86 protein-coding genes, 2 tRNA genes and 3 pseudogenes (1 of these 91 only partly in view) are annotated in these 106,673 nt (G+C 54.6%); 26 read left to right on the forward strand and 65 right to left on the reverse strand.

Features of this window, described 5'->3' with window-relative positions; genetic code table 11:
- The 6 genes and pseudogenes from HMPREF0201_RS23525 to tonB form a co-directional block, all read right to left on the reverse strand.
- A pseudogene (locus HMPREF0201_RS23525) lies at window positions 1-2,105 on the reverse strand (hemagglutinin repeat-containing protein); its annotated part reaches 1,966 nt to the left of the window's first position; the annotation flags it as partial.
- Window positions 2,106-3,984: 1,879 nt separating this feature from the next.
- Window positions 3,985-6,222, reverse strand: a complete 2,238-nt coding sequence (locus tag HMPREF0201_RS10960) for a beta strand repeat-containing protein (RefSeq protein ID WP_016536713.1) — start codon at window positions 6,220-6,222, stop codon at window positions 3,985-3,987.
- Window positions 6,223-6,228: 6 nt separating this feature from the next.
- Window positions 6,229-9,729, reverse strand: coding sequence for a beta strand repeat-containing protein (locus tag HMPREF0201_RS10965; RefSeq protein WP_392397299.1), 3,501 nt, complete (start codon window positions 9,727-9,729; stop codon window positions 6,229-6,231).
- Window positions 9,715-11,265: pseudogene (locus tag HMPREF0201_RS23530) on the reverse strand (filamentous hemagglutinin N-terminal domain-containing protein); the annotation flags it as partial. The pseudogene HMPREF0201_RS23530 and the gene HMPREF0201_RS10965, both read right to left, overlap by 15 nt.
- A 9-nt stretch (window positions 11,266-11,274) precedes the next feature.
- A complete protein-coding gene (locus HMPREF0201_RS10970; protein ID WP_016536715.1) occupies window positions 11,275-12,936 on the reverse strand; it encodes a ShlB/FhaC/HecB family hemolysin secretion/activation protein in 1,662 nt (553 codons plus the stop codon).
- A 312-nt stretch (window positions 12,937-13,248) separates the two neighbouring features.
- Window positions 13,249-13,989 (reverse strand): TonB system transport protein TonB, encoded by a 741-nt coding sequence (tonB, locus tag HMPREF0201_RS10975; RefSeq protein ID WP_039898287.1) that lies wholly within the window; start codon window positions 13,987-13,989, stop codon window positions 13,249-13,251.
- 215 nt (window positions 13,990-14,204) lie between these two features.
- Here tonB and HMPREF0201_RS10980 point away from each other — a divergent pair, with 215 nt between their 5' ends.
- Window positions 14,205-14,501: a YciI family protein gene (locus tag HMPREF0201_RS10980; protein ID WP_039898288.1), complete on the forward strand. Its 297-nt coding sequence runs from the start codon at window positions 14,205-14,207 to the stop codon at window positions 14,499-14,501.
- Between the two features lie 45 nt (window positions 14,502-14,546).
- Here HMPREF0201_RS10980 and HMPREF0201_RS10985 read toward each other — a convergent pair whose 3' ends face one another.
- From HMPREF0201_RS10985 to HMPREF0201_RS22510, 3 genes are all read right to left on the reverse strand, one after another.
- Window positions 14,547-15,311 (reverse strand): EAL domain-containing protein, encoded by a 765-nt coding sequence (locus tag HMPREF0201_RS10985; RefSeq protein ID WP_016536718.1) that lies wholly within the window; start codon window positions 15,309-15,311, stop codon window positions 14,547-14,549.
- 26 nt (window positions 15,312-15,337) lie between these two features.
- A complete protein-coding gene (locus HMPREF0201_RS10990) occupies window positions 15,338-16,915 on the reverse strand; it encodes a sensor domain-containing diguanylate cyclase (protein WP_244878508.1) in 1,578 nt (525 codons plus the stop codon).
- Window positions 16,916-17,058: 143 nt separating this feature from the next.
- Window positions 17,059-17,238, reverse strand: a complete 180-nt coding sequence (locus tag HMPREF0201_RS22510) for a YciY family protein (protein ID WP_071704092.1) — start codon at window positions 17,236-17,238, stop codon at window positions 17,059-17,061.
- A 146-nt stretch (window positions 17,239-17,384) separates the two neighbouring features.
- On the opposite strand from HMPREF0201_RS22510, the gene cls reads away from it, so the two are divergent.
- Window positions 17,385-18,845, forward strand: coding sequence for a cardiolipin synthase (cls, locus tag HMPREF0201_RS11000; RefSeq protein WP_016536721.1), 1,461 nt, complete (start codon window positions 17,385-17,387; stop codon window positions 18,843-18,845).
- 37 nt (window positions 18,846-18,882) lie between these two features.
- Window positions 18,883-19,212, forward strand: coding sequence for an HI1450 family dsDNA-mimic protein (locus tag HMPREF0201_RS11005; protein WP_016536722.1), 330 nt, complete (start codon window positions 18,883-18,885; stop codon window positions 19,210-19,212).
- Window positions 19,213-19,236: 24 nt separating this feature from the next.
- Here HMPREF0201_RS11005 and HMPREF0201_RS11010 read toward each other — a convergent pair whose 3' ends face one another.
- The 7 genes from HMPREF0201_RS11010 to HMPREF0201_RS11040 form a co-directional block, all read right to left on the reverse strand.
- Window positions 19,237-20,085: an ion transporter gene (locus HMPREF0201_RS11010; RefSeq protein ID WP_016536723.1), complete on the reverse strand. Its 849-nt coding sequence runs from the start codon at window positions 20,083-20,085 to the stop codon at window positions 19,237-19,239.
- Window positions 20,086-20,136: 51 nt separating this feature from the next.
- Window positions 20,137-21,141, reverse strand: a complete 1,005-nt coding sequence (oppF, locus tag HMPREF0201_RS11015; RefSeq protein WP_016536724.1) for a murein tripeptide/oligopeptide ABC transporter ATP binding protein OppF — start codon at window positions 21,139-21,141, stop codon at window positions 20,137-20,139.
- Entirely contained in the window at window positions 21,138-22,151 is a 1,014-nt protein-coding gene (oppD, locus tag HMPREF0201_RS11020; RefSeq protein ID WP_039898291.1) for an ABC transporter ATP-binding protein, read from the reverse strand. The genes oppF and oppD overlap by 4 nt, the downstream gene beginning before the upstream one ends.
- 10 nt (window positions 22,152-22,161) lie before the next feature.
- Window positions 22,162-23,070, reverse strand: coding sequence for an oligopeptide ABC transporter permease OppC (gene oppC / locus HMPREF0201_RS11025; RefSeq protein WP_039899326.1), 909 nt, complete (start codon window positions 23,068-23,070; stop codon window positions 22,162-22,164).
- A 12-nt stretch (window positions 23,071-23,082) separates the two neighbouring features.
- Window positions 23,083-24,003 (reverse strand): oligopeptide ABC transporter permease OppB, encoded by a 921-nt coding sequence (gene oppB, locus HMPREF0201_RS11030; RefSeq protein WP_016536727.1) that lies wholly within the window; start codon window positions 24,001-24,003, stop codon window positions 23,083-23,085.
- 108 nt (window positions 24,004-24,111) lie between these two features.
- The gene (oppA, locus tag HMPREF0201_RS11035; protein ID WP_016536728.1) at window positions 24,112-25,743 is read right to left on the reverse strand and encodes an oligopeptide ABC transporter substrate-binding protein OppA; all 1,632 of its coding nucleotides are present in this window, start codon (window positions 25,741-25,743) and stop codon (window positions 24,112-24,114) included.
- Between the two features lie 799 nt (window positions 25,744-26,542).
- Window positions 26,543-27,190 (reverse strand): YchE family NAAT transporter, encoded by a 648-nt coding sequence (locus HMPREF0201_RS11040; RefSeq protein WP_016536732.1) that lies wholly within the window; start codon window positions 27,188-27,190, stop codon window positions 26,543-26,545.
- Window positions 27,191-27,665: 475 nt separating this feature from the next.
- Between HMPREF0201_RS11040 and adhE the strand changes: the two genes are divergently transcribed.
- A complete protein-coding gene (adhE, locus tag HMPREF0201_RS11045; RefSeq protein WP_016536734.1) occupies window positions 27,666-30,338 on the forward strand; it encodes a bifunctional acetaldehyde-CoA/alcohol dehydrogenase in 2,673 nt (890 codons plus the stop codon).
- Window positions 30,339-30,457: 119 nt separating this feature from the next.
- Here adhE and tdk read toward each other — a convergent pair whose 3' ends face one another.
- The gene (gene tdk / locus HMPREF0201_RS11050) at window positions 30,458-31,063 is read right to left on the reverse strand and encodes a thymidine kinase (RefSeq protein ID WP_016536735.1); all 606 of its coding nucleotides are present in this window, start codon (window positions 31,061-31,063) and stop codon (window positions 30,458-30,460) included.
- A gap of 555 nt (window positions 31,064-31,618) precedes the next feature.
- Here tdk and hns point away from each other — a divergent pair.
- The gene (gene hns, locus HMPREF0201_RS11055; RefSeq protein ID WP_016536737.1) at window positions 31,619-32,026 is read left to right on the forward strand and encodes a histone-like nucleoid-structuring protein H-NS; all 408 of its coding nucleotides are present in this window, start codon (window positions 31,619-31,621) and stop codon (window positions 32,024-32,026) included.
- A 704-nt stretch (window positions 32,027-32,730) separates the two neighbouring features.
- Here hns and HMPREF0201_RS11060 read toward each other — a convergent pair.
- The 4 genes from HMPREF0201_RS11060 to rssA form a co-directional block, all read right to left on the reverse strand.
- The gene (locus tag HMPREF0201_RS11060; RefSeq protein ID WP_016536740.1) at window positions 32,731-34,071 is read right to left on the reverse strand and encodes a UDP-glucose dehydrogenase family protein; all 1,341 of its coding nucleotides are present in this window, start codon (window positions 34,069-34,071) and stop codon (window positions 32,731-32,733) included.
- A gap of 24 nt (window positions 34,072-34,095) precedes the next feature.
- The gene (gene galU / locus HMPREF0201_RS11065; RefSeq protein WP_016536741.1) at window positions 34,096-35,004 is read right to left on the reverse strand and encodes a UTP--glucose-1-phosphate uridylyltransferase GalU; all 909 of its coding nucleotides are present in this window, start codon (window positions 35,002-35,004) and stop codon (window positions 34,096-34,098) included.
- Window positions 35,005-35,204: 200 nt separating this feature from the next.
- The gene (gene rssB / locus HMPREF0201_RS11070) at window positions 35,205-36,218 is read right to left on the reverse strand and encodes a two-component system response regulator RssB (RefSeq protein WP_016536743.1); all 1,014 of its coding nucleotides are present in this window, start codon (window positions 36,216-36,218) and stop codon (window positions 35,205-35,207) included.
- 81 nt (window positions 36,219-36,299) lie between these two features.
- Window positions 36,300-37,208: a patatin-like phospholipase RssA gene (gene rssA / locus HMPREF0201_RS11075; protein ID WP_016536744.1), complete on the reverse strand. Its 909-nt coding sequence runs from the start codon at window positions 37,206-37,208 to the stop codon at window positions 36,300-36,302.
- Between the two features lie 116 nt (window positions 37,209-37,324).
- Between rssA and HMPREF0201_RS11080 the strand changes: the two genes are divergently transcribed.
- The 7 genes from HMPREF0201_RS11080 to arsA all read left to right on the forward strand — a co-directional run bounded on the left by HMPREF0201_RS11080 (window position 37,325) and on the right by arsA (window position 42,061).
- Window positions 37,325-37,780, forward strand: coding sequence for a YchJ family protein (locus HMPREF0201_RS11080; protein ID WP_071704093.1), 456 nt, complete (start codon window positions 37,325-37,327; stop codon window positions 37,778-37,780).
- Window positions 37,781-37,842: 62 nt separating this feature from the next.
- Window positions 37,843-38,685 carry a formyltetrahydrofolate deformylase gene (gene purU, locus HMPREF0201_RS11085; protein WP_016536746.1) on the forward strand — a complete coding sequence of 281 codons (843 nt, stop codon included), beginning with the start codon at window positions 37,843-37,845 and terminating at the stop codon, window positions 38,683-38,685.
- Window positions 38,686-38,841: 156 nt separating this feature from the next.
- Window positions 38,842-38,926, forward strand: a tRNA-Tyr gene (locus HMPREF0201_RS11090).
- Between the two features lie 56 nt (window positions 38,927-38,982).
- Window positions 38,983-39,067 (forward strand) — tRNA-Tyr (locus HMPREF0201_RS11095).
- Between the two features lie 231 nt (window positions 39,068-39,298).
- Entirely contained in the window at window positions 39,299-39,844 is a 546-nt protein-coding gene (locus HMPREF0201_RS11100; protein WP_039898293.1) for a sigma-70 family RNA polymerase sigma factor, read from the forward strand.
- A 73-nt stretch (window positions 39,845-39,917) separates the two neighbouring features.
- Entirely contained in the window at window positions 39,918-40,280 is a 363-nt protein-coding gene (locus HMPREF0201_RS11105) for an arsenic metallochaperone ArsD family protein (RefSeq protein WP_016536748.1), read from the forward strand.
- 17 nt (window positions 40,281-40,297) lie between these two features.
- Entirely contained in the window at window positions 40,298-42,061 is a 1,764-nt protein-coding gene (gene arsA / locus HMPREF0201_RS11110; RefSeq protein ID WP_039898294.1) for an arsenical pump-driving ATPase, read from the forward strand.
- A 63-nt stretch (window positions 42,062-42,124) separates the two neighbouring features.
- Here arsA and arsC read toward each other — a convergent pair whose 3' ends face one another.
- The 8 genes from arsC to HMPREF0201_RS11150 all read right to left on the reverse strand — a co-directional run bounded on the left by arsC (window position 42,125) and on the right by HMPREF0201_RS11150 (window position 52,800).
- Window positions 42,125-42,553 carry a glutaredoxin-dependent arsenate reductase gene (arsC, locus tag HMPREF0201_RS11115; RefSeq protein WP_016536750.1) on the reverse strand — a complete coding sequence of 143 codons (429 nt, stop codon included), beginning with the start codon at window positions 42,551-42,553 and terminating at the stop codon, window positions 42,125-42,127.
- An 11-nt stretch (window positions 42,554-42,564) separates the two neighbouring features.
- Window positions 42,565-43,854 (reverse strand): arsenic transporter, encoded by a 1,290-nt coding sequence (locus HMPREF0201_RS11120; RefSeq protein WP_016536751.1) that lies wholly within the window; start codon window positions 43,852-43,854, stop codon window positions 42,565-42,567.
- A gap of 73 nt (window positions 43,855-43,927) precedes the next feature.
- Window positions 43,928-44,269, reverse strand: coding sequence for a metalloregulator ArsR/SmtB family transcription factor (locus HMPREF0201_RS11125; protein ID WP_039899327.1), 342 nt, complete (start codon window positions 44,267-44,269; stop codon window positions 43,928-43,930).
- Between the two features lie 135 nt (window positions 44,270-44,404).
- Complete coding sequence (gene narI / locus HMPREF0201_RS11130; RefSeq protein WP_016536753.1) at window positions 44,405-45,082, reverse strand: respiratory nitrate reductase subunit gamma; 678 nt, start codon at window positions 45,080-45,082, stop codon at window positions 44,405-44,407.
- A complete protein-coding gene (narJ, locus tag HMPREF0201_RS11135; RefSeq protein WP_016536754.1) occupies window positions 45,082-45,786 on the reverse strand; it encodes a nitrate reductase molybdenum cofactor assembly chaperone in 705 nt (234 codons plus the stop codon). The genes narI and narJ overlap by 1 nt, the downstream gene beginning before the upstream one ends.
- Entirely contained in the window at window positions 45,783-47,318 is a 1,536-nt protein-coding gene (gene narH / locus HMPREF0201_RS11140; protein ID WP_016536755.1) for a nitrate reductase subunit beta, read from the reverse strand. Before narH ends, narJ begins: the two co-directional genes overlap by 4 nt.
- Window positions 47,315-51,061 (reverse strand): nitrate reductase subunit alpha, encoded by a 3,747-nt coding sequence (locus HMPREF0201_RS11145; RefSeq protein ID WP_016536756.1) that lies wholly within the window; start codon window positions 51,059-51,061, stop codon window positions 47,315-47,317. Before HMPREF0201_RS11145 ends, narH begins: the two co-directional genes overlap by 4 nt.
- A gap of 347 nt (window positions 51,062-51,408) precedes the next feature.
- Window positions 51,409-52,800: a NarK family nitrate/nitrite MFS transporter gene (locus HMPREF0201_RS11150; RefSeq protein ID WP_039898295.1), complete on the reverse strand. Its 1,392-nt coding sequence runs from the start codon at window positions 52,798-52,800 to the stop codon at window positions 51,409-51,411.
- 307 nt (window positions 52,801-53,107) lie between these two features.
- On the opposite strand from HMPREF0201_RS11150, the gene narX reads away from it, so the two are divergent.
- Window positions 53,108-54,901 (forward strand): nitrate/nitrite two-component system sensor histidine kinase NarX, encoded by a 1,794-nt coding sequence (gene narX / locus HMPREF0201_RS11155; protein ID WP_016536759.1) that lies wholly within the window; start codon window positions 53,108-53,110, stop codon window positions 54,899-54,901.
- Window positions 54,898-55,548, forward strand: a complete 651-nt coding sequence (narL, locus tag HMPREF0201_RS11160) for a two-component system response regulator NarL (protein WP_016536760.1) — start codon at window positions 54,898-54,900, stop codon at window positions 55,546-55,548. Before narX ends, narL begins: the two co-directional genes overlap by 4 nt.
- Window positions 55,549-55,555: 7 nt before the next feature.
- Here narL and HMPREF0201_RS11165 read toward each other — a convergent pair whose 3' ends face one another.
- Window positions 55,556-56,956, reverse strand: coding sequence for a YchO/YchP family invasin (locus tag HMPREF0201_RS11165; protein WP_016536761.1), 1,401 nt, complete (start codon window positions 56,954-56,956; stop codon window positions 55,556-55,558).
- 105 nt (window positions 56,957-57,061) lie between these two features.
- On the opposite strand from HMPREF0201_RS11165, the gene HMPREF0201_RS11170 reads away from it, so the two are divergent.
- From HMPREF0201_RS11170 to HMPREF0201_RS11180, 3 genes are all read left to right on the forward strand, one after another.
- Window positions 57,062-57,415, forward strand: coding sequence for a DsrE/DsrF/TusD sulfur relay family protein (locus tag HMPREF0201_RS11170; RefSeq protein WP_016536762.1), 354 nt, complete (start codon window positions 57,062-57,064; stop codon window positions 57,413-57,415).
- A gap of 107 nt (window positions 57,416-57,522) precedes the next feature.
- Window positions 57,523-59,310 carry a methyl-accepting chemotaxis protein gene (locus tag HMPREF0201_RS11175; protein WP_016536763.1) on the forward strand — a complete coding sequence of 596 codons (1,788 nt, stop codon included), beginning with the start codon at window positions 57,523-57,525 and terminating at the stop codon, window positions 59,308-59,310.
- Between the two features lie 221 nt (window positions 59,311-59,531).
- Window positions 59,532-59,777, forward strand: a complete 246-nt coding sequence (locus tag HMPREF0201_RS11180; RefSeq protein WP_016536765.1) for a DUF1883 domain-containing protein — start codon at window positions 59,532-59,534, stop codon at window positions 59,775-59,777.
- Window positions 59,778-59,815: 38 nt separating this feature from the next.
- On the opposite strand, the gene HMPREF0201_RS11185 is transcribed toward HMPREF0201_RS11180, so the two are convergent.
- Window positions 59,816-60,517, reverse strand: a complete 702-nt coding sequence (locus HMPREF0201_RS11185) for a gamma-glutamylcyclotransferase (protein ID WP_039899329.1) — start codon at window positions 60,515-60,517, stop codon at window positions 59,816-59,818.
- A gap of 536 nt (window positions 60,518-61,053) precedes the next feature.
- On the opposite strand from HMPREF0201_RS11185, the gene chaA reads away from it, so the two are divergent.
- Window positions 61,054-62,157: a sodium-potassium/proton antiporter ChaA gene (gene chaA / locus HMPREF0201_RS11190; protein WP_016536767.1), complete on the forward strand. Its 1,104-nt coding sequence runs from the start codon at window positions 61,054-61,056 to the stop codon at window positions 62,155-62,157.
- A gap of 111 nt (window positions 62,158-62,268) precedes the next feature.
- Here chaA and kdsA read toward each other — a convergent pair whose 3' ends face one another.
- Genes kdsA through hemA form a run of 6 tightly spaced genes read right to left on the reverse strand, consistent with a single transcriptional unit; the run spans window position 62,269 to window position 67,572 of the window.
- The gene (kdsA, locus tag HMPREF0201_RS11195) at window positions 62,269-63,123 is read right to left on the reverse strand and encodes a 3-deoxy-8-phosphooctulonate synthase (RefSeq protein WP_016536768.1); all 855 of its coding nucleotides are present in this window, start codon (window positions 63,121-63,123) and stop codon (window positions 62,269-62,271) included.
- A gap of 24 nt (window positions 63,124-63,147) precedes the next feature.
- Window positions 63,148-63,957 carry an invasion regulator SirB1 gene (sirB1, locus tag HMPREF0201_RS11200; RefSeq protein ID WP_016536769.1) on the reverse strand — a complete coding sequence of 270 codons (810 nt, stop codon included), beginning with the start codon at window positions 63,955-63,957 and terminating at the stop codon, window positions 63,148-63,150.
- Window positions 63,958-63,959: 2 nt separating this feature from the next.
- Window positions 63,960-64,349 carry a SirB2 family protein gene (locus tag HMPREF0201_RS11205; protein ID WP_016536770.1) on the reverse strand — a complete coding sequence of 130 codons (390 nt, stop codon included), beginning with the start codon at window positions 64,347-64,349 and terminating at the stop codon, window positions 63,960-63,962.
- Between the two features lie 17 nt (window positions 64,350-64,366).
- The gene (gene prmC, locus HMPREF0201_RS11210; RefSeq protein ID WP_016536771.1) at window positions 64,367-65,197 is read right to left on the reverse strand and encodes a peptide chain release factor N(5)-glutamine methyltransferase; all 831 of its coding nucleotides are present in this window, start codon (window positions 65,195-65,197) and stop codon (window positions 64,367-64,369) included.
- Entirely contained in the window at window positions 65,197-66,279 is a 1,083-nt protein-coding gene (gene prfA / locus HMPREF0201_RS11215; RefSeq protein ID WP_016536772.1) for a peptide chain release factor 1, read from the reverse strand. The genes prmC and prfA overlap by 1 nt, the downstream gene beginning before the upstream one ends.
- A gap of 36 nt (window positions 66,280-66,315) precedes the next feature.
- Window positions 66,316-67,572, reverse strand: a complete 1,257-nt coding sequence (gene hemA / locus HMPREF0201_RS11220; protein WP_016536773.1) for a glutamyl-tRNA reductase — start codon at window positions 67,570-67,572, stop codon at window positions 66,316-66,318.
- Between the two features lie 202 nt (window positions 67,573-67,774).
- Here hemA and lolB point away from each other — a divergent pair, with 202 nt between their 5' ends.
- From lolB to dauA, 4 genes are all read left to right on the forward strand, one after another.
- Window positions 67,775-68,398 carry a lipoprotein insertase outer membrane protein LolB gene (gene lolB, locus HMPREF0201_RS11225; protein WP_016536774.1) on the forward strand — a complete coding sequence of 208 codons (624 nt, stop codon included), beginning with the start codon at window positions 67,775-67,777 and terminating at the stop codon, window positions 68,396-68,398.
- Complete coding sequence (gene ispE, locus HMPREF0201_RS11230; protein ID WP_016536775.1) at window positions 68,398-69,267, forward strand: 4-(cytidine 5'-diphospho)-2-C-methyl-D-erythritol kinase; 870 nt, start codon at window positions 68,398-68,400, stop codon at window positions 69,265-69,267. The genes lolB and ispE overlap by 1 nt, the downstream gene beginning before the upstream one ends.
- 124 nt (window positions 69,268-69,391) lie before the next feature.
- Window positions 69,392-70,339, forward strand: coding sequence for a ribose-phosphate diphosphokinase (prs, locus tag HMPREF0201_RS11235; protein WP_008454180.1), 948 nt, complete (start codon window positions 69,392-69,394; stop codon window positions 70,337-70,339).
- 115 nt (window positions 70,340-70,454) lie between these two features.
- Window positions 70,455-72,137, forward strand: coding sequence for a C4-dicarboxylic acid transporter DauA (dauA, locus tag HMPREF0201_RS11240; RefSeq protein WP_115586364.1), 1,683 nt, complete (start codon window positions 70,455-70,457; stop codon window positions 72,135-72,137).
- Between the two features lie 12 nt (window positions 72,138-72,149).
- Here the strand turns inward: dauA and HMPREF0201_RS11245 are convergent, their stop codons facing one another.
- Together HMPREF0201_RS11245 and HMPREF0201_RS11250 are read right to left on the reverse strand one after the other, a co-directional pair.
- Window positions 72,150-72,359, reverse strand: a complete 210-nt coding sequence (locus tag HMPREF0201_RS11245) for a 2-hydroxymuconate tautomerase family protein (RefSeq protein ID WP_016536778.1) — start codon at window positions 72,357-72,359, stop codon at window positions 72,150-72,152.
- Between the two features lie 29 nt (window positions 72,360-72,388).
- On the reverse strand, window positions 72,389-73,129 hold the full coding sequence (locus tag HMPREF0201_RS11250) for an SDR family NAD(P)-dependent oxidoreductase (RefSeq protein ID WP_016536779.1): 741 nt from the start codon (window positions 73,127-73,129) through the stop codon (window positions 72,389-72,391).
- Window positions 73,130-73,247: 118 nt separating this feature from the next.
- Between HMPREF0201_RS11250 and HMPREF0201_RS11255 the strand changes: the two genes are divergently transcribed.
- A complete protein-coding gene (locus HMPREF0201_RS11255) occupies window positions 73,248-74,159 on the forward strand; it encodes a LysR family transcriptional regulator (RefSeq protein WP_016536780.1) in 912 nt (303 codons plus the stop codon).
- On the opposite strand, the gene HMPREF0201_RS11260 is transcribed toward HMPREF0201_RS11255, so the two are convergent.
- Complete coding sequence (locus HMPREF0201_RS11260) at window positions 74,074-75,168, reverse strand: MerR family transcriptional regulator (protein ID WP_016536781.1); 1,095 nt, start codon at window positions 75,166-75,168, stop codon at window positions 74,074-74,076. The genes HMPREF0201_RS11255 and HMPREF0201_RS11260 overlap by 86 nt on opposite strands.
- A gap of 124 nt (window positions 75,169-75,292) precedes the next feature.
- Entirely contained in the window at window positions 75,293-75,571 is a 279-nt protein-coding gene (ychH, locus tag HMPREF0201_RS11265; RefSeq protein WP_016536782.1) for a stress-induced protein YchH, read from the reverse strand.
- Between the two features lie 273 nt (window positions 75,572-75,844).
- Here ychH and pth point away from each other — a divergent pair, with 273 nt between their 5' ends.
- Entirely contained in the window at window positions 75,845-76,429 is a 585-nt protein-coding gene (gene pth, locus HMPREF0201_RS11270; RefSeq protein ID WP_016536783.1) for an aminoacyl-tRNA hydrolase, read from the forward strand.
- Window positions 76,430-76,567: 138 nt separating this feature from the next.
- Window positions 76,568-77,662: a redox-regulated ATPase YchF gene (gene ychF, locus HMPREF0201_RS11275; RefSeq protein ID WP_016536784.1), complete on the forward strand. Its 1,095-nt coding sequence runs from the start codon at window positions 76,568-76,570 to the stop codon at window positions 77,660-77,662.
- Window positions 77,663-77,909: 247 nt separating this feature from the next.
- Here ychF and HMPREF0201_RS11280 read toward each other — a convergent pair whose 3' ends face one another.
- From HMPREF0201_RS11280 to HMPREF0201_RS11295, 4 genes are all read right to left on the reverse strand, one after another.
- Window positions 77,910-78,296 (reverse strand): DUF6979 family protein, encoded by a 387-nt coding sequence (locus HMPREF0201_RS11280; protein WP_016536785.1) that lies wholly within the window; start codon window positions 78,294-78,296, stop codon window positions 77,910-77,912.
- 67 nt (window positions 78,297-78,363) lie between these two features.
- Window positions 78,364-79,209, reverse strand: a complete 846-nt coding sequence (locus HMPREF0201_RS11285) for an HNH endonuclease (RefSeq protein ID WP_016536786.1) — start codon at window positions 79,207-79,209, stop codon at window positions 78,364-78,366.
- Window positions 79,206-79,886 carry an OmpA/MotB family protein gene (locus HMPREF0201_RS11290; protein ID WP_016536787.1) on the reverse strand — a complete coding sequence of 227 codons (681 nt, stop codon included), beginning with the start codon at window positions 79,884-79,886 and terminating at the stop codon, window positions 79,206-79,208. The genes HMPREF0201_RS11285 and HMPREF0201_RS11290 overlap by 4 nt, the downstream gene beginning before the upstream one ends.
- A 7-nt stretch (window positions 79,887-79,893) precedes the next feature.
- Window positions 79,894-81,201: a BAR domain-containing protein gene (locus HMPREF0201_RS11295; protein ID WP_016536788.1), complete on the reverse strand. Its 1,308-nt coding sequence runs from the start codon at window positions 81,199-81,201 to the stop codon at window positions 79,894-79,896.
- A 363-nt stretch (window positions 81,202-81,564) separates the two neighbouring features.
- Between HMPREF0201_RS11295 and HMPREF0201_RS11300 the strand changes: the two genes are divergently transcribed.
- Entirely contained in the window at window positions 81,565-82,455 is an 891-nt protein-coding gene (locus HMPREF0201_RS11300) for a LysR family transcriptional regulator (RefSeq protein ID WP_016536789.1), read from the forward strand.
- Here the strand turns inward: HMPREF0201_RS11300 and HMPREF0201_RS11305 are convergent.
- The 20 genes and pseudogenes from HMPREF0201_RS11305 to tli1a form a co-directional block, all read right to left on the reverse strand.
- Window positions 82,421-83,314, reverse strand: coding sequence for a DUF6282 family protein (locus HMPREF0201_RS11305; RefSeq protein ID WP_055696363.1), 894 nt, complete (start codon window positions 83,312-83,314; stop codon window positions 82,421-82,423). The genes HMPREF0201_RS11300 and HMPREF0201_RS11305 overlap by 35 nt on opposite strands.
- Complete coding sequence (locus HMPREF0201_RS11310) at window positions 83,311-83,985, reverse strand: RraA family protein (RefSeq protein ID WP_039898299.1); 675 nt, start codon at window positions 83,983-83,985, stop codon at window positions 83,311-83,313. The genes HMPREF0201_RS11305 and HMPREF0201_RS11310 overlap by 4 nt, the downstream gene beginning before the upstream one ends.
- A 4-nt stretch (window positions 83,986-83,989) precedes the next feature.
- Window positions 83,990-86,149 carry an isocitrate/isopropylmalate family dehydrogenase gene (locus HMPREF0201_RS11315; protein WP_016536792.1) on the reverse strand — a complete coding sequence of 720 codons (2,160 nt, stop codon included), beginning with the start codon at window positions 86,147-86,149 and terminating at the stop codon, window positions 83,990-83,992.
- Window positions 86,146-86,862 (reverse strand): alpha/beta fold hydrolase, encoded by a 717-nt coding sequence (locus HMPREF0201_RS11320; protein WP_016536793.1) that lies wholly within the window; start codon window positions 86,860-86,862, stop codon window positions 86,146-86,148. Before HMPREF0201_RS11320 ends, HMPREF0201_RS11315 begins: the two co-directional genes overlap by 4 nt.
- The gene (locus HMPREF0201_RS11325; RefSeq protein ID WP_016536794.1) at window positions 86,859-87,800 is read right to left on the reverse strand and encodes a beta/alpha barrel domain-containing protein; all 942 of its coding nucleotides are present in this window, start codon (window positions 87,798-87,800) and stop codon (window positions 86,859-86,861) included. Before HMPREF0201_RS11325 ends, HMPREF0201_RS11320 begins: the two co-directional genes overlap by 4 nt.
- Window positions 87,797-89,011: a multidrug effflux MFS transporter gene (locus HMPREF0201_RS11330; RefSeq protein ID WP_016536795.1), complete on the reverse strand. Its 1,215-nt coding sequence runs from the start codon at window positions 89,009-89,011 to the stop codon at window positions 87,797-87,799. The genes HMPREF0201_RS11325 and HMPREF0201_RS11330 overlap by 4 nt, the downstream gene beginning before the upstream one ends.
- Window positions 89,012-89,197: 186 nt before the next feature.
- Window positions 89,198-90,634: a purine-cytosine permease family protein gene (locus tag HMPREF0201_RS11335; protein ID WP_016536796.1), complete on the reverse strand. Its 1,437-nt coding sequence runs from the start codon at window positions 90,632-90,634 to the stop codon at window positions 89,198-89,200.
- Window positions 90,635-90,921: 287 nt separating this feature from the next.
- Complete coding sequence (locus HMPREF0201_RS11340) at window positions 90,922-91,305, reverse strand: DUF6515 family protein (protein WP_016536797.1); 384 nt, start codon at window positions 91,303-91,305, stop codon at window positions 90,922-90,924.
- Between the two features lie 207 nt (window positions 91,306-91,512).
- Window positions 91,513-92,148 (reverse strand): carbonic anhydrase, encoded by a 636-nt coding sequence (locus HMPREF0201_RS11345; protein WP_016536798.1) that lies wholly within the window; start codon window positions 92,146-92,148, stop codon window positions 91,513-91,515.
- A gap of 96 nt (window positions 92,149-92,244) precedes the next feature.
- Window positions 92,245-93,615 carry a VasL domain-containing protein gene (locus tag HMPREF0201_RS11350; protein WP_039898302.1) on the reverse strand — a complete coding sequence of 457 codons (1,371 nt, stop codon included), beginning with the start codon at window positions 93,613-93,615 and terminating at the stop codon, window positions 92,245-92,247.
- A gap of 38 nt (window positions 93,616-93,653) precedes the next feature.
- Window positions 93,654-94,109 (reverse strand): type VI secretion system baseplate subunit TssE, encoded by a 456-nt coding sequence (tssE, locus tag HMPREF0201_RS11355; protein WP_039898304.1) that lies wholly within the window; start codon window positions 94,107-94,109, stop codon window positions 93,654-93,656.
- Window positions 94,109-94,648, reverse strand: coding sequence for a type VI secretion system lipoprotein TssJ (tssJ, locus tag HMPREF0201_RS11360; RefSeq protein WP_039898305.1), 540 nt, complete (start codon window positions 94,646-94,648; stop codon window positions 94,109-94,111). Before tssJ ends, tssE begins: the two co-directional genes overlap by 1 nt.
- On the reverse strand, window positions 94,626-95,708 hold the full coding sequence (tssG, locus tag HMPREF0201_RS11365; protein ID WP_016536802.1) for a type VI secretion system baseplate subunit TssG: 1,083 nt from the start codon (window positions 95,706-95,708) through the stop codon (window positions 94,626-94,628). Before tssG ends, tssJ begins: the two co-directional genes overlap by 23 nt.
- Window positions 95,672-97,426, reverse strand: a complete 1,755-nt coding sequence (gene tssF / locus HMPREF0201_RS11370) for a type VI secretion system baseplate subunit TssF (protein ID WP_016536803.1) — start codon at window positions 97,424-97,426, stop codon at window positions 95,672-95,674. Before tssF ends, tssG begins: the two co-directional genes overlap by 37 nt.
- A gap of 27 nt (window positions 97,427-97,453) precedes the next feature.
- Window positions 97,454-99,055, reverse strand: a complete 1,602-nt coding sequence (gene tssA / locus HMPREF0201_RS11375; RefSeq protein WP_016536804.1) for a type VI secretion system protein TssA — start codon at window positions 99,053-99,055, stop codon at window positions 97,454-97,456.
- Window positions 99,055-102,486 carry an ImcF-related family protein gene (locus tag HMPREF0201_RS11380; protein ID WP_016536805.1) on the reverse strand — a complete coding sequence of 1,144 codons (3,432 nt, stop codon included), beginning with the start codon at window positions 102,484-102,486 and terminating at the stop codon, window positions 99,055-99,057. Before HMPREF0201_RS11380 ends, tssA begins: the two co-directional genes overlap by 1 nt.
- Window positions 102,479-103,561 (reverse strand): hypothetical protein, encoded by a 1,083-nt coding sequence (locus tag HMPREF0201_RS11385; protein WP_016536806.1) that lies wholly within the window; start codon window positions 103,559-103,561, stop codon window positions 102,479-102,481. Before HMPREF0201_RS11385 ends, HMPREF0201_RS11380 begins: the two co-directional genes overlap by 8 nt.
- Window positions 103,562-103,605: 44 nt before the next feature.
- Window positions 103,606-103,863, reverse strand: coding sequence for a PAAR domain-containing protein (locus HMPREF0201_RS11390; protein ID WP_016536807.1), 258 nt, complete (start codon window positions 103,861-103,863; stop codon window positions 103,606-103,608).
- A gap of 17 nt (window positions 103,864-103,880) precedes the next feature.
- On the reverse strand, window positions 103,881-106,334 hold the full coding sequence (locus HMPREF0201_RS11395) for a T6SS phospholipase effector Tle1-like catalytic domain-containing protein (RefSeq protein ID WP_016536808.1): 2,454 nt from the start codon (window positions 106,332-106,334) through the stop codon (window positions 103,881-103,883).
- Window positions 106,322-106,673: pseudogene (tli1a, locus tag HMPREF0201_RS11400) on the reverse strand (Tli1a family immunity protein); the annotation flags it as partial. The pseudogene tli1a and the gene HMPREF0201_RS11395, both read right to left, overlap by 13 nt.

The following is a 106,673-nucleotide window of genomic DNA, read 5'->3' on the forward strand; positions in this document are numbered from 1 at the left end:
ACCGACAGGTCTTTACCCGCCACCAGGTCAGCACCGCCAATATGCGCCACGCCGCCTGCGTTCACGCTGACGTTTCCGCCGGTTGAGCCAACGGTGCTGATGATCTGACTCTGGGTGGTGCCCTGCTCACGAAGATCGTGCGTGCTTTTGCTGCTGCCGATGGTGAAGCCGATGCCTCCGGTGCCCATCAGCCCGCTCTTTTTAGTTTCCTTAAAGTGCCACGAGGAATCGGTGTTGGTGGCGGCCACAATATCGACGTTATTACCCGCATGCAGCGCCACGCTACCGTCGCCAACCACCGAAGAACCTTTCACCAGCAGGTCATTACCCGCTTTGAGCGTGACGTTATCGCCACTCAGCAGCGTCCCGGCTTCACGCGTCGAGCTGCTTTCGTTAATGGTGTGAGTGGTTTTCTTACTGAGGAACCCTTTTTTGGTTTTGGTTTCTTCGTCGTAGTGGTAATCGCTTTCGGTGGCGGTCAGCAGGTTGATATCGCGACCTGCCCCCACGCCAATATCCCCGTGGGCGGTAACCTGCGCCGCTTCGGTATTCACATCGCGCCCGGCAAGTATCATCGTACTGCCGCCGCTGGCAATTTCGCTGCCCTGCTGGCGTACGGACTCATTAATTTCGACCTTTTTCTTCGCGCTGTATTTATCGCTGTGGGTAGACTCCGCCGCCAGCAGGTTGGCGTCCCGCCCCGCCTGCAACCCAACATTGCCCTCTGCGGCAAGCGCGGAGGCGGTGCTGTTCAGATCGCGCCCGGCAACCAGAACCAGGTCTTTCCCGGCGCTAATCGCAGTGCGCGTGTTGCCGGTATCGAGGATGTCCATGTTGCTGGTCTGGCTATGGCGGCTGTTCTGCGCCACGTCCAGAGTCAGGTCGTTCCCTGCCCAAAGCGCGGCGCTACCGCCTGCATTCAGGTTACTGCCCACAACCGCCAGGTCACGCCCGGCCTGCAGGTTCAGGTTCCCACCACTGGTAACCGAGCTGCCCTGATGGGCAATGGCTTCATTGACGTTGCGCCCTCGCAGATCGCGCTCGGTCAACTGGTTGCTGCCGATGGCAATATCATCCCAGGCCCTTAGCAGCATATCGCCACCGGCACTGAGATCCGCTCCGGTGTTGATGATACTTTTCCCGGCGTTCAGGCTCAGGCTGTCGCCAGCGCTGATGGCGGCGAGCGAACCGAGTTCAGTGTGTAAAATCCCCGGAGCAGGTGTCTTACCTTCGCCGACTTTGCCCCAGACGTCCCATTGGTTGGTCAGCGTTTGGTTAATAATGCTGCCGCCCACGCTCTCAAGGCTGACTTTCTGCCCGGCAATAGTGGAGCCAATGTTGTTGATATCACCCAGGGCGCTTAATTGCAGGCTTCCGGCAGAATTGATTGCCCCACCGTTAATATTATTAATCGCGTTCTGACTGCTGGCTGCGAGCAGATTTTTACCCTGCAATGTACTACCGTCATTGGTGATGCTGCCGCCGTTCAGGATGACCTGATTCCCGGCTATGACGCTCCCGTTATTAACCGCAACATCCTTCGGTGAGAGATAGAGCTTCGGCACCAGCACTTTCTGGCCGTCGATAACCACCGTTTCCCACCACATAATACTGGTGTCGAGAGCGGCAACCTGCTCCGCAGAAAGGCTAACGCCTAATTGCAGCCCGAGCTTGTCACGCGCCTGTGCCGCATGGTCAATAAGGTACTGCATCTGCTCCAGGTCGGAACCAATGCCGTTAACGTAGCGGTTCCCTGTCTGGCTGAGGATCTGGTTGCTGACGTAGCGGGTGTCGAAAGCGGCATCGCCGAGGAAGCGATAATCATATTCCGGCCTCAGGTTGAGGCGCGCCAGGAAATAATCTGAGCCGAGGAAATTATTGCTGTCAGTGTAAGTTGAACGGTTTTCCTGCGGAGCAGTTGGGGCAGAAGTTCCGGCCAGCTTATACAAATCGTTGAACAGGCTGTTATCCAGTTGCCCCAGGCCATCCAGCTTCGGGTTAGTGACAATCAGATACGGGCTTTTCGGATCTTTATTCGCCACGAAATAGCCGTTATTGCTGGCGGGCAGCGGGTAGTCGCTAAGCCTGACAGGCGATCCGCTGGCGGTTAGCGTCGAGGCGATAGCCGAGATATCCGTCAACGAAACCGGGCGATAATCATAACCCGCTGGCGGGGGCGTTTTTCCCCCGCTGGACGAAGCAATAACCTGCTCAGTTGCCGAAGTAATGCCGCCGATTTTATCGCGGGCAACAGAACCGGATGTTTCACCCTGAGGCCCGACGGCTTCTGGCGCCACAGCCCCGCTGCCGATGCTGGTGTGTTTACCGCCAGCATTGCCGAGGTCGGTAAACGTAGCATCCTTACCCCCCAGCTCAATCGGTTTGCCGTCAGGTCCATTTCGATTGATTAAGGCCGTCGTTTGCTCTTTGATCCCAGCCTGTTTATCGTCGGACTGCCCAAAATCACCTACTCCCTGCGGGCGAGTATCAACCGCATTCAGGCCATTATTTTTAGTACTGTTATCGGCGAGGTCTTCAACATGTCCAACTCCGTTCCCGGCACCGGCTAAATTGATAGTCGCCTGTGGAGCACTGAGCAATGTATTACCGCTATTATTAAGCCCGGCGGCCTGAGAGCCAGCCCCAACGCCAGGTCCGGTAGCTAAATTCAGCCCTGGAGCACTACGCCCCGGCGTATAGCCAGCGGTATATGCAGTGGTTGATGTATTGCTGATATTATTGCTGAAGTTGGCGACAACCGAGCCTCCGGCCTGGATAACCGATCGGAAAATTTGTCCATCGGTATTCTCGATACGCATTTCATTGGTAGGCAAATAGCGTAAAAACTCGCCTCTCCGCGGATCTTTGTTCTGCGAGGTATGCCGCGATTCCGTCGCATATTTTTGATCCCTGCCGTTAATATTGCCCACGCCATAGTAATAGGTTTGGTAACGAGTTTGCGTCCCCTCTTTCCATGATTGGTTGTTCAGCGTGCCGCCGCTCAACACCGCATTGCGGTTAGCTAAAATATTGCTGGCGTTGTTATCTAACTGCCCGGTATCCAGCGATATATCCCTGCCCGACGATATTCGCCCGGCTGCAGAGCCATTGCTATTTACCGTTATCTGAGTGCGTGATACGGCAAATTCGAGTGTGGCTTTATTTTGATAAGCTCCGGCGTAGGAGTAATAAGCGCCGGCACATGAGTTCGCACACCCCGTGGCAGCACGGTAATATCCATAATTGCCTTCGCCAATGTAACTCAGCGGCACGTCAGCCACCGTTGGCGTTAGCCATGGGTATTGAGCGGTTAAATCAACGGAATCATTCACTGAGACACTTAACCCGTCCCGCTCATTCAGTAAATGTCCGGTGCGGATTGAAATATCGCCAATCTGGGTTTCAATGCTGCCAGAAGTATTCACCACTTCAGCATTAGCATTGCCCGCCGCATCGCGCTGCATCCACAGGTTATTGCCTGCCAGAATATCGCCCCGGTAGTTGCGGATGCTGTTCGCCAGCAGGCTCATATTATTGCCCGCATACAGCAGGGCGCTGTTCAGCAACGTGCCGCCCGCGCTGGCAATCAGGTCGCCTGCCGTGCCGACAAATCCGGCGTTGTTGATGCCGTTTCGGCTGGTCAGGCGCAGCGTGCCGCCCGCCTGTACGCTGCCCGCCCCGTTAAGGTTTAGCTGCCCGGCATTCAGGTGGCTTTCGCCGTAGCCCGCTCTCAACTGCCCGTTGTTGTTAAGCGTCCCGGCGGTGGAGAGTTGCAGCCCCTGGCCCTGCATCAGCCCGTTGACGTTGATATCACCCTGGCTGGTAAGCGACAGCGTGTTGCCCGCCGCCAGCGTGGCAAGCTGGTTAAAACTGGCCTGGCTTGTCAGGGCGAGATTGCCCAGCGCCGTCACCTGCCCCTGCAGGCCGGTAGTCCCGGCGTTAATCGTCAGGTTGCCCTGGCTCAGCAGTTTTGCGGCCGCGCCGTTATTCACCTGCGAGGCAGTAATGCCCAGATTCTGCGCTGTAGAGCGTGCCGTTATTATCCAGCTGGCCGGGGTTGACCGTCAGGTTCGCCCCCTGCAACATGCCGTTATTCAGGATGTAGCTCCCGCCCAGTGTGCCCTGCTGCTGCGCCAGCACCGTGCCGCTGTTGGCAAGCGACCCGCCGGACAGCCACAAGTTAAGGCCCTGTACCCAGCCGCCGTTGGTAAAGCCCGGCGCGTTAAGCGTCAGCGTTCCGCCGCTGAGCAGTTGCCCCTGGTTGCTGCCGCGCTCGCGCAGGTCGAGCTGCGTGTTGCCGTTGCCCTGAAGCGTGCCGTCATTGTTCAATTGCTGCGCACCGAGCTGGAACGTACCCTGGCTCAGCATCACCCCACCGCGTCCGTTATCCGCATTGCCCCGCAGGCTGGCATTCAGGGCGGTGTTTGCTTCCATGCGCCCCTGGTTGTTCAGCCCCGCGGCGTTCAGCGTCAGGGCATTACCCTGAATATGCCCGAGGTTGGTCAGCACGCTGGCCCCGATATTAAGCAGGCCGTTGGTCAGCAGTTTTGCGCCACTTTGCAGGTCGAGGTTACCCCCGAGCGTAACGCCCAGGCCGTCAACCCCGCTGATGCTGCCGCTGCTGGTCAGAGTTGTGCCGCTGAGCGACAGGTTTTTAGCCGTCAGTTGTCCGCCGTTGGTGAGCGTAGGTGCGGTCAGGATAGCCGTCCCGTTAGCCACCATCGTTCCGGTATTGCTCAGCCCGGATGTGAGCGCCAGGTCCATATTGCCGGTGCTCTGTAGCGTGCCATTATTCTGTAGCTGCCGGGCGTTCAGCTTCAGATACTGCGCCTGCCATAGCCCGCCGTTGACGATATCCCGCCCGCCCACGACGAACGCTCCCTGGGTCTGCATCGCCGCGCCTGCGCGATTGGTCAGCCCCTGCTGAGGTTGCAACGTCAGGGACTTGAGGCCAATCACGGAGCCTGCGTTATCGATGTTTAGGTTGCTGGCGGTAAGGCTGTCTCCCTGAATGTTGCCCCCGTTAAGCAGACTGCCGCCTTCAAGAATGACATCGCCTTCCCCCAGCAGAGAGCCGGTATTGTTCAGCGCCCCGGCGTTGATGCGGGCGTTGCCCTGGCTAAGCACCCGTCCGCCGTTGATCAGCTGGTTGTCCACCTGAGCCGTTAGGCCGTTAAGGCCGAGGGCGCTGCCGCCGTTGTTCCAGTTGCCAGCCGCCAGCGTCAGCTGCTGGCCCTGCATCAGCCCCGCGTTACCGAGTTGCCCGGCTTTCAACCACAGCAGTCCTCCGCTCAGCAGTTTGCCGGGAGCAGTATTGCTCAGCGTCGTGGCGGTTATCGACAGCCCGTTATCGCCCTGCAACACACCGCCATTATTGAGAATACTCACCGCCAGCGTGGCGTTATTCGCCGCCAGCCTCCCGCCGTTATCCAGCTGAGTTGCCGTCAGCGTCAGCCCCTGCTGAGAAAGTATTACCCCCTGGTTTGTCAGCTGCGGCAGGGAGAGGGAGAGCGATCCACCGGTCAGGATTTTCCCGCTGGCCTGGTTAGTGAGCGCAAGATTTGAAGGTATAAGAGAGCCCAGAGTCAGAGCGTTATTGCCCTGCAGCAGGCCGCCGTTAGTCAGGACATTGGTGGTTACCGCCACGGTATCACCCGCCAGCGTCCCCTGGTTGGTGAGGCTGGCAGCGCGCAGGGTGAGATCTTTCTGCGCCAGCAGCCGCGCGTTATTGCGGTTGAGAATGCTATCCGCAAAATTCAGCGCAAGGCTGGCGGCCTGTAATGTTCCGTGGTTATCCAGCGTGCTGCCCGAGAGCGTCAGCGCGTCTTTTACCGATATCAGGCCAAGGTTGACCATCTGCGGGATGCTCAGGCTCAGCGACCTACCGCTGATAAGCTGGCCGCCTTCCAGGTTATGAAGTGCCGAAGTATTCAACCCCAGAACGTTTTCACCCTGGAGCACACCCTGGTTATCAATTTGATTAGCGGTAAGGTCGAGATTATCCGCCGCCAGTACGCCGCTATTATTCAGGGTGCCGCTCTGGCCGGTAAGCTGCCGGGTTGCCAGCAGCCTGCCGCTGGTCTGGTTATTGAGCAGCCGGGCGATGCTCAGAATGACATTATTCCCTGACAGCGTGCCCGAGTTGTTGAGGTTGTCGAGTTTCAGCATCAGGTCCTGCTGAGCCTGAATGACACCGTCGTTGGTCAGCTGCGGTAGCTGCAAATTAAGCTAACTGCCGGAAAGAATCTTCCCGCTGGCCCGGTTTTCCAGTTCGCCGGTATTCAGCGTTAGCGCACTGCTACCAAGCACCGTGCCGCCATTGCTCCAGCTTCCCGCCGTAAGATTAAGCGTTTTGCCCTGAAGCTTGCCTGAGTTGTCGCCTTTACCCACCGTAACCCGGAGTTCGCCATCGCTTAATAGCTGACCGCCGCTAAGGTTGTTCAGCACGTTAACGGCTGCCGGTTGCGCAATAGCGAAGCTTCTCGCGCCGCTGAAACCCTCTACCGCCAGGCTATTGTTTCCCTGAACAAGTCCACCGTTGGTCATGATATTGACCGCCAGACGGGCATTCTCCGACGCAAGCGTACCGCTATTGGTGAATGAACCACTTGCGATATTCAATTCATGTGTGGCAAGAAGCTTGCCGCTACTTTGGTTATCCAGCGTGCCGGTCCGAACATTAATTGCATCAGCCGCCAGGGATCCGTTATTGGCGAGGTTTTTTGCCGTAACCTGCATCCCGCCCTGGCTGAGTAATTGCCCGCTATTAGTCAACTGGTCGGCCAGGGTCGCCGTCAGGCTGGATTTGCCTAACAAAGAACCCCTGTTGCTTATACTCCCGCCGTTCAGGGTTAAAGACTGTCCCTGCATCAGCCCATCGTTTTGCCCCTGTGAAGCGGTAATAGTGACGTTGTCACCCGAAAGTTTACCGCTATTATTCAGTTCTGACGCCTGCAACGTCAGCCCATTGTCCGCCAGTAAAATCCCGCTCGTCTGGTTATTCGCCCTACCGGCCAGATTAAGCTGCAACCCAGCGCCTTCAATATTGCCGCCGTTGTCGAGCGTTGTGCCGTCGAGGTGAAGCACTTTGTCCGATGAGATAAGCCCGCTATTCGTAAGGAGCGGAACGGTCAGCGTCACATCATCGCCGCCTGTCAGCGAGCCGTTTTTCTGGTTAAGCAGTGAACCGGCGGAAAACACCAGCCTGCCGTCGGCCTGGATAAGCCCCGCGTTGTTTACCTGCCCGGCTCCGCCATCCAGGGTGATACTTTTAGCCGCCAGGATGCCGGTATTATCCAACTGGCTTGCTTTCAGGCTAACAGCGCTCAGCCCGATAAGCCTCCCGTCGTTGTTAAACGCACCGCCGAACAGAATAGTCAGCGCCTCCTTCCCGAGCATCTGACCGCTGTTTGTGCCGCCGGACTGCCCGCCGTCAAGCGTCAGCGTCTGCCCCTGCATTCGCCCGGCGTTATCCAGACGCGCCGCATTGATGGCGAGATTTCCCTCGCTCAGTAGCTGGCCATTGGCCTTGTTATTGAGGCTGCTTCCCCGATAGCTCAGGGCCTGATTCCCCTGGATCAGGCCGCCGTTGATTAATCCGTTAACGGCCAGACGAGCATTGCTGGCGATAAGTTTCCCGGCGTTCTCCGCGTTTGCGCTATCCAGTTCAAGGGAATTGTCCGCAAGCAATACTCCCCCGGTCTGGTTATCCAGCTTCTGTGCAAGCTTCAGCGTCAGGTCACCCGCTTCAATATTGCCGCTATTTTTCAGCGACAGGGCGTCTATTTCCCATCCCTGCCTGGCCGAAATCAACCCGGAGTTAACCAACTGTTCAACATGCAGACTGCCGCCTTCGCCGCTTATTTCCGCCCCGGTGGCGTTATTCAGCGTCTGGCCGCTAAGCGTCAGAGATTGCTTAGCGTGCAAGATGCCGCTGTTAGTAAGGTTGTCCGCATGTAAGATGCCGGTGCGGCCAACCAGCTGCCCGTCGTTGTCAAACATAGCGGCAGACAGCCGCAGTGAGTCGTCCGCCAGCAGCACGCCTTTTGACTGGTTTATCAGGCGGTCACGCAGCGTGAGTTGGAGATCACGAGCCTCTATTTTCCCGCTGTTTTCAAGAGTTGCGGCATCAATAGCCAGCCCCTGCTCCACGGAGATTAATCCGGCGTTGATAAGCTCCGGGATGTTCAGCGCCAGGCCGCTGCCGCTGATGATTTCTCCGCCCCGCAGGTTGTTAAGCGCGGTGGCGATAAGTCTAAAGGACTGGTCGCCCTGCATCAGTCCGGCGTTAGCAAGTCGCCGGGCATCCACGCTGAGATCCGTCGCCGCCAGCTGCCCCTGGTTGTTCAGCCAACCGCCGGACAAAATAAACCCGCCTTTGCTAAGCAACTGCCCGCTGTTGCTTACCCCATCCTCCGCATTCAAGCTCAATGAGGACAAACCCAATATCTGGCCGCTATTATCCGCCCGGCGGTGGCTCAGCAGCACCTCATTGCCCTGTACTTTGCCAGCGTTATCCAGCGCCGGAGCGTTCAGCTTCAGGCGGCCTTCAGCCAGCAGGACGCCCCCCGCCTGATTGGTGAGTTTGTCACCCAGCGCCAGCCGCAAGGCATGCGCCTCGATATGCCCGCGGTTATCCAGGCTCAGGCCATCAATCGCCGCGCCCTGTTTTGCCGTGATAAACCCGGCATTTACCAACTGCCGGACGCTGACGCTCAGTTCACCCTCGCTTTGCAGCAGCCCGCTGTTGTTCAGGCCATCGGCAGTAATATCCAGGTTGCCTGCGCTGATACCGCCCTGGTTTGCCAGCTGCCCAGCCGTTAGTCTGCCGCTTTGCTGGCCGCTGAGCCGCCCCACCTCTGCATTGCCAAACGTGCCGCTGACGTCAACCGCCAGCGTCTTAGCCTGTACGCTGCCCGCATTATCAAAGTCAGGGGCCGCCAGCGTGAGCGCGTCTTCCGCCAGCAATACGCCGCCTTTCTGGTTACTGAGCCGCTCGCCCGCCCTTAGCGTCATCGCCTTTGCTTCGATATTCCCGCCGTTGGCGAGCGTCAGGCCGTCTATTGCCAGCCCCTGTTTCACCGAAATCAGCCCGGCGTTAACCAGTTGCGGAATGCTCAGCGTCAGCCCGCTGCCGCTGATGATTTTGCCCCCGAGCCGGTTAGTTAACTCAGCCCCGCTCAGCGCCAGGCTTTGACCGCCCTGTACCAGCCCGCCGTTATCAAGCGTCTGGGTTGTAAGGTTAAGCGAGGCCGCCGCAAGCTGACCGGCGTTAGTCAGAGCCGGAGCGAAAACATCGAGAGTTTTCTCGGCCAGTACGCTGCCGGTTGCGAGGTTAGAGAAGCCCTTATTCAGCGTCAGAGAGAGGGTGCTGCCCGCCATCTGGCCGCCGTTGGTGAGCGTGTTGCCGGTTAACGTCAGGCCGTTACGGGCGGTGAGTTTACCCCCCGCCTGGTTATCCGCCGCGCCCGCAATGGCGAGGGTTAAGGCATCGCTGTCCAGCGAGCCATGGTTGGTAAATTGCCCCGCATTAACCTGTAACGCTTTCTGCGCCAGCAGCGCGCTGCCAGCTTGCTGAACAATAGTGTCAGCATTAAGCGTCATGGCGTTATCCGCCTGGATATTACCGCTGATGTCGATTTGATTTGCCCGCAGCGAGACGTTGCTCCCGCTGCTGCTGCCCCGGTGGGTCAGGCTTCCGGCGTTTATCGTCAGGTCGCCTTTCGCCACCTGAACGCCTTCAAACGTAGCCGCGCTCCGCGCCTCGAGCAGCATATTGCCCCGAGATTGAAGTTGTGCTCCGGCGAAAGAAGTCAGGTTGGTAGCGCTCAGGCTCAAGTCTCCGCCGCTGCTCAGCGTCCCGCCTACCCGTGCATCGCCCGTCGAGATAGCCAGCCCGTCACCCGCCAGTATCTGCCCGGTATTATCAAGCGAGCTCGACTCCAGCCGCATGTTCTGACGGCTTTGCAGCGTGCCGCTGTTAGTCAGATTTCCTGTCTTCGCGCTCAGTTCGCCCCCGGCGACGATTTTCCCGCTGTTGGCCAACTGAGACGCGGAGAGGCTCACAGTGCTGCCCGCCGTCATCTTCCCGGCGTGTTTTGCAGCGCCCGCTGTGGCAGAGCGGATAGCTCCGCCCGCGTTGATTTCACTGGCCGCATCCTGGTTTAGCGTTCCGACATTCAGGGCAACGTCATTCCCCGCCGTCAGAGCGGCAGCGGAAGCAGTAAGTTTGCCGCTGGCGTTAAGCGTGATATTGCCGTCGCTAACCAGTTTGCCGTTGGCCAGCGCGAGGTCGCCCCGGCTGTTAACCTGCGCCGGGCCACCCGCTTTGTGGTCCCCGGTCAGGGTTACGCTTTCGCCCTGCGCCGTCAGGCTGCCGCTCGCCAGGCTGTTATTCACCGCCAGCCTGCCGTTCGCCTCGAGGATAATGTCCCCCTGACGGGCGTTCAGGTTGCCGAGGTTCACGCCCACGCCTTTCTCGCTCGAGACCAAATGAATGCGGTTGGCGTACATCCCGCCCAGCGCCCCGGTATCCACCGCAACGGTTGGTGCTGCGCCTTCACCTGCGACTGGCGTCACCGCCCCACCAGCGGAAACCCGGTTTGCGCCAGTGGTAACTTTCAAATCCTTAGCGTGGATACCGGCATTCACTTCCGTGGCGCGGGCAATAATCGACAGGGCGTCGCTTTTGCTGGCGTCCAGCCCCTGGCCTTCAACCGTGATGGTGCCCTTGCTGACATCCAGCGCCAGCAGGTTGCCCGCCGCGTCAAACTGCGGTTTGCCGGTGGTCAGGGTCGCGTTCGGCGTGTTGATAAAGCCGCAGCCGTTACAGGTGATGCCGTACGGGTTGGCGACCATCACGTTGGCGGCTTTACCCGCCACTTCGGTGTAGCCCTGCAGCTGCGAGCGACTGCCGCCAATCACCTCATTGATGATGCCGCTGGCTTCCTGGCCCGCCTTCAGGTTCGGGTTGTTCTGAATAAGCCCGCCGAGCTGGGTCTGGGTAAGCTGCCCGGTGGCGTTGTTGAGGATCAGCCCCTCTTTGCCGACGTTGTAGTCCTGGAACTGGTTATGGGAAATGCCCGCCGGGTTCGGCGTGGCAATGTTAAGCACCGGCACGCCGTTTCCGGCCTGGTCCATCTGCGCACCCGGCGTCATCGGGTTTATCGTCGCCGCCACCGCAGGAAACACCGGCTGCCCCGCCACCAGGAACATCACAAGGTAACTGACCAGACGTTTTGTTACTCCAACGGGGTGCTTATCCATTTTAATTTCCTATATCGCTAAACCGAGGCGGTAATAAATGACGAGGTGGTCCGGCGCGAGCTCGCCGGGATACTGAAGTGGCGTGCCCACGCTGAACTGGCTTGAGTAGTAGCGCCCGGAAACGGTTAAGCCCCCGGAAGCGCCCCACAGCGTGCCTGATGCCTGCTGGTCGGCGCTATCGTTACGCAGCCAGCCGCCGTCAACCGCCACGACTGCGCTGACGTTACCCAGCCAGGGGAGGCTGAAGAGCGCATAGTTGATTTCATTACGCAGATAGCCGCCGTTGTCGCCAGAAAGATATTGCTCTTTAAAGCCGCGTACCGAGCTTTCGCCGCCGATAGTCAACCGCTCGCTGCCGTAGAGCTTGTCCGGCGACCACTGGCCGTAAATGCTGCTCAGCCACCATATTTTTTGCGCCAGAGGGCGCTGGAAACTGCCGTTAAGACTCCACTTTTTAAACTCAGCCTTCGGCACATCCCCCCTTTTGCCGTTATCATTTTCTGCGCCAAACCAGGGCATGCCGTGGCTGAAAGAAGGGTTAAAAGTTGCCACGCCGCCCAGCACTTTCTGGGTGTGATTGAGGCCAAATTGCAGGCTGCTAAGCTTGCGGCTGCTGCTGAGCAGCGGCGCATCGTTGAGGTAGTTGCGGCTGATGCGATGGGACAGGCCGATGGAGGCCGCGGTTTTTAAATCACCGTTGCGGTACAGCACCTGAGAGAAGCTGAGGCGGTGGCTTTCCGCCCGCCCGGAGGAACGCCACAGGTAGCCTTTGTTGTCGAGGGTGCTGAGATAGTCACTCCAGCTGTAGCTGTAATCAACCAGGCTGTAGCCCCAGGGGATATTGACTCCGGCCTGGAAACTTTGCGCGTCATGGCTGCTTGCGAAGTCACTGCTGCGCCCGCCGCTGATAAACCATTTATCCGCAAGCCCAAGTGGGTTATTGGCGGTGATGGAGCCGGTAAGCTGCCCGGTTCCGGTGCTCTTTTGTCCGCTATTATCAAACCCTACGGCAGCGGAAAGCGGAAATTCCGGCGTGGCCGTAAGATTAACAATAGATTCACCGGCTTTATCTCCCGGCAGAATTTCAATCTGTACCGGCACCGCGCGCAGGCGGTTGATCTGTTCCATTCCCTGTTCGATATCGCGCAGATTAAGGATTTTGCCAATGAGTCCCGGAAACGCCATTTTTAGCTGACGGGACGGCGCGCCTTCGATACGAATATCCTGTAAATGCCCTTCCAGCACCGCTACATGCAATACCCCGCCGGAAAGATCCTGTTCGGTAAGAAATGCGCGGCTGGTTATGTAGCCCCGGTTGATATACCAGTCGGAGATATCGCGCGTCAGATTATTAATTTTTGCCATTCCCAGACACTGATTAATATAAGGCGCGATAAGTTTTTTTTGGACTTTACTGGAAAGCAGCGTGGCATTATCAATATTAATTTGATTTATGGTAAAACAGGGGCCTTGATCAGACACTGTTGCAGGCCGCTCCAGCCGTGGCTGAAGGCTTCTCTGTAATTCTTCTCGCTGCTGCTGATTCTGTAATAGCAGGTCTTCCTGCTGTTGGCGCACGGTATCTCTGTCGGCAGGTGATAACGGAGCGGCATTATTTAATGAGGAATAAACCAGCACGCACAGTAATGCGGCCTTACGGTAATTGCGCATAAAGTAGCTAATATTTTATTTCGAATTATTGGCAGTATGCCACCTCCTGCCGAAATAAGAAAAGTCTTAAATAAACGACCCTATTATAATTGGTAGTTAATTTCAGTTAAGTTAAAAATATAATTTAAGATAAGTTCAAGGTGAATTTTCAACTCATTGTTTTTAAACCGCTAAATTATTTTTATGACTCTGCCGGGAAATATAATAATAAAGATATGATTTTTATTTTAATTATGTGACTTGAGTAGAGAAATATAAAAAAGCCGCAACACAAAATGCCGCGGCTTTTTAATAACGGCTGGACGCCGGGCGTTAATCCATGCTTGCGCCGCCGCTGATGCGGAACTTGATGTTCACGACAATCCCCTGCCCGGGCTTACCGCTTTCATAGCGCCACTTCTTCATCGCCAGTTTAACTTCGCGCTCGAACATGTTCGCCGGCTGGGCCGAAAGGATCTCGACGTTGCTGACGCGCCCGTCCGAATCTACATCGAACTTAACCCGCACGCTTCCGTCCATGCGTAAAGCGAAGGCACGAGCAGGATATTGCGGCCTGTCGCGGCTAATAACGCGCGGCCCAACGTTTGCCGAAGGTGCAGGTGCGGCTGGTGCCGGTTTAGCTGCCGGAGTCGGTGAAGGGCGCGGCGTCGCATTGTTGTCGAACGGCGAGGCTGGGCGCGGTTCTACCGGCTTAGCTTCCGGCTTCGGCTGCTCGACCTTCTTAACCGGTTTCGGCTTAGGTTTCGGCTTTGGTTTAGGCTCAGGCTTGTGAATAACCACCGGCGCTTCTTTTGGCGGCTCGGGGATCGGTTCAGGCTCCGGCTCGGGTTCCGCTACCGGCTGAGGCGGCGGCTGAACAACTTCAGGCTGCGGCGGCTCAAGGTCGGCGGGCGCAACCATGGTGACGCTGATAGGCTGCGAAGGCGCCGGGGACTCAATAACCTGATGTACCGAGGTGTAGAGCAACCCGGCCACAACGGCACCATGCAGCCCGACGGAGAGTACGGTCGGCCACGGAAAGCGGCGAGGTAAATCGAGGGTCATTGACGTCATAATGGTTTCAGTATCTTTAAGAGACCGCAATTTTAAATGCAAATAGCAATCATATTCAACAACGCATCGAGTAAAGGCGCGCTTTTTCATGCTGTGTGCGCTAATTTCCCGCAGTTATCTCAAGGATTTAACATCCTGTTTATCTTTCAATTGCAGTCTTCGTGCCGTTCACTTACCGTGTTTTTGCAACCCAACATTAAGAAGGAAGAGTGCTCGTGCTGTATGTAATTTATGCCCAGGATATTGCTGACTCACTGGAGAAACGCCTGGCAGTGCGCCCTGCCCACTTGGCCAGACTGCAACTGCTGCGTGATGAAGGGCGACTGCTTACCGCAGGCCCGATGCCTGCCGTAGACAGTAACGACCCGGGCGCCGCTGGCTTTACCGGCTCCACCGTTATAGCCGAGTTCGCCTCGCTTGAAGAAGCCCAGGCCTGGGCTGATGCCGACCCGTATGTTGCGGCCGGTGTCTATGAGCAGGTTTCGGTTAAGCCGTTCAAAAAAGTATTCTGACAGGAAGTAAAACGAGCCTGTGACATTCGCAGGCTCGCTGTTCGCTTATGCCTCAACCATCAGCAGATACTTGCGGCGAAAGCTGTCTCTGTCCAGCGGGCGCGAGAAGAGAAAGCCCTGCGCCATACGGACATTGTTATTAAACAGCATTTGCATCTGGGAAAAGGTTTCCACCCCTTCGGCAATCACATCTACCTCATGATCCTGAGCACAGCGCACGATGTTCAGCGTTTCATCGGTGCAGGAAGCTTTAAAACAGGAGCGGTCGAGCTTAATAAAGTCAACGCTTAATAGCGCCAGCCTGTCCTGGAGCTGATTCACCCCATGAATATTATCCCAGGCCATCAAAAAGCCGGCTTCACGCAGGCGCAGGGCATTTTCGCGCCCGGTATCATCCAGTGCGATATCGTTATCCGTAATTTCAAAAACAATGCGCCCAACGGGAACCGCAAGCCTGGCCGCCAGGGCACAAACTCGCCCGGCAAATCCCTCGTCGTTCAACTGCACCGGGGAAAGGTTCAGATGCAGCGGATAAGCCGCATTGTGCGGCGTGATGACCTCCGCCATATAGCTGAAGGCCATTTCAATCACATGCTCTCCCAGGGAAACGATGCCGCCGTTTTCTTCCAGACGGTTAATAAACAGGTTCGGGGCAATCAGATTACGGCGGTGAACGCCCCTGATTAGCATTTCGGTCCCGACGCATTTAAAGCTGGATGTGTCAAAAATCGGCTGCAATAGCGACTCAAAAGCCAGGCTAAAATTATTTTTCATCACCCGATTAACGATAAATTCAGTGCTTTTTTCCATATTAAAACTCCTCGTGCAGGTGCGCCTTAGCTGGTCGCGATGACAACTTTATTTTTACCGCTGGATTTGGCTTTATAGAGCAGCTTGTCCGCCTTCTCGATAAGGCGCGCGTAGTCTTCCCCCCGCCACGGGCAAAGGCCGCCGCTAAACGTTACCGTAAGCCCTGGCTCACGCCAGACTTTGGCCTCCAGCTGTTTACGCCAGCTCTCCATGATTTCCATCGCCTTGACCTGGTTGTCCGAAAAATAGATAAAGGCAATTTCTTCCCCACCGTAGCGATAGAGTTTGGCGCGGTCGTCGAGCCGGCCCATACCCATATCAGCCACCACTTTCAGCACCGTGTCGCCAACCAGATGGCCGAAGCCGTCATTTATTTTCTTGAAATTATCAATATCGACGATACCGATACTGAAAGGGGCTTCGCGGGTGATTAAGTAGTCGAGATCGTTATCGAAACTGCGGCGATTTAGCAGCCCGGTGAGCCCATCGGTGAGGGAAATATATTTGGCGTTTTTTATTTGCTGGCTGCTTTCGGCTATCTCGCTGATGAGTTTATTATCCGCGCCCTCATCCAGCGCCAGCCTGCCAAAACGCATCATCGAAACAATATCAACGATCATTGACTTGATTGACTGACGCATAAAGAACCACAGCATCAGATAAATCGTAAGGCAAAATATAAATACCGGGATGATAATTTGGGTTTCGAAAAGTGCAAAGCCTTCAATTTCATTTTCACTTACTCCATACACCACAAACCAGTCGGGGTTAGAGTAGGAATAATAGTAATAATACTTACGCGCATTTTTATCAAAAAACGAGCCCAGTCCATTGCTCATTTTCTGCATAATTGCGGGTGAAATAACGCCGGTGCCTATAGCGTCGCTATCCGCATCGAGTATCGCTTTTCCCTGCCTGTCCACGATGGAGAAATGGCCGACGCTCGGGCTTTTGAGCTGGCGCAGCGGATAGCTCATGTTAATAAGGTTCAAATCCATTGCAAACACGCCGTAGCGCATACCTGTATCGCTGTGGAGCAGCTTTGACATGGTTATGACCGCTGCGTTATCCCTCGCATTTGCATAGATTGCAGAGTAGTTAATAAAGGCATTTTTAGCGCTGATATTCTCGTACCACGCCCGCCCGGCCAGCTCAAAACTGCTGTCGATATAGGATTTGGGTATGCTGTTATAGCGGCCATCACGCTTCGCCACGATATAGCCGGAAACGGACGGCATCACCGCTATTGAAGTCGTCAACTTTTTCTCCATTTCCTGGTTTTGATTATTTACCAGGGCTTCAACATTTTTACTATCCAGTAAAATAGTGTTTTGCCATAGAGTATTTTCTAAAACCTTCAATTGCTGTTCAAGATAGAATGTCGCAACATTATGAACGAAGCCTTCGTTTTCTTTGTGTAGCGTTCTTTTTTGATGACTATAACTTACACCGGAAATTGCCATACTAAAAACAATTAGCACGACAACAATAATCACAAATAAAAAATTCACTCTTTTAGTGTAAGAGAAATCCTTTTTAACTAAATCGGCAATCAAATTATTTCGCTTCCGTGTGCTGTAAATTAAAAAGCACAAAATAGCCACTACAACCGGCTTATGGGATGATCGCGATCATGAAAAAAACAAACTTCCGCCGTCTGGAAAGATAATTTCCAGCTTAGAGGAAGCGTTATTTCCTCATTTACAGGAATATATATTTGATGGGCACCGCATGCGGTGCCCTGGCCTTATGCCCAACGATCGTGGATGGCAAACAGCAAGGTATTACGCTGCTGGTTCACCAGGCACTTTCGAATGGCATGGATGCGCATATTGCGTCGGGACTGGCTTTCCAGCCAACGCGCCCTGCGTTTTTGCGTCTGGCGCTGCATCCGCCAACGCCCGACTTCCGTTCTGCTACGCCTCATTTTTACCACTCAACTTTCTAAAAAAGACCCGCCATTATAGAACCTTCTGCCGGGCAAACCATCCGTTTTGCGTATACTTTTAGTGTTAAGCGCTGAAAGTTCTGCGTACACTCTCAACTATTCGGTTTCAAAAGGATTTTTAAGGCATGACAACCTTCTATACCGTGGTGAGCTGGCTGGTCATTCTCGGCTACTGGCTGCTGATTGCCGGCGTTACGCTGCGAATTTTGATGAAACGCCGCGCCGTACCCTCAGCTATGGCCTGGCTTTTGATCATCTATATTCTGCCGCTGGTCGGCATTATTGCTTACCTCTCGGTTGGGGAACTCCACCTTGGCAAACGGCGTGCGGAACGCGCCAGAGCGATGTGGCCTTCGACGGCAAAATGGCTGAAAGACCTGAAAAACTGCAAGCATATCTTCGCCAGTGAGACCAGTAAGGTCGCCGAGTCCCTGTTCCAGCTTTGCGAAAGGCGCCAGGGCATTGCCGGAGTAAAAGGCAACCAGCTTCAGTTACTCACCAGTTCGGATGACACCATGCAGGCGTTGATCCGTGACATCCAGCTGGCCCGGCACAACATCGAGATGGTGTTCTACATCTGGCAGCCCGGCGGTATGGCAGATCAAGTTGCCGAGTCGCTCATGGCGGCGGCACGGCGCGGTATTCATTGCCGTTTGATGCTCGACTCCGCGGGCAGCGTCGCCTTCTTCCGCAGCCCGTGGGCTAATATGATGCGCAATGCCGGTATTGAGGTGGTTGAGGCGCTTAAAGTTAACCTGATGCGTGTCTTCCTGCGCCGTATGGATTTACGCCAGCACCGCAAAATGGTGATGATCGATAACTATATTGCCTACACCGGCAGTATGAACATGGTCGACCCGAGGTTCTTCAAGCAGGACTCTAACGTGGGCCAGTGGGTTGACCTGATGGCACGTATGGAAGGCCCGGTCGCCACGGCGATGGGGATTGTTTACTCCTGCGACTGGGAGATAGAGACCGGCAAACGCATTCTTCCGCCGCCGCCGGACGAAAATATCATGCCGTTCGAAGAGGCCAGCGGCCACACTATTCACACCATCGCCTCCGGGCCGGGCTTCCCGGAAGATCTGATACACCAGGCACTGCTGACCTCGGTTTATGCGGCGCGTGAATATCTGATAATGACCACCCCCTACTTCGTGCCGAGCGACGATTTGCTGCACGCGATTTGCACCGCAGCGCAGCGCGGCGTGGACGTCAGCATTATTGTTCCACGCAAGAACGATTCTCTGCTGGTCGGCTGGGCAAGTCGCGCCTTCTTTACCGAGTTGCTCGCCGCCGGAGTGAAGATTTACCAGTTCGAAGGCGGCCTGTTGCATACCAAGAGCGTGCTGGTTGACGGCCAGTTAAGTCTGGTCGGCACCGTGAACCTGGATATGCGCAGCCTGTGGCTCAACTTTGAGATAACGCTGGTGATTGACGACGAAGGTTTTGCCGGTGATTTGGCCGCAGTACAGGACGACTATATCTCCCGCTCACGGCTGTTAGATGAGCATTTGTGGCTAAAACGCCCGCTGTGGCAGCGGGTGACAGAGCGACTGTTTTACTTCTTTAGTCCGTTGCTGTAAAACGTGGCGCATCAGCACTCGATAAGTGGATGTAGACATGGAAATGGATCTGAACAACCGCCTGACCGAAGACGAGACTTTAGAGCAGGCGTACGATATTTTTCTCGAGCTGGCGGGCGATAACCTCGACCCTGCCGACATTATTTTATTCAACCTGCAATTTGAAGAGCGCGGCGGCGCGGAGCTGTTCGATCCTTCCGAAGACTGGCAGGAGCACGTCGATTTCGACCTGAACCCGGACTTCTTTGCAGAAGTGGTTATCGGGCTGGCCGAAACCGACGGCGGAGAGCTGAACGATGTCTTTGCCCGCGTGCTGCTGTGCCGCGATAAAGACCACAAGCTTTGCCATATTCTGTGGCGTGAGTAACCGTAGCGCGGCCGCCTGGCCGCGTTATTTTTCATCAAGCTTCGGTAAATGCTCTCCGCAGGTTTTACAGTAATGCGCATTGGCCGCATGATCCTGCTGATGGCAGCGCGTACATTCCCGCACTGAACGCCTTCTTTGCATATCCTGAGACATCTGAGAGGTTAAAATACCTGTCGGAATAGCAATCACCGAATAGCCAATCAAAATCAGCAGCGATGCAACAAAACGCCCGATGGCCGTATGCGGCACAATATCGCCGTAGCCCACCGTCGTCACCGTAACAACCGCCCAGTAGACCGAGACACCCAGGCTTGTGAAGCCATTGGCCTTCCCTTCTATGCCGTACATCAGCGCGCCCGCCGCCACCATCACGATGGCGATAAACGAATAGAACAGAATCAGCTGATTGCTGGCGTTAATCAGGCTGCGCCAGAGGCTCTTGAGGGCGGGCATATAACGTAGCAGCTTGAGAATACGCAGCACGCGAATCGCCCGCATCGCCCGCCAGGCAAAGTAGTAGTGAATGGCGAATTCAGGCCACAGCCACAGCACATAAAGCGGCAGCATGGTCGCGAGGTCGATAATCCCCCAGAAGCTAAAGACATAGCGTATGGGTTTCGGCCAGGTGAGCACGCGCAGAAAATATTCGCAGGTGAAAAGCAGCGTGAAGATAATTTCCAGCCAGATAAACAGGCGCCATTCGCCATAGGTCAGGCTCGGGTCGTTTCCCACGCTGGATTCGGTAAAGACAACGGCAACGCTAAGCAGCGCCAGCAGGCCACAGAACGCCTCAAAGCGGCGGCCGGAGCGGGTGTTTTGGTCGAACAGAAAGCGGTAAAGCAGCGCCCGAAATGATGAACTAGTCCCTGACACGATGATCCTCGCAAAAAAAAAGGGCCGGCTCGGTGCCGGCCCTTAGCGGGATTATAGCGGGTCAACCTTCAGACAGGAAACCGCGTGGCGGAAACTGCCTTCCAGTACCGGACGCGTTTTAGCGCATTCCGGCCCGGCAATCGGGCAGCGCGTACGGAACACGCAGCCTGAAGGCGGGTTGATAGGCGACGGCAATTCACCTTCCAGCAGCTGGATAGTTTTGTTCTTCTCCAGGTCCGGGTCGGGAATAGGCACAGCCGACATCAGCGCTTTGGTGTAAGGGTGCAGCGGGTTGTGGTAAACCTCGTCGTAGGTGCCGAGCTCTACCGCATGGCCGAGGTACATTACCAGCACGCGGTCAGAAATATGCTTAACTACCGCCAGGTCGTGGGCGATGAAGATAAGCGACAGGCCCATTTCGCGCTGCAGTTTTTGCAGCAGGTTAACCACCTGCGCCTGAATCGACACGTCCAGAGCGGAAACCGGCTCATCACAGATGATAAGCTTAGGCTCGAGGATAAGCGCGCGGGCAATCCCGATACGCTGACACTGGCCGCCGGAGAACTCGTGCGGATAGCGGTTCACCAGGTTCGGCAGCAGGCCGACTTTCATCATCATCGCCTTTACGCGGTCACGGACTTCCTGACGCGGCATTTTAGGATGATAAGTCAGCAGCGGCTCGGCGATAATATCCCCGATGTTCATACGCGGGTTCAGGGACGCCAGCGGATCCTGGAAAATCATCTGGATGTCGCTGCGCACGTCGCGCCACTCTTCCGGCTTCATTCCCAGCAGATCTTTACCCAGCCAGGCCACCCGGCCTTCGGTCGCTTTTACCAGGCCGATGATGGCGCGAGCAAATGTCGATTTACCGCAGCCGGACTCGCCCACCACGCCGAGGGTTTCCCCTTCGTACAGGCGCAGCGTTACGCCGTCCACGGCTTTCAGGGTTTTTGAAGGCTGCCAGAACCACTGTTTACCGTCTTTAATATCAAAGTGAACCTTGAGATCGGCAATTTCTAACAGAACTTTTCTCTCATCTGCAACGGTGCTCATACTAATTCCTCCACCGGTCTAAAGCAGGCGCGCAGGCGGCCTTCACCAAATTGCTCCAGTGGCGGAGCGCTATTACAAGCTTCCATTGCGAACTGGCAGCGAGGCTGGAACGGGCAGCCTTGCGGCAGGCGCAGCAGGTTCGGCGGGTTGCCGGGAATAGTCAGCAGCGCTTCCCCTTCGGCATCCAGACGCGGCACCGCGTTCAGCAGGCCAATAGAGTAAGGATGCACCGGCTGGTAGAACACATCCCGGGCTTTGCCATATTCCATGGTGCGCCCGGCGTACATCACCAGCACTTTATCGCAGATACCGGCTACCACGCCCAGGTCGTGGGTGATCATGATGATCGCGGTATTAAACTCGCGCTTCAGCTCGTTGAGCAGCGTCATTATCTGCGCCTGAACGGTAACGTCCAGCGCGGTAGTTGGCTCATCGGCAATCAGCAGTTTTGGACGACACAGCAGCGCCATAGCAATCATCACGCGCTGGCGCATACCGCCGGAAAATTCGTGCGGGAACATGCGCATACGCTTACGCGCTTCCGGCATTTTTACCGCATCCAGCATGCGCACGGACTCTTCAAACGCTTCCGCTTTGCCGAGTTTTTTGTGCAGCATCAGGACTTCCATCAGCTGATCGCCCACCCGCATATACGGGTTCAGGGAGGTCATCGGATCCTGGAAAATCATCGAGATTTGCTCGGCGCGCAGGCGGTTGAGCTGCGACTCCGGCAGGTTGAGGATCTCTTTACCGTTGAATTTAGCCGAGCCGCCGATGCGGCCGTTAGCCGCCAGCAGGCCCATCAGCGCAAACGCGGTCTGGGATTTACCTGAACCGGACTCACCCACGATACCCAGAGTTTCACCGGCACGCAGGCTGAAGTTGAGGTCATTGACCGCCGTTACGTCACCGTCAGGCGTTCCAAAGGTTACGCGCAAGTCTTTAACGTCGAGCAGCGCCCCGGATGTGTTCAGTGGAGTGGCCACCGCAGAGGTTTCAATTGTACTCATGGAGGACTCCTTAACGATCTTTCGGGTCGAGGGCATCACGCAGGCCATCGCCGATAAAGTTAAAACAGAACAGCGTAATCACCAGGAAGCCTGCCGGGAACAGCAGCAGCCACGGTGAAACCTCCATGGAATTGGCGCCATCGCTTAACAACGCGCCCCAGCTGCTCAGCGGCTCCTGGGTACCCAGACCGAGGAAGCTCAGGAATGATTCGAACAGGATCATGCTCGGCACCAGCAGCGAAGCGTAAACCACCACCACGCCCAGCACGTTCGGCACGATGTGGCGCAGCACGATATTGATGGTAGATACCCCGCCAACGTGGGCCGCTTCGATAAACTCTTTGCGTTTCAGGCTCAGGGTCTGGCCGCGCACGATACGCGCCATATCCAGCCATGAAACCATGCCGATAGCCACGAAGATAAGCAGGATGTTTTGCCCGAAGAAGGTCACCAGCAGAATAACGAAGAACATGAACGGGAAGGAGTTCAGGATCTCCAGCAGGCGCATCATTACCGAGTCGGTTTTGCCGCCGAGGTAACCCGCCAGGCAGCCGTAAAGCGTCCCGACGACGACGGCTACCAGCGCCGCTGCAACACCCACCATCAGGGAGATACGCCCCCCGATGGCCACGCGAACCAGCAGGTCACGGCCCGATGAGTCGGTGCCGAAGTAGTGCCCGGATGCCATATCAGGCGCCGCGGACATCATGCCCCAGTCGGTATCAAAGTAGGTAAATTGCGACAGAACCGGAGCCAGCGCCACGAACAACGCAATCAGCACCAGCACAACCAAACTGGTGATTGCCGCGCGGTTATGGATAAAACGGCGACGCGCATCCTGCCACAGGCTGCGGCCTTCAACTTCCAGTTTTTCACTGAAGTTTTCCAGCGCCTCGCTGTTTTTCTTAGTCAACATTATGGCCACTCCAGCTTAGTAACGGATTTTCGGATCGATAACGGCGTACAGCACGTCAACAATCGCGTTGAACAGAATCGTCAGCGCACCGACCAGAATGGTCAGGCTTAGAACCAGTGAGTAGTCACGGTTCAGCGCTCCGTTTACAAACAGCTGGCCGATACCCGGCAAACCATAAATCGTTTCAATAACCATTGAACCGGTGATTATCCCCACAAATGCTGGCCCCAGGTAGGAAAGTACCGGCAGCAGAGCGGGTTTCAGCGCATGGCGCAGTACGATGCGGCGCATCGGCAGGCCTTTAGCGCGGGCGGTACGGATAAAGTTCGAGTGCAGAACTTCAATCATCGAGCCGCGGGTAATACGCGCGATGCTGGCGATGTAGGCCAGAGATAAGGCAATCATCGGCAGTATCATGTACTTCGGCGCCCCACCGTTCCAGCCCCCTCCGGGAAGCCACTTCAGGGTGATGGCGAATATCAATACCAGCAACGGGGCCACCACGAAGCTGGGGATAACCACCCCCGTCATGGCAAAGCCCATTACCGTGTAATCCCATTTGGTGTTTTGATTAAGTGCCGCGACTACGCCCGCCGTTACGCCCAGCACGATGGCAAAGATGAAGGCGGCTGCGCCTAATTTCGCGGAAACCGGGAAGCTGGAAGCCACCAGGTCGTTCACAGAATAGTCTTTGTATTTAAACGACGGCCCAAAGTCCCCGTGCGCCAGCTGTTTTAAATAGCTGAAATACTGGGTCGTAATAGGATCGTTCAGGTGATACTTCGCTTCAATGTTCGCCATCACTTCCGGCGGCAGCGTACGTTCGCCGGTAAAAGGGCTACCCGGTGCGAGACGCATCATAAAGAAGGAGATCGTTATAAGAATAAAGAGTGTCGGAATTGCTTCCAGACAACGACGTAGAATAAATTTCAACATTGCCCGTACCTTCTGGCCTGTGCCTTTGCAGTGCGATGTAAATAAGACACGATGGGGCAAGACTGAGCCACCAGCCGCAGCCGGTGAGCCCTGCCCCACGAATTGCCATTAATGTTTGATAATGTACAAGTCTCTGACGTAGACATTATCCAGCGGGTCTTTACCGGTATAACCACCTACCCACGGCTTAACCAGGCGGGCGTTAACGTAGTAGTAAACCGGAACGATTGCTGAGTCTTTATCAAGCTGCTGCTCTGCTTTGTCGTACAGCGCAGTACGCTGAGCTTCGTCAGTCACCTGCAGAGTATCGGCAATGATTTTGTCGAACGCCGGGCTCTTATAGTGAGCGGTGTTGTTCGAGCTGTCGGACAGCATGGTGTTCAGGAAGGAGGTCGGTTCGTTGTAGTCCGCACACCAGCCAGCACGCGCCACGTCGAAGGTCCCCTGATGACGGGTATCCAGGAAGGTTTTCCATTCCTGGTTTTCCAGCTTGACGTTCACACCCAGGTTTTTCTGCCAGATGGAAGCCACGGCGATAGCCAGCTTCTTGTGCAGGTCAGAGGTGTTGTACAGCAGGTTGAAGGTCAGCGGTTTGTCTTTGGTGTAACCCGCTTCGGCCAGCAGTTTCTTAGCTTCTTCGTTACGTTTTTCCTGAGACCAGGTGAACCACTCTGGTTTGGTCAGTTTCGCGCCATCGGTATACGGTGGGGTGTAGCCGTAAGCAGGCAGGTCACCCTGGTTTTTCACTTTATTTACGATGATGTCACGATCCAGGCCCAGTTTCAGCGCGGTACGTACACGAGCGTCGGTAAACGGTGCTTTCTGGTTGTTGATCTCGTAGTAATAGGTGCACAGATACGGATCGGCGTGTACTTCAGTTGGGATCTCTTTCTTCAGCTTCTGGAACAACTCAATCGGCAGGTTGTTATAAGTCATGTCGATTTCGCCGCTGCGGTAGCGGTTTACGTCGGTAACTTCAGAAGAGATTGGCAGGTAGGTCACCTGGTTAATAACGGTTTTTTTGTTATTCCAGTAGTCGGTGTTACGCACCAGAACAATACGTTCGTTAACAACCCAGTCTTTTACTTTATAAGCACCGTTGGTCACGATGTTTGCTGGCTGAGTCCATTTGTCGCCGAATTTTTCAATGGTTGCTTTAGGAACCGGAGAAACGGACGGGTGAGTCAGCAGCTTGTAGAAATAAGGAACCGGCTCGCTAAGAGTCACTTCCAGAGTATTTGCGTCGATGGCTTTTACGCCCAGATCGCTGGTTGGTTTTTTACCGGCGATGATATCGTCGATATTAGCGAGGTGGCCGTATTGCAGGTAGCTTGCGTACGGGGAAGCGGTTTTCGGGTCAGCCAGGCGCTGCCAGCTGTAAACGAAGTCCTGAGCGGTAACAGGTTCGCCGTTAGACCATTTAGCGTCTTTACGCAGGTGGAAGGTCCAGACTTTAAAGTCTTTGTTATCCCATGACTCGGCAACGCCGGCGGTTGGGTGACCCTGCAGGTCGGTAACCAGCAGACCTTCAAACAGGTCGCGGCTGATGTTGGACTCCGGCACGCCTTCAATTTTGTGCGGGTCCAGAGATTGTGGTTCTGAACCGTTGTTACGAACCAGGTCTTGCTTCTCTGCCAGTTGAACACCCGCCGGGACGTCAGCCGCCATAGCGACATTGCCGGCAATTAGCGCAGTTAAAATGCCTGCTGCAATCAGGCTTTTTTTAGTGATGTTTGTCATTGTGTTGGTACTCCACTCATTATAATTACCGGCCCGAAAGCCGGCCTCTTCCCCTTGGGGTCCCTTACAGCGCAGGAGCGTTAAGCGTCCGTAGGGGATACTGCTTTTACTTCTCGCTATCACCGACTTTATTTTCGGGCCGTTCGATACGACAGCCTCATTACGTCGATTCTGTTATGCCGCCGATTGCGTGGTCGACGGCCGGTTGTTCGTTATCGCGATAGGCATGATTACGCTGCGTAATCATTCTCATCTGCAAAAGAAACTTTTTTCAGCGAATTGTTTTGCCCGGAAAGTATCAAAAGCTTCAGATACCCGCCAATACAATTTGCAAATTTGTTAACCATTTCTCTTTTATGGAGAGATTGTGGGGGAAGCGACGCTTAATAAGCTGCAACAGTAACTCACGCATAATCTTTATAATCATGGAGTTACTATGACATCGCCTCATCAGGAGGGAAGAACATGACTCACCCGCTACACCACTCACAAAAAATTAACAATTGGTTATTTTTTAGCACATTCCTCTGCGGGAAGGCATGAATTACTAATATCATCTCAATAAACCCGCAGCAAGCCTGATTGCATAACGGCGGCTAAATATAATTTCAATCGCCACTTTTATGTACAGCTTGTTACAAGGTCAACGGCTAATTAGCGGTTTTCCAAAGCATTTTCTTATGAATGATTCGCATATGCTTTTGCGAAAATGGAGCAATGTTTATTTGAATTTTTTATCTATAGAGAGAAAAAAAGCAGAATAGAGATTCTGCTTTTTCATTTGAAAGGGGCAGTCGAATTAACTTACTAAGCCGGGGAAAATGGCTTTCACGCCGGTAACAATAAATTCGATGCCGAGCGCCATTAAAAGCAGGCCCATGATACGGGTGATGACGTTGATGCCGGTTTGCCCGAGCATGCGCACCAGCCACGGAGCAATGCGGAACAGCAACCAACAGCTGAAGGCAAACAGCGCAATAGCAATAGAGAAACCGAGCAGATGGCCCCAGTTATGGTAGCGGCTTCCCCATACGATGGTGGAGCTGATTGCCCCCGGCCCCGCCATTAAAGGCAGCGCCAGCGGTACCACGCCCACGCTCTCGCGAATTGCGCTTTCCGACTTCTCCTGCTTGTTTTGTTTATCCTCGCCCAGTTTGCCGCTGATCATCGACATGGCGATGGTCACTACCAGAATGCCGCCGGCAATGCGGAACGAATCAATTGAAATGCCAAATACCTGCAAAATGCCATCACCAAGAAACAGCGAGGTCCAGAGAATAATGGCGACGGAAAGGTTGGCGGTGAGGTTGGTTTTATTTCTTGCAGCCGCGCTCTGATAGCTGGTCATGCTGATAAAGACAGGAATAATTCCTACCGGGTTGACCAGGGCAAACATCCCGATAAAAAACTTAATATAGGTTGGCAAGTCAAAAAAGGATTGGGCCACGCAAGACTCCGCAAATGAACAAAGCAAAAGCAGGCGTAATGTAATGGAAAACCGCCCCCGCCGCCACGCTATTTCCCTGCATAATCGACTGCCCTGACAACTAATTTTAGCAGCATGGCAAACTGTTACCCGAATGTTGAAAATATGGTAACGTGAGTTGTCGCCGTTGTGACTAAAATTTTAATGATTTTTCAAACACCTGGATACTGTTAGCTGAAAGGTGTCAGCATGAGATACTTGTGATGCAGATCACGAAAAACCTACTCAGAAGTGGGTACTCTTGGGGTCACCTGAAGAGCAGAAATAATATCTCCAGCGGCTTATTCAGGGTCAGGCTCTTTTAGTAAATCAGCGGACGATTTGAGTATTTACACGGTCACTTTTTGTCTTAACACGCAACCTGTTGCCTGCTGACTATACTGTCGACTCGCGCAGCTTATTTACTAAAAGAGTTTAACATTATCAGGAGAGCATTATGGCTGTAACTAATGTCGCGGAACTGAACGCCCTCGTAGAGCGCGTAAAGAAAGCCCAGCGTGAATATGCCAACTTTACTCAAGAGCAAGTCGACAAAATTTTCCGAGCTGCCGCCCTGGCCGCTGCCGACGCTCGAATCCCACTTGCAAAATTAGCCGTTGCCGAATCCGGTATGGGTATTGTCGAAGATAAAGTGATTAAAAACCACTTTGCTTCCGAATATATCTACAACGCCTATAAAGATGAAAAAACCTGCGGTGTGCTGTCTGAAGATCACACCTTCGGTACCATCACTATCGCTGAACCTATCGGTATCATCTGCGGTATCGTGCCAACCACCAACCCAACCTCTACCGCTATCTTCAAATCTTTAATCAGCCTGAAGACCCGTAACGCCATCATCTTCTCGCCACACCCGCGTGCTAAAGATGCAACCAACAAAGCAGCGGATATCGTGCTGCAGGCAGCAATCGCTGCCGGTGCACCGAAAGACCTGATCGGCTGGATCGATCAACCTTCCGTAGAACTGTCCAACGCTCTGATGCACCACCCGGATATCAATATGATTCTGGCAACCGGTGGCCCGGGCATGGTTAAAGCGGCTTATAGCTCCGGTAAACCTGCTATTGGCGTTGGCGCGGGTAACACCCCGGTTGTGGTTGACGAAACTGCCGACATCAAACGTGCTGTCGCGTCTATTCTGATGTCCAAAACCTTCGATAACGGCGTTATCTGTGCTTCTGAACAGTCCGTCATCGTGGTTGACTCTGCTTATAACGCAGTGCGCGAGCGCTTCGCTACCCACGGCGGCTACCTGCTGCAGGGTAAAGAGCTGAAAGCCGTTCAGGACATCATCCTGAAAAATGGCGCGCTGAATGCCGCAATCGTTGGCCAGCCTGCTGCCAAAATTGCTGAGCTTGCAGGTTTCACCGTCCCGGCTGATACCAAAATTCTGATTGGCGAAGTTTCAGTTGTTGACGAGTCCGAACCGTTCGCTCACGAAAAACTGTCTCCGACGCTGGCAATGTACCGCGCCAAAAACTTCGAAGACGCCGTGGTTAAAGCGGAAAAACTGGTAGAGATGGGCGGTATCGGCCATACCTCTTGCCTGTATACCGACCAGGACAACCAGCCTGAGCGCGTGAAGTTCTTCGGCGACAAAATGAAGACTGCACGTATCCTGATTAACACCCCGGCTTCTCAGGGTGGTATCGGTGACCTGTATAACTTCAAACTGGCCCCTTCCCTGACGCTGGGCTGTGGTTCATGGGGTGGTAACTCCATCTCTGAAAACGTGGGTCCGAAGCACCTGATCAACAAGAAAACCGTTGCTAAGCGAGCTGAGAACATGTTGTGGCATAAACTTCCGAAATCTATTTACTTCCGCCGTGGCTCCCTGCCAATTGCGCTGGACGAAGTGATTACTGATGGCCACAAACGTGCGCTGATCGTCACCGACCGCTTCCTGTTCAACAACGGCTACGCGGACCAGATTACCTCTGTTCTGAAAGCCGCTGGCGTTGAAACCGAAGTGTTCTTTGAAGTTGAAGCTGACCCAACGCTGACCGTTGTTCGCAAAGGCGCAGAGCTGGCTAACTCCTTTAAACCAGACGTGATTATCGCCCTGGGCGGCGGCTCCCCGATGGATGCTGCTAAAATCATGTGGGTGATGTACGAACATCCTGAAACCCACTTCGAAGAACTGGCGCTGCGCTTTATGGACATCCGTAAACGTATCTACAAGTTCCCGAAAATGGGCGTGAAAGCGAAAATGATCGCGGTCACCACCACCTCCGGTACCGGTTCTGAAGTTACGCCGTTTGCGGTTGTAACCGACGATGCAACCGGCCAGAAATATCCGCTGGCAGACTACGCGCTGACCCCGGATATGGCGATTGTTGATGCCAACCTGGTTATGGACATGCCTAAGTCCCTGTGCGCATTCGGCGGTCTTGATGCCGTGACTCACGCCCTGGAAGCTTACGTTTCTGTTCTGGCGAGCGAGTTCTCTGACGGCCAGGCTCTGCAGGCGCTGAAACTGCTGAAAGAAAACCTGCCGGCTTCTTATAATGAAGGTTCTAAAAACCCGGTCGCTCGCGAACGTGTTCACAACGCGGCAACCATCGCCGGTATCGCGTTTGCTAACGCCTTCCTGGGCGTGTGCCACTCAATGGCTCACAAACTGGGTTCTCAGTTCCACATTCCTCACGGTCTGGCGAACGCCCTGCTGATCTCCAACGTTATCCGCTATAACGCGAATGACAACCCAACCAAGCAGACTGCTTTCAGCCAGTACGACCGCCCTCAGGCACGTCGTCGCTACGCTGAAATCGCCGACCATCTGGGTCTGACCGCTGCGGGCGACCGTACTGCGGCTAAGATTGAGAAACTGCTGGCCTGGCTGGACACCATCAAAGCTGAACTGGGTATTCCTAAATCTATCCGTGAAGCTGGCGTGCAGGAAGCTGACTTCCTGGCCCACGTTGATAAGCTGTCTGAAGACGCATTCGATGACCAGTGTACCGGCGCTAACCCGCGCTATCCGCTGATTTCCGAGCTGAAACAGATCCTGCTGGATACTTTCTACGGACGTGAATACGTAGAAGGCGCGGCAGCAAAAGAAGCCGCTCCGGCAGCTAAAGCAGACAAGAAAGCGAAGAAAACCGCTTAATTGCCTCTGCCTTAAATAAAAAACCCGCCGAAAGGCGGGTTTTTTTATTGCTAAATAATCATTACAGACGCCAATGAGGCATTAAATACAGAAACTGAGGCTATCCCCCAATCACTCTTTTAACGCCCCTGAAGCTCCTGTAGAGAGCCTTTAGCCAGCGCCTCTTTATAATGCTTGCGGCAGACGGATACATAGCGCTCATTGCCGCCAATCACGACCTGCTCACCTTCATTATAAGGCCGCCCGGATTGGTCAAGGCGTAATACCATGCTGGCCTTACGCCCGCAGAAGCAAATAGTTTTCAGCTCAACAAGCTTATCTGACAGCGCCAGAAGATACTGGCTGCCGCTGAACAGCTCGCCGCGAAAATCCGTGCGCAGCCCGTAGCATAAAACCGGAATATCTAAATCATCAACCACGTCAGATAAAGCGTATACCTGCTCTTTGGTTAAAAACTGACTCTCATCTACCAGCACGCAGTGGACCGGAGCGGACTCCTGCTCGGCACAAATATCGGCAAATAAGTCTGTCGCCTGGTTATAAAGTTTTGCAGGGGATGACAGGCCTATACGCGAGCTGACTTTGCCAACCCCAAAACGATTATCGATCTCTGCGGTATACACCAGAGTACGCATCCCTCTTTCCTGGTAATTGTAGGAAGACTGAAGCAGTGCCGTTGATTTCCCCGCGTTCATTGCAGAGTAGTAAAAATAGAGTTGAGCCATTGCGTCTTTAGCCTGAATCAAAATGTAAATATTGTTGCTGGCGATTGTACCACAGCTCCAGGAGGCTGGGGATTCCCGATTTCCTTGCTAAACATCAGGATTAATAACATCAGATATATTAATAATAGCCGCCGCCGCCCTGCCTATTAGTAAGCGTTTATCTGAGCAAAAAGCCCTTAACAGAGGAGGTTACGGCTTTTTTATCGCCAACCGGAGTAATTGTTCAGCCACTCAATTATTATAAATTGTAAACAGTCGCTAAGGCCCATAACCATTAATAAGCAGCAGGAATATTTGATGATTAATGCGAAATTTTTATCTTTTCTACTCGCTAACAACCCCTGCAAGCACAAGGGTTGTTGTCTAAAATTTGAGTCTCAAAGCGCCATTTTCTGTGACCTGGCAGGCGAAAATTAAGTTAACCAAATTTAAACCATCGCATATATATCAGCAAATTTTGAATTCCTTACATTCACGGCTATTGCAGAACTTAATTTAACGCTCTATTATTAGCTCAAACGTCACCCCCCCAATAATAAGTTTGAGATTACTAAAATGAGCGAAGCACTTAAAATTCTGAACAACATCCGTACTCTTCGTGCCCAGGCAAGAGAATGCACCCTGGAAACTCTGGAAGAGATGCTGGAAAAATTAGAAGTTGTAGTTAACGAACGTCGCGAAGAAGAAAACGCGGCAGCCGCTGAAATTGAAGAGCGTACCCGTAAACTGCAGCAATACCGCGAAATGCTGATTGCTGACGGTATTGACCCGAACGAACTGCTGAACAGCATCGCTGCTGTTAAATCTGCAGGCAAAGCTAAACGCGCTGCACGTCCGGCTAAATATCAGTACATCGATGAAAACGGCGAAACCAAAACCTGGACTGGCCAGGGCCGTACTCCAGCAGTAATCAAAAAAGCAATGGAAGAGCAAGGTAAAAAGCTGGAAGATTTCCTGATCTAATTACCTTCAGTGCTGCTTATTAAGATCCCGCTTCGGCGGGATTTTTATTTTCAGTCCCCGGACAACACAAACTGCCCCTCCCCCGAAGGCCAGGCATGACGCGGCCTGCATTTGTTATTAACTCGAAGATGCCAATATTTTTTGATTCAATACCCGTCGGCAACTGCTGTTGCTTTCCTGCGTTAATCATAAACTTATGGATAAAATCGATTTATCGTTCTAAAGACTAATCCTTTTCTTAGCTCCGATATAACCCATAAGAATTATCCGAGCCAGGCAGGATATTACTGCATAAAGTTGGATGGACGGGATAACGTAGCCAGGCCACCGCCACGACCATAGCCTTAGGTTTAACGTAAGTTTCTTTACTTTTATTTCTCTCTCCCTCAATACGCCCCTATTAACTCACGGCGTGGAATGCCGTCCCCCCTTTTGTTTAACACGCTCCCCAACCCTGGCAGGAAACCCCGGAAGATTAAATAATGAACACATCTATCCCAGAGCAGTATTTCATTTGAAACGGCCACGTCCGGGCTATGTTTGACGAGATAGTAAACCAAAGGCCGAAATTAAGCGTAGAAGCGCTCAGGAGAGGTTTAAACGGAGCAGGAATAACAGAAGTGGTTAACACGTTACCGGCAGCGTACAGATACTTAAGCGTTTCTGTAGCGCCGGTAACTATAAATAACGTCAGAACGGGTTATTTAAGCAATACTGATGGAAGCGCCGCGGCCAATCGCATAATAGACGAAGCCACGCTTATTCAATCTCTCAGGGTCATACAGGTTACGACCATCAAAGATAACCGGCTGTTTCAGAGACTTCTTAATCAACTCGAAGTCCGGCGCTTTAAAGCTTTGCCATTCGGTACAGACCACCAGCGCATCGGCCCCCTGTAAAGCGGCCTCTTTAGTTCCCATCAGCCTGAAATCGCTGCGGTGACCATAAATACGCTGGGCCTCATCCATCGCCTCAGGGTCAAATGCCTGCACTTCAGCACCGCGCGCCCATAAATACTCGATGAGCACCCGGCTTGAAGCCTCGCGCATATCATCGGTATTTGGCTTAAAGGAAAGCCCCCATAGCGCAAAAGTTTTCCCTTTGAGATCATCGCCAAAATAGCGGGTCACAAATTCAGGAAGCTTTTGCTTCTGCGCGTAGTTCACTTCTTCCACCGCCTGCAGAATGCGCGGCGTGTAGCCAATCTGCTCTGCGGTGCGAATCAGCGCCTGTACGTCTTTAGGGAAACAGGAACCGCCATAACCGCAGCCGGGATAGATAAAGCTGTAGCCGATACGGGAATCAGAACCGATACCCATACGCACTTTCTCTATATCCGCGCCCAGACGTTCCGCGAGATTGGCAATCTCGTTCATAAAGCTGATTTTAGTCGCCAGCATGCAGTTAGCCGCATACTTGGTCAACTCCGCGCTGCGGATGTCCATCAGGATCATTCGGTCATGATTGCGGTTAAACGGCTCGTACAGCTCGCGTAGCAGATCGATGACTTCTTCGTTATCCGTCCCGATAACGATGCGTTCAGGACGCATACAGTCAGAAACCGCGGCGCCTTCTTTAAGGAACTCGGGGTTAGAGACCACGTCGAACCCGATCTCAACGCCACGCGCCTTGAGGGTTTCAGCCATTACCGCACGAACTTTATCTGCCGTGCCAACCGGCACCGTAGATTTGTCGATAACAACTTTATGCGAGTCCATATGCTGAGCAATAGTACGGGCTACGGCGGTCACATATTTTAAATCGGCAGAGCCGTCTTCGTCCGGCGGCGTGCCTACGGCGATATACTGCATTTCGCCGTGATGAACGCCCTGCTCAGCGTCGGTGCTGAACTGCAGGCGCCCTTCTTCAAAATTCTTTTTTACCAGCGGAGTCAGGCCGGGTTCAAAGATAGGGATTTCACCTTTTTTAAGGTTTTCCACTTTCTTTGCGTCCACGTCGATGCACATAACATCGTGCCCGACGTCGGCGAGTACGGCAGCCTGCACCAGGCCAACGTAGCCAATACCAAATACGGTAACTTTCATCTTACCATCCTGCGTTGAATTGAATTATTTCTTCGCGCCAACGGTGGCTTCCAGCCAGGTTTTAAAGTCTTCGCCCAGCGTCTTATGACGAATACCGTACTCAACAAACGCCTGCATATAGCCCAGTTTGTTGCCGCAATCGTGGCTTACGCCTTTCATGTGATAGGCTTCAACGGTCTCTTTATCCATCAGCATGGCGATAGAGTCAGTCAGCTGAATCTCGTCCCCTGCGCCCGGAGGCGTTTTCGCCAGCAGCGGCCAAATATCGGCGCTCAGCACGTAGCGACCCACAACCGCCAGGTTAGATGGCGCAACGTCTGCTTTTGGTTTTTCGACGATGCCAACCATCGGCACGCTATCGCCTGCAGAAAGCGCGGCGCCTTTACAGTCAACTACGCCGTAGGCGGTAACGTCGGCAACCGGCTCAACCATAATCTGGCTGTGGCCCGTTGTATCAAAACGGCGGATCATTTCGGCCAGGTTATCCTGGGAAAGATCGGATTCGAATTCATCGAGGATAACGTCCGGCAGAATAACCGCTACCGGCTCGTCGCCCACAACCGGGTGTGCGCACAGCACCGCGTGGCCGAGGCCTTTAGCCAGACCCTGACGCACCTGCATGATGGTAACGTGCGGCGGGCAGATGGACTGAACTTCTTCCAGAAGCTGGCGTTTAACGCGCTTCTCAAGCATCGCTTCCAGCTCAAAACTGGTATCGAAATGGTTTTCGATGGAGTTTTTAGAAGAGTGGGTAACCAGCACGATTTCGGTAATACCGGCGGCGATACATTCATTAACGACATACTGAATCAGCGGTTTATCAACCAGCGGCAGCATCTCTTTTGGAATTGCCTTTGTTGCCGGCAACATGCGCGTTCCCAATCCCGCAACCGGGATAACAGCTTTCGTTACTTTAGAATTAATGGCAGCCATTGAAAAACCTCCAGGACTGTTCAAGTTTCACACTTGTCGTCAATTTAAAAACGCGGTTGAGTATATCAGCTTAAAAACAAAAACCGCCCCTGTTTACCCCGGCAGCGGTTAATTTAAGACAAATACGATTAGGTTGAGCGCGATATTACCACCACGCTGCTTACAGAAGAAAAGCTAAATGTAATCAGTTGTTCCGCTGTTTATTCTGCGGACAACATCAGCCGTAAGCGGCCTCCGGAACCCCACACCTGGCACTGCCAGGCGGCGCTGCGTTGGCTGATTTGGTTAAGGTAGGTGTTACCCAGCGTACCAAGCGGCACCCCATTGCTGACCTGAATTTGGTGTTCTCCGGTATTTAACGTGGCATTAAGCCCGGCGGAAACAAGGATAAGGTTTTTTAATCCGCTGTGATAATAACCAACCATTAAAGGAAATTGCCCGCTGAGGTTTGCCTGGCGCAATAGCTGATTGACCTGTTTAAGTAAATTTCCTAATTCCGGAAGGCGTTGACCATGATGAGAAAGTTGTTCCTGCAATAGCCCGTTGAATAACGCGCGTAACAACAGCGCGGCTAATACACCGTTATCTCCGGCGCGGGTAACATCCAGGCAATAAAAAGCTAAGTCATTATCCGAAAGTGGTGCAATATCGAGCACCAGCCCCGGCTGATCGACCGAGATAAGCTGGCGATAATTTATCCTGCAATGCGATATCACTTGCTGAACAGGCGGCTGCAGCTCCTGTAATAGTTTAGAAGCCGCCTGGGGGTCCTGCACCAGGGCGTCCCAGTCCTGAAACAGCCGCTCTTCTTCTTCCACACGGGAATTAAACATGGTCGGGTAGAGGCAGGATAAAACGGTGTCTTTTAACCGATTAAGATCTTTAATCGGTTTCAGCAAGACATCCTGCACTCCAAGACGCAGCGCCTGCGCGATATCGGACATATTTTCGGTAGCAGAAATCACTAAGATAGGCGTCTGGTCGCCTTCATTACGAATGTGCTCCACCAGCTCAAGGCCGTTCATTCTCGGCATGGCTAAATCGCAAATCAGCAAATCCACTGAATGGCCGGCGAGTTTCTCCAGAGCATCCACGCCGTCCCATGCCAGATGGGTCATTCCACCAAGTGAAGTCAGATAGCTGTCCAGCAGGGAGCGGAAAACCGGCTCGTCTTCAACAATGAGGATCTGTTTTCCTTCCAGCGGCTGGCTCATGCGCACTCCCCTGCCCGACAATAATTAAATAGTGGCACGGTATTGCAACAAGCGCCTGTAAGAATCGCCTGAAGCCGTAACTTATACATGAGTACGAACCAGCGGTAGAAGCTCATCCATCTTTTTCTCAACCGCGAGACTGCCCGCTGCAATCGCTTCAGATGCGCGGTGAAAGTCGAGCGTGGAAATTTGCGGGCAAAACGGCTGTAAAAGAATATCGGGCGGGTCTCCCGCCATGCGGTTACGCTTGAGGCGATTTTCCAGCACCTGAATAGAGGTCGTCATTATTTCCATTGCCGTTGGCGTCACGTTAGCCCGGCGGGAGGTCATTTTCCCTAACCGTTCACGTAATCGGCCACGCCAGTTTGTGGCCTGCGGGTGATTATCCTCGCTGGACGGCGTCATATTCACCGAGAGTAAATCCTGCTGCATCAGGTGCGCATCGTGCTGTAGATCAACGGCTATCACAATATCGGCCCCCAGCGCGCGGGTTAATGAAACGGGCACAGGGTTCACAATAGCGCCATCCACCAGCCAGTAGCCGTTGTGGGCAACGGGCGACAGTAAACCCGGCATGCTGCAAGAGGCGCGAACGGCCTGGTGCAAATCGCCTTCGGTAAACCAGAGCTCTCGCCCGGTGCTAAGATTGGTAGCCACCGCACCGAAACGCAGGCCGCAGCCTTCAATCATCGTTTCGGGGATAATATGGCGGATATTATTGAACACCCGCTCGCCTCGCAGCAGGCCGCCGCGACGCCAGGAAAGATCCATCAGCCGCAACACGTCCCAGTAGCTAAATGAGCGAACCCATCGCTCCATTACCGGCAGGCGCTGGCTCGCATAGGCAGCGCCCACCAGCGCACCTACGGAGCAACCTGCCACGACATCAATCTGGATCCCTGCTTTTTTTAACGCATTGATAACGCCAATGTGCGCCCATCCTTTTGCAGCACCCGACCCTAATGCCAGGCCGATCTTTACCTGTCTCATCACGCCTCGGTCAATCTTCCCCGGTAATCACTCCGTGACGCCAACGCCACTGCTCAGTTAACATAACCGCTGCCGTAGTGTTATTGACGCCGTTTATATTTTTTCCTGGAGATGCAATGTTGCAACTTTGTCCATGTGGCAGCGGTCTGGAGTATAGCTTATGTTGCCAGCCTTACCTAAGCGCCGGCCAGCATCCGCAACGTCCGTCACAGCTTATGCGCTCTCGTTATACCGCTTTCGTCCTACAAGATGCGGACTATCTGGTTTCCAGCTGGCACGAGAGCTGCCGCCACCCCACGTTTAAATCAGAAATATCCGGCGGTTTTGGCGCCACCGAATGGCTTGGCCTTACCGTCTATGAAGAAGCCGAAGGCAGTAACGAAAACGAAGGATATGTCAGCTTTGTTGCCCGTTTTAATGAAAACGGCAAGCAAAGCGCGATAATCGAACGTTCACGCTTCGTCAGAGAAAATGGCCGGTGGTACTATATAGACGGCCAGCGGCCTCAGTTTGGTCGTAATGACCCCTGCCCTTGCGGCTCAGGTAAAAAATATAAAAAATGCTGCGGATGATAGCCTTCGCCGCCTAACAGCATTATTGTTTGCAAACACCGTTCAACAGGATTTACCACTTCATGCAGGCATTACAACGTAAAGTTCTCCGCACTATCTGCCCCGATCAGAAGGGGTTGATCGCACGAATCACTAATATTTGCTACAAGCACGAACTCAATATCGTTCAGAATAACGAATTCGTCGATCATCGCACCGGGCGCTTTTTCATGCGTACCGAGCTGGAAGGCATTTTCAACGACACCACGCTGCTGGCCGACCTCGACAGCGCATTACCGGAAGGCTCCATTCGCGAATTAACGCCTGCGGGCCGCCGCCGCATCGTCATTCTGGTCACCAAAGAAGCTCATTGCCTGGGCGACTTGCTGATGAAGGCCAACTATGGCGGGCTGGATGTAGAAATCGCCGCGGTCATCGGCAACCACGAAACGCTGCGCACCTTAGTGGAACGTTTTGATATTCCGTTCCAGCTGGTCAGCCACGAAGGCATGACGCGTGAAGAGCACGACACGTTGATGGCCGACGCCATTGCCGCCCACAATCCGGATTACGTGGTGCTGGCGAAATACATGCGTGTGCTGACGCCTGAATTTGTCTCCCGCTTCCCGAACCAGATTATCAATATTCACCACTCGTTCCTGCCTGCCTTTATCGGCGCGCGCCCGTACCATCAGGCATATGAACGCGGAGTGAAGATTATCGGCGCCACCGCGCATTACGTTAACGATAATCTCGATGAAGGCCCAATCATCATGCAGGACGTTATCCACGTCGACCACACCTATACCGCAGACGATATGATGCGCGCAGGCCGTGACGTAGAGAAAAACGTGCTCAGCCGCGCGCTGTACGAAGTGCTGGCGCAGCGGGTCTTCGTTTACGGCAACCGCACCATTATTCTGTAATCACCCGGAAAATGAATTGTTTAGCTTTACGGCGTTACGAGTAAAAAAACGGCAAACGATTCATTTTCTTAAAGTGAAAGCTTTACAGCGGCGCTTCATTTGATATGATGCGCCCCGCTTCCCGCAAGGAAGCAGGCCAGTAAAAGCATTGCCCCAGGCGGGGTTCCCGAGCGGCCAAAGGGAGCAGACTGTAAATCTGCCGTCATCGACTTCGAAGGTTCGAATCCTTCCCCCGCCACCATTCAATACGCAGTAAAGCAGCAATAATCAGTACCACGCTCAAAGTATCATACCCCTGGCGGGGTTCCCGAGCGGCCAAAGGGAGCAGACTGTAAATCTGCCGTCATCGACTTCGAAGGTTCGAATCCTTCCCCCGCCACCATCTCTCAGAAAAACACCAAACTTTCAAATCTGTAAAATATTCTCATATTCCCGTTGGGGAAGGACGAGAAGCTTCGACTAAGGTTCGACTCACGCCAGTGAGAACGCGCACTGCGCGATCATCCTTCCCCCGCCACCCTCTCTCAGAAAAAACCAAATCAGACCTGCAAACCATTCCTGACATAACCCAAACTGCGTTATGCTATTCCGGCTATTGTTCGGAGAAATTAAGATGTCCGTTATAAAAGAATTCAACGCCTGCATGACCACTTTCTGGCACCAGCATCAGGCGGAGCTCTATCATTTCTTGCTCGCCAGAACCGCCAGCCCGGACCAGGCAGCCGATATGATGCAGGAGCTTTTCCTTAAGGCACGAGCCACCCCGGACACATTTTGCGATATGGCGCATCCTCTCGCCTGGTTATACCGGGCTGCCAGAAATATGCTGATTGACCAACATCGCCTGAAAAAAGAGTTCACCGGACTAACGGACGACATGCCGCAGTCCCGGTCAGACACCGATCCCGTCGCTCAGCTTGAACGTTGCCTGCCTGAAACGCTCCAGGCGATGCCCGAGGACGAAGCCTGGCTGATTGAGCAATGCGATATCTTTGGCCGCCCTCAACAGCACCTGGCGGACGAGCTGAATATAACGCTTGCGGCACTGAAATCCCGCCTTTTACGAGCCAGAACCCGGTTAAGAGAAAAGCTGATTGAGCTATGCGAAATCGAACCGGACGGCGGCTCTGCCGTTTGTTGCCATAAAAATATGAATTAATCGCGCATCCTTTCCGCCATTCATTCGTTTACCTCATTGCCACACTTCGTGGCTAAACATTGAGGCAAACACTATGTCCCGTATTGAAATCTTTGAAGCCGCCGGCTGCTGCGCTACCAGTGGCGTGACGGTCCAGGACTCCGCCCTGCAGTGGAACGCGGACCTCCAATGGGCCAGGCAGAACGGTATTAGCATTCAGCGCTATAGCCTGGCAAAAAACCCACAGAGTTTTATTACCAATCCGCTAGCTCAGGCGTTTCTTAACAGCGCAGGGCCAGGCGCTCTGCCCCTCATCTTGCTTGATGGTGCTCAGGTTATGGCCGGTCAACTCCCGAGCCGTGCGGATCTCGCCCGCTGGGCGGACGTTCCTTTCAGTCAGGACTGGGACGATGACCGCGCCATACCAGCCTGCTGTAACATTCCCCGCCTGCCTTAACTTGCCCGGAGATAATGATGAACATTTCTTTTCTAAAAGACATTCCCCAGTTTATTTTTTTCACCGGCAAAGGCGGCGTTGGCAAAACGTCGCTGGCCTGCTCAACGGCGGTCTGGCTGGCTAACCAGGGTAAAAAAACATTACTGGTCAGCACCGACCCCGCTTCCAACATCGCGCAGGTGTTCAACCAGCCGATCGGGCACCGAATTACCGGAATCAGCCAGGTCCCGCCGTTGGATGCAATGGAAGTTGATCCGATGGCCGCCGCCCAGGCCTACCGCGACCGGGTGCTTGACCCGGTACGAGACCAAATGCCGGCCGATGTTGTCAGCAGTATTGAAGAGCAGCTTTCCGGCTCCTGCACCACCGAAATAGCCGCTTTCGATGAATTCACCGCCCTGCTAACAAGCGCTGAACTGCGTGAGAAATACCAGCATATCGTGTTCGACACTGCGCCTACAGGACACACCATCCGCATGCTTGAGCTGCCGGGAGCCTGGAGCGGCTATCTCGACGCCAACCCGGATGCCGCCGCAAATCTCGGACCGCTTGTCGGGCTGGAAAAACAGCAGCATCAATACGCCAATGCGGTGAAAGCCCTGTCGGACGCCGCTCTTACCAGGCTGGTGCTGGTCGCCAGAGCGCAAACATCGACGCTAAAAGAGGTGGCGCACACCCATGATGAACTCTATCAGCTTGGCCTGAAACACCAACATCTTGCGATAAATGGCGTGCTTTCTCCTCTGGCAGAACAGGCCGATCCTTTGGTGCGAAGCATCCTGGCCCGGGAAGAAAAAGCGCTGCACGAGATGCCGACTAATTTGGCGAGCCTGCCGCGAACAGAACTCCCGCTAAAAGCGTTTAATCTGGTTGGTGTGGAAGCGCTCAGGGCATTACTTACGGAAGATAGCGGTGAAATCAAGCCACATACTGCGCCTGACGCCGACGGCGAAATAGCGCTCCCGGCGCTATCAACTCTGGTGGATGAACTTAGCCAGTCCGGCAACGGTCTGGTGATGACCATGGGCAAAGGCGGCGTAGGGAAAACCACCGTAGCCGCCTCGATTGCCGTTTCTCTGGCAAAACGCGGCCATAAAGTACACCTGACAACCTCTGACCCCGCAGCACATCTTTCTTATACTCTGGCCGACTCAATACCCGGCCTGGTCGTGAGCCGTATCGATCCTAAAGTCGAGACGGAACGCTATCGCCGTTTCGTTCTTGATAACCAGGGGAAAACGCTCGATGCCGCAGGCCGGGCTGTGCTGGAAGAAGATCTTCGCTCTCCCTGTACCGAAGAGATTGCGGTATTTCAGGCCTTCTCCCGCATTATCAAACAGGCGGAAGACAGTTTTGTGATTATGGATACCGCCCCCACCGGGCACACGCTGCTGCTGCTCGATGCTACCGGCGCCTACCATAAAGAAATGGTGAGGCAGATGGGCCAGTCGGAAGAGCGAATGATCACCCCGATGATGCAGCTCCAGGATCCCACACGGACAAAAGTTATTATCGTCACGCTTGCCGAGACCACTCCGGTGCTTGAGGCAGTGAACCTGCAAAACGACCTCCGCCGGGCCAGAATAGAACCATGGGCATGGGTTATTAATAATAGTATCGCCGCAGCCAGGCCTTCCTCCCCGCTGTTAAAAGCCAGGGCGGGTAATGAGCTGCCGCTTATCCGGGAGGTCAAAGAGACTCATGCCGGGCGTGTAGCGCTGGCATCGCTACAAAGTGAAGAACCGATCGGCATAGCGTTATTACAGAAAATGGCCGAATAGCCTAATCGAAATACGGACTCAGAAGCCTGAGTCCGTTGCTTAAGAATGATAGCGAGGCATGGGTCAGGACCCCAGTCGCCGGCCTTTTTCATCTACTACACGCTCGCCGTCCTCTTTGTTAAACGCCCCGGTTTGCCCCGCAGGCAAAATATCCAGCACTTTCTCGGACGGCCGGCAAAGCCGGGTTCCCAGCGGCGTGACGACAATCGGGCGGTTAATCAGAATCGGATATTGCAGCATAAAATCAAGAAGCTGCCGGTCGGTAAATTTATCCTCCTCCAGCCCCAGGGTTTCGTAAGGCTCCACGTTTTTACGCAGCAGTTCGCGTACCGTAATGCCCATATCGGCAATCAACTTTCTGAGTTCCTCGACTGAGGGCGGCTGTTCCAGATAATAGATAATCTTTGGCTGTTCGCCGCTATTGCGGATCATCGCCAGCGTATTGCGGGACGTCCCGCACTCTGGGTTGTGATAAATCGTTACGTTGCTCATAGCCCTGCCCGTTAATGAGTAAAGGAGAGACGCAGCGCCAGCGCGGCTAGCGTCACCAGCAGCACCGGTAGCGTCATCACTATTCCGGTACGGAAGTAGTAGCCCCAGCTTATTGTCAGCTGTTTTTGAGAAAGCACATGCAGCCAGAGCAGCGTGGCAAGGCTGCCGATAGGGGTAATTTTAGGGCCGAGATCGCAGCCAATAACGTTGGCATAAATCATCGCCTCTTTAATCACACCGCTGGCGCTGCTTCCGTCGATTGAAAGCGCTCCAATCAGAACTGTAGGCATATTATTCATCACCGACGACATGAAAGCCGTCAGGAAACCGGTGCCCAGCGTTGCCGTCCACAGGCCTTTTTCCGCCAGCCAGTTCAGCACGCCGGAGAGCTGTTCGGTCAAACCGGCATTGCGCAGGCCGTAGACCACCAGATACATGCCCAGCGAGAAGATAACGATTTGCCAGGGCGCGCCGCGCAGCACTTTCCCGGTATTGATTGCCTGCCCTCTTTTCGCCACCACAAACAGAACCAACGCTCCGGCCGCCGCAATCGCGCTAACCGGCACGCCAAGCGGCTCCAGAACAAAAAAGCCCACCAGCAGCAGTACCAGCACTATCCAGCCGGTAATAAAAGTCGCCGGATCTTTAATTGCCTTCGCGGGCGTCTTCAGCAGCGTGAGGTCATAAACCGGCGGAATATCCTTGCGGAAAAACAGATGCAGCATGATAAGCGTCGCAACAATCGCGGCGATGTTGACCGGCACCATGACAGAAGCATATTCGGTAAAGCCGAGATGGAAGAAATCCGCCGAGACGATATTCACCAGGTTGGAAACGATCAGCGGCAGGCTCGCCGCGTCGGCGATAAAACCCGCTGCCATTACAAACGCAAGCGTTGTCCCTTTGCTGAACCCCAGCGCCAGCAGCATCGCTATCACGATTGGCGTCAGGATCAGCGCTGCGCCATCGTTGGCAAACAGCGCCGCGACCGCCGCGCCGAGGAGCACAATCCAGGTAAACAGTAGCCGTCCTCGCCCGTTTCCCCAGCGGGAAACATGCAGCGCCGCCCACTCAAAAAAGCCCGATTCATCCAGCAACAGGCTGATAATAATTACCGCGATAAAGGTGGCGGTCGCGTTCCAGACGATGCTCCATACCACAGGAATATCGGTGACATGCACCACGCCGCTAGCCAGCGCCAGCCCCGCGCCTAGCAGCGCGCTCCAGCCGATCCCCAGCCCTTTCGGCTGCCAGATAACCAGCACAATGGTCAGAATAAAAATTGCCGCTGCCAAAAACATCCTGCCTCCCGTCAGCGCCGTGAAGATCCGACGCAAACATATATGAAAAAATGAATATGATTAGATAAATTTTTTACCGGCAAAGCGCCGTCGAACCATCGGCTTCGATGCGCTTCAGCCGCGCCAATACGTCCTGCCCCTGGCCGTGCCAGGCCTGCTCAATCACCGCCGCGGCCCAGGCCGGCATATGGGGCGAGAGGCGATAGTAAATCCACTTTCCTTCGCGCCTGTCCAGCAGCAGTCCGCCTTCACGCAGCATCGCAAGATGGCGGGAAACCTTGGGTTGTGATTCCTGAAGCACGGCGGTTAATTCGCAGACACAAAGCTCATTCTTAGCCTTGAGCATCAAAACGATCGCCAGCCGCGTTTCGTCAGATAAGTTTTTAAAAAGCTGTAACGGCGTCAACGTGGACATAAACCTGACCTCATGGATTAACCCCGCCATGGTAAACCTGAAGCAAGGAATGTCAATAAACACATTCGAAAAAACATATTTGTTATGGCAAAAAAATACCCGACCTGAGCCGGGTATTCGATGCGCTACTCGCGGTTAGCGGCGGGCGCGTACTATCTGATATTTACGCGTCAGATATTCTACCGGCGCGCTCCAGACGTGCACCAGACGGGTGAACGGGAACAGCAGGAAGATAGTCATGCCCAGCACCAGATGAACGCGGAAGATAAACGCCACGCCTTCCAGGTGCTCAGACGCGCCGCCGCGGAAGGTCACCACGCTCTGCGCCCAGCCCACCAGCTTCATCATTTCGCTGCCGTCCATATGCTGGGCGGAGAACGGAATAGTGCCGAGGCCTAACGCACACTGCACCATCAAAATGCTGAGGATAAGAATATCCGCTGGCGTCGAGGTTGCACGAATACGCGGGTTAAACAGGCGGCGTTTCAACAGCAGCAGGCCGCCCACCAGCGTCATCACACCGCAGGCACCGCCCGCGATCATCGCCATTTTTTGCTTCACGTCCACGGGCAGGAAGGATTCATACATCCAGTGCGGCGTCAGCATGCCGAGGAAATGGCCGGCAAAAATCCCCAGAATACCGAAGTGGAACAGGTTGGAAGCCATGTTCATGCCCTTCGGATCCAGCATCTGGCTGGAGGCGGCGCGCCAGGTATACTGCCCGTAGTCATAGCGCAGCCAGCTGCCCACCAGAAATACCGTCCCGCACAGGTACGGATAGATATCAAAGAAGAATACGCTCAGGAAATGCATTATTGCTGCCCTCCGATTTCGAGATACTGCGGAGCAACCGCCCCGGCAAAGCGGCGTTGATGGCTGGAGATCTCAGACTCTCCGCAGCCCGCCTCGGCGATAAATTTGACCTGCTCCTCTTCCCACACCGCGTCCAGCGCCTGCGGGGTATCGTCGCGTGCTTCATCGGCAATCTGCTTGCCTACGCTTTCCGCGCTGACATCACTTGCCGACAGAGCCAGCAGCATATCGAACAGCAGCGCATAGTCGCTTTCCCGTTGTTTGAGGCGCGCGCTAAGCAGCGCCAGAATCGGGGCGATATCCTGCAAGCCGCCGCGCGCCTCGCCTTCCGGCTGCTGGGAAAGATATTCCAGATACAGCGGCAGATGGTCCGGCAGTTCGCGGCTGTCGATTTCCAGCCCGGCGCGCTGATACTGATTCATCAAATTCACCATCGCCTGGCCCCGGTCGCGTGACTCGCCGTGAACGTGTTCAAACAGCAGCAGCGAAGTGGCGCGGCCACGGTCGAATAACTCGCCGTAACTGGCCTGAGCATCAAGCAGCTCGCGGCCGCAAAGCGAGGAAATGAAGCTCCCCAGCTCTGCACGCTGGGCCGAATTGAGGGCGGTGCCCTCCTCCAGCGCGGCCGCCAGTTCGTCATGGTGCTGCCACAAAGCAGCATCCGGGTACTCCATCAGGCGGGAGATTATCAACAGTTCAATCATGGGTGCGGCTCCGTTTTACCGGACACATCGATGGCGTCGATGCGGCGGCTGTTGAACAGGTTGAACTTGGTATCGCTGCCGTGGCAGCCGTCGCCGAAGCTAAAGCCGCAGCCGTTACGTTCCGGGAACGCATCTGCCGCCAGCTCGCGATGGCTGGTCGGCACCACAAAGCGGTCTTCGTAGTTGGCGATAGCCAGATAGCGATACATTTCCTGAGCCTGAGCTTCGGTCAAGCCCACCTCTTCCAGCGCACGGGTATCATTCACCCCGTCCACGGTTTCAGCACGTTTGTAATGGCGCATAGCCATCATACGTTTCAGGGCGCGCAGCACCGGTGCGGTGTCACCTGCTGTCAGCAGATTCGCCAGATATTCCACAGGAATACGCAGGCTTTCTACGTCAGGCAGAATGCCGGTATGCGGCAGCTGGCCCGCATCGGCAGCGGACTGGATCGGCGACAGAGGCGGCACGTACCAGACCATCGGCAGCGTGCGGTATTCCGGGTGCAGAGGCAGCGCCAGCTTCCAGTCCATCGCCATTTTGTAAACCGGCGACTGCTGGGCCGCGTCGATAACGCTCTGCGGCACGCCGTCTTTCAGCGCCTGCTCGATAACCGCAGGATCGTTCGGGTTCAGGAACACGCCGAGCTGGCGCTCATAGAGATCCTGTTCGTTTTCGGTGCTTGCCGCTTCTTCAATCGCGTCCGCATCGTAAAGCAGCACGCCGAGGTAGCGGATGCGGCCTACGCAAGTTTCGGAGCAGACCGTCGGCATACCCGCTTCGATACGCGGATAGCAGAAGATGCACTTCTCAGACTTGCCGGTCTTCCAGTTGAAGTAGATCTTTTTGTACGGGCAGCCGGTTACGCACATGCGCCAGCCGCGGCACTTATCCTGATCGATAAGCACGATGCCGTCTTCTTCACGCTTGTAAATAGCGCCGCTCGGGCAGGTCGCCGCACACGCCGGGTTAAGGCAGTGCTCGCACAGGCGCGGAAGATACATCATGAAGGTATTTTCAAACTGGCCGTACATCGCCTTCTGCATGTTCTGGAAGTTCTGATCTTTAGCGCGCTTCTCAAACTCGCCGCCGAGGATCTCTTCCCAGTTCGGGCCTGCTTCGATTTTGTTCATCCGCTGGCCGGTTATCAGCGAGCGCGGACGGGCGATCGGCTGATGCTTGCCTTCAGGCGCGTTATGAAGATGCTGGTAGTCGTAATCAAACGGCTCGTAGTAATCATCGATGCCCGGCAGGTGCGGGTTAGCGAAGATTTTGCCCAGCAGCATGGCGCGGTTGCCCATGCGCGGCTGGAGCTTACCGTTGATTTTACGGATCCAGCCACCTTTCCATTTTTCCTGGTTTTCCCAGTCGTTCGGGTAGCCAATGCCGGGTTTGGTTTCGACGTTGTTAAACCACGCGTACTCCATCCCTTCGCGGCTGGTCCAGACGTTTTTACAGGTCACCGAACAGGTGTGGCAGCCGATGCATTTATCAAGGTTCAGCACCATGCCGACTTGTGAACGAATTTTCATTTTACGCTCTCCTGTTTCTGGTCGTTACCTTCGCCATCTAACCAGTTAATCTCTTTCATCTTGCGCACCACCACGAACTCATCGCGGTTGGAGCCCACCGTGCCGTAATAGTTGAAACCGTATGCCAGCTGCGCGTAACCGCCAATCATATGCGTTGGTTTAGGGCTAATACGGGTCACCGAGTTATGAATACCGCCGCGCTGGCCGGTTATCTCAGAACCCGGCAGGTTCACAATGCGCTCCTGGGCGTGGTACATCATGGTCATCCCGTCAGGAATACGCTGGCTCACTACCGCACGCGCGGTCAGGGCGCCGTTTTTGTTGAATACTTCAATCCAGTCGTTATCCGCAATGCCAAGATCTTTAGCATCCGACTCGCTCATCCAGACAATCGGCCCGCCGCGCGACAGCGTCAGCATCAGCAGGTTGTCGCTGTAGGTAGAGTGAATGCCCCATTTCTGGTGCGGCGTCAGGAAGTTCAGCGCCTTCTCCGGGTTACCGTTGGACTTGGTGCCCATCACGCCTTTTACCGAACGGGTATCAATTGGCGGACGGTAAACCAGCAGGCTTTCGCCGAAGTCGCGCATCCACTGATGATCCTGATAAAGCTGCTGACGGCCGGAAAGCGTACGCCATGGGATCATCTCGTGAACGTTGGTGTAACCCGCGCTGTAGGAAACATGCTCATCCTCAAGACCTGACCAGGTCGGGCTGGAGATGATTTTGCGCGGCTGCGCCTGAATATCGCGGAAGCGAATTTTTTCGTCTTCTTTATTGGTCGCCAGATGCGTATGGCCGCGGCCGGTAAACTCACCGAGCGCGGCCCAGGCCTTCACCGCAACCTGGCCGTTGGTTTCCGGTGCCAGGGTGAGGATCACTTCAGCAGCATCAATCGCGGAGTTGATCATCGGCTGGCCTTTTGCCGGGCCGTCTGCTTTCTCGTAGTTGAGCTTGCGCAGCAGATCCATCTCGCTTTGGGTGTTCCAGGAAATGCCTTTCCCGCCGTTGCCGATTTTTTCCATCAGCGGGCCAACCGAGGTGAAGCGCTCGTAGGTTGCCGGATAATCACGCTCAACCACCATAAGGTGCGGCGCAGTTTTCCCCGGGATCAGGTCGCATTCACCTTTCTTCCAGTCCTGCACGCCGTAAGGCTGAGCCAGTTCGGCGGCGGAGTCATGCTGAATAGGCAGCGTAACCACGTCGGTTTCTTTACCGAGATGGCCAACACAGACTTCTGAGAATTTCTTCGCGATGGCTTTATAAATTTCCCAGTCGCTTTTTGACTCCCAGGCCGGGTCAACTGCGGCAGAAAGCGGGTGAATAAACGGATGCATATCCGAGGTATTCATATCGTCTTTCTCATACCAGGTTGCCGTCGGCAGCACGATATCGGAATACAGGCAGGTGCTGGACAGGCGGAAGTCCAGAGTCACCACCAGGTCCAGCTTACCGTCGAGGCCGTTATCGACCCACTCAACTTCTTCCGGCATCACGCCGCCTTCCTGGCCCAGGTCTTTACCCTGAATACCGTTTTCGGTTCCCAGCAGGTATTTGAGCATGTACTCATGCCCTTTACCGGAGGAGCCAAGCAGGTTGGAACGCCAGACAAACAGGTTGCGTGGATGGTTATTGCCCGCGTCCGGCTGTTCGGAGGCGAAACGGATCCCGCCTGATTTCAGCTGTTCGGCGGTGTAATCAGCCGGGGACATACCGGCGGCTTTCGCCTGCTGCGCAATGTGCAGCGGGTTGGTGTTCAACTGCGGAGCGGAAGGCAACCAGCCCATACGCTCGGCGCGCACGTTGAAGTCAATCAGGTGGCCGCTGTAGCGGGATTTATCCGCCAGCGGTGACAGCAGCTCTTCCGCCGTCAGCGACTCATAGCGCCACTGGCTGGAATGGTTGTAGAAGAACGAGGTGCTGTTCATATGGCGCGGCGGACGCTGCCAGTCGAGCGCAAACGCCAGAGGCTGCCAGCCGGTCTGCGGACGCAGTTTTTCCTGGCCGACATAGTGCGCCCAGCCGCCGCCGCTTTGACCAACACAGCCGCAGAAGATCAGCATATTGATCAGGCCACGGTAGTTGCTGTCCATGTGGAACCAGTGGTTCAGACCGGCGCCGACGATAATCATCGAACGGCCATGGGTTTTGTTGGCGTTATCGGCAAATTCGCGTGCGATGCGGATAATATGCTGACGCGGCACGCCGGTAATCTGCTCAGCCCAGGCCGGAGTATAGGCTTTTACATCGTCGTAGCTGCTGGCGCAGTTTTCGTCGCCCAGGCCACGGTCAAGGCCATAGTTAGCCAGGGTGAGATCGTAAACGGTGGTGACCAGCGCGCTGCTGCCGTCCGCCAGTTGGATACGTTTGACCGGCAGTTTGTGCAACAGAACGTTTTCCAGCTTAACGTTATTGAAGTGTTCGGAGCTTTCGCCGCCAAAATACGGGAACCCGACTTCGGCTACCTCGTCATGGCTGCCCAGCAGGCTCAGGCGCAGTTCGGCTTCTTCGCCGCTGGTGCCGTCGCGCTGCTCAAGGTTCCATTTGCCCTTCTCGCCCCAGCGGAAGCCGATGGAGCCGTTCGGCGCGCTCAGGTCACCGGTGGTGTCGTTCAGGGCTACGGTTTTCCACTGCGGATTGTTTTCCTGACCGAGGTTATCCACCAGATCGGCAGCGCGCAGCATACGGCCTGCGGCGTAGAAGCCGTCGCGCTCTTCCAGCATCACCAGCATCGGCATGTCGGTGTAGCGGCGAACATAGTCGGTGAAATACTGGCTGGGATTATCGAGATGGAACTCGCGCAGCATAACGTGGCCCATCGCCAGCGCCATCGCGGCATCGGTCCCCTGTTTAGGCGACAGCCACTGGTCGCAAAGCTTGGCTATTTCGGCGTAATCCGGGGTGACGGCAACGGTTTTGGTGCCCTTGTAGCGAACTTCAGTGAAGAAGTGCGCATCCGGCGTACGGGTCTGCGGCACGTTAGAGCCCCAGGCGATGATGTAGCTGGAGTTGTACCAGTCGGCGGACTCAGGTACGTCGGTTTGCTCGCCCCAGGTCATCGGCGAAGCCGGCGGCAGGTCGCAATACCAGTCGTAGAAGCTCAGGCAGGTACCGCCGATAAGCGACAGATAGCGCGCGCCGGAAGCATAAGAAACCATCGACATCGCCGGGATAGGCGAGAAGCCCGCGATGCGGTCCGGGCCGAAGGTTTTTGCGGTAAAGACGTTAGCGGCGGCAATCAGTTCGTTCACTTCCTGCCAGCTTGAGCGCACAAAGCCCCCGCGTCCACGCGCCTGCTTATAGCTTTTGGCTTTTTCAGGATCGTTGATAATTGAAGCCCAGGCGTTTACCGGATCGCTGTGCTGCACTTTTGCTTCACGCCAGAGTTTGATCAGGCGTTTACGCATCAGCGGGTATTTCAGGCGGTTGGCGCTGTAGAGATACCAGGAGTAGCTGGCGCCGCGAGGGCAGCCGCGTGGCTCGTGGTTAGGCATATCGGGGCGGGTGCGCGGGTAATCGGTTTGCTGGGTTTCCCAGGTGACCAGGCCGCTTTTAACATAAATCTTCCAGCTACAGGAGCCGGTGCAGTTCACGCCGTGAGTAGAACGAACCACTTTGTCGTGCTGCCAGCGCTGGCGGTAACCTTCCTCCCAGTCGCGGTTGGTGTCGAGCAGTTGGCCATGTCCATTGGCAAAAGTTTCGCCCTTCTGTTTGAAGTAACGAAACCGGTCGAGGAATTTGCTCATCGGGGTTCTCCTGATGTGGAGCCTGCAGGCTCTTCTGGTGAAATCGACATTGCTGAATGACAGGAAAGTTAACGCTTAGAAAGCATAGGATATTTGATGATGATCAACTGCTCCGGGTGTGGTCTTTCACCAGAAACGAAGATCTACCACCAAAGTATAATCACGGAAAATCCTGTAACTTAATGTATTTTAAGGATTAAAAATAACACCTCGTTATCATGGGGGTAAAGGATTCATCCCTACAGGTATTAAGGGGTAGAGACTCACAAATGCGTCGCTTTCCGCTGCATAAGGCAAAAAAAAGCGCGACCGAAGCCGCGCAAAGGGATAACCAAAGGTTAAATCGTTTAGCGTGAAGATTTACGGCCGTAAACCGCCCAGGTAATCACCACGCAGACAATGTAGAACACCAGGAAGACTTTCATCGCCCCTGCGGGAGAGCCGGTTAATGCCAGAGAGGTCCCGAAGGCTTTAGGAATGAAGAAGCCACCAATCGCGCCAATGGCCGAAATAAAGCCCAGCGCGGCCGCGGTGTCGGTTGCCGCCTCACGCATCGCGTGCTCATCGCTGCCGCCCGCCGCTTTGACTCTGTCCATAGTCAGCTTACGGAAGATAACGGAAATCATCTGGAAGGTTGAGCCGCTGCCCAGACCCGCAGTGAGGAACAGCATCAGGAACACGCCGAAGAAGGCGATAAAGTTGCCGCCCTCGCCGTTGCTCGGCAGCGTGGTGAACAGCAGCGCGCTGAATACCGCCATCAGGATAAAGTTATACAGCGAGACGCGGATCCCGCCCCAGCGGTCGGAAATAGCACCGCCGGCCGAACGAGCCAGCGCGCCAAAGAGCGGGCCGAAGAAGGCAAAGTGGAGAATATTCACGTCCGGGAACTGGGTTTTGGACAGCATCGCAAACCCTGCGGAGAAGCCGATGAACGAGCCAAAGGTCGCCAGATAGAGCACGCCCAGCACCCAAAGATGCCCGCGCTTAAGCACCGGCAGCTGTTCACGCAGCGACGCTTTCGAGGCGGAGAGATCGTTCATGCCAAACCAGGCGGCAATAGTGAAAATGGCCAGGAACGGCACCCAGATCCACGCGGCATTTTCCAGGAACAGCATCGTGCCGTCGCCCTGTTCAACGCCCTTACCGCCAAATACCGCAAACATTGACGCAGAGATAACCAGCGGAGCCACCAGCTGCATCACGCTGACGCCCATATTGCCCAGGCCGCCGTTAATCCCCAAAGCGCCACCCTGCTTCGCCTTCGGGAAGAAGAAGCTGATGTTAGCCATGCTGGAAGCAAAGTTCGCACCGGCAAAACCGCACAGCAGCGAGATGATGATGAAGGTATTGAAAGAGGTGCTGGTATCCTGCACCGCAAAGCCCAGCCACACGCACGGAATAATTAAAATCCCGGTGCTGAACGCCGTCCAGCGGCGGCCGCCAAATACCGGCACCATAAATGAATACGGCACGCGCAGCAGTGCGCCGGAAACCGAAGGCAGCGCGGTAAGCATAAACAGCTGGTCGGTAGAGAAATTAAATCCAACTTTGTTAAGGTTGACCGCTACGGCGCTAAACAACATCCAGACGCAGAACGCCAACAGCAGGCTGGGAACTGAAATCCACAGGTTACGGCTGGCAATACGGTGACCTTTTTGCTGCCAGAACTGCGGGTCCTCCGGCCGCCAGTCGGTAATCAGTGCGTCCGAGGACTTCTCGGTTGCGGGGGACTGTGACATAAACACCTCAATTTGTGTGAGTAACTGCTGCAACCTTAGGGTTATGGAGTGGAGATTAGTTGATGCAAATCAATGGATAATCCATCTCTGCGCGGGGCAAAAATGCCCCCTCATTCTTTGTGAGTAAGCCTTTTCGGTAAAAAATATGTGGTTTTTCACATCCCTGACTAACGTTATGGTTAAACGAATAGAACAACCTGCCACCTTTGGCAATTTAGGGGTAATCCTTAGGGGGTATGGGTATACTCCAGGGGATGCCTGAAAATAGCGCCACCTTCCGAATCAACCGCCCGGAGCCCGTACATCAATGCTAAAACGCCTGTTCTCCCCCCTTTCGCTGGTAAACCAGCTGGCGCTGGTCGTGATGCTGCTTGCGTTGCTGAGCGTGGCGGGAATGGGAGCGGCAGGATGGCTGGCGCAGGGCATATCCGGTAACGCCCACGCGATTAACAAAACCGGCTCAATGCGTATGCAGAGTTACCGCCTGCTGTCGGCAATTCCTCTGTCGGAGCAGGACTCGGTATTACTTCGCGAAATGGAACAGACCACCTGGAGCGACGAATTGCGCCTCGCCGCCCAGCGCGACGGCCAGCAGGCGAAGCTCAAACAGCTACAAGACTACTGGCGTACCACGCTTGAACCGGCGCTCACGCAGGCCCAGACGCCCCATCAGGTCGAACCCGAGGTCAAACATTTCGTCGCCAGTATTGATGAACTGGTTAGCTCCTTCGACCGCACCACGGAAATGCGTCTGCATCACGTTATTTTGCTCCAGCAGGGAATGGCCCTGCTGCTTGGCCTGCTGATTATCTTCACCCTTATCTGGCTGAGAAAACGGCTGCTGAAACCCTGGCGCCAGCTGCTGGCCATGGCCGTTGCTATTGGCAAACGAGATTTCACCCAGCGCGTGAACGTGCGTGGCCGCGACGAAATGGCTACCCTGGGGATTGCGCTGAACAGCATGTCCGGCGAGCTGGCGCAGAGCTATGCCGTGCTTGAGCGCCGGGTGCGGGAAAAGACCGCCGGTCTGGAACAAAAAAACCAGATGCTGTCGTTCCTCTACCAGGCAAACCGTCGCCTGCACTCCCGAAACCCGCTGTGCCAGCGCATTTCGCCGGTGCTGAGCGAGCTGCAGGAATTAACCCCGCTGCACGGCATCGAGCTGAGGGTTTATGAATACGAAGACGAAGAAAACTACCAGGAATTTACCTTCCAGCCGGACGCACGCTGTAATGCCCAGGGCTGCCAGCTTTGCCCGGCCAGCGGCTACAGCGTGCCGCAGGGCTCCAGCACGCTAAAATGGCGGCTGACGGATAACCAGATTCAGTACGGCCTGGTGCTGGCCCAGCTGCCTCAGGGCAGCAGCCTGACCGACGACCAGCAGCAGCTTATCGCCACGCTGATGGAGCTGCTTACGGCCACGCTCGCCATGGAGCGCCAGTATGAGCACCAGCAGCAACTGGTCGTGATGGAAGAGCGTTCGGCTATTGCAAGGGAGCTGCACGACTCTATCGCCCAGTCTCTTTCCTGTATGAAGATGCAGGTTAGCTGCCTGCAAATGCAGGGCGAAGCGTTACCCGAGCAGAGCAAAACCCTGCTGGAGCAGATTCGCGGCGAGCTGAATACCTCGTGGCGACAGCTGCGCGAACTGCTGACCACCTTCCGTCTACAGCTTACCGAACCCGGCCTGCGCCCGGCGCTCGAGGCCAGCTGCCAGGAGTTCAGCGAAAAATTCGGCTTCCCGGTGACGCTTGACTATCAGCTTCCTCCCCGTCTGGTGCCTTCCCACCAGGCAATTCACCTGGTGCAAATCGCCCGCGAGGCAATGAATAACAGTTTAAAACACGCCGATGCCAGCGCCTGCGGCATCAGCGTGACCCGCCAGGGAAATCAGGTTCGCCTGACGATATGGGATAACGGCCGCGGCATTCCCGATAGCGCGGAGCGCAGCAACCATTACGGCCTTATAATCATGCGTGACCGCGCGCAAACCTTACAGGGTGACTGCCAGGTCCGCGCCCGCCCCTGCGGCGGCACGGAAGTGATAGTCAACTTTATGCCCGAATCACCGCTTTCTTCCACGACAAGGAGTGAAGAATGAGCCACCAGGAAGCAGCAACCATTTTGCTGATTGACGATCATCCAATGATGCGTACCGGCGTTAAACAGCTTATCAGCATGGCACCGGAGCTTGCCGTCGTGGGGGAAGCCGGCAACGGCGAACAGGGCGTTCAGCTTGCCGAGTCGCTCGATCCGGACCTGATCCTGCTCGATCTCAACATGCCGGGGATGAACGGCCTGGAAACCCTCGACTGCCTGCGCGAGAAAGCGCTTTCCGGGCGAATTGTGGTGTTCAGCGTCTCCAACCACGAAGAAGATGTGGTGACAGCCCTGAAACGCGGCGCGGATGGTTATCTCCTGAAAGATATGGAGCCAGAAGATTTGCTCAAGGCGCTCCAGCAGGCCGCTGCTGGTGAAATGGTATTGAGCGAAGCGCTGACGCCGGTGCTGGCGGCAAGCCTGAGGGCCAACCGCTCGACTTCCGACCGGGACGTTAACCAGCTTACGCCGCGCGAGCGCGACATTCTGAAGCTGATTGCCCAGGGACTGCCGAACAAAATGATCGCCCGCCGCCTGGATATCACCGAAAGCACGGTGAAAGTCCACGTTAAGCACCTGCTGAAAAAGATGAAGCTCAAGTCTCGCGTTGAAGCAGCGGTCTGGGTACACCAGGAGCGCATTTTCTGAATGCCGGTTACTCTCCCGGCATCAGCGAATAACGCGAGTCGTTTTCAGGGTTGATCAACAGCGGCGCGGCAGGTTTGAGCGTTACCCAGTTCGAGGTCGTCCGCTGCCCTTTCTCATCTTCGATAGTGACCGACAGGCGGTATTCGTTATCCGCCCCTTCCTGCCACGCTGGCAGAATAATACTCCAGCCCTCCGCGCTACGCGCCTGGGCTGGCGGAGTCAGGCTTAACGCCCGGGTGTCCCCCTGCCACGAAACATTACGGATGCCGTGAGGCGCGCGAACCTGTAGCTTAAGCGCCACGGTTTCACCCGGCTGAGGCTGCCACGGCGGCGTAGCCAGAAACACCGACAAGGTTTTACGCTGGCGATACTGCATCACCGGCACCGATTCTCGCTCTACGCTGTCATAGCGGCTACCACGTAGGGAACTGGTGGTCGCCACCTCATCCGCCGAGAGCTGTTTTTGCAGCGGCACGCCAAAGCGGTAGTTAAGCTTCAGGCCAAGGTTTTCCTGCGCCGTCCCGCTTTCCCCCTGCTTGTGCTGCGCGGTCAACGTCACCAGCGGCACCGGGGTGTAGTTTATCCCCATTGTTACGGCCACCGGATTACGATAACCGGTATCGTTATTAAATAACGTTACACTGTCACCGAAATACTGTTCGAAGCTCAGGCTGGTATTGATATGCCGGTAAAACGGGAGCCAGGCCTGCGCCGTAACGTCATAACCGCGAGCAAGCCGCTGTTCGAGCGTTTCCGTTTCGCCGCGCCAGCCGTTTAGCGGCTGATAATAGTTGGCGGAAAGCCGCAGGTATTCTCCCCAGGCCTCTGCGCCAAAGCCTGCCCGCTGTAGCCGGGTGACCAGCTGATTATCATAAAAGGTGTTGTAGCCAAGCAGCCACTTCCCGGCAACCCAGCGCTGCCCGACGCCAAAATTGCCCACGGCGCCGCTCTTTTGCTGACTGAGGCCAAGCTGGCTCCAGGTAAGATAGCGGTTGTTGTCCTGCCAGGGGGTAAACAGCGCCCCGCTGCTTCCCGCCCAGCTGCCGTGCTCGTCCACGAGCAAATTAAAGCTGGCTTTGCCCCAGGGCGAGAGCAGCGACTGGGCTTCGTCGGTGACTTTATCGGCCAGCACATCGCGCAGGCTGGTAAAGGCAAACAGGCGCGCCTGGTCACCGGCGTCCAGCCCGTTGTCGGTCATGCTGTCTTCCCCGAACTTTTTTGCCATCGCCGCAATTTTGCGCGCGGCGGCATCGGACTCAGGAGCCAGCCCCAGACTGGGCAATTCCTCTGAAGACTGAGAGAAGGGATTTTCGGCGGCCTGAATGAATCGGTTTGAGGTATCCATCGCCCCTCCCACGTCAGGGAGCAGGCCAGGCAAAATGATAAGCGGAACGACTAATCTACGCATTTCTTAATTATAACATAATGATTTGTTGAGTAAGCAGTACCCGCCTGCGCCCCTCAGCGCTACACTGACGGCACCCTAACTTGCCACAAGTCAAAGGAGAATCAAGTGCAAAAAATCGTGATTATTGCCAACGGGGCGGCCTACGGCAGCGAGTCGCTGTTTAACAGCCTGCGCCTGGCTATCGCCCTGCGTGAGCGTGAATCGCAGCCTGAAGTGAAGCTATTTTTAATGTCCGACGCGGTAACCGCCGGTTTGCGCGGGCAAAAACCGGCCGAGGGCTACAATATTCAGCAAATGCTGGAGATCCTCACCGCTCAAAACGTGCCGGTAAAATTATGCAAAACCTGCACCGACGGGCGCGGTATCAGCGGGCTGCCGCTGGTTGACGGCGTGCTTATAGGTACCCTGGTTGAGCTGGCAGAGTGGACGCTGGAGGCAGATAAAGTCTTAACATTCTAATAGTTCCGGCGCGGCAATATTTTTTGCTTATACTCCCTGCCGCGCCATCAAGTTACCTGCTTAAGTTGCCGATATTTCAGTTAGGACAACACAGCAGGATAATAAATATGATTAGATCTATTCGTACACGCATTCTTTTAGTTACGGCGATTTGCCTGGTCTCAGCTTTATGTCTCAACACCTTTATCAACTACTACGTCACCAGCCGCGATAATCAGCAGTCCCTCAGCGCGACATTAACCAGCACCAGTCTCAGCCATTCGGTAGCGATTAGCGACTGGGTGAAGGGTAAAATGACCATCATCCATTCCCTCGAAGGCGTAGCGTTAAGCGATGATCCTATCCCGGTTTTCCGCCAGCTTGCCGCTGCAGGAGGGTTTACCAATATCTACGTTGGCTATGCCAGCAAAACCGCGAAGTTCTCCGACCCAACCGGGGTTCCGGCTGACTTCGACCCTACGGGACGCCCCTGGTATCAGCAGGTCGTTAAAGACGATGCGCCCGTGGTTACCGCTCCCTACGTCGATGCGGGAACCGGCAAGCTTGTCGTGACTTTTGCTGTGCCAATCAAACAGGACGGCGCGTTAAAAGCCGTTGTGGCAGGCGATGTCGCGCTGGACAGCGTTATCGCCAACGTACGCAGCATTCATCCTACCCCCAACAGCAGCGGATTATTGCTTAATAACGACGCCACCCTGATTGCAGCCCAGGATCCAGCGCTGACGCTCAAACCCTTTATCGATGCGGTAAAACAGGCAGATTTGAATCAGCTGCTCGGCGGCGACCGCCGTACCGGCGGCACGATTGCCGACCGGGAGAAACAGCTGATGGCAAGCCCCATCGCCGGTACGCACTGGTATCTGGTGGTCGCTTTGGATGAGCAAGATGCCACCTCAGGGATGCGCTCCCTGCTGAAGGCTTCGGCGGTAGCACTCCTGGTGCTGGTGCTGATTTCCGGCGGCGTCGTACACCTGCTGGTGGGCAAAGTTATGGCTCGCCTGGGCACTATCCGGGACGGCATGCGCGCCATCAGCAGCGGCACCAATGACCTTTCGCAGCGCCTGCCGGAAACCGGCCACGACGAGGTGACCGAAATTGCGCACGCCTTTAACGCCTTTAGCGACAAGCTGGGGCTGGTAATGATGCAGCTCAGGGATTCCAGCGCCTCGGTAAAAGTTGCGGCAAACGAAATTGCCGCCGGTAACCAGGATCTTTCTGCCCGTACCGAGCAGGCCGCTTCCAGCCTGCGTGAAACCGCCAGCGCCGTTGAGCAAATCACCGCCTCGGTTGCCAACTCCAACGAGTCCGCCGCCCAGGCGAATACTCAGGCGCACTGCGCAAGCGAAGCGGCAGAACGCGGCGGCGAAGTGGTGTCCAAAGTGATTACCACCATGCAGGCCATCGAGCAGGCCTCCGGCAAAATTGGCGATATCACCAGCGTCATCGACAGCATTGCCTTCCAGACCAATATTCTTGCTCTGAATGCCGCAGTCGAAGCCGCCCGCGCCGGAGAACAGGGGCGAGGTTTTGCCGTAGTAGCGGGTGAAGTGCGTAACCTCGCGAGCCGCAGCGCCCAGGCGGCAAAAGAGATTAAAGGCCTGATTGACTCCACCACCGGCAGCGTCGCCGACGGCTCTCTTTACGTTCGTCAGGCGGGTGAAGCGATGGGCAAAATCGAGCACAGCGTGGGAAGCGTGCTGGGTATTATGCGGGAGATAAATATCGCCACCGGGGAGCAAATGAAAGGCATCCAGGAAATTAACCACGCGGTGAGCCATCTTGACCGCATGGTGCAGCAAAACGCCGAGCTGGTTGTACAGTCCGCCGCCGCCGCACAGGCGCTGCAAACCCAGGCCGGGGAATTAGCGGAAACCGCCGGGCATTTCCGTATTTAATGATGTGCCGGCGGGCGTTTGCCAACGAAACGCTCGTCGGCTGAATGGTTTCAGGCACAATGTCATTATTGTTGAATCGTTGCGGCGTTTTTTGATCAAAATCAGCATTGCTCCCCCTTCGCTCTGGTGTGATGCAAAGAGTGATTTGTGAACAACATCACTTACTGAAGCGGTACTTTTGGGGGCCTGAGGCCATGATTGATGCGGGAGCGGAGTGAAAAATGCCTGTAGTAAAAGCCAGTCTGAAACTTTTTGGCGGCGATACCGTGGTGGTTCGCTGTTCGGATAGCTGTCATATCCATTTGATGTGCGCCTCGGAAAACCGCGGCAGGCCGCAGGAAGATATTCTGAGCGTGCAAAACCGCCAGTCTGCCTACATCCCCGTGCCCTACAGCGGCACCTGGAAAGTGCTGATCGACAGCCACAGCCAGTCGCTTGAGCACTCCATCAGCTTTGTTCCGGCCTGATAAATAGTAAGGCCACCGCAGGGTGGCCTTTTTAATACTTACACAAAACCGGGCTGTAGCCCGCTGTCACCTTCTTCGCCACGGCCGTTCAGCCACGCGCGCACCTGGTTTGCCAGCTCCGACATTCGGTCATCCTGCATACCGCGGTTCTTCATCTCCTGTTCCAGGGAGAAAAGATACTGAGCGTTGGTGCCGAGCGGGCCGCTGGCCGAGCCGATAAGCGGCGCGATGGTTTCCGCGCGGGTATCTGCCTCATAGAGCGGATGACGCGGGTCCATAATAAACACCAGGACATTTACCGTCCGACCATCGTCCAGCTCCAGCTTGCACCAGGTAGGCAGATAGCAGCCGGTTATCATCTCGCGCTTCCAGACCAGCGTAAGCTCCTCTTCGAGGATCGCTTCCGGCAGGCGGTAAGCAAGGCCCGTCGTGCGCCCTCCTTCCTTCAGCGCCAGCATGCGTCCGGGACGGCAAGCCGTACCTCGCCCCGCCGTGAGGCGCAGGCAGAAGGCGCGATGCCACCCCACCAGCGTGCCGGGCGCAGACTCTTCAAATTCAAAAGCCGGGTTCCACATCAACGAACCGTAACCAAAAAGCCACACCGGGCTTTGGTCGGGGCGACAAGCAAGCGTCGCGGCAAGAGATGCCGAGCGCTGCTCAGGGGTCCACAATAACGATTCCTCAATGGCTCCAAAAGCCGTCTTACAATCCGCTTTCATTAAGAAATCACGCGTTAACACCATATACCTCCGCCACTGCATGCTTCCGTGCGACTGCACAAGCTGCGCCTTCCCGGCTTTTATTGACAACTTTTGCTTACTAATAGAGCAACATATCAAGACCATAAGCAATTCGTCGCGTACTGGCAAGTATGATGATGATCACATAACAGCGAAATTGTCATTTTAACTTGCCATACTGGCGCGCAGAACAGCGTTACATAGCCAAAAGGCACACGGAACCAAAGGTTTATTTCCGCATTAGCTCCGTTATCAGTCTCTTATACTCCCGAATCGCTTTCTCACACAGCGTTAAGGCCAGAATCTCGCCCTTTAGCATAGCTTATTTGTATTTAACAAAAACATATCAATATGTTTTATAAGCATTAAATAACGAACACTAACCATTTTAATTGATTAGAACATTTTTAATAGAAATGCGGTAAAAGTAAGTAAATTTTAACTAAAAGAAAGGTTTTTTTGCTAACTTATGCGGGTTCAAAAACCTGACTATAATGATCAAAACAGGTTATCGCCTGCAGAGATGGAGAAGTTGAATGACAAAAACACAACATGAGGCGGTAAAAACCCGCCACAAGGAGAGTTCTCTCATTTTCCCGGTACTGGCACTGGCGGTACTGGCGATGTGGGGGTCAAGCCAGTCCCTGCCGGTGGTGGTCGGAATCAATATTCTGGCGCTGGTGGCAATTTTAAGCAGCGCTTTTAGCGTTGTTCGTCATGCGGACGTGCTGGCTCACCGTCTCGGTGAACCCTACGGCTCGCTGATCCTGAGCTTATCTGTCGTTATTCTTGAAGTCAGCCTGATTTCCGCCCTGATGGCCACGGGCGACGCCGCGCCGACCCTGATGCGCGATACGCTTTACTCCATCATTATGATTGTTACCGGCGGCCTGGTGGGCTTCTCGCTGCTGATGGGCGGGCGTAAATTTGCCACTCAGTATATGAACCTGTTCGGCATCAAACAGTATTTAATTGCCCTGTTCCCGCTGGCAGTTATCGTGCTGGTGTTTCCGATGGCGCTGCCGGGCGGTAACTTCTCGCTGGCCCAGTCGCTGCTGGTGGCGCTGATTTCCGCCGCTATGTACGGCGTGTTCCTGCTGATTCAGACCAAAACGCACCAGAGCCTGTTTGTTTACGAGCATGAAGATGAAGGCGATGACGATGACCCGCACCACGGCAAACCGTCGGCGCACAGCTCAGCCTGGCATACCGTATGGCTGATTGTGCATTTGGTTGCGGTTATTGCTGTGACCAAAATGAATGCGAACCCGCTGGAGCACCTGCTCGAAGCCGTTAGCGCTCCCGCACAGTTCACCGGCTTCCTCGTCGCCCTGCTCATTCTCTCCCCTGAGGGTCTGGGAGCGTTGAAGGCGGTGCTCAGCAACCAGGTACAGCGTGCCATGAACCTGTTCTTCGGTTCGGTGCTGGCAACAATCTCATTAACGGTTCCGGCGGTCACGCTGATTGCCTGGTTCACCGGTAATGACCTGGTCTTCGCGCTTGGCATGCCGCAGATGGTAGTGATGCTGGCGGCGCTGGTGCTGTGCCAGATATCCTTCTCCACCGGGCGTACCAACGTGCTTAACGGTACCGCTCACCTGGCGCTGTTTGCCGCTTATTTGATGACGATATTCGCCTAAGTAAACAGCAAGACTGCTTGTAAGAGCAGTCTTTAGTGTTTGCTCCCTCTCCCTTGAGAGAGGGACAGATATAAAAAAACCCGCCGCAGCGGGTTTTGTTTTTTGCAGCAATTAGTGGCTGGTATCCAGCGGCTCAAAGTTTTTCACCAGGTCGTCAATGGCTTTAATCTGGGTCAGGAAAGCTTCAAGCTTGGCCAGAGGCAGCGCGGACGGGCCGTCGCAGCGAGCGTTGTCCGGGTCCGGGTGCGCTTCAATAAACAGACCCGCCAGCCCCGTAGCCATCCCGGCGCGAGCCAGTTCGGTAACCTGAGCGCGGCGGCCGCTGGATGCAGCGCCAAACGGGTCGCGGCACTGTAGAGCATGGGTCACATCGAAAATCACCGGCGCACCGCCAGAAACCTGCTTCATCACGCTGAAGCCCAGCATGTCCACAACCAGGTTGTCGTAGCCGAACTGCGTCCCGCGGTCGCACAGAATAATTTTTTCGTTGCCGCCTTCGGCGAATTTATCAACGATGTTGCCCATCTGGCCCGGGCTAACAAACTGCGGCTTCTTCACGTTAATGACCGCGCCGGTTTTTGCCATCGCTTCCACCAGGTCAGTCTGGCGAGCGAGGAAAGCTGGCAGCTGGATAACGTCAACCACGTCGGCCACCGGCTGAGCCTGGTGAGATTCGTGCACGTCAGTGATGATTTTCACGCCGAAGGTCTGCTTCAGCTCCTGGAAAATCTTCATCCCCTCTTCCAGACCCGGACCGCGGTAGGAATTGATGGATGAACGGTTGGCTTTATCAAAAGAGGCTTTAAACACGTACGGAATGCCCAGTTTCTGGGTCACGGTCACGTAATGTTCGCAGATACGCATCGCCAGGTCGCGAGACTCCAGCACGTTCATGCCGCCGAACAGCACAAACGGCAGGTCGTTTGCGACGTTGATATCACCAATGCTAACCACTTTTTGTTTCATATGTTCGCCTTATCAGGTGTGAACTTAATGCAGGGTAATCTGCTTGTGCGCAATCGAGTTGATTTGCGCTTTAATCATTTCGCTAATCGGATCTTCCGGGCATTGCTCAACAAAGTAGCTCAAATCGCTGAGCGCCACATGTTCGCAGTCCAGCTGGGCGTAGATCAAACCGCGGTCGCGAATTTCGTACGGATCTTCCGGATTGAACTGCAACAGCACTTCGCTGGCGCGCAGAGCAAGCTCCATCTGGCGCTCTTCCATCAGCGCGGACTTCAGGGTGTCCAGCAGCTTGCGGATAACTTCGGCATTATCCGACTCGTCGAGATCTTCGTCGAACAGCTCGGCGGTCGGGTTAATGTTGCCCTTGATCCACACTTCCAGCGTGTGCTCGTCCAGCGTATCGCCGTTAAACGGATTGATAAGCCACATTTCGCCATCCATCCAGTCGGCGCGCAGGATCAGCTGCGTAGGGAAAATCACCGGCATCAGCGGGATGTCGAGCTGCCCGGCAACCCACAATAAAATTGCCCCAAGAGAGACGGCGCTCCCCTGGCGGCTTTCTAAGACATTATCCAGCCACAGGGCGTCGGACAGGCGGTAAACGCCGCCTGAATCCTTAAAACCCCATTCGCCGTAAAAAAGTTCCAGCAGTTTTTCCAGCTGCAAATCAGGGTGTGCCCCCTGGCAAATTTCTTCTTTTGCCAGGCTGACTAATTGCCCAAGCTGCGCCTGTACTTCTTCAGTCGGAAAATCGTCACGAATCAGCTGCGAAATTAAAATCATGCCTTCGCAAAGCGGTGCCTGATTAAATTCGAAATCGGCTAACGACCTCATGCTTACCCCAGTATCGGTATTTTAGTGGTGGCGAGTTTAATGATGATGTAGAGCACCACCAGCCCCAGCAGAAAAGCAAACCAACGGATCTGCTGGCTGCGCGGGCGTTTGCCCAGCGCGATAAAACCCAAAGCGATATAGATGATAACGCCAAACAGTTTCTCCGTCAGCCAGCTTCCTTGAGGCGTAAACGGATAGAAGTGCGTAATCAGAACCAGCCCGAAGCCGCTTAACAGCAGCACGGTATCATTTATGTGCGGCACAATGCGCACCCAGCGCTTAGCGGATATTGCCGAGCCGCGATATTGCCACCAATAGCGTAATACAAACAGGCTAATTGAAATTACGACGGTGAAAATATGCAGATATTTAAGTGAAAAATAAGTCGCCACAGCATCTGTTCCTTAATTCAAAGATAGCGTCCTGACGTCAGGCGTTCATTGCCGCCATAATCTTTGGTGGTTTCAACATCCTGAAAACCGGCTTCGCACAATAGCTGCCTCACCTGCTCTCCCTGCTGCCAGCCGTGTTCCAGCATCAGCCAGCCGCCGGGTTCAAGGAAGCGCCGTGAATCACTCACCAGGATTTCAATGTCCGCCAGACCGTGATTGTCGGCCACCAGAGCGCTCTTTGGCTCAAAGCGAACGTCGCCCTCTGCCAGATGCGGATCTTGCTCATCGATATAAGGCGGGTTGCTGACGATCAGCGTGAAACGCTGATTATTGAGCGCGCTAAACCAGCAGCTTTGCAATACCTTAACATTGGTAATACCCAGATTTTGTGCATTCGCGCGCGCAAGCTCTACTGCCTCCGGCACCAGGTCCAGCGCCGTCACGTCGCAGTCCGGGCGTTCGCTGGCAAGGGCCAGCGCTATAGCGCCCGTGCCGGTGCCCAGGTCGAGAATCGAGCACGGCGTAGAAGGCAGCTTTGTGAGCGCCTGTTCGACCAGGCATTCGGTATCGGGCCGGGGAATAAGCGTGGCCGGAGAAACGCGCAGCGGCAGCGACCAGAATTCTCGCTCGCCAACCAGGTGCGCAATCGGCTCACCGCGCTCGCGGCGAACCAGTAAAGCTTCAAGCTCGGTTTGCTGCTCCTGCGTCAGCCGGGTTTCGCCAAAGGCGAGAATATAGGTTCTCGCCTTGCCGGTAACAAACCCGAGCAAAATCTCCGCATCGCGCTTTGGGCTTTCGCTCTGCGCCAGACGCTGTACGGCCTGGCGGAGCCATGACTGAAACTCCATTAATCCTGCTCGGACAACGCCGCGAGCTGGTCAGCCTGGAATTCCTGGACTATCGGCTCAATCAGGGCGTCAATCTTGCCTTCCATCACTTCATCCAGGCGGTAAAGCGTCAGGTTGATGCGGTGGTCTGTTACGCGCCCCTGCGGGAAGTTATAGGTGCGGTTACGGTCTGAACGGTCGCCGGAGCCAAGCAGGTTGCGGCGGGTAGAAGCCTCTTCCTGCTGACGCTTAGCCACTTCAGCGGCGCGAATACGCGACCCGAGCACCGAAAGCGCTTTGGCTTTGTTCTTATGCTGGGAACGTTCGTCCTGGCATTCAACCACGATGCCGGTTGGCAAGTGGGTGATACGGATGGCGGAGTCGGTGGTGTTAACGTGCTGGCCGCCCGCGCCCGAGGAGCGGAAGGTGTCGATGCGCAAATCCGCCGGGTTAATGTCCGGCAGTTCTGCTTCCGGGATCTCCGGCATCACGGCAACGGTACAGGCCGAGGTGTGGATACGCCCCTGAGATTCCGTAGCGGGAACGCGCTGCACGCGGTGGCCGCCGGACTCAAACTTCAGTCGGCCATAGACGCCGTCACCGCTGATTTTTGCGATAACTTCTTTGAAGCCGCCGTGCTCGCCTTCGTTAGCGCTGATAAGCTCAACGCGCCAGCGGCGGGCTTCCGCATAGCGGCTGTACATGCGGAACAGGTCACCGGCAAACAGCGCGGCTTCGTCACCGCCGGTTCCGGCGCGGACTTCAACGAATGCGTTGCGCTCATCATCGGGATCTTTCGGCAGCAGCAGAACCTGAAGTTGCTGCTCCAGCTCTTCGCTGTTGGCTTTAGCTTCTGCCAGCTCTTCCTGCGCCATTTCGCGCATTTCCGGGTCGCTGAGCATGCTTTCTGCGGTTTCAATGTCTTCCTGAACCTGGCGCCATTGCAGGAAACAGCGTGATACATCGCTTAACTGGGCATATTCACGAGACAACGCGCGAAAACGGTCTTGATCGGCAATCGTCGCGGCATCGCCGAGCAGGGCCTGAACTTCTTCATGGCGCTCCTGCAAGGCTTCCAGTTTGGCAACAATAGAAGGCTTCATGGGCGGTGGTTCACCTTGTAATAAGAGTTGTGTGTGCTAATCCAGCCCGAGGCTGTTACGCAGGATTTGCAGGCGTTCGTCGTCCCCGTCACGGGCGGCCTGCGTGAGCGATTTGGTTGGGGCATGGATCAGGCGATTGGTCAGTTTCCAGGCCAGATCCTGCAAGACGGATTCCGCGTCGCCACCCTGCTGAAGGGCGGCCAGCGCTTTGGCAGCGAGGTCGTCTCTCACCTGCTCTGCCTGACTACGGTATTCACGAATGGTTTCGGAGGCGTTTTGCGCGCGCAGCCACGCCATAAATTCGCTGCACTCCTGGGCCACGATGGTTTCAGCTTCAACCGCCGCCGCTTTACGCTGGGCGAGGTTGTTCTGAATAATGGCCTGCAGGTCGTCCACGCTGTAGAGATAGGCGTTGGCAAGCTTGCCGACTTCCGGCTCCACGTCGCGCGGTACGGCGATATCCACCAGCAGCATCGGCTGGTTACGGCGGGCTTTCAGGGCGCGTTCCATCATCCCTTTGCCGATAATCGGCAGCGGGCTGGCGGTGGAGCTGATAATGATGTCGGCGTCCGCCAGGCGTTCGTCTATCTCACTCAGGCTAATCACTTCCGCGCCGACTTCGTCCGCCAGCACCTGAGCGCGTTCGCGGGTACGGTTGGCGATAATCATCTTCTCAACTTTGTGCTCGCGCAGGTGGCGGGCAACCAGTTCGATAGTCTCCCCGGCGCCGACCAGCAGCACGGTGACCGAAGAGAGGGATTCAAAAATTTGCCGCGCCAGAGTACAGGCGGCGAAGGCGACCGACACCGCGCTGGCACCGATATCTGTTTCGGTGCGAACGCGCTTGGCGACAGAGAAGGACTTCTGGAACATGCGTTCCAGCTCGCTGGAAAGCGAATGGCCTTTTTGCGAGTCGGCAAAGGCTTTTTTGACCTGGCCGAGAATCTGCGGTTCACCGAGCACCAGCGAGTCCAGACCGCTCGCCACGCGCATTAAATGGCTGACGGCGTCGTTATCGTGGTGCCAGTAGAGGCTCTTGCGCACTTCCTCTTCATTGAGGTTATGGTAGTCGCACAGCCAGCGCACCAGCTGTTCGTGAAGATTTTCCTGTTGCTCAACGCTCAGGTATAACTCGGTTCTGTTGCAGGTAGAAAGTACCACTCCGCCCTGCACCATCGGCTGTTCCAGCAAGCTTCCCAGCGCCTGGTCGAGCGTGTCCGGCGAAAACGTAACACGTTCTCGCAGCGATATTGGGGCCGTTTTGTGGTTAATTCCTAGCGCTAACAGGGTCATGGAGCGGTCTGAGTAATACCGATGTTGATAAGGATTTCTGGTCGCATCATACAGGATGAGCACGGTCAATAAAAGAGAGCTTCCCCTTGCGGAGTATGCGGATGATTTATGATTTAAGACAACTTGACCGTAGACGCCTTCCCGCCTGGCCGCTAGCATGAACGGTTGACCACCAAAATGACTTTAAGGATTTGCTGCCGCTATGTTTATGCCCAAAGCCCGTCTGATGCGCCTTCTGCCCCTTGCCAGCCTGGTTCTGGCCGCCTGTTCAGTTCACCAGCCGAGCGGGCCGGGGAAAAGCCCTGACTCGCCGCAGTGGTTAGAACATCAGCAACAAGTGCAAAAAATCACCCAGTATCAAACGCGCGGCGCTTTTGCTTATCTTTCCGATAGCCAAAAGGTATATGCCCGCTTTAACTGGCAGCAAACCGCCCCGGACCGCTACCGCCTGCTGCTTACCAACCCGCTTGGCAGCACCGAACTTGAGCTTAATGCCCAGCCGAACCAGGTTCAGCTGACCGACCGCGACGGCAAGCGCTACATCGCGACGGATGCCGAAGAGATGATTGGCAAGCTGACCGGGATGCCTATCCCGCTTAACAGCCTGCGCCAGTGGATGCTGGGCCTGCCGGGCGAGTCCACCGACTACAAACTTGACGACCAGTATCGCCTGCGTGAAGTCAATTACATCCAGGGCGGTAAAACCTGGAAAGTGGTGTACAGCGACTACGACAGTAAAATCCAGCCTTCCCTGCCGTCCAATATGGAGCTGCGTGAGGGCGACCAGCGCATCAAGCTGAAAATGGATAGCTGGACGGTGAAATAATGATTTCCCGTTGGCCTGCTCCCGCAAAACTGAACCTTTTTCTCTATATCACCGGCCGCCGCGCGGACGGTTACCATAATTTGCAGACGCTGTTTCAGTTTCTTGACTACGGCGACACGCTGACAATTGAACCGCGCCAGGACGGCGTTATCCGTCTGGTGACGCCCATCGCTGGCGTACCGGACGAAGAAAACCTTATCGTGCGTGCCGCCCGCCTGCTGCACGCCTTTGCCGCTGAGAAAGGCACTTTGCCCGCGGGCGCAGGGGCCGATCTAGGCGTGGAGAAGAAACTGCCGATGGGCGGTGGACTGGGCGGAGGCTCATCCAACGCCGCGACGGTACTGGTTGCCCTGAATCAGCTCTGGAATACCCGCTGTAGCGAAGACGAGCTGGCCGGACTGGGCATTCGCCTGGGCGCGGACGTGCCGGTCTTTGTTCGCGGTTACGCGGCCTTTGCCGAAGGGGTTGGCGAAATTTTGACGCCGGTCGAGCCGGAGGAAAAATGGTATCTGGTTGCCCACCCCGGCGTGAGTATTCCGACACCGATTATTTTTGGCGATCCGGAACTGCCGCGCGAAACCCCGATAAGGTCAATTGACACGTTGCTAAAATGTGAATTTGGCAACGATTGTGAGGTTATCGCAAGAAAACGTTTTCGCGAGGTTGATGCGGCGCTTTCCTGGCTGTTAGAATACGCGCCGTCGCGCCTGACCGGCACCGGCGCTTGTGTGTTTGCAGAATTCGACACCGAGCAGGCCGCCCGGCAGGTGCTTGAGCAAGCCCCGGAATGGCTGCATGGGTTTGTTGCGCGAGGCGTTAATAGATCTCCGCTGCATCAGGCCATATCCGGGCAAGCTGGGCATTGGTGACAACGTCACCTCGTTTCAGACGTTGCATCGTGCTCTTTAATACACCGCCTGGATGGGGGCTACCCCGCCCGCACATTTGCGGTAGCAACCATCCGCCACTGGACGCATGCCTGAGGTTCTTCTCGTGCCTGATATGAAGCTTTTTGCTGGTAACGCCACCCCGGAACTAGCACAACGTATTGCCAACCGCCTGTACACCTCCCTTGGTGACGCCGCCGTCGGTCGCTTTAGCGACGGTGAAGTAAGCGTACAAATCAACGAAAATGTACGCGGTGGTGATATTTTCATCATCCAGTCCACCTGTGCACCAACGAACGACAACCTGATGGAACTGGTTGTCATGGTCGATGCCCTGCGCCGCGCTTCTGCAGGCCGTATCACCGCTGTTATCCCTTACTTTGGCTACGCCCGTCAGGACCGCCGCGTGCGCTCCGCTCGTGTGCCAATCACCGCGAAAGTCGTCGCTGACTTCCTCTCAAGCGTAGGGGTTGACCGTGTTCTCACCGTGGACCTGCACGCTGAACAAATCCAGGGCTTCTTTGATGTGCCGGTAGACAACGTCTTCGGTAGCCCAATTCTGCTGGAAGATATGCTGCAAATCGGCCTGGAAAACCCAATCGTGGTTTCCCCGGACATCGGCGGCGTGGTACGTGCCCGTGCTATCGCTAAGCTGCTGAACGACACCGATATGGCTATCATCGACAAGCGTCGCCCACGCGCTAACGTTTCCCAGGTTATGCATATCATCGGTGACGTGTCCGGCCGTGATTGCGTTCTGGTTGACGACATGATCGATACCGGCGGTACGCTGTGCAAAGCGGCGGAAGCGCTGAAAGAACGTGGCGCGAAACGTGTATTCGCTTACGCAACTCACCCGATCTTCTCCGGCAATGCGGTTCACAACCTGCGTAACTCGGTTATCGACGAAGTTATCGTATGCGATACCATCCCGCTGTCTGACGAAATCAAAGCGCTGCCAAACGTCCGCACCCTGACTCTGTCCGGTATGCTGGCCGAAGCTATTCGCCGCATCAGCAACGAAGAATCTATCTCTGCGATGTTCGAACATTAATCGACATTGCTTTTAAAACCCGCTGCGGCGGGTTTTTTCGTTTTTGTACTACTCTTTTTAAATGCCTCCTTCACCTGCCTGAATGACAGATGATGCGCTCACGGATGGAATCATAGTGAAAACCGTATCTTCTTCTCACGTAATGCCTTTTCGCGCCCTTATTGACGCCTGCTGGCGCGAGAAATACACCCTTTCCCGCTTTACCCGTGATGCTATCGCCGGCATAACCGTAGGCATAATCGCTATTCCCCTGGCGATGGCGCTGGCTATCGGCAGCGGCGTAGCGCCGCAATACGGCCTTTACACCGCGGCAGTTGCCGGGATTGTTATCGCCCTGAGCGGCGGTTCGCGCTTTAGCGTCTCCGGGCCTACCGCAGCCTTTGTGGTTATCCTCTATCCGGTAGCGCAGCAATTTGGCCTGGCCGGGCTGCTGGTTGCCACGCTGATGTCCGGCCTGTTCCTGATCCTGTTCGGCCTGGCGCGGTTTGGCCGCCTGATTGAGTACATTCCGCTTTCGGTCACCCTCGGCTTCACCTCCGGGATTGGTATCACCATCGCGACTATGCAGGTGAAAGACTTCTTCGGCCTGACGCTCGAACATGTGCCCGAGCATTATCTGAATAAAGTCGCCGCCCTTGCGATGGCGATGCCGACCGTGAACGTCGGCGATGCGGCTATCGGAATTGTTACCCTGGCGGTGCTTATCTTCTGGCCGCGCCTTGGCATTCGCCTGCCGGGCCACCTGCCTGCGCTGCTCGCGGGCTGCGCCGTAATGGCTATTGTTACCGCGCTCGGCGGCGAAGTGGCAACTATCGGATCGCGCTTCCACTATATTCTGGCCGACGGTAGCCAGGGCAACGGCATTCCGCAGCTGCTGCCGCAGCTAATGCTGCCGTGGGACATGCCAAATTCAAACTTTACCCTGAGCTGGGATTCACTCTGTGCCCTGCTACCTGCCGCGTTCTCTATGGCGATGCTGGGCGCGATTGAGTCGCTGCTTTGCGCCGTGGTGCTGGATGGAATGACCGGCACCAAACACAATGCCAACGGCGAGCTTATCGGCCAGGGGCTGGGCAATATTATTGCGCCATTCTTCGGCGGAATTACCGCCACCGCGGCCATTGCCCGTTCGGCGGCAAACGTGCGCGCCGGGGCCACTTCTCCCGTGGCGGCAATTATTCACTCTCTGCTGGTTATTCTGGCATTACTGGTGCTGGCACCGCTGCTCTCCTGGCTGCCGCTTTCTGCCATGGCGGCCCTGCTGTTGATGGTGGCGTGGAACATGAGCGAGGCGCATAAGGTCGTCAGCCTGCTGCGTAAAGCGCCGAAAGACGACATTATCGTGATGCTCATCTGCATGTCGCTGACCGTATTGTTCGATATGGTTATCGCGATAAGCGTTGGGATTGTGCTGGCTTCACTGCTGTTTATGCGCCGAGTGGCGCGAATGACCCGCCTGGCTCCGCTGAGCAACGTTTCGTTACCGGAAGGTGTGCTGGCGCTGCGCGTGACGGGTCCGCTGTTTTTTGCCGCCGCCGAAGGATTGTTCACCGAGCTTTCGCGGCAGGTTGACGGGCATAACCTGATTATTTTGCAGTGGGATGCGGTGCCGGTGCTGGACGCGGGCGGGCTCGATGCCTTCCAGCGCTTTGTTGAAAAACTGCCGGAAGGCTGCGAATTGAGAGTAACCAACCTGGAGTTCCAGCCGCTGCGCACGCTGGCCCGGGCTGGCGTACAGCCGATCCCTGGCCGTCTTGCCTTCTTCCCTGACGTTCAGGCGGCTCTGGCCGCTGAATAGCGGCTAGCCCGGCTACCCTCTGGCTTCCCGCCGCCGTCTGCTGGTGACGCTTTCGCGGTTAACGCCCCAGTTATCGGTTTCGACCTCGTCGATGATGACAAAGGTGGTGGCGGGATCTTTATTCAGCACCCTCATTAGCAGGTCGGTGGTGCCTTCAATCAGCGCCTGCTTTTGCTCCGCGCTGACCCCTTCTTTCGTCACCCGAATATTCACATACGGCATAAATTTACCCTTTCGTTAACGGCCGAACATCACCAGGTTCCGGCGGTGCTGCCGCCGTCCACCGCCATCACCGTCCCGCTGACGAACGTGGAATCAGTCAGGTAGAGCACCGCATCAACCACATCCTGCGTTTTACCGGTACGCCCGCTCGGTGAAAGCGTGCTAAGAAAGCCGATAGATCCCGAGTAATCTGAATGCAGAGGCGTTTCGATAATCCCAGGCGCAACGGCGTTCACTCTTACATTGTCAGCCGCCAGTTCCAGCGCCAGGCCGCGAGTGGCTTCGTTTAACCCGCCTTTAATCATCACCGGCAGCAGCGCGGGGACTTTAACATTCGGCTGGAGCGCAATGCTGGCCGTAATGTTAACGATATGCCCCGCTTTGTTTTTGCTCATATGGCTGGCGGCCTGCTGCGACGGGAACAGGAAGCCTTTCAGATTGGTATTGATCAGCGCGTCGATATCCTGCTCGCTATATTCGGTCGCCGGTTTGGGAATAAAAATGCCCGCGTTGTTGATCAGAATATCGACCTTGCCAAAAGCGGCAATCGCCTCTTTAAACAGCGTTTCCGCCGTAGCCGGCAGCGAAATATCACCGGCAATCGGCAGGAAGTTTGGCGGATTGCCCAGGCTTGCCGCTGCGGTCTGCAAGCGCTGAAGGGTACGGCCGTTGCCGACCACGTTATAACCGCGAGCCAGATACGCTCCGGCGATGGCGAGGCCGATGCCGCTTGAAGCGCCGGTGACGATAACGGTTGGTGTTGCCTGCATGATAGTGCTCCTGTTTGTGGATGTGGAGCCGACTATACTTGTGACATAATGGACAATAAATCAGCAACCTGTAACATGAATAGATACATCATGTAATAAATACGGAGAGAAAACCGGCATGAAACGCCACTTCGAAGAGATGCAGCTCGGCACCATCGAACTGTTTTGCCAGGCAGCTGAACGCCTGAGCTTCAGCGCGGCGGCGAATTTTATCGGCATCACGCCCGCGGCGGTAAGCCGCTCCATTGCCCGGCTGGAAGAACGGCTGGGCGTGCGCCTGTTTGTGCGAACCACTCGCCAAATCCGCCTGACGGACAGCGGCGAGCGCTATTATCAGCAGTGCCGACAGGCACTTCAGCAGCTGAGAGAGGCCGAGCGGGAAGTCACCGGCGCGCAGATGGAGCCTGCGGGCATGCTTCGCATTAGCGTTCCCACGCCCTATTCTCATTACCGCGTTCTGCCGCTGCTGCCCGAGTTCAGGCGGCTTTATCCCCGCGTATCGGTACAAATTCACATCAGCAACCGTAATATCGACTTCGCCGACGAGAGCTATGACATAGCCATCCGCGGGCGCTCTCCGGCGGACTCGTCGTTGATAGCCCGCAAGCTCGAAGACGCGGAGCTGGTGCTGGTCGCCTCGCCCGATTATTTGCGGCGTGCGGGAACGCCAAAAACGCTGGATGAGTTAAGCCAGCACGAATGCATTCAATTTGATTTGCCCAGCACCGGGCGCAAAGTCCCCTGGACGTTCAGCCTCGACGGCCAGAGCACCGACGTTTTTACCAGCGGAGGGTTTACCTGCTGTGAAGACTTTTTAGGAATAGTCACCCTGGCCCGCAGTGGCGCAGGCCTTGTTCAGACCTATCGATTTATTGTTGAACAAGACCTGGCCGACGGAAGCCTGGTGGAGCTGCTACCCGAATACGGCGGCAGCTCGCGGCCTTTTATTTTGCTTTACCCTCACGCCCGCCACCTGTCGCTGCGGGTTCGCTGCCTTGTTGACTTCTTAGCCCAGCGGCTTGGAACATAATTCCCACCGCCTGCTGTAGCCAGGCCAGCAACTCGGGCGTCATCCACGTTCCACGGGCCAGCTCAGGCTCCTGAGCCATAGCCGCGCGGAACTTCATCTGGGTTTGCGGACTTGTACCTGCAAAAGACTGGAAGAGTTCCAGCCAGCGGCGGGCCAGCCGCTGGGCCTCGTCCGACGAAGGGGCCCCCCCCTGCTCTTTGGCCTGGCATACGGCAGCCACCAGCGGCGGCCACTCCTGCATCCGGTCAAAGTAGTGGCGGCTGGTGAACGCAAACTCTTCATCGTCCAGATAGCGACGATAAATATCCAGTTTGCTTTGCCCGAAAGCGCGGGTGACATAGCCGGTCATTTCGGCAGTGATGCCCGTTTGTTTGCTCATTTCCGGCTCAACCTGATGCATTGCATTCAGGCGCACCAGAAAATCTGGCTCGCCCGCGGTATCGCGTACCAGCATCTCCATCCAGCGGGCAGCCAGCTGCTGCGCCCGTTTATCCTCCGGGGGCACGTTTTGCTGGCGCAGGGCGGCCACTTCAGCAACAACCTGCTTCCACTCTTCATCGCGGCCGCTGTCGGGCTGCGCAAAGGGCAGACGCCCTAACTCTTCTTTTGAAAAATAGCGATCGTACATCGTCATTAACTCCAGGGTAGTTAGCCATTCCCCGAGGTCAGGATCCGCGCCGCGGCTTAACGTCTCACGCAGCGAAACAAGGCGCTGGCGCAAAGTGGTGATTTCCGCCAGCTGGCCGTCCAGCATCGAGATTTGTGAATCAATGATCTGGTTAAGCGACACGGCCTGACTCTCGAGACAGTCGCGCACCTCGCTCAGGCTCATTCCCATGCGATTTAACGCCTGAATGTGATGAAGCCTGGTAATATCCTGCCGGTTATACAGCCGGTATCCGGCAGGGGTGCGGGCAGAAGGGAGCAGCAGGCCCATCGCTTCGTAGTGGTGCAAGGTGCGTACCGTAATACCGGCGCGCTTTGCCAGTTCGCCTACTTTAAACAACATTTACCTGCTCCTTGTGCTTCTGCTGCCGGGAAGTGTGCAGCCTGACGTTACGTTAGGGTCAACATGCTAAGCATAAAAAAAACGGCTCCTTTTCAGGAACCGTTTTTTTTTAATCCGATAATTATTAACCGTGGCGGTGGTGTTCATCCCTGCGGCAGCGTTTATCGTAGTGGCGAACCCACCAGTAGCGGTCGCACACCTGCTCGCGGCCGCCTATACGGGCCCCGGCGAGCCACAGTACAGCCCCAACGAAGATGCTAAGCACGGCACCGTGGGCGAAAAACTGCGGTAAATTCAGCTGCGGAAGCTGATTCAGAATCGAATAGCCTACGCCAACTACCATCACAACCAGCCCCAATCCCATGAGGACATTACCGAGTAACGAAGCGTTTTTGCGTTTCATATGTCACCTCCGCAAGATTACGGGTCGGTGGGGAACATCCCCTTCCTTGTGGCTAAAGTATAGACAATGCCCCTGCAAACCATATGCGCGGGCGATCACAATTACGAACGAAAGCTCTACAAAAGTTTACAAATAAGCCGCTGAGTTACATGAAATTCTAATGGTTCACCCCCTCAACTATTCAATATTTCAGCGCGGCGGCCATTGCGCTTTGTCAACGCGGCGGCAGCACAGTAAACTACGCGGCTGTGAACGGTTTTCAGGAAGCTAAACGTGAGCATTAAATTGATTGTCGGCCTGGCGAACCCGGGCGCTGAGTACGCGGCTACCCGCCATAACGCCGGAGCCTGGTACGTGGATTTGCTGGCCGAGCGCCATAATCAGTCGCTGAAAGAAGAAGCGAAGTTCTTTGGCTATACCGCCCGCATTAATCTCGGCGGAGAAGACGTGCGCCTGTTGGTCCCGACCACGTTTATGAACCTCAGCGGTAAGTCAGTTGCCGCGATGGCCACTTTCTTCCGCATTGCGCCAGACGAAATCCTGGTCGCGCATGACGAACTGGATCTGCCGCCAGGCGTGGCTAAGTTCAAACTTGGCGGCGGCCACGGCGGCCATAACGGCCTGAAAGACATCATCAGCAAGCTGGGCAATAACCCCAACTTTCATCGCTTACGCATCGGGATCGGCCATCCGGGCGATAAAAACAAAGTTGTTGGCTTTGTACTTGGCAAACCGCCGGTTAGCGAGCAGAAGCTGATTGACGACGCGGTTGACGAAGCGGCGCGCTGCACCGAAGTCTGGCTGAAAGAAGGCCTGACTAAAGCGACCAATCGTCTGCACGCCTTTAAAGCACAATAATCCCGTCAGCGGGCGCCGGGCAGCGATTTCCGCCCCCGCTGACGGTGGTTTAAGTGTATAATGGGCAAAGTTATCTACATTTTTTCAATGAGCACAAACAAACTCATTGATTATCAAGCAATTAAGGTGATTTAAACCATGGGATTCAAATGCGGTATCGTCGGCTTGCCGAACGTTGGTAAATCCACTCTGTTCAACGCGCTCACCAAAGCAGGTATTGAAGCGGCTAACTTCCCGTTCTGTACTATCGAGCCGAACACCGGCGTTGTGCCGATGCCGGACCCGCGCCTGGACAAGCTGGCCGAGATCGTTAAACCGCAGCGTATTCTGCCGACTACCATGGAGTTCGTGGACATCGCAGGCCTGGTAAAAGGCGCTTCCAAAGGTGAAGGCCTGGGCAACCAGTTCCTGACCAACATTCGTGAAACCGAAGCTATCGGCCACGTTGTTCGCTGTTTCGAAAACGACAACATCATCCACGTAAACAACAAAGTGGACCCGGCTGACGATATCGACGTTATCAACACCGAGCTGGCGCTGTCTGATCTCGACACCTGCGAACGCGCGATTCACCGCGTACAGAAGAAAGCTAAAGGCGGCGATAAAGACGCGAAAGCCGAACTGGCCGCGCTGGAAAAATGCCTGCCGCAGCTGGAAAACGCCGGTATGCTTCGCGCCCTGAAAAATCTGACCGAAGAAGACAAAGCGGCGATCAAATACCTGAGCTTCCTGACCCTGAAGCCAACCATGTACATCGCCAACGTTAACGAAGACGGTTTCGAAAACAACCCGTACCTCGATAAAGTTCGCGAAATCGCCGCCGGGGAAGGCTCCGTTGTGGTTGCCGTTTGCGCTGCCGTAGAGTCCGACATCGCCGAGCTGGACGATGCCGACCGCGATGAGTTTATGGCCGAGCTGGGTCTGGAAGAGCCGGGCCTGAACCGCGTAATTCGTGCGGGCTACGAGCTGCTGAACCTGCAAACCTACTTCACCGCTGGCGTGAAAGAAGTGCGCGCGTGGACCATCCCTGTTGGCGCAACCGCTCCGCAGGCCGCCGGTAAAATCCACACCGACTTCGAAAAAGGCTTTATCCGCGCACAAACCATCGCCTATGAAGACTTTATTACTTATAAAGGCGAGCAAGGCGCGAAAGAAGCCGGAAAAATGCGCGCCGAAGGTAAGGATTACATCGTTAAAGATGGCGACGTGATGAACTTCCTGTTCAACGTCTAATCCCCCTTCCCCGCTTCAACAAAAATCCACGTAAATACGTGGATTTTTTTGTTTCATAACGTCTCATGTAATCTCGCTTTATCGCAGCTGAATTTGAGTACAGAGAATGCGGTGGTCAACGACCCGGAACTTACACGTAGCTATCCCCACAGAGCACATCATCAATATGTCAGAAACATTCCAAAGTGGATGTTTTTTCTGACAGAAAACTTACAGATTTCATCCCCATTTGTCATAACCGAGTCGCTCAAAGGTCAGTTTTTGGCACATCTTGCAGCAGGCCATTATTGTGGAGCGCAATGACGATATTGACCTGATCATGCGCCTGAATTTCGGTTTCAGTTATCTTCCGCCATATAACTTTTTTGTCTGAAGCTTGTCCTGATAAGATCATATTAGCCGCAGCAATAGCGTAAGCTTTATTTTTATTGTTTTTTCGTAAACCATAACGCCCAGGCTTAATACCCTTAACCATTCCTTCCTCGCAAAGCCCAATAAAAGCGCAGCGTGGACATACCTCGTCGTACGCCTGTAACTCTTTAATCACTTCGCGCCATTCTGCTTTAATATCAGGTGTTAGACTGCCCTGGCAGCGCATCACCGTTTTTATCGCAGCATCAGTATATTTTGTCATATATTTCCTTTGCTTTAGAAAATGGCCACCTGCGCCAGGAGGTGACTACGCTTTGTCTCAAACGTTCTCAATGCGGATAACGCGTCATAAATACCTTGTAATCAGGATGAGCCTTAATATGCCCATGTTGAGGCTGTTTTGCATGACAGGCAATACAAAGCACTTCAAGATTCGAGTCTCTGTTATCATGCTTCAAACCATTGCGATGGTGCACATGGAGATATCGAGAATCCGCTTGATTGAAAGATTCCCTACACGATTCACATTGATACCCACGTTTATGTCTGAGCGCCTTCGACAATTCAGCCCAGTTTTGTGAATAATCATTAAGGGGTGCAGACGTTGAAGTATATAAAGGTTTTTTCCCGATCAAGTCGCGAGGGTATACCTCAAAAAACTCAGGCAGTGAAAAGCCCTCAACTCGATTCTGCCGTTCCAACCGTGATATACCGGACATACTGAAACCCTTCCAGCGAATCTTATCGAGACAGTGCTGACACACATTTAATCTTACGGTTTGAGACACCACTTCACGGTCAATCATGTTGACTTTAAACTCACCTGAAGTCGTTTGTGCAACAACGTATCGGTCAAAGCGCGAGTTTTTCTGCATTTTTTCAAGAGTCTGGCAATAGGCCAGATGAAATTTTGGCATCCTGGCTTCACCCGAAATAGAAGAGATATCCCGGATATGGAGCAACCCCCGATAACCCCTGTAGAGCAATGTTCCATCTTCATGGACACTAATCTCATCAAGATCAATTTCGACTCCACCGGTATTCAACTGCTCCATGATGGATATTTCAGAATATACGGGAACCAACACAAAGTTATCCGTAAGCGGGGCTCCCATTTTATGCCGTAAAATGTCCAGTGATGGCCAGGTGAGAAAATCTGGTAACTTAAAGCTCATTTTTTAGATAACTTCCCCGCAATAAGATCCATCTTCTCGCTGGCATTCGTGACGATGCGAAACTCCACGCGCTGGTTTGCCGCCTGCGATGATTCATTTAAAAGTGGATGAGAGGATGACAATCCATTCGCTGTCACATGCTGAACAAGCCATTTTTCATCGCCCAGCACCTTTGGCAATGACATTAGATATTCCAGCGTGCTGCGGGTCCTTGCCTGGGAAAGCTCCATATTTCTGAAATAAGCTTGTTTTTCATTTTCAGCCCCACTCCAGAAGGCGCTGGTATGCCCTTCTATGCGTATTTCCTTAACGGCACCCCTGTATTTTTCTGAGGTCAGCAGAGCGATATAACGGGGGAAAAACTCACCAAGCACTACCTTGAACCGAGGACGTAATTCTGACGAACCGGTGGCAAAAAGAACGGATGGGTCGTTAAAACGGATAGTCATATCGCCCAATATTTCTGCATTCCATTGCTTCAGATCTTTCGCGAACTCTTTTTGCAGAGCCAACTGCAAATCACGTTTCGTAATTTCATACTCTTTTACAACCAGCGTCGTTGTCTGCTCTACACGAAGCATAAATGCAGCAGTCAGTAGCATGAATACCATCATTAACCCCGTCATAAGGTCTGCAAGAGGTATCCAGTAAGATTGGTTGCTCTGTTCTAAATTCATATTATTCTCACGTCGCAGAAGCGATCCGCACAACTTCTCTCAGGCGTTCGGTCAAAGGGGTGTAATCAGCGACGAATTTCTCGGAAAGTGATGCAAGCTGTCGGCCAAGGGTTTCGAGACTCTTTGTAAGTTCCTCCTGCAACCCCGTATCCAGAGCGACGACACTCTGGTGGATTTTGTCCACTGACTGGGTGAGCCCGGCATTAACTTCCGACTGCGACTTAGTGAGCGTCTCCGTCAAAAACTGTTTTATTTCCCCGGAGAAAGTTTGTGCCTGAGTACTAAAATCTTTCACAATATCACCGACCTCACCCTGTAGTTTTGCTACCCCCAGGGCCATTGATACTGTCATTTCATCAATTTTGTGTGAGAACTGTGGCGTGACATCTTTCATTTGCGACAACACTTCACACATAGAGCGCTGAGACAGATCGATATCCTCATGCTGCCGGGCCAGGCCCTCAAGCGTGTTTTCCAGCGCGTCCGCGGTCCGGGCAAAACTGGATGCCTGGCCGATAAACGAAGCAAGTCCCAGTGAAGCCTCTTTGAGATCGTCAGCTGAGGACTTTTGCAAACTCTGCAAAGTGTCCAACTCTTCTTTATATTGTTTCTGCCAGATGACCAGTTTTTCCACACTTGCGTTCAGGTGTTTGAAGTTCTCTCCAAACTGCTCATTTATTTGCGCATTAAAATCGCTGAGCACCTCTTTCAAGGCATCAATAAGTGCCTTAGAGCCGTCCTCAGCCATTTTCTGAGAAAAAGTATCAAAGGCACTGCGCAATGCACGTAATTCATCTGCCTGTTCCTGGCGCATGAGTTTGAGCTGTGTCAGAAGACTACTGTCCTCGTTACCGGCAAGGCTTTGCTGGAGCGCATAAGTGGCAGCAACAACATCATCCAGACTTGCCGCCTTGGGCGTACCAGAAGCCTGAGGAATGGGCTTTTTCTGGAAATAGTGTCTTGCACGAATAACAAGTGAACCACCAACACCACTTAACGAAGCAAGAAAAGCCGTCTTCACGCCTTCAAGCAGATGAGGCACGCTTTCTGCCACGTTAGCCGAGTCAAAATGCAGTAACGAAGTTGCAATGCCTGCAAAACAACCGAGAATACCGACAGTAGTGAGTATCTCTGGGCCGTGAACAATGGCAAACCTGTCGAAACGCATAAATGTGAAAAATACCGTCAGGGCCAGGTTAATTAATACAAATCCGTTAGTGATAGGATCTGAGGTAATAGAGTTAAACGTTACCGTCGCTGCGGCATACGACACGCAGGGAATGAATAACAGCGGAAGCAGAAGTCTTTTTTTCATCGTTATCAAAGAAAGTGGGTTCTAAGTTTATTAACTTGCATGTGAATGCCTGACATTGCATACAGGCTGAAAATAGCGGCTCATGTTACTCCTTTTTCTTGAGTGGTTTAAGTTATTGTGAAGTTTTAATGATGAATAGACTGTATTTATGCCATCGAAGCCTAAAATTTGATTGACAAGTTAATGGGGCAGTCTGCTTACTGCTGGCTAAAATAACCGGCTTCAGAAGAGCCATTTTCAGTGCTAAATAAATCAGATTTCACTTATGACGACTGCCCGATGAATATAATCAGCATGTCATAAGAGTAAATGCGATACATTAACGCCACTAAAGTTATGGATTAACTGGAGGGTTGGGCCGTGATGGAAAACATGAAAGCGTTCAGAATGGTGGTGGAGTGTAAGGGGTTCAGGGCTGCGGCTCTGGCCATGAAAATCTCCCCTGCTATGGTCAGCCGCCGTATTGAGAAGCTGGAGCATGAGTTAAAAACGCAGCTTTTTAAGCGTAATTCGCGCAAAGTGCTGCTGACGACTGCCGGAGAACAGTTATATCAGCGCTGCGTATCCATTATTGATGACTACGAATCCTGCCTGCGGGACGTGAAAAGCTTTAATGCGGAAGTCAGCGGCTGCCTGAAGGTGGGTATTCCCCACTCCATCAATCACCTGCACGTTATCCCTAACCTCCGCCAGTTTTTCGAACTGTACCCCAGACTCCGGCTGGAGACGGTAACCGGCAATCACTGCATGGAACTGTTCAGCCACGGTTTCGACCTGGCCTTACAATGTGGCCCTCTGCCGGACAGCAATCTTTACTATTCTCTACTCGGCTACTGGCGAAAGCACGCCTGCGTCACGCCCGATTATGTACGGCGCTGCGGCCTGCCCGGCCACCCTGATGAGCTGCTAAGCCACACCTGCCTGTTCCACTTCGATAATCACCGCCGCTCGTGGAAGTTTATGATTGACGGAGAGTTAACGGAGGTTCGCCCCGCCAGCACCTCGAGAGTGAGCAACAGCCTGGATCTCTACCAAATGGTGAAAAATGGCCTCGGCATTTCGTACCTGCCCGACTTTACCGTGAGGGACGGAATTAATTCAGGCGAGATAATTTCCATACTTGGCGAGTTTATGCCGCCCCCGCTCCCGATGTATGTGGTGCACGTCAATCCCAAACCTTCGCCAAAAGAGCAGGCATTTATCGATTTCATCCGCACGCTTAATCTGGCGACGGTTGCGGGTCCAGCATCCTGAGAGGATTAAGCCGCCTGACCGCGTCAACTTTATCCACTCCCAGCCCGGCCCGACGAAACCAGGTTTCGCTGTCGGCCAGCCAGTGGCTGATACCCGGCTGGTGCGGCTGGCCGAGATCGGAGCTGTAAACCACATTATTCACACCCGACAGCACGTCATACATATCTTCTTCGGTTTGATATTTAAGGTAAACCGTGAGCGCGCATTGCTCGATATAAAGCCAGCTGTAACGCCCAAGCGCCTTAAGCTCGGGGGCGGAAAATCCGGTCATAGGATTAGCCGGCTGATTCAGCATTAACCGGCAGCCGCCCGCTTTTTCCACGGCCTCAATAAGCCGCAAAGTCTGCCCTTTGCCCGCATGCCCCGAAGAAAGCACGATATTGTGATGCCGGGCGAACGCTATAATCGCTTCCACCTCGGGGCGGATCCGTCCATCGTCGTCAGTAATAGATAACGGCTGTTGCGCATTTTCACGAGCATATTTATTAGCAAACGTCCGGGTTAACGCGCTCCGGTGCTCGCTGCTAACAATGGTCGGCAGGTGAACCAGCAGCCGGGGCGCCGCGTCGAACTGATACTGGCTTAGCGCCTGTTTTATCGCCTCAAGGCTGAACCCGCCTGCCAGAGCATTGAGAACGATTGAGCCAAAGACCGGCAATCCCTGCTGTTGCAGCCCGGCGGCCAGAGCCGATACGCTGCCCAGATGGCTTTTCAGCACCACGCCGCCCTTTAGTTCGGCATAGCGCTGCCCGGCCTCAAGCGCGGTGTAGCGCCGCAGGTAGCTGTCCGGGCTGGCATGGTAATGTACGTCCAGAAAGCGCAGCCGTTGTGACCAGCGGGCAAAAAAAGGGTGGGTCATCCTTTTAGCCCCCATGGTGCCGCGTATCCCAGCGTGCGGCGGGCATCTTCAAGCCTTGTGCCTTCGTTAATACTGCCGAGGATTTGATGCTCGGTTTTTTCAACATTTTCGGCAAGTAAGACGACTTCCATCAGCCTGTCGCGCGGTATCGCTACTACCCCGTTATCGTCGCCCATAATCCAGTCGCCCGGCTCTATTTTCACGCCGCTAATCTCCAGGCCGCACTGTACTGCCCTGACGCGCGCCCGATTTTTCCCGGAAACCATAAAAATATTGGCCGCAAACAGCGGATAATTCATATTGCGGATATCGGCGATGTCCCTTGCCGAACCGTGAATTACCGTGCCTGCTATTTTTTTCTGCAACGCTTTGGTCGTCAGGATGTTGCCCCAGCTGGTGCAATCCTCCCGCCCCTGATTATCAACGACGATAATCGCCCCCTCCGGCACCTCGTCAATGTAGGTTCCGGCGTTCATAAAGGTGTTTTTTTCCGGCTCATAAGCTTCATACTGAACAGTGAAAGCCGGCCCCGCAATTTTACGCCCCGCAACCTGCGGTTTAATGCCCGGAATTCCCCCGGCGATATAAATGCTGTCCAGCGCATCCGATACCGCCGCCGTATCCAGCGCCAACAGGCGCCGGCGAATATTAGTCAGAGTTTTGTTCATCATGCGCTTATCCATTATCTGCGGCCAAAGCATTCAGAACGCACCATGCGGCATATTCCGGGATACTTTGCGGCAGTAAGGTTTTGTTATACGGGAAGGTAGCCGTTTGTATCATTCCGCTTTCAAGGCGCACCGACATCTTCATTTTCCCCAACAGGTTATCGCCGGTGACAACGCTTGCCAGCGTCGGGTTAACGTTGATTTCGGCAGCAAGCAGCGGCTTGCCTCCGGCCGTATCTCTCTCATTCAGGAGCAAAACTGAAAGGGCGGCGTCCGGCGTAGTCCAGCGGATATCGCAAATATCATTCAGCAGGTTAACGGCTGTTTTATTATTTTTACTGACCAGTTGCGCATCGAAGATTTCATCCAGCGTATTGAGCATCGCCTGCGGCATGGGCTGAGACGGCGGCGTTTCTATTTGCACCAGCACATACGGGCTTTTCCACAAAAAATGGATATCCCATTCGGTAAACGGCAGCAACTCCCTGACCTTCGACCCCACTTCGCCCTCTGAGATACCAATCAACATCCAGTCGTACTTGTTCTTGCCCGCCTCACGCTTCTCCGTGAGCGATAAAAAACCGTCCATCATCGGGAGCGCCTGAGACGGCGGCCCCGGCAACACAACAACCTGGCTACCTCCACAGGCAATATAGAATCCAGGAGCAGTACCGGAAGGGTTAGCGAGAATGCGGGCGCCCGAAGGGAATAAAGCCTGCTGGCGGTTCGATTTATCATCCTGCACTCCAAGCTGACGCAGCTGTTGCTGGATGGTTACCCAGACATTCTCGTGGTGAATAAGCGGCTGATTAGCGGCGTGCGCTACCGCCTCGCGGGTCTTATCGTCCGAAGTTGGCCCCAGCCCTCCGCACACCACAATTAGCTCATCCTGCCCGCAGCAGGCGTTAATCTCACCGCTGATTTGCCGGATATTGTCCGCGCAGACCGCCTGCAACCTGACCTGATAATTGGCCTTCGCCAGTTGCTGGCTCAGATGCTGCTGATTGCTGTTTTGATACTGCCCCGACAGCAGCTCGTCGCCGATGGTTATCACGCTGGCCGTGCGCATTACCGCAGGTGCAATAATGGCGCGGATTATAGCGTTGGCCATTTGCTGCGTGGTCGCCGCGCCCCCCAGATCATAGGTGGTTATTTTGCCTTCCCGAATAACCCGGTCAACGGCACGATTAATCGCCTCTGCCTGACGGTTAAATCCCAGATACTCCAGCATCAGGGCGATGCTGTAAAACATCGCGGAAGGGTTCGCTTTGCCCTTCCCGGCCATGCCCGGCGCGCTGCCGTGCACAGGTTCAAAATAGGGAATATGGCTCCCGACGTTGGCGCTTGGAGCCAGTCCCAGACCGCCCATAATACCCGCCACCAGGTCGGATAAAATATCGCCAAACATATTCTCGGCAACAATAACGCCGTATTCATCAGGCTTGAGTACCAGCCGCAGCGCTACGGCATCAACGTTCTGGATATCCGCCGCGATATCTGAAAACTGCGCCGCAACCTCGTAGAAGACCTCTGCGGCGAACTGGCCGCTTTCGCGCATAACGTTGGGCTTATCGGCAAAGGTTACGCGGCTAAAATGGTGCTGACGGGCATAATCAAAAGCCGTATAAAACAGGCGCTCAAGCCCAAAACGAGTTTGCAGGCGCACCGTCCACGCTGCCTCTTCCGGGCCATATTGATCGATGTTTGGATGTTTTAGCCAGCCGGAAACCTCCGCGCCAACACCTTTAAAATCCAACCCGGCATAAAGCCCCTCGGTGTTTTCACGAATAACGCAGCAGCGGAAAGGACGCCGGTCGCCTTCAATATATTTAACCGGCCGGATATTGGCGAACAGGCCCAGCCTTTGCCGAAGCTGGATAACGGGCGACAAATAAGCAATATTCTCGCCCTGAAGGTGTGAAGGCAGAGCGCGCTCGGCTTCGGATTTACCTTTGCTGGTAACCGCCCCCAGCAGTATGGCGTCCACCTGCTTTATCTCGTCCCACGTTCGGGCCGGAACAGGGTCTCCTTCAGCTTTCCAGCACTCCCAGCCTATCTCTCCCCACGAGAGCATTATTGGCAAATTTAACGCGCTAATCACCGGCAGCGCCGCCTCGCAAACTTCCTGACCGATACCATCGCCAGGTAGAACCAGTACCTTTTTCATAGTTCTTCAATCCATTCGTTAACCAGCAGATTGATGGCGGAGGCATTATCATTCCATGGCCGCATGCCCGCCCCCGGTATACGCTCATAGCGGTGATTTGGGTTACCGCTGTGGGTCTGGTTACCCCAGGTCGCCAGCTGTGATTTTTCCCCAACAATGCCGAGGTATTTTCCGCTGAACTTTGCCATTGCGGGCCTGGCATCTAACCTGCGCAATAAAGAAAACCCGCGCAGCATTCTTTCTATCGCCACTTTCCGCTGCGACTCGGGGATAGTATTTACAGCGTGCAAAGACGTTTGCCCCTTGGGTACCACAAACTGATTCAGCGCCTCGACGGCCTCATCCAGATACCCTTTGCTCAGCAACGACACCAAATAACCGACGCGTTCATTTAATAGGTAATCAGAGAAGCCCGGCGCGCTGATAGAAATAACGCCGGTCAGGCAATCCATTCTTGGCGATAATATCTGCACCAGTGTCCCTGCCATTGCAAAACCCACCAGCAGGAAAGGTGAACCCGCTCTGGCAATAAGCTCATGATGGACCGATTCAATAGTTTCTTTTGGGTCAGCGGAGTGGATCAGTGATAACGTATCCACAAGCGATACCTTAAAGCCTTTATTCGACAGCAGCGAAAGCAACGGTTTACAAAACATGCCATCGTCCCAAAGCGGCATTACCGGCGCCATAATAACGACGTCCATTTTACTCATGCCACTTTCTCCGCCGTAAGCTTTTTAATTTCTTTAAAAACCGAAGGGACATCCTGCCCAAGGGTAGCTTCTACTATTGCCCTGTAATCAGCGTTGAGGTTTGACAGCCCCATAATCATATCCAGCACGGTGCGCTTAGAAGCATTAAAGAAGTCGCCGGACTGTAATATATTAATTTGGTTTAAAACTACGCCGATGTTGTATTTCTCTTGCTGCTCATAAAAATTAAGCAATGCGAGCCAGCTTTCCAGGGCTAAATTCCCTGCGCCTTTACCCATCCCGGTCAGCGAGCTATCAATGAATGTGGCGCCTGACCTAACCGCCTCGATTGAATTAGCCACGGCCAGGCCAAGATTATCATGGGCATGAAAGCCAACGTCCAGATGAGTCTTGAGCCTTATAAGACACACCATGTGCGACACCTGCTCCGGCAGTAAACTACCGTTTGAATCGGCAAGGTAAAAAATATCCGCCCCGACATCCTGGTAAAGATGCGCAATCTCAATCATCGTATCGGTACTTACCTGGCTTACGCGCACTAAATTAATGCTGACCTTCAGGCCAACTGATTTGGCAAACTTACATAATTCAATAGCACGTTGTGGTTTATCTGCTTTAATACAAAGGCGAAGCATACTTAAGCCACTCGCTTTCATTTCTTTAATATCTTCGGTCGTAATATTATGCGGGTGAGCAATCACCACCATTTTAACATTGGGGGCAGCGGCGTGAATAAAATGTATATAGCTGTCCGGAGACAGGCCGGTCATGCCAATATTTGGGATTGGTTTAAAAGATCCATTGCGATAGCCAACCTCAATCCATTCAACGCCGCTTTCGGTCAGCATCTGAGCATGTTTTGCTGCATAGTCAGAGGGAAAACAAAAACCGTTCTGATAGCCGCCGTCGCGCAAAGTTACATCAATATTATTTATCACTTTATTTCACTCTCTTTATTTTCCATAAAATTAACCAGCCGTGCCTGGCCGAGCAAATAAATCACAAACCCAATTACCGCTACGGCGGCGATAATAAGCGCCGTCACTTCAGGGTTATGCGCTGAGACTTTGCCGATAAGAAAGGCTGACAATGCGGCGCTACCAAGCTGTAGCGCCCCCATCACGCCGGACGCCGTGCCGGACGCCCGTGAGTGGGCAGCAATAGCGGACGCCGTGCCCAACGGCAGTAAGAAACCGTTGCCAAAAGTAAGAACAGAAATAGCAATCACGCTGGAAACCAAAGGCAGCGGACTGATAAACATCTGTAATGCAAATATAATCCCCCCGAAAACAAAAACGATATATCCCTTACGCAGAGTTGCCTCAACGCCTTCCTTGCGGGATATTTTTTTGGCCGTCAGGTTACCCGCCACATAGCTCACCGAAAGCAGCACGTAGGTATAACCCACGTACACGGGTGAGAGTCCCAGTTTACCCAGCATAAACGGTGACTCTACGATGTAGGCAAAGTAAGCCGCATAGGCAAAACAGGGAATGGCCGCGTAATAGAGAAATTTTTTATTCAGTAAAACATTGCAGGTATTAATAAGTGATGCGGACAAACTCAGCCTGTGTCTTTTTTCCGGCGGCAAAGTCTCTTTTAATGACGTAAAACAGAGCCCGAGCGTCAGCAAGATAAATAAGGTTAAGAAAATAAAACATGCATGCCAGCCAAAATACTGCGTCAGTACGCCACCTATCATAGGTGCAATCGCCGGCGACATGCCGACAAAAGGAAAAATCACCAGATACAATTGCGCGGCAGACTTTTTATCCATCATGTCATTTATCAATGCCCGGCTAATAGTTATCCCGGCGCAGGAGCCTATACCCTGAAAGAGGCGTAAAACCAATAGCTGGTTAATACTGGTGGTGTAGATTACGGCTATCGTTGAAATCAGCCAAATAATGCCCCCGACGATGAGTACCTTCTTCCTTCCGAGACTGTCGCTTAATGGGCCATATATCAGTTGAGAAAAAGAGACGGCAAATAAAAATATTGCGATAGCATTCTGTATTTGTGCCTCGGTAACCTTATAGTAATGGCTCATGCTTCCGAGCGCAGGCAAGAAAATATCGGTAGATATTAACCCGCCAACGGACAGGCAAACGATCAACACCACCAGAGGCGTTGTGAGTGTTTTTTCCATCAGTATATCAATACTCTGGTTTAACTGGGTGGACAGACGATAGGTTAAAATTCCAGCTCTATAAATCCTTATCTGCTAAACGCTCTGTTGCCGATCGGTAAACATTAAATGGTCCGAAGGTGTCACAACCTTCAAATGAAAAAAATCCACGCAAAGGCGTGGATTCGGTTTAATTCTATAACCAGATTATTGGTCAGAATGTTCAGGATAGAGGGTTGTTTTTGGCAACACCCGTTTATCCAGTCGATGAAGGCCGTAATACAGAATAGCCGTCCCAAACCAGCCGATAATCCAGGAAACGTCGTTACCGTCGAAAATCCACGTTAACGATCCATGGAATAAAGGGTTTTCAATAAAAGGCAGCTGAATAAGGACGCCGAAAACGTACACGCCGATGCCAAATAGATTCCAGCGCCCGTAGCGTTTATCGGCATCGAAAAGCGCAGGAATATCTACGGCGCGGGCTGAAATCAGGTAGTAATCGGTTAGGCCAATCGCGCTCCAGGGTACAAAGAATGCCAGTAGAAACAGCAGAAAATGCGTAAAGTGTTTGAGGAAAGCCGGTTCGCTAAGCAATGCAATAACGCAGGAGGCCGCCACCATCAGCACCACAAACAGAACACGATTTTTTTGGCTCAGCGTAACCTGCTTGCGGAACCCGGAAACGATTGTCGTCAGCGACATAAAGCTGCCGTAGGCATTGAGCGTGGTAAAGGTAATTTTGCCGAAGCAGATGGCAAAATAGATGACCATCGCCATGGTTTCGGTTTTCCCCAACCCGACAATGTAGCTCACCTCGTGGCCCGAGAAAGCGCTGCCCGCGATGGCGGCGGTAATCACCCCAAGAGACATTGAGGCCTGGGTGCCTAACACCGTCCCGCTAAAGACAGAAAAGAACACCTTCGGGCCTGAAACGCCGCGCGGCAGGTAGCGCGAATAGTCGGAGACGTACGGGCAAAAAGCTATTTGCCAGGACGATGAAAGCGACACCGCCAGTAAAAACATCGGTAGAGAGAAATGGTTGTTTTGCATAATCACGCTGAGGTCGGTATTCAACAACAGCGAGGCAAACAGCCAGGCGAATGCCAGCACGCCGACCATGCTCGCCACCTTGCCCAGCTTGTGAATAACGCGATATCCCAGCACGGCAATAACAACAATAATGGCGCTGAATAAGATCATCCCGCTAACGTCGCTTATCGACAGCAACCGCGCCATAGCCTGCCCCGCCAGCACGGTGCCGCTCGCCGAAAAGCCGATATACATAATGCAAACCAGCACCAACGGAATGACCGCTCCGTATACGCCAAACTGCGCGCGGGTAATTATCATCTGCGGTAATCCCAGCCGCGGCCCCTGTAACGCGTGGAACGACATCACTACCGCGCCAATGATTTGCCCGACCAATAATCCTGTTAATGACCAGACCACGTCTCCGCCCAGCACAACCGCAAGCGCGCCGGTCACAATGGCGGTGATTTGCAGGTTGCCACCGAACCACAGCGTAAACTGGCTGAAGGGGTGCCCGTGACGTTCGCCGTCGGGGATATAATCGATGGAACGGGATTCCGTAAGCCGGGCCGCGCTCTTAGACTGCTCTTCTGTAGATGAAAGGGAAGACATAACTACCTCGCTAAAACCTGATTAAACGGCGCCATATCGGGTAAACATCACATGACCAATCATGTATATACAACCACTCTCGCGAGTAAACACCTGTGAAAAGGTGAAAGTGAGAAGCTGATTGTAGATTTTATGTAACCAAATTGATGCTTACATGTGCCAATACAAAACGGTGATGGCTGCAAGCCGAAGGATAAGCAAGATGTATGGAAAGGCGTGGAGAGGTTCACCGCGGGAATCTGTACAACTGCCGCGGTGAACACTCATACCAGGTGAATGGCTACCGGCTAAAGCCCTGCGGGGCGGGGCACTTCGAAGTAATTACCGTTGATATCTTTCTGGAAATAGCTCCCGTTACGCACGTAGTATCGCTTGCCGTTATAATCCAGGACGCTGATGCCGGCCCCTGGGCTGGATGGGGTTTCAACCCGAACGTACTCCGCCCCCTGCCGCTGATAATAAATACCGTTGACGACGTAGTAAGTCAGCCCGCCGACGATAATCGCGGTTGCAAGACCGGGCAGAACAGTCAGGCGTGGCCCCGGGTAAAAGTAGTGAGGCCCGCGATAGAACCCTGGCCCGTGCCCCCACCACGGTCCCGGGCGGGCCAACGCCAGCTGCGGCACAACCATCAGCGCAGACATCGCTAAAACATAAAGTTGTTTTTTCATCTTAACCCTCCACTCCCGTGGCCGGACGTAACCTTTAGCCCGTTATCTGTCGATTATATGCCCGCCCTGTCCCGGTTTACCGTAGAGGAATGGTAAATCCCCAAAATCTCCACAATCCCCCTTCAGGTGTTTTTATTTATCCCCAAATGTAAAAAATCCACGCCGGGGCGTGGATTTATCAGTCGATGCGATGTGACCGGCGTTTATTTATTCGAAGTACACTTCCGGGTTATCGGCCAGGGAAATATAGGTCTTGCTGTTTCTGTCCAGCGTGCGAATTTCACCGCTTTCGATGTCATAAACCCAGCCGTGAAGACGCAGGCCGCCGTTACGCAGGCCAACCGCAACCGATGGGTGGGTTTTAATGTTATTCAACTGGGCAATAACGTTCTCTTCCACCATGGCGTTAACTTTGTCGGTTTCGTTATTCCAGGTTTTCTTTTCAACTACCGCTTTCGCCGCGTCTGAATAGTGCAGCCAGTGCGCCACGGCCGGCATCGGGTCAAGACACTGGCACGAGGCGATGGCCTTCATGGCTCCGCAGTTAGAGTGGCCGCAGATAACGATATCAGTCACGCCAAGCGCAACCACCGCGTACTCAATCGTCGCCGACACGCCGCCCGGCTCAGGGCCGAAGGAAGGAACGATATTGCCTGCGTTACGGATAACGAAAAGCTGCCCCGGATCCTGCTGAGTCACCAGCTCTGGCACCAGGCGGCTGTCGGAACAGGAAATAAAAAGCGCTTTAGGATTTTGGCTGGAAGCCAGGCTGCGGAAGAGTTCTTTGCGTTGCGGAAAAACTTCTTTCTGGAAGCTCAGAAAACCTTCAATGATATGTTGCATAGCACATTCTCTTATTCTGTATTGACCACGACATGATAAAGATCACATTCAGTTAGTCCAGTCCCTGCGGCCAAAAAGAGAGATTTCTGGTCGCCCTTAACCGCCACTTTGCTCATCCTCATGCCGCATTTTAATAAGCATATAGCTGTTAAGCAGCTGGCGTAGCCTGCTCTCCAGCTGGCCTTGTAGCGCCTGCGGTACGGGCTCATCGGCGGGCAAATCCTGTAACCGGCGAACCAGCTCTTCGGCAGGCACTTCGTCATTCAGCGATTTTGAAACAGAAAACACCACGGTTTTTAGCTCGCTAACGGTCAGGTATTTTCCCTTCTTCTCATCCAGCTGGTTCAGGCGCTGCTGGAGCATTTGCAGTTCGGCCACGCCGTGACGCCAGCCTGCCGCGCCGGATGCCGGTAGCGCATTGGCGACCATTATCGCCCGCCATTTTCCTGCGGCGTTTTTCGCCATTTCCGAACCAGGGTAAAGCTGCCAGGTTTGCTCCACCAGCCGCTCCCCGTGCAGCAGCGGCCAGTACGGAGGGAGCCTGCCAAGCTCTTCAAGGCGCGACTGCAATTGGCTGCCATAGGCCACGTTCTGATGCAGCCAGCCCGGGGATTCACGGTGCAGTGTTTCGACCTCTGCCGCTGGCAGAGTTGCCGGTAATTCTGCAACCGAGGCCATCAAAGCATTTTCCGCCGGATGATTAAGCAGAGCAGGAATGGCTACGCCACCCAGTCCCGCAAGGGCCGCCGAAACCGCGAGGCCGCAAACAAAGGCTTTAAGCGGCGTAATACGGCGTGGGGCTTCGGTTTTAATCTCAACTTCTACTTCTGGCCTGTCGTGTACCACATAAACCCAGCGCGGAGCGCCTTCACTCGCTTCTGAATTGACCGCATGGATCGGCAAAACCACGGCCTGAGGCTGATGTTCCTCGGGTGCTGCCGCATCGCTGTTTTCAAGCCGGGTAATGTCGTTTTGCAGCATCTGGCGCAGCGCCTCAATCCCTGCCGCATTACGCAATTCGAGGCGCTGCAATACCTCGCCTATAGCCGCCAGTAACCTTTCACTTCTGTAGAGCGCCGCAAGATCCACGCGCTGGAGACTCAGCGTGCGGAACACCTGCTGAAGCCTTTTACTCAGGCCGCTGATAATCTCAATTCTGGCGTGTACCGAAGCGGGCCACATGGCCGACCACTGGTAGCGAACCAGGGCATCCACTATCGCCAGCCCTTCGTTAAAACCGTAAACCCCCGCAAGCTGGGTTCTTGCCAGAGTGAACCAGGCCGCCGTCTGAAGATCGACGCCGTTAGAGTCAAATAAATTAAGCGCCAGGCGTTCAACATAGGCCCAGTTAACATCGGGCCGCGCCGGGTGGGAAAGCTTGCCGAGTTCATCGCGCAGCGCTGCGTAATCCGGCATTGTTCGGGGGTCGCCCCCGGTTTTGAGTTGGCGTTCGTATGCCTGGGACATAGTGATATCCATTTCGACTGTAAATGACAAAGTGAGGATTAAATAAACTGGCTGGTTTCGAGATAGTTTTGCTGTTTAAGGTGCCTGAGCATCACCTTGCCCTCCGGCATAAACTCGGTGCCGTAGCGCACCAGCCCAATGCCTTTTAGCTCCGCGTCTATGGCGTAGCGGAGTTCGCCGGGGATATTTTGCCCGAGCATCACCACCTTGATGGCCTTAAGCCTCGGCTCGTATTTCAGCAGCACTTCGGACAGCGTCGCCATCAGCTGATGAGCCGTACCCGGCATGCCCTGAAGGATTTTGGTCATATCCGGCAAGCCGTAATCCGGCAGATGTGCCAGAGTGCCAGCCCGCGCGTTGAGGATGCGCTGCATATTATCCAGCACCGACAGCACCACCTGGTTTTCTTCGCTCACGTTGTGCAGTTCAAGGCCGCCGCTGTAGCTGCCGGTCAGCATTTCATACAGCGAAGGGCCATTATGATTATCGGGCATCATTCATCCTTAAGCGGGAGGAGTTTCAGGCCATGGCTTCCTGCCTCAATAACTCTGGCCTTATCCGGGTCGAGCGCTTCGCGGCTCATCACCAGCTTCCAGTTATTTTTTTCCATATCGGGATGGCGGAAGAACCCAACCACCGCAACGAATTTAGCCTCAGCCTCCATCGGCATATCCAGCGAGGCATCCTCACCCGGTTTTATCACCAGGCTGCGGCTCGCAAGCTGGTCGCCGTCCAGCAGGCTGTCTCCCTCGGCCAATAACTGCTGATACAGCGCTTTATCAAATACCTGGCGATCTTTTAGCTGGTAAATACGCACCACCATAGGTTCGGAAAATGAGCGAATTTCAGTTGGATCGGTGTTAAGCGCCTCACGGGCGGTAAAGTCGAGATGCAGCACTTTGATTTGCTTATAAAATACTGAACTAAATGCCGATTTAGTCCCGTCCGCAACGCTCTGGCCAAGACCACAACCGGACAAACCGCAGGCAAGCAGCGCCATCAGCATTGATTTAGTCAAATTTGTAGGTAACACGTCGATTTCCTTTTTGCAGTGTCGCCGGTTTAAGGCCGCCGTAGTAGCCAAGCTCGGTGGTAAACGTTCCCGGCACTTCCTCTTCCGGGCAGCCGTCATCGCCCCCCAGAACGCCGTTCATTCCGGGCCAAAAAGGCGCTTCGCCCAGGGGCGGTATGGTTAACAAATGCGTCGCGGCCGTCAGCGTGATACGCGCCTTAAAACGCCAGCCCAGATAGACGCGCAGCATCACCATAAAGTCCTGATATAGCTGCCCGTCTGGCATCCAGCCTTGAGCCTCGTCCGCAGATCCGGTCTTCAGCTCAATAAGAAGTTGGCTACTGGCGTCCATCACCTCATCGCCGAGGGGGGCGTTGCCGTCCAGCAGAATGTCCTCTTTGCCACTGAATGCCAGAGGGTGTGCAACGGCAACCGGCCTCAGCGAATAAGGGCTAACACAAGCCGTTGTTTCCGGGGCCAGAAGCTGAACCAGAGCCCGCACCCCTTCCTGCGTTTTACCGGGCTGGCGCAGTACGCCAAGCAGCGCGAGAAAACGGGATACCGGCGTGGCAATGTGGTTTGCCGTCCCGGGGATCCCCAGCCCCACCAGCCCCAACAACGACTGTGAAATAGCATCCGTCCCGCCATTTTCAAAAGTGGCCGGATAGGAGTATTTCCGCCAGATGCGATAAAATTGCGTAAGGATGCGGTGGCTGAAAATATCAAGAAAACCCTGGAGCGCCTCGTGCCCTTCCCTGCGTTGGGTAATATCATCCAGGTAAGCGGTAGGCAGCGGGGAGTCCACGCCGTACAACCCCATGAACGTGGTACGAATAACCGGGGGCTTGTCGGCATTATCCTCATCGTATTCAACCGCTCTTAGCTCACCGGCCGGGAAGCCCATGCCCGGCCAGGGGCTGAATCGCACCGGATCGTTTGCCGGACTACCGCCCCCCAAAGGCGCATTCTCCGGGTTCTGCTTCTCAATGAGCTGGCAAAAACGATAAAAGTTAATCCGCGAAATATCTTTTGCCAGGTCACGGCTTAACCCGGAATGCGGCGGTTGTGTTTCTCTTCCCATTCCAGGCGCTCTCCGGTTGGTTGCAGAATGATAATCAGGCGATTAAACAGGTAGATATCGGTATAGAGGGCAAAAAATCGACTCAGCATTTCACCAAACAAACAGATATCGCCGTGCCCGGCAAAACCGCCGCTGTCGAGGGTCACTTCTATTTGCACGCCGCGTAACAAATGGCCCTGTTCGAAGCGCTCCGTTTCACCGTGGCTGACATCGATAATCGCTTCGAGGCGGCGACGGTTCATTTCACTGTCCGTCCATTCATAAAGAGCCAGCGTGCCGCGCAGCACCTCTGCGTTATCCATCATAGAAAGAAAATTACTGCCGAGGTGGCTTAAAATACGCCAGTGAAAGCGATCTCTGTCCGGCGGGTAACAGGGCAGAGTTGGCGCGCAAAGATTACGCACGGCAATACTTGCCGAGGTGGTTTTCATCACGCTATCAAGCACCGTACTTTGCAGCGCCCTGCGCGGGAGTTGCCCGTTAGTGCCGGTCAGCGTTAAAGACAGGCTTTCATCTGCCGGCACGGTATGGTTATCAAATGCTTCGCCGCCGAGGATTATCCAGGTGTTGTGCAGCCCCGAAGGGCCGCGGCGTACACGAGTATGGTAATAATATTCGGGCGCTTCGTGCCGCATCATCCCGCCCTTATGGCGGAAGCTAGAAAACGGCACATAGGTGTTTTTCCCCGAAGACAGGACCGAGTCAACCGAATAGATCTCGGTGTGCCCGTCCTGAACACGCATTGGGCGCAGCAGATATTCCGTTTGCAAAGCGTTAATGGTCAGTGGGTCCGATTCCAGCAGAAATAAGTTAACCACCGGCACGCAGTTCAGCCTTAAATGCTTCTCGGTGAAACTAAAATCATGCTCCCAGCGCTCAGAAAGCACGACCTCAATTTCAAACCAGGGTAATTGAGGAGGAAAATCAATGCTATCCAGTCCATGAAGACCGGCGAACATGAATTTTTCACGAAAGGTAAAATACTCCAGCAGCAGCTGGTAGCCGCTAAAGCTGGCACTTCCTTTTGGCCATAAGCCGCTCTCCTCGTCAAAACCTGAAGCCGTGAAATATCCCGCAAGAGGCCGACGTTCTGCTTCTCCAGCCAGACGTATCCACATGCGTTCAACATTCAAAGTAAAAGTTTCGTGCATCGCGCATGCCAGCGGCGCATCGGCGTTGAAATACAACGGCAGGCAGCTAAGATCGATGCGGCCCCAGTCCGCAAGGCTGCTGCACTGAAAGCGCATGTTAATCACCGACCGCCCCTCTGAGTCGGTCGTCAGATTAGCGTTTTCCAGCGACAGCGGCTGGAGGTTTATCTCCTGCGTGGTGCTATAGCGGCAGCGGGTATTCTTCTCGCCGATGGGCCGGGAAAGAACCTCAAAGCCCTTTTCGATACGCATCTTCTCTTTCATTTCCCGCCAGTCAGGCGTGAACTCCACGATCGACATAGAAGGAATGGTGCGTAGGTAGTGTGGCCACAGCAGGCTGACCAGCCCCTCCGTCAGCTCGGGAATATCGTCGTCAAGCTTCTCGCGCAGCCGCCCCATAAGAAAGGCAAATCCCTCAAATAGCCGCTCCACATACGGGTCCCGCGCACCGGCTTTATCGAGGTTTAGCATTGCGGCACGTTCAGGGTGAGCGCGGGCGAACTCCTCCCCGGCTTCCAGCAGATAGCGCATTTCAGCGTCGTAATAACGCAGAGTTAAATCGTCCATAAATTTATATTCTGTTTGTTCTGTAGGTTAGCCGCACAATACTGCGGCGCGAGCGGGATCGAGAGACAGCAGCCCGGCAAGTAAAGTATCCATCTCTGGCTGGAGGCGGATTTTATCCGTCTCGCTACGTGCCGCCTTCATACGCAGCAGCTTCAGGCGGCGCGCCCTCACTTCAAACAGCAAATCTGGCGTCCATTGTTGCAGGGTTATCTGCCGGGCGGCGGCATCCAGCTCCCCGAGCAGATGCAGCGCCATCTCGTTTTTACCGTATTGCTCGGCGACCCGCGCCATAAGCAAACGCATTAGCCAGCGGTCACGCGGAGTTGCCATGCCCGGCCGGTTTTGCAGCCAGTTGAGAGCAGACTCGATACCTTCCCCATCGGCTTTTGCCAGCACTTCCGGCTCAAGAGCGAGGATGTCATCCTGTGTTGCAGGAGCCGTACTAAGCGATTCGCTCTGCCAGCTGCCGGGTTCGGCGAGGATCTTTTCACCTATCCAGCTAAGCGTCACTTCATCGGCAAACGGCGTGCCATCGTCAAAAGCAAGCGACTCCAGGCCCGGCAGCCGGGCAAGCAGCCCTTTAAGGTCATGGCACAGGATATCTGCCCGGCAGCTATCGGAGTCCATCTTCAGCAGCGCCTGCCACGCATACCATTGCACGTCCAGCCACAGGTGATTTACCCCGCGCACAAACAGGCTATCGGTTTGTTCAAGCAGCTCCAGCCAGCTTTGCTGCAGGTATAAACGCTTAAGCCGGGCGCGATGATCGGGCTTAGGTGCCAGCAACCGGGTACGGCTGTTAGCATCAAGCGGAGGAAGCTGTGTCAGCGTATCCCAGCGCACGCTTTTGATAAGGTGATGCCCGGCAAGCCAGCCGCCGGGCTGGTTACGGAGGTATTGAGCCAGCACTTTTGCCTGGTCAAGAAGATCGCGCCCGGACGCCACATCGGTCATGCCCGGGACTGCCGGGCCGCTGGAAGTTGACGCCGGAAGTGCATCTTCGTCCCGGCTGGTTTGCGGCACTATGCTCTGCGCGCCACCGCTTTGCGCCAGCCGGTTTTCGAGCGCCTGATACAAGGGATTGAGTTCGGGCAGAGCCTCTTCACTCCCTTGCTGCAAAATCTGCTCCGAGAGCAGTAATGCTCCCACCACACGCTGCATCACGGCAACGTCCACTTCCGGGTACAGCGACAGGCTGTCCAGCATTCTGCTGCTGCCCAGCCACTGGAGAGCAGCTCTTCTACTGCGGTCGCGGAGCGGATGCAGCCTGGAGCCAAAATGCTTAAGCATTCCGGCCAGCAGCTCCAGCCCCTCAGCCAGACCGGTTTCGCCGTCCTGATGCAGGCGAGCCCACACGTAAAAAGTGACGACACGTAAATCCTTGCTGACGCCGGTCAGCAGCTTTTCAGTCAGGGAGCAAATCAGGCCGGTATCAATCCCTGAAAGCTGGTTAACTTCTTCACGAATGCGCTGAAAATCGTCGTCATAGCCGGGATCTTCCCCCACTGGATTGTCATCGCTCAGCGGCTGAAGCCAGTTATCCCACAGCTGAAGACGTGTAAGAGATTGTTGGATCAGCTTATTTTCATCAGCCCCGCAGGCTAAAACTAAATTGTGTAGAGAGGCCATTAATTCACTCCATCCATGGGTATAACATCGCCTTCATCGGCAAATTGCCCCAACGCGCCAGGCTCCACGCTAAATATTTGCGCTGGCAGGGTAAAATTACGCAATGACAGCAGTTCCAGCGGGCCATTCCCCAACTGTGTGCGCAACACCCACTGTAACGTTCGGCCATCTGGCGCGGTGAAGTTCATCATCCAGTGGCTGCTGTCCAGCCGCTGCCGCTTGCTTTGCTCAAGCCAGCGAATAAAGCCCCATGTCCCCACATAGTCGCCAAACAGGCGGGCGCCGCTCCCGGTTGTAGTCCAGGTCAATAGCGTGCCGGGTTTATAGGTTTCACCCGGCCAGCGGAAGCTTTGCCAGTCAGCCATCTGGTTAAAATAATGCAGTTTTTGCCCATCAATGGTGAGCTGCGTTTCCACCACCTGCGGCACGGGGCGCGCCTGTAGCTCAAAACCGATCCCCTGCCCGCCGTCCGTGAAGAGAACGTCCGACAACTGGCTGAGCTGATTGACCGCCTTGAGGAACGCAGGATTAAAGGTCAGCCCCTGGCTATGAGCATTATCCGGAACCCACCGGCTGCCTTCTTTATGCAGCACGCCGTTGAGTTCGGTGACGAGAAAACGATCGATGCGGCCCGTGTCTTTGCGGATAAACTCGGCCAGCATCGGCAAAGATGCATCGCTTTTGCTTGCCGCGAACGGAAAACGCCCGTTAAATGCCGTATTCCAGTTTGCCACTACGGCCCGGTTCCAGCGCTGGTTGAGGCTGGCAGCCGAGGGCTGCAACACGGTTTCCCAGGCCTGATTCAGAGGCTGGACAAACAACGTGTTGCCAAAACCACTCCACTCTTCCCCAAGGCTTGCGGCCACCAGGCTGCCGTACTGCTGGGTGTCGGTCAAATCGACACTTTTTCCCTGAAACACGGTTTGCGCCAGAGTCTGCATCATTTCCTGCGGGTCCGACGCGCTGGCGATCTGTTGCAGGCGCAGACGCACGCGCGTAATGCGGGTCAGGTATGTTTGCAGGCTCAGCGAACTGTCCGCCGATATAGCATCGTTGTTTTTATTTTTTCCCATAAGCTGAAGCAGCGGCCCAAAGCTTTCGTCCAGCGGGCCTTGCGGCCCCAGAGCGCTCTGGTCGATGACCGGTTTATCTTTGCTGTTGATTAAGTCCTTAGCCGATTTGATTATCGAGTCGGACAAACCTTCACTTTTCTGCCCGGCCTGCCCCTGCCGCGCCAGGGTATTCATCAGCGCAATCAGCGGCGACTGGCGAACATCACTCATCAACGTCAGTTGATCGGTGACATCCGCGATATTATTTGCCGGGTTAAGCCGCAGGCTATTGAGGAAGTTGAGCCAGCTGCCGGCGAAGTCGGTGAAATAACGCTGGGTTAGCCGCGCCCGAAGCGCTTCCGGAGCCAGGTCAGCGGAGACCGCCTTACGGCTGTCGCTCAGCACCCAGTCAATTTCATCCCGGCGGGTATTAGCAGCCTTATCAATGGCCTGCTTAACGCCGCCTTCCCATGCCTCACGGGTGAACATGCCCGGCACGCTCTCGTCGGTCGAGAACAGACGGCGCGCGTCCGTGCCCGGGGTCATATCCTCAAGCGAAACATCGGCAAAATTACGGCGCACCGATTTGAGCATGTTTTCATACAGCGTGCTTTCGGCATTACGGCGGCCAATTTGCTGCAATAGCACCTGGCGACTTTGGTTAACCAGGGCGGCGTTCGGGGTGATTTTCCACTGCGGCTGGTGCGGCAGCTCAGAGATATAAAATGCCCAGAGGTCGGGCGACAAACTCTGCCATAAACCTTTGGAGACGCCGTTTAGCTCAGGCTGTACGGCCTTCATGGTTTGAGCATAAAACGCGCCGTCCGCTTTGTCCGGCCGCGCCATCATCAGCCAGGCTTTTAGCTGGTCGTAACCCGGTTTCGCAAGCTGAGCGCGCTGGTCGCTATTCGGGGCAGAATTGACCAATGCGCCAAGCTTACCGGCCAGGGCGGCATTGGCCGGGTCGCGAATCAGCCGATTGTTAACCACGCCATACCAGGGCAACATCGCGCCAAGCAGCTGCTGGCTGTGATCCAGCCCAAAACGCTGATACCACGGGGAACCATGCAGTAGATGGTTCTGCAGGCTGCCCGCGTCGTTGCGCAGACTGTGGAGGGAAGTCAACTGAGCGTCAGAAACAGCAGGATGTTCCACCAAATCCCGGGCTTTGCTTGCCACGGTAGATATTTGCTGCCAGTTCAGGGCGAAGGAGATAAGCAGCCCCGCGCCCCATATCCCGATAACGCCCATCAACCCCCAGGCAAGCATTCGCTCCCACGCAAAACCAACACGGCGCCCGCGCACGCGGCCACAATCGTCAATAATGGCCTGCCAGGTAGCGGGAAGTGCCAGCGTATTTTTACGGCCAGCGACCAGCGGCGCCGCCGCGCTTTCCCCTGCTCCCTCGCGATTCTCCAGGCTAAAGGCCAAACCTCGTAGCGGAATGCGCTGCTGGCTGGCATACAGCCAGGGTGCCAGTTGCTGCCCCCAGAGGGAGATGCCTCCGTTCTTAAGATGTTGAGCTAGGCGCAGCAAAAAGTCATGGCCGTTATTCTCCACAACCTGACTCATGCCTCTGCTGCTAAGCTCCGGCAGTAAATTTTCCAGCTGGTGAGCAATATCATCCGGCGCGGCGCGCAGCGGGAAGGCAACGCCAACCGCCTGTTCGGTTCGGCCACTTTGAGACCAGCCGCTGGCACACAGCTGCCACAGCCAAACCGGCGGCTGGTAGCGCAGCAGCTCGCCAATCCTCTCCAGCCCGCGCAGGTCATCATCACTCTGCCCCGGATCGAGGCTAAGCCCCTGACCAATAACCCGGACAATCCCGTCCAGCGGGCGGCCACGGCGTAGCTTGCGTAGTGAAGCGTATTTTTCAGCATTAATTTCCGCAGACAGGCTGCCGCCGTAGATCAGAACGGTACGCTGACCTTCCAGCCACTGGTTTTCCTCCAGCCCCGGAAGCAGTAGATTAATGGCCGCCTGGTCACCGATGACCAACAGCAGGCGGACTTTGCTGCGCCAGAAAAAACTGTAGCGGTCACGCATAGCCCGGCTAATGCGTCCTGTCAGCGTCATTTGCCCGGCTTGTTTATCTCGCTGGGTTTGCTTTATGCCCTCTTTAGAGGCGCGCTTTATTTGGTTGCGCACCCAAAGCTGCCAGCCGGCAAAAACCAGCGCGGCGACACAAAAAGCCATGGCCCAAACTATGCCGCAAATAATCAGGATAGGCAGAATTTGCGACCACTCGGTGGAGGCTTCCGTTGCGAAAAACCAATAAATAATGCCACCCAATAAAACAGCCAGCGTCATTGCGGCAGCCGCTATAAACGTTGTCGACGCCACGGTGATACTGTCCGGGTGTTTTTTGTCCTTATCCATGGGGCTTGACGATTCCAAGTGCGAGTGAGTGTTGAGGGTCGGTGGCTATCCAGCCGCAAGGCTCCTGCCGGGTACGGGCAAATAACGCAGCAAGGGAGATGACGACCAGGGCCTCCATTTCCCCCAGCTCTCCCCAATAGGTGTCCTGCAGGTATTGATTGAGACTCCAGCCGCAGCTGTCCAGTTCAGGCTGTTCGGGCTGGGTAAAGAGAATGCATTGCTCCGGGATCTTGTCGCTCTCGCTTTGTTCCTGCGCCCGCTGGCAAACCTGCAAAAGGGATTCAGAAGACGCAGCCTCGAAAGTTTCCCCACGGGTCAGCAGGACGGGGGCTTCAGCGCTAACCAACCAGAGTGCTGCCGACTCCCCGACAGGGCGTGGCGTTCCGGCAACCGCGGGGACAGACAGACACCCGGCAACCAGTATTAGCGAACCGGGTTCTGCTTCACTGAAAAAACCGGCAAGTTCGGCCAGGGTTTCTTCGCCTTTCCAGGCTTTTGGCTCCGCAGGCAGCGTAACCTGCGGAAGACTCGTCTTCATCTGCGCTAAAAAATCGCCCCACGCGGCACGGCTTCCGGCCCAGTAACATCTTGCGGGAAGGCAGGTGTCCGGTATCTCACCCTCCTGTACCCACTGCAAAGCCAGCATTTTCGCAAGCTGCTTTTCACGCTCGGCCAGCGCCGGAGAAAAGGTGCGGGCAACCCGCAATGCGTCAATAGCGCCCTCCTTTCGTGGCTCCGGGGGCAAACTCTCGCGGCGCAACACGCGCAACCATTCCGACTCCCGGCTCCCGGCCGGCCCAATCAGGATAATCGTCTGCAAACCGAACGGCTGCCGGTGCCCGGCCCACCACGCCTGCTGTGCCTTTTCCACCCCCCGGTGCCAGGTTCTGGCGTTTAATACCGCGCCCCGGTAATACCCCAGGCGAAAAAGCCACAGCGTCCCGATAACGGCACAACCCGCCAGCATCACCGCAACCAGGGTGCCGCCGCTGGCCCCCGATTGATGAACCAATGCAGTGCAAATACCTGCCGCCAGCGCCGCCGCAAAAGCCGCAACAAGCCAGCGCTTTGCCACCGGCGGCCGAGCAACCCGGTAAGGCGGGAACAAGGGAGGCGCTCTCACGTTTCAATACCAAAATCGGGAAATGAACTCACCAGCGTGCAGCCGCAGCGGCACTTATGCCCGTGAAGCGCAACCGGCTGGCCGTCGACTTCGGTAAGCGAGCTGCCTTCCGCGATAGTCGTCATGCCGTGTTTATTACATTTAACGGCATCGCCCTTAGCGGCAATACCTTTGCCAAAACAGAGATAGTGGCCGCCCAATACCCGGCCGCCATGCTCCTTCAGGGTGTCACCCTGACGAATAATGTTTTTCATATGACGTCTTCCCTGAGTCAGGAAATGAGCGTTGAAGCGGCTTCTTTCGCCCACTCTGAATGGATGATGGATTTTGCAAAGGCGAGGCGTTGCTCCTGCACGGCGGCCGTTTGCTCGGCGACCACAACGCCTGGCTGGGGAGTAAAGGCTTTGAGTTTTGCGGCATCCGGGCTCATGGCAATCGGCAGCCCGGTGAGCAAGTCAAGAGCCTCAGATTCCAGCGAGAATATACCGGCCGTTCCCGCCAGGCCTGCCAGCTTCGCGGTTGTGCCCTTCTGCCTGAAGCTGAAGATAACCCCGCCAACCAGCGTTGCGGCCCCAACGACATTCCCGGCGATGGCCAGCGGAGACAGAGATTTACTGCATTCGCGGCCAAAATAGATCATCCGATAGCGAAAATAGCCGCTCCATAGCTCTCTCCCCTCAAGGGCATAGTGCATAAACCAGGCTCGGGAATCATGAACCTGATCGTCAAACAGCGCCCTGACAAGCCCTCCTGGCTGGTCCGCATTACTTTCCTCCCCCAGCAGTGGAAACAGTACCCGGACTTTATCTTCACCTTCGCGTTTCATTGTTGCGAAGTCCTGCCGCTCGTCATCAGAATTCATCATAAAGATTGCGTTGCGTGGAATAACGTCCAGTACCAGTTGAGGGAGGCTTTGCACGCTGCGGAACTCGCCCCGATAGTCTTCACCAAACTCCTGCGCGGCCTGCTGAAGCTGGGTTTTAGAGACTTCGGGGTCGAAATCTTTTATTCCCGGCTCCAGCACCAGATCTTTTATTTTGTCCGGAGGCGTATTGTCGAGAATATTTTTTCGCCTGGCTCTCACCGCGCCCTGTTCAAGTTCCCTTCTCACCTCGGCCTCTTTAAGCACACCCGACACACCATGCTTTTCCGACGCATCCTTGTAAAAGTGAGTGCCTAGCATCGTCCCGCGAGCATAGCGGTTAATGCGCCAGGCCGTTATCCAGGCCAACTGATTCTGGACCGCTTTTTCCAGGCTAACGGTGGCCCGGGGCGCCTCATATTTAGCCGCCTGCTCATCGGTGACGGGCTCCTTCGATAAGGGCTGGTTAAGGGTTAACTCTCGCCAGGCATTGAAACGGCGGAATAAGGCTGCATCAACATCGAAGTGCTGTATTACCTCTGGAGACATTACTCGCCAGACTTCCTTTTTCTTGTCTTCAGGAAGTGAATTCTTAGGGACTTTAAAAGGTGCGCCGGAGGAAAATGCTGAGGCAAACATATCGTTTAACACTACTTGCGAAAGTAGTAAGCGATCATCATTATAATTGGCTTTTCCTTGATCTCCCGGAGGATAGCCTCCGCCAATATCAGAGTGCATTCCCGGGTAAATCACCTCCACGCTATTAGCCGGGTATTTCCCGTTCGAGCGTCGAATAGAATCAAGCGGGAAGCAGAGCCGCTGCTCATGGGCCGAAACCAGGTGTACGCAGTCTTTAATAAATCCACCGTAGGTTTTCTCATCGGGCAGTTCCTGAGTATCGTCCGCCCAGGACATATGCCCCTCGGCAAGGGGGAGTATATGCGCCGCGCCGACGGAGGCCACGGTATCCAACAGCCCCAGAAACTCCACGCTTAGCGGGATCTTCAGGTTACCCACCGCCAGGCACTGGTCGGGTTTTTGTTTGCCCTTCTCGGGTTTTGGCAGTAGCTCGCTTAACCAGCGAACGAAGGTTCTTGCTGCCGCCGCCCCGCGGGAAAACCCGTAAATATAAAGCTTAATCCCCAGCAGTTTGGGCTGGCCGGGGTTTGGCGGCTGTAGCGCAGTCGCCAGCTCCTTCTCCATTTTTTTTAGCTGGGCGGAAAACTCCTCGTAGCGATTATGGCTGCCGGTTAGCCCGAATGAGGCCATAGAGGTCGCCATATTCTTTAGCGCATCACGTGTTTCTCCATCTGATAGCTTGCTGCTATCGGTATTGCTCTTGGACAAGGAACGTTTGAGGGCATCGATAATTCGCAGCAGCCCCCAGTTAATACGATCCTCTCCCCGGTCCGCAAAGGCCAGCCCCCTAAGGGAATAGTCCAGATCGTTAATTTCCGGGAAAGGCGTACCAACCCCGGGAATATAGTATTTGAAATAGCCTCCTTTCAGAGAAGAATCAGAATCAAACAGCTCGCCGGCATTGCTTACGCCCCCTGCCGTGCCGTTACCGATGCTGGCCCTGAACAACCTGGCAATATTGGTCGGGTGCTTAGGGTTCGAAAGATAAAAGTCGTTATTCAGATTATTGCCGGTACCGTCAAAGAACAGGCTGATATGCAGCGTCTTGCAGCAGGGTAGTTCTACCACCCTGTCCGCCGCCTCACAAAGCGAATCTCGGTACTCCCGCTCCATACTTGCCTGCTTTTTGCAGTTCGCTCCTATTAGCGCGGCGCGAGACGGCAGCCTTCCCTGAGCCGGAAAAGGCGGCGGGTACCAGGCCAGATCTGTCGTTACCTTGGGCATACCTTCGGCTCCTTCATCTCAAGCGGCAGTTTAATTGGGTAAGATGGGCTACCATAGGTAAAGCAGCTGGTAGTCACTTTCACTTCGTCACAGGGTAAAAAATGAACGGTGATACCGCAGGTTTTCTGCCCGGTGTAGTCAGGGACAGGAACCGTCTTACTATGTTGGCGTTTTTGCGCGTCAATGTTTTTTTTTCCAGGCGTTATATTTTTCTCTGTCCGCAAAACCAGGGAAATCATCAGACGAACCTTGTCCAGTTTCCCAGTCAATCCGCACCGTCATACCCGGTTTCCAGACGCCAGGTACCCCGTAGCAGCAGCCCCCGCCTCCGCCGTCGAA

The organism is Cedecea davisae DSM 4568 (assembly GCF_000412335.2).
GTDB lineage: Bacteria > Pseudomonadota > Gammaproteobacteria > Enterobacterales > Enterobacteriaceae > Cedecea > Cedecea davisae.

Bases quoted from the DNA above. Each gene is read 5' to 3' on its own strand.
- narL (WP_016536760.1), top strand. From the start codon at position 54,898: ATGAGCCACCAGGAAGCAGCAACCATTTTGCTGATTGACGATCATCCA.
- oppA (WP_016536728.1), bottom strand. From the start codon at position 25,743: ATGACAAACATCACTAAAAAAAGCCTGATTGCAGCAGGCATTTTAACT.
- HMPREF0201_RS11350 (WP_039898302.1), bottom strand. From the start codon at position 93,615: ATGTCCCAGGCATACGAACGCCAACTCAAAACCGGGGGCGACCCCCGA.
- HMPREF0201_RS11120 (WP_016536751.1), bottom strand. From the start codon at position 43,854: ATGTTTTTGGCAGCGGCAATTTTTATTCTGACCATTGTGCTGGTTATC.
- ychH (WP_016536782.1), bottom strand. From the start codon at position 75,571: ATGAAACGCAAAAACGCTTCGTTACTCGGTAATGTCCTCATGGGATTG.
- oppB (WP_016536727.1), bottom strand. From the start codon at position 24,003: ATGTTGAAATTTATTCTACGTCGTTGTCTGGAAGCAATTCCGACACTC.
- HMPREF0201_RS11180 (WP_016536765.1), top strand. From the start codon at position 59,532: ATGCCTGTAGTAAAAGCCAGTCTGAAACTTTTTGGCGGCGATACCGTG.
- HMPREF0201_RS11315 (WP_016536792.1), bottom strand. From the start codon at position 86,149: ATGAAAAAGGTACTGGTTCTACCTGGCGATGGTATCGGTCAGGAAGTT.
- purU (WP_016536746.1), top strand. From the start codon at position 37,843: ATGCAGGCATTACAACGTAAAGTTCTCCGCACTATCTGCCCCGATCAG.
- HMPREF0201_RS11290 (WP_016536787.1), bottom strand. From the start codon at position 79,886: ATGAATTTAGAACAGAGCAACCAATCTTACTGGATACCTCTTGCAGAC.
- HMPREF0201_RS11260 (WP_016536781.1), bottom strand. From the start codon at position 75,168: ATGTTGTTTAAAGTAGGCGAACTGGCAAAGCGCGCCGGTATTACGGTA.
- oppD (WP_039898291.1), bottom strand. From the start codon at position 22,151: ATGAGTACAATTGAAACCTCTGCGGTGGCCACTCCACTGAACACATCC.
- HMPREF0201_RS11395 (WP_016536808.1), bottom strand. From the start codon at position 106,334: ATGCCCAAGGTAACGACAGATCTGGCCTGGTACCCGCCGCCTTTTCCG.
- HMPREF0201_RS11295 (WP_016536788.1), bottom strand. From the start codon at position 81,201: ATGAAAAAAAGACTTCTGCTTCCGCTGTTATTCATTCCCTGCGTGTCG.
- HMPREF0201_RS11145 (WP_016536756.1), bottom strand. From the start codon at position 51,061: ATGAGCAAATTCCTCGACCGGTTTCGTTACTTCAAACAGAAGGGCGAA.
- HMPREF0201_RS11165 (WP_016536761.1), bottom strand. From the start codon at position 56,956: ATGCGTAGATTAGTCGTTCCGCTTATCATTTTGCCTGGCCTGCTCCCT.
- sirB1 (WP_016536769.1), bottom strand. From the start codon at position 63,957: ATGAGGTCGTTAGCCGATTTCGAATTTAATCAGGCACCGCTTTGCGAA.
- hns (WP_016536737.1), top strand. From the start codon at position 31,619: ATGAGCGAAGCACTTAAAATTCTGAACAACATCCGTACTCTTCGTGCC.
- HMPREF0201_RS10970 (WP_016536715.1), bottom strand. From the start codon at position 12,936: ATGCGCAATTACCGTAAGGCCGCATTACTGTGCGTGCTGGTTTATTCC.
- HMPREF0201_RS11305 (WP_055696363.1), bottom strand. From the start codon at position 83,314: ATGACCCACCCTTTTTTTGCCCGCTGGTCACAACGGCTGCGCTTTCTG.
- chaA (WP_016536767.1), top strand. From the start codon at position 61,054: ATGACAAAAACACAACATGAGGCGGTAAAAACCCGCCACAAGGAGAGT.
- narH (WP_016536755.1), bottom strand. From the start codon at position 47,318: ATGAAAATTCGTTCACAAGTCGGCATGGTGCTGAACCTTGATAAATGC.
- HMPREF0201_RS11080 (WP_071704093.1), top strand. From the start codon at position 37,325: ATGTTGCAACTTTGTCCATGTGGCAGCGGTCTGGAGTATAGCTTATGT.
- tssG (WP_016536802.1), bottom strand. From the start codon at position 95,708: ATGGGAAGAGAAACACAACCGCCGCATTCCGGGTTAAGCCGTGACCTG.
- narX (WP_016536759.1), top strand. From the start codon at position 53,108: ATGCTAAAACGCCTGTTCTCCCCCCTTTCGCTGGTAAACCAGCTGGCG.
- HMPREF0201_RS10985 (WP_016536718.1), bottom strand. From the start codon at position 15,311: ATGGAAAAAAGCACTGAATTTATCGTTAATCGGGTGATGAAAAATAAT.
- tssF (WP_016536803.1), bottom strand. From the start codon at position 97,426: ATGGACGATTTAACTCTGCGTTATTACGACGCTGAAATGCGCTATCTG.
- HMPREF0201_RS11060 (WP_016536740.1), bottom strand. From the start codon at position 34,071: ATGAAAGTTACCGTATTTGGTATTGGCTACGTTGGCCTGGTGCAGGCT.
- adhE (WP_016536734.1), top strand. From the start codon at position 27,666: ATGGCTGTAACTAATGTCGCGGAACTGAACGCCCTCGTAGAGCGCGTA.
- HMPREF0201_RS11250 (WP_016536779.1), bottom strand. From the start codon at position 73,129: ATGCAGGCAACACCAACCGTTATCGTCACCGGCGCTTCAAGCGGCATC.
- HMPREF0201_RS11345 (WP_016536798.1), bottom strand. From the start codon at position 92,148: ATGCAACATATCATTGAAGGTTTTCTGAGCTTCCAGAAAGAAGTTTTT.
- rssA (WP_016536744.1), bottom strand. From the start codon at position 37,208: ATGAGACAGGTAAAGATCGGCCTGGCATTAGGGTCGGGTGCTGCAAAA.
- HMPREF0201_RS11380 (WP_016536805.1), bottom strand. From the start codon at position 102,486: ATGGATAAGGACAAAAAACACCCGGACAGTATCACCGTGGCGTCGACA.
- tssE (WP_039898304.1), bottom strand. From the start codon at position 94,109: ATGCCCGATAATCATAATGGCCCTTCGCTGTATGAAATGCTGACCGGC.
- HMPREF0201_RS11150 (WP_039898295.1), bottom strand. From the start codon at position 52,800: ATGTCACAGTCCCCCGCAACCGAGAAGTCCTCGGACGCACTGATTACC.
- HMPREF0201_RS11390 (WP_016536807.1), bottom strand. From the start codon at position 103,863: ATGAAAAACATTATTCGTCAGGGTGACACCCTGAAGGAGCATGGCGGC.
- HMPREF0201_RS22510 (WP_071704092.1), bottom strand. From the start codon at position 17,238: ATGAGGCGTAGCAGAACGGAAGTCGGGCGTTGGCGGATGCAGCGCCAG.
- HMPREF0201_RS11245 (WP_016536778.1), bottom strand. From the start codon at position 72,359: ATGCCGTATGTGAATATTCGGGTGACGAAAGAAGGGGTCAGCGCGGAG.
- HMPREF0201_RS11340 (WP_016536797.1), bottom strand. From the start codon at position 91,305: ATGAAAAAACAACTTTATGTTTTAGCGATGTCTGCGCTGATGGTTGTG.
- HMPREF0201_RS11330 (WP_016536795.1), bottom strand. From the start codon at position 89,011: ATGGAAAAAACACTCACAACGCCTCTGGTGGTGTTGATCGTTTGCCTG.
- arsC (WP_016536750.1), bottom strand. From the start codon at position 42,553: ATGAGCAACGTAACGATTTATCACAACCCAGAGTGCGGGACGTCCCGC.
- narI (WP_016536753.1), bottom strand. From the start codon at position 45,082: ATGCATTTCCTGAGCGTATTCTTCTTTGATATCTATCCGTACCTGTGC.
- narJ (WP_016536754.1), bottom strand. From the start codon at position 45,786: ATGATTGAACTGTTGATAATCTCCCGCCTGATGGAGTACCCGGATGCT.
- hemA (WP_016536773.1), bottom strand. From the start codon at position 67,572: ATGACCCTGTTAGCGCTAGGAATTAACCACAAAACGGCCCCAATATCG.
- arsA (WP_039898294.1), top strand. From the start codon at position 40,298: ATGAACATTTCTTTTCTAAAAGACATTCCCCAGTTTATTTTTTTCACC.
- prfA (WP_016536772.1), bottom strand. From the start codon at position 66,279: ATGAAGCCTTCTATTGTTGCCAAACTGGAAGCCTTGCAGGAGCGCCAT.
- HMPREF0201_RS11280 (WP_016536785.1), bottom strand. From the start codon at position 78,296: ATGACAAAATATACTGATGCTGCGATAAAAACGGTGATGCGCTGCCAG.
- rssB (WP_016536743.1), bottom strand. From the start codon at position 36,218: ATGAGCCAGCCGCTGGAAGGAAAACAGATCCTCATTGTTGAAGACGAG.
- HMPREF0201_RS11100 (WP_039898293.1), top strand. From the start codon at position 39,299: ATGTCCGTTATAAAAGAATTCAACGCCTGCATGACCACTTTCTGGCAC.
- ispE (WP_016536775.1), top strand. From the start codon at position 68,398: ATGATTTCCCGTTGGCCTGCTCCCGCAAAACTGAACCTTTTTCTCTAT.
- galU (WP_016536741.1), bottom strand. From the start codon at position 35,004: ATGGCTGCCATTAATTCTAAAGTAACGAAAGCTGTTATCCCGGTTGCG.
- HMPREF0201_RS11105 (WP_016536748.1), top strand. From the start codon at position 39,918: ATGTCCCGTATTGAAATCTTTGAAGCCGCCGGCTGCTGCGCTACCAGT.
- HMPREF0201_RS11310 (WP_039898299.1), bottom strand. From the start codon at position 83,985: ATGATGAACAAAACTCTGACTAATATTCGCCGGCGCCTGTTGGCGCTG.
- oppF (WP_016536724.1), bottom strand. From the start codon at position 21,141: ATGAGCACCGTTGCAGATGAGAGAAAAGTTCTGTTAGAAATTGCCGAT.
- tssA (WP_016536804.1), bottom strand. From the start codon at position 99,055: ATGGCCTCTCTACACAATTTAGTTTTAGCCTGCGGGGCTGATGAAAAT.
- tdk (WP_016536735.1), bottom strand. From the start codon at position 31,063: ATGGCTCAACTCTATTTTTACTACTCTGCAATGAACGCGGGGAAATCA.
- kdsA (WP_016536768.1), bottom strand. From the start codon at position 63,123: ATGAAACAAAAAGTGGTTAGCATTGGTGATATCAACGTCGCAAACGAC.
- HMPREF0201_RS11125 (WP_039899327.1), bottom strand. From the start codon at position 44,269: ATGTCCACGTTGACGCCGTTACAGCTTTTTAAAAACTTATCTGACGAA.
- tonB (WP_039898287.1), bottom strand. From the start codon at position 13,989: ATGACGTCAATGACCCTCGATTTACCTCGCCGCTTTCCGTGGCCGACC.
- HMPREF0201_RS11335 (WP_016536796.1), bottom strand. From the start codon at position 90,634: ATGTCTTCCCTTTCATCTACAGAAGAGCAGTCTAAGAGCGCGGCCCGG.
- HMPREF0201_RS11320 (WP_016536793.1), bottom strand. From the start codon at position 86,862: ATGAGTAAAATGGACGTCGTTATTATGGCGCCGGTAATGCCGCTTTGG.
- HMPREF0201_RS11175 (WP_016536763.1), top strand. From the start codon at position 57,523: ATGATTAGATCTATTCGTACACGCATTCTTTTAGTTACGGCGATTTGC.
- HMPREF0201_RS11255 (WP_016536780.1), top strand. From the start codon at position 73,248: ATGAAACGCCACTTCGAAGAGATGCAGCTCGGCACCATCGAACTGTTT.
- cls (WP_016536721.1), top strand. From the start codon at position 17,385: ATGACAACCTTCTATACCGTGGTGAGCTGGCTGGTCATTCTCGGCTAC.
- ychF (WP_016536784.1), top strand. From the start codon at position 76,568: ATGGGATTCAAATGCGGTATCGTCGGCTTGCCGAACGTTGGTAAATCC.
- HMPREF0201_RS11005 (WP_016536722.1), top strand. From the start codon at position 18,883: ATGGAAATGGATCTGAACAACCGCCTGACCGAAGACGAGACTTTAGAG.
- HMPREF0201_RS11285 (WP_016536786.1), bottom strand. From the start codon at position 79,209: ATGAGCTTTAAGTTACCAGATTTTCTCACCTGGCCATCACTGGACATT.
- HMPREF0201_RS11300 (WP_016536789.1), top strand. From the start codon at position 81,565: ATGGAAAACATGAAAGCGTTCAGAATGGTGGTGGAGTGTAAGGGGTTC.
- prmC (WP_016536771.1), bottom strand. From the start codon at position 65,197: ATGGAGTTTCAGTCATGGCTCCGCCAGGCCGTACAGCGTCTGGCGCAG.
- lolB (WP_016536774.1), top strand. From the start codon at position 67,775: ATGTTTATGCCCAAAGCCCGTCTGATGCGCCTTCTGCCCCTTGCCAGC.